The organism is Methanocorpusculum sp. GPch4 (assembly GCF_012062385.1).
GTDB lineage: Archaea > Halobacteriota > Methanomicrobia > Methanomicrobiales > Methanocorpusculaceae > Methanocorpusculum > Methanocorpusculum parvum.
Genome location: NZ_SIJA01000067.1, coordinates 1 through 96,945 on the forward strand (window position 1 = coordinate 1; position 96,945 = coordinate 96,945).

The following is a 96,945-nucleotide window of genomic DNA, read 5'->3' on the forward strand; positions in this document are numbered from 1 at the left end:
AAGCAGGACGTTAACGCGAGCCTTGAACATAAGATATTTCCACCGCGGGACGCTCCGCGCCGAAGTCGCGTCCCCGCACCCCTTAATCAGAAAAAAGGAAAGAGATGTGGGGGAGCATATTTGCCAACTGTCAAATTCAGGTCAAAAACAAAAAAAAAGAAGCTGAAAAAATTAGAATTTTGGTTTTGTTTCCACTGCTTTTGCGAGCAGATGGATAGCCGCCTCAAGATCTTTTAAGTCGATGACCTCGACCGGGGAGTGGATATAGCGTGCCGGAACCGACATCGGAACGCTCGGGATCCCGCCGCGTTCAAAGTTGATAGCGGATGCATCTGTGTTGCCGCCGTCTCCAACCTCGATCTGACAGGGGATGTTATATTTCTTTCCGGTCTTGACAAGCCAGTCGACGATCCGGGGATCAGCGAGATGACCCCGGCCGCTCGCCGACGCCATACCAATGACAGGTCCCTTGCCCATATAGACGGGGGCCTTGCGCCGCTCGACACCCGGCGAGTCTCCCGGAATCGTCACATCCGTGGCGATGGCAACGTCAGGATCGAGAGTGTAGGAACTCGTCTTCGCTCCCTTCAGCCCGACCTCCTCCTGCACAGTGAACACTGCATAGACGGTGTTTGCGGTCTTCATCTCCTTCAAAGCGCCGATCAGCATCGCACACCCGGCGCGATTGTCCATCGCCTTTCCCGTGACCGTGGTCCCGGCAAGTTTTACATACTCACGGTCCATCGTGACCGAAGTTCCGACCGTAATGCCGAGAGCCTCGACCTCATCGGGCGATCTAGCGCCGACATCGATGAACAGATCGGCCATATCGATCGGCTTCTTCTTATCCTCCTCGGTCATCACATGCGGCGGTTTATTGCCGAGAACGCCGTAGATTGGTCCCTTCTCTCCGTGGAGAATGACCCTTTGTCCGACCATCACCGGATTATACCATCCGCCGACCGCGACAAATCTGATGAACCCGTGATCGTCCACGAACTGGACCATCAGACCGATCTCATCCATATGGGCGGCGAGCATGATCTTAAAGTCGCCGCCTTTTTTCACCGCGATCAGATTGCCCATCTTATCTGTTTTGATCTCATCCACATAATCTGCGATCTCGGCACGGATGATCTTTGCAATCTCCGATTCCCGGCTGGAAATGCCGTGTGCGTTCGAGAGTTTTTCAAGTAATGTATTGATTTCGGTAAGTTCCATTTATTTCACGACCGTTCGTATTCTGTCAAGAGCGATTCTTATATTTTCCTGGGACGTTGCATAGCTCATACGTGCGTATCCGACACCTTTCGAGCCGAATGCAGCTCCCGGCGTGATGATCACGCCCGCCGCCACGATCTTCATGACCGTGTCGGGTTCAAGTTTCGGGAACGCGTAGAATGCTCCTTCCGGCATATCCACGGAGATCCCCATCTCCCGAAGTCCGCCGATAAGGAGATTCCTGCGTGCTTCATATTCCTTCTTCATTACACCTATCGAGGACTGATCCCCGGTGTATGCCTCGAGCGCCGCATACTGGGCGATCGAGGTTGGGCAGGCAAGCGAGTACTGCTGGATCTTGACCGCCTGATCGATGATCTCCCGTGAAGCTGCCATAAATCCGATACGCCAGCCGGTCATCGCATAGGTCTTGCTTGCTGCGTTGATCGTGACAACGTTGTCGCCGAACGTTCCTGCACTGACAAACTCCGTGTCTCCGTAACAGAACTTCTCGTACACTTCGTCCGACAGGACAGTGACCCCGTAATCAGCCGCAGACTCGACAACCGCTTTTATCGTCTCTTTCGTCTCGACCGCGCCGGTGGGATTTGCCGGGCTGTTTAAGACCATGACTTTGGTATTTTTGTCGGAGAAGTGCTCTTTCAGCGCCTCGACATCCAGATGGAGATCGGGTTTCAGGGCGACCGGATCGGGAATTCCCCCCGCGAGCGTCGCAAGCGAACCGTAGGATACAAAACCCGGGTTATTGAACACGACCTTCTGTCCGTTCTCGACGAGTGAGAAGATGGCTGCGTGCAGTGCGCCCGAGCCGCCTGCGGTGATAAGGATATCAGCAGCTTCGTAAGAGAGCCCGTTTTCCGATTTGAGTTTTCTCGCTACTGCGGCGCGGAGCTCATCGATGCCTGCATTGTTTGTGTATCCGGTTTTTCCCTCTGCGATCGCTTTGACCGCGGCATTTTTGATGTTCTCCGGCGTGTCGAAATCCGGCTGGCCGAGACCCATATTGATGGATCCGGGAGCCGCCGACTCGAACATCTTTCTGATACCTGAGATATCGATGGCTTTTACGCGTGATGCAAACTCTGTCATACTACTCGATATTGGTGTGCCGGCGTTTCAGATCGGCTTCTTCGATCTTTTTCATATCCATCAAGGTCGAGATGACGGCGTCCCCGAACATCAGCGAAGAGGTCTCGAAGATGGTTCCAAGCGGGGCAAAGGACCGGTGCTCGCCAAGCATCTGACGGATCTCATACTCATGGGCATCGCAGGTGACCGGATCACGCTGGGTCTCTATCTCAATGACATAGTCTGCGATATGGCCGATACGCGACTGCGGATTGGATGAGATCAAAGCGACCTTCGCGCCAAGACCTTTTGCGGTCTCTGCGATATCCCCGATGGTTTTTGTGTTTCCCGATCCGGAAAAGGCAACGATCAGATCATCTTCACCGATCGCCGGGGTGATGGTCTCGCCAACGACATAGGCGGTGAATCCTGTGTGCATCAGACGCATCGCAAAGGATTTGGCAACCAGTCCGGATCTTCCTGCTCCCATCACATAGATACGCTCTGCAGTAAGGACCGCATCGAGAAATGCATCCACCTGATCTGAAGAGATCTTCTGAGCGATGGCATCGATGCGTGATGCCATGAGACTCATCATGTTTTGAACGGATACTCCATACTTCATTGTTGAATAGCTATTGGCTGTGAAGATACATGAGCGTGTTGGAATTGGAAAGTATATCCTGCGGCGCTCTGCAGAATAAAAAAAGAAGGGATGTCTTACCAGATGTCGTAATGGACGTGGCCTTCTGGGTCCATCCTTTCAGGATGAGACTCGGGCGGCATTCCTCTGCCGATCGAAAGGATCGCGACAGGCCGGATATGCGGGGGCAGATCCAGGGCTCCTTTGACCTCCTCTTCGTCGAATGCGCCGATCCAGCAGGTGTGCAGGCGAAGAGCATGGGCTGCAAGCATCATGTAGGTGGCGGCGATCGTGGCATCCTGGACGGCGAAGAGGATGCCTCTGTCAGCATACCTTGACATCGATCTGATGTAATTTGCGCAGACGACAAGAGCCGATCCTGCGTCCGGGATCTGATGCTGGTTTCCGGCAGCGTCTCCGAGAAGTTCGAGCTGGCCGGCGTCCGTGACGATGACGAGGTCCCATGCCTCCAGATTTCCGGCAGACGGAGCGGATGATGCGGCCTGGAGAAGATAGTCCTTCTCTTCTTCGGTGAGACAGTCGGTTTCGTACTCGCGGACCGAGTAGCGGGCCGCAAGAAAATTCTGGAATTCAGATAAGTCCATGTTCGTTCAAAACCGCATATGCGCCGGCGGCAACGGTTGTTATCGGGGTCATTGCCTCGCCTGCTTTGTCGGACGCAAGACCGAACTGGTTCGATTCGGCAAGGCCGATGACCGCGAGCAAAACGGCAGCCGCCTGATTGAACTCTTCCGCTCCGGTCATTTTTGCCGCGGCTTCGCAGTCGCTTGCGAGAACATCGGTCAACGCGATCAGAATGGTTTTTGCGCCGGCTTTCTCCTCTTTTTTCAGCGAGGGGATCGTTACGAACTGGTGGGCGATCATCATGATGTCGAGTTTGAGCCGCTCGGCGAGATGATATCGCAGAAGTGCATCTTTTGGCGTAAGGGTCATGATGTATTTGTTTTCCGTGAGGGAATAAATAGCATCTGATTGTGTACGCCGATGATTCGGACCGAATGAAATACTCCATCCGGAAATATCGGAAAAATGCGGTTCAGGTAGTGTTTTTCTGCCAAAGTCCGGTGATCCGTTCCGGGTGCGAGTAGACAGTGAATCTGGGCGGCCGGGTGAAGCAGATGAGCGTGATCCCGGATCTTTCGGCAAGAGCCGCTCCGGCGATCGTCGCCGCTGCCCGCGATATGATAATCGGTATGCCGGCATTTGCCGCTTTGGCGACCATCCCCTGCGGCATCCTGCCGGTACATCCGAGAATGCATTCACAAGGCGGCAGCTGATGTATCGTCATATAGCCGATGACTTTGTCGACCGCGTTGTGTCTGCCGATGTCGTTAGCATAGAAGATCACTTTTCCCTGATAATATAAGACTGCACAGTGCAGAGCTCCGGTCTTGTCCCACTGCTCGGTGTTGATAGTTTTGCGAACGGCAAATATCTCCTCAGGCGTTATCAGGACGCCGCCCTTTACGTTACTTTCGGACTCGCGGGGACAAAAGCCGCCCGCCGACTCCATTTTTCCGCATACCTGGGCGGTCTCTTCCGCCTCGACAAAGATATCCCTCCCTCTGACCTCAATCGAGCGGATCGTTTTGGTGATCCCTGCCGCGATAAAAAATCCTGCGCCAAGTTCTGCGAGGAACTCGGGCGTTGCCGTGTTGTCCAGATATTTTTCGCCGTTCAGATACAGGGTCACCATATCCTCGGAGACGACCTGATCGACGGATCGTGTTATCGTGCCGTTATCATACTGCCAGCCGGAAAGCAGGATCCCGTCTTCGCTTTTTGCCGCGGGTTCCGGTTCATCTGCTGGAAATCCGCGGATGCGTTTTGGATGCGAGTAGACGGTGAACCGGTTTTGCCGGGTGAAGCCGATGAGGGTCACACCCTCCTCTTTTGCGAGCATCGCTCCGGGATACGTCACCGCGGTCCTTCCGACGATCACGGGGATCCCGGCATTCACCGCCTTCATGACCATGCCTTTCGGCTGTCTGCCCGTACATCCAAGAACACACTCTCCAGGGGGTATTCCCTGCAGAGTCATGAACCCGATGAGTTTGTCAACAGCATTGTGCCGTCCGATATCGCTTGCAACGGCGATGATTTTGTGATCATGCCATAATGCGGCGCAGTGGAGACCCCCGGTCTGTCTCCAGACATCCACGTCCATAGCCCCCCGAACGGAGAATATCTCCGCTGGAGCGAGGAGCAGATCCGAATCGACGTGACCTTTTTTTTCCGCAGGAGCAAACCCTTCCCGCGGCCCGGTGCCGGGAAACACTTCCGCTTCCACAAACACGTCTCTGTTGGTGACCTGTACTGAGATGATCTTTTTTGCGATCCCGGCTGCGATGAAAAATCCTGCGCCGAATTCTCTAAGCATATCGCGGCTTGTGACAATGTGTAAAAACTCGCGGCCGTTGAGATGCAGGACGACCTCTTCTTCCAGCGCTACCGTGTCACTGATCTTCGTGATGTTTCCGTCGTTCCAGAGAACTGCGGGCAGCTTTCCGGTCATACTGATCTCCTTATCCGATGTCTCTTTCTGGGTCATATCTGTTCCTTCATTCTAGTAGTATGGGTTATCCGCAGACCTGACAGGTTTTGCTTCGCTTTACGGAAAATATATCCATTTTATTTATTTCACCGTCCCACACTAGTAACTTTCCTGCTAATGTCTCACCCGTGTTGGTGAGATATTTGATCGTTTCCTGCGCCTCTATTGACCCTATAATGCCTGCTGTAGTTCCAAGGACTGGTGTTTTTTTGGTAGTAACTGCGGATGGGAAAATACAACTGAGACATGGAGTTTTCCCGGGAATTATTAAAGTGGCCTGCCCGCACAAACCGGCTACTGCTGCATGAACGAGAGGTATTTCAAGTTCACGGCTCACTACATTCAGAACATATCTCCCCGTAAAATTATCTAGAGCATCGACGATAATGTCTGCGTTGCCTATCATACATTTTGCTGAGAATTCATCTATGAACTCATTGAACGCTGTTACTTTGACATCTGGGTTCAGTGCAAGGATCGTTTTCCTTGCAGACTCGGCTTTTGATGTGCCAATCCTCTCATCTGTGTGCAGGATCTGGCGATTCATATTGGTAATTTCAATTGTGTCCGAATCAGCTATCCGCAAATTACCGATTCCTGCTGCTGACAGATAGAATCCCACTGGTGAACCAAGTCCCCCTGTTCCCGCGAGGAATACGGTTGATTCATGAAGCATATCCTGTCCTTTCTCTCCTATGATGGGAATCTGGCGAAAATATCGGTCATTCATACTATTCGGTCTTCTATTTGAAGAGCCAAGTACCTGAATTGAACAGGTGTAGAGCTGCTCTGCAGGCAGCCGCGTAACCACTCCGCCAACTTGGCTAATATATACACACTGCGAAGTTCACAGTGTGAATACATAGTTATACTTCATTTATATATATTAGTTTCGTTAATGTGTGTGATATCTTTTAGAACGATGAATGGTTACATCAACCTCCTGTTTCTTTGAGGCGGCAATACAGTCTGGAAAAAAAGATTAGGGGGTATGTGAAATTCTTATCTGACCATCTCACCGTGGAGCGTGAGGTCCAGACCAATATACTCCTCATCCTCGGAGACCCGCAGGCCGACCGTTTTGTCCACGACCCAGGCAAGGAGATAGGTCATACCGAATGCAAACACCGCGGTAATGCATGCATCCAGGATCTGGATCCCAAACAGATAGGCGTTCCCCTCAATAAGACCGGATGCCCCGCCGACCGCCGCCGTCGCAAAGATACCGCAGGCGATGGTCCCCCAGAATCCGCCGACACCATGGATAGACCAGGCATCCAGACTCTCGTCGAATCCCTTCTTCACACGCCAGATAAGCGCATAGTAACAAAGGATCCCAGCGACCGTTCCGATTAAAAGCGCGGCCCACATATTCACAAATCCTGCCGCAGGCGTGATCGCGCCAAGACCGGCGATCGTTCCCGAGATAAATCCGAGCGAACTGGGTTTCCCGTGCCGCCAGTTTGCGATCATCCATGAGATCGTCCCCGCAGCCGCGGAGATCAGCGTTACCATGATCGCGTGGATCGCGAGGTCACTTGCCGCAAGGGCGCTGCCTCCGTTGAACCCCATCCAGCCGAACAGAAGCACGCCGCCTGCAAAGAACGTAAGAGGAATGTTCTGGGGGTTCAAGTTGTACGAACCGAACCCTGATCTTTTTCCGATGTAGATCGCGAGAGCGAGTGCGCTGAATCCTGCGCTGATATGCACGACCGTCCCTCCGGCGAAATCGAGAGCGCCGAGCTGCTGGAGCCAGCCGCCTCCCCACAGCCAGTGGGCGATCGGATCATACACCAGAGTCGTCCAGAGCACCCCGAACAGCGAAGATCTCCGCTGGAGCGAGGAGCAGATCCGAATCGACATGACCTTTTTTTTCCGCAGGAGCAAACCCTTCACGCGGCCCGGTTCCGGGAAAAACTTCGGCTTCCACAAACACGTCTCTATCGGTGACCTCGACCGAGATGATCTTTTTTGCGATCCCGGCTGCGATGAAAAATCCTGCGCCGAATTCTCTAAGCATATCGCGGCTTGTGACAATGTGTAAATACTCGCGGTCGTTGAGATGCAGGACGATCTCCTCTTCCCGCGCTGCCGTGTCGCTGATCTTTGTGATGTTTCCGTCGTTCCAGAGAACTGCGGGCAGCTTTCCGGTCAGGCCGGCGGGATCGTATTCTTTTTCTTCCGGGTTCATGGTGGTTCCTGAGAAGTATGTTTCTCCCTTTTTCAGGGCTGGGTATCCAGTTGTTTGGTGTGAGAGCTAATAGGATTTACGCGCTGGAGATATCCTCTTTTCTGGATTTTGATGTGAGGTAAAGGTGATTTGCCTGTCTGGAAATTCTGTAATGTCAAATATTATATAAAAAAAGAGTGTGGTCAGAGTGCATTGACCAGGGATTTTCTGGTGATGAACCCGATGACCTTTTCGCCTTCAGCGACCGGAATGGTGCTGATATTTTTGGCAAGCATCATATCCACTACTTTGGAGACAGGTGTATTTATCTGCGTAGTAACGAGGGGTGTTGACATGATGTCGCCTGCCGTTACGTTTCGGAGAGCGTTGTCGAAGTGTTTGTCGATCTCGCTTTTCAGTTTTACGAGAACTTTGGCAATATCCGTCTCAGTGACGATGCCGACGGACTTGTTTCCGTCCATCACAATAAACCGGGTCGCGCCGTTGTTTGCCATTCTGCGGTGAAGCTGGACGAGGCGGTCGTCCGGCGTGATACGCGGCGCGATCTCTGTCAATGTATCAAGCGGACCTTCGGGTATCATGTGTCTTAACAGATCGCCTTTGGTGACCTGGCCGATAAGCCGGTGTTCTTCATCCCAAACAATGACGATCTTGTATCTTTGGAGAAGCGGGACGAGCAGTTCGGCGTCCTGATCCTGATAAACCGAGGTGAAGTCCTCTTTCGTAACGCTTGCAACACGAATCTGGGATGCCGGGATATTGCCGGTCTTTTTACTTCCCATCTTTTCTGCGATGGTCCGGCGGGAGGCTGTCCCCACGACAACACGGTCGTTTGTTACAACGATCGGATCAATTCCTTCGCCAAGCATCTTTGAAAGGGCTTCCGGGATCAGTGCAGATTTTGCAATCGAAACGGGCTTGGACATTACGTCTTTTACGGTTAGTTTCTGGTTCATGTTTGCTTCCTCCTCTTTGAAGAGTGTATTCAATCGCGTGGCAGAAAACATCATCTCTCTCCGCAGTCATCCGCCTGCAGAGGATGTTTTCGGGTATCCACCAGATGAATCATCTGCATCTGTTTTCAGACGTCATCCGGTGAAATGGTTTACATCGTTCCAGTCAGCGCTTTTACCAGGTCGAATTCGGTCACAATCCCGCTGAGCCGTCCTCCGTCCATAACGGGGAATGCTCCGATCCCGCGGTTCAGCATCTCTTTTGCTACTGCGTTGATCGGCATGTCGGTCGAGACCGTTCTGATGTCGGCTGCAGTCATGATATCGCGGACGGGGAGGCTGAGGACCTCATCAACTGTCCCTGTCTGCATCTCGGAAAAGACCCTGCCTTTTCCAAGATAGCCCATAATGTCCGTCGCTGTGATCATACCGAGCAGTATCCCGTCTTTAACCACGGGAAGACGCCGGTATCCGTCGTCAACGATCTGTTTTGTAACATGACTGAGAGGCAGATCGGGTGCAACCTTCTTTGGGCATGCGGTCATGATCTCGTCGACCACCAGATCCGATTCTTTCCCGGCAAGCATCCGCATCAGATCGTATTCGGTGACGATCCCTGCGAGTGTTGTGTCGGGGTTGAGAATGGGAAAACCGCCGTGTCCTGTTTCCAGAAGGATGGAGGCTGCTTCTTTGATGGTCGTTGCCGGTGAAAAACCGGTCACACTTTCGGTGGCGATCTCCCGCAGGCTTTCATTCAAGGCGGCCAGAAGATTTCCTTTATGCTTGTTTGCAATAAGGTTGTATCTGCTGCCTCCTCCCATCATGTCGATAACATCAGTGATCGTTACAATCCCAATCAGTTTCTTGGTTCCGGGATCGGTGATCGGCAGGCGACGAAAGTTGTGCCGGCTCATCATCTGGATCCCCTCGATTATCCTCATGGTGGGAGGTACCGAGATGACATTCAGACTTGCGATATCAAGAACGCTGTTCTTTTTTGTTTTGGATTGTTTTGCTGGTGATGTCATGTTTTTACCAACGCTAAGGTGGTATAATGAGTTAATGCTCTGTCATGACTTAATAGGCTTATGATACGAGTATCTTTTTTCCATCGCAGGAAAAATTCGTGAACGGAATGCAGATATTTGTCCATTCCTGATAAATATTTTTCGGAACATCCATTCACAGTAAAGATCTATGAAGGCATTGCAAGGTATAAGGGAGACGGGTCCGGATCCGGCCGTAATGTTCTGTCGATATTTCTCCGGGTCATAGCATGAGGTTTATATCTCAGTAAAGGGGAATATACTACATAATCCAATTTAGGTGTTTTAATGGTAGCATTTCCTCGTCTCAGAAGCTTTTTCGGAAAGCTGTTTGGCAAAAAACGTTCGCGGGTGGGTATCTACGGCCCCCCGAATGCGGGTAAAACCACACTTGCCAACCGTATAGTTCGCGATGTGACCGGTGAAGCTGTCGGTCCTGTCAGTGAGATCCCTCATGAGACCCGTCGTGCAAGAAGAAAGGAGGGCGTTGAGATCAATTCGGGAAGCAGCAAACTGCTCATCGATATCGTTGACACTCCCGGTGTCACAACGAAGATCGATTATCACGAGTTTCTGGAATATGGTATGGATCAGGACGAAGCCGTGGCCCGTGCCCGTGAAGCAACTGAAGGTGTTGCCGAAGCAATGCACTGGCTGCGTGAAGATATCGACGGCGTGATCTATGTCCTCGACAGTACCCAGGACCCGTTCATGCATGTGAACATCATGATGGTGGGTATCATCGAATCGCGGAAACTGCCGGTGATCATCGTTGCAAACAAGATCGATCTGCCGGACGCATCTCCGCAGCGGATCAAGAGCGCGTTCCCCCAGCACCCGGTGGTCCAGATCTCCGGTCTTGAGGGCAACAACATGGAAGAGCTTTACGCGAAGATCTCCGAGGTTTTCAGGTGAGGTAGATGATTCAGGGAGTTCAGATTGATATGCTGTCTGCAGAGCGTCTTTCCAAGATGACGTCGTATGAAAAGATACGGCTGATCCTGGATGATGTCCGTCAGGGCAGTGTCGTCGTCCTCGAGCAGGGTCTCACTCCGGAGGAGCAGGGGAAACTACTCGAGACGACCATGATGGAGATCACCCCAGGCGGCTTTTCCGGGATCGAGATCGAGACATATCCCTCGATGGGCGGTGACAAAGGATTCTTTACGAAGGTATTCGGAAAGAAGAGCAATGCTCCGCGTCTGATGGTCATCGGCCCGGTCGATCAGCTGAAAATGCTATCCCGGGAAAAAGACAGACTTATTGCATGGGCCTCGGCAGCACAGTAATCTATGCCGCATAAATGTACAAAATGTGGACGCGAGTTTCGTGACGGATCGGTCGAGATCCTTCGCGGATGTCCGAGTTGCGGCGGCAAAAAATTCCTCTACGTAAGTGACCGTGTAAAAAATGCGGATGTGTTGGAGGAGAAGTCTATTGAAAAGATCGCTGAGGAAACGAAGCAGGAAGTGCTCGAAGTAAAACACCAGGGTCCGGCCACCCGCCCGACTGATATTTTAGAGCGTGTCGAGAGTGTCAGGATCGTCAGCAAAGGGACGTATGAACTGAATCTCGAACGGCTGGCTGAATCTCAGGATATCATCATAGGCATGGGGGATGACGGCAAGTATATGCTGGATCTTCCTTCCATGTCAAAGAGAAAAGCCGATCCTAAAAAGAAATAGGATTCCATATATTTTTTCTCAGATCACTTGAACTGAATTTTTTTACGGCGCAAATCGTTGCCTCATTTTAGACACTGATGTGAAATAATCAGTCGAATTGTATAAAAAAATCTTAAAAAAACAAAGCGGGCCTAAAGGGATTTGAACCCCTGACCTACGGATTAAGAGTCCGTCGCTATTCCTGACTAAGCTATAGGCCCTTGTTCTTGTGTCGTTTGACCTAATTAGATACGTCATGGGAATATTTATAGATTTTCTTATGATATTTCTGCTGCAGTTCAATCTCCATATCCTTAATAACCAGCCGATACTAATAAGATACGTATGGTTGAGACTGATGGGACTCAGACCGTATCCCAGAAAAATAAAAATAAACAAATAAAATATCTCATTCTGGGATGCGGCAGCATTGGGTATAACGTACTTGAAGAACTCAGCGAGTCAAATGACAACATTCTGATCGTTGATTCTGATGAAAAACGCATCGATGATCTGCGGGACCGCAGGCATCAGGCAACCGTCGGCGACATCAGCGATCCGCTGATCCTTACGAAACTTCCTGAACCGGAAGTCGTATTTGTTCTTTCATCCGACAAGGATGCAAATCTGGCCGCAGTTCAGAACATCAGAAAGGCATATCCGAATGCAAATATCATCGCCCGCGCCGTTGACCTCTTTTCTACCGATCAGCTTGCCGACAACGGCGCCGATGTTGTTCTGTATCCGCAGAAGGTCGTGGCCAAGTCTGCCGTAAACCATATGGCAAATCTCATCGCATCGAGAAATGCCCAGAAACTTTACTCTCTTCTTTCTTCATGGTCCGGCACGCTTGGCATCATCACGCATAAAAATCCTGATCCGGACGCGATCTCCAGCGCTATGGCGCTGTCCGTGATCGCTCACGATGCCTCGAAAGGCAAACTTGCGACCCGGATCCTTTACGAGGGAAATATCGGCCATCAGGAAAATCGTGCGTTTGTCAACCTCCTTGAGATCAAAATGGAGCATCTCACCAAAGAGATCCTTGCTGAGTGTGACTACCTGGCGCTCGTGGACTGTGTTGCGCCTGGAATGAACAACGATCTGCCGGCAAACACCAAGATCAATATCATCGTGGATCACCACAGCGCTGAGGGTGTGGCAAGGGAGTATAAACCCGAATTCCTTGAATCGAGGCCCGATGCCGGAGCAACGGCATCCGTTCTCACGCAGTATCTCCAGGAGCTGTATCTCCCGATCGACACGAAAGTGGCGACCGCTCTTTTCTACGGGATCCGCGCAGACACCCACGAGTTCCAGCGAAATATCTCATCTCAGGATCTGTATAATGCGGCCTTCCTTCTTCCTCACGCAGACCGCGCTCTCCTAGAGATCATCATGGCCCCGTCGCTTTCTCAGGAGACGCTCGATGTTTTGGGCAATGCGATACAGAACCGCGAGGTAAAGCACGGGTATCTCTTCTCCAACGTCGGTTATGTCAGAAACAGGGATGCCATCCCGCAGGCTGCAGATATGCTCCTGACGCTCGAAGGGGTCACAACTTCCATGGTGTATGGTATCACCGATACCCACATCACCCTTTCTGCCAGAAACAAAGACATCCGTCTGCATGTCGGCGACGTGATGAAGGATGCTTTTGCCAGGATCCCTGGCGCTTCAGCCGGCGGGCATGCGACAATGGCGGCTCTTTCCATCCCGCTGAACGCGTTTTCCCTAGTCAAAGATAAAGAGGAGCTCCTTTCTATGGTCATCGACCCGATCCTTTCCAATTTCATGAAGATCGTTGGTATATCCGAGGCTGAGGGAGATGAAACCTGAAGACTGGGAACCCTGTTATCTTCGGATCCTTGCATACTTCGGCTTCTCCCGTGAGGATGATGAACGTTCGGCTGAGCTTCTTTCGGCACTTTTGCCAAGGAACGATATTGCACTTCTGAAGGATACGATTCGCGGGAAGGATTGTATCGTCTGCGGAAACGCTCCGTCGCTCCCTCTCGATCTGAAAACTGCGGATCTCACAGGAAAAGTTGTGATTGCGGCAGATGCAGCGGCCCGTGTACTTTTTCTTCGGGGCATCCGGCCGGAGATCATCCTCTCGGATATCGACGGGATGGATGATGATTTTTTGACCATGAACGATGCCGGCACCATTCTGGTTCTGCATGCGCACGGGGACAACATTCCGCTTGTTCAGTCCTGGGTCCCGAAGGTTCGCGGCCCGGTGGTCGGGACAACACAGAGCACGCCCCTTGCCAATGTCTATAACTTCGGCGGATTCTCCGACGGCGACCGGTGTGTGTTTGCGGCGCATGAGCTTGGAGCTGCGTCCGTTGAGCTTATCGGCTTTGATCTTGATGATGCCAATGTCGATCCGGTGAAACACGGAAAACTGATGATCGCCCGCAAACTTCTCAAACTGGCTGGTCATGATGTCTGATGCGGTGATCATAGACGGGTATGTGGATGAACCTGCATGCCTGGGCGTTCCCCCGTATATCTCTCCCTACATCAGGACAACTGCGGGTGTATTGAAGGAGCACGGCTACTCTGTCAGGTATGTGACAATCGACGAACTGCGCAAAGATCCTCTGTCTGTTCCAAAACTGCGGGAGGCATCCGTTGTCGTTATGATCGCAGGCGTCACGGTCCCCGGGAAGTATCTGTCCGGAACGCCGGCCACGCTTTCCGAACTCCAGCAGATCGGCTTCATGCTGCGCGGCCGGTCGGTCTCTCTTCTTGGCGGCCCGATTGGGTTTGGCTACTCGCCGCAGGGAGGGGCGCGGGCAGTAAAAGAGGCTGTTTCCGGATGGACGGCAATGCTGAAGGGGGAACCTTCTGCTGCTCTCGATGCATATCTCTCGGGCGGAGAGCCGGATGGTATCCTTTCGTATCCTGAGTATGACAGATGGGCAGTCCTCGGCGCTGATATCATTAGCCAGCATCCGTTTTTCCCCCATGTCATGTGCGAACTTGAGACAGCCAAGGGGTGTTTCCGGTGCATAACGGGCGGCTGTTCCTTTTGTACTGAACCGCTGTACGGGATGCCGCGTATGCGCGAGGCTGCCGGAGTATGGCGTGAAGTTTCTGCACTCGCACAGGCGGGAGCCCGGCATTTCCGGCTTGGCCGTCAGCCTGATCTGCTTGCATACGGGACGTCGGGCACCGAGTATCCGCGACCCGAGCCCGACAAACTTCGTGCGCTTTTTACCGGCATCCGCAAAGCTGCTCCTGATCTTTTGACGCTGCATATCGACAACATCAACCCCGGGACGATCGCACGCCACGAAGAGGCTTCCAGAGAAGCTCTTTTGGCGATCGTGGAGGGACATACCGAAGGGGACATCGCGGCATTCGGCGTTGAGTCGGCCGATCCTGTCGTGATCGAGGCAAACAATCTGAAAGGTTCGCCTGAAATGATTTTCCGCGCTGTCGAGATCGTCAATGAGGTGGGCGCCGTTCGAAGAAACGGAATCCCTGAACTTTTACCAGGTCTTAACTTTATCGGGGGACTTGCCGGCGAGACTGCGGAAACCTTTGCGCTGAACAAAGCATTTCTGGACAGGATCCTGGCATCAGGTCTGCTTGTCAGGAGAGTGAACATCCGCCAGCTCATGCCTTTTGAAGGGACCCGCGCTTATGAGAACAACTGTCTTGGCATGCATGACAAACTCTTCCATCAGTTCAAGGATGATGTCAGAAGCACGTTTGATACTATTATGCTCGAAAGGGTGTTTCCCCCAGGGACCGTCCTGTCCAATGTTCTTGTCGAAGTCACGGGTCCGGTTTCTTTCGGCCGTCAGATGGGGACGTATCCTATCCTTATCGGGATCCCGCAGCAGCTTTCCTGCGGAACTCTTCTGAATACTGCGGTCGTTTCCTATGGCGCACGCAGTCTAACTGCCCTGCCGGTCCCGATACAGATCAATACACTGCCTGCTTCAGCACTCAAATGGATCCCCGGCATCTCTAAGAAACTTGCGCAGAAAGTTGCTGCAGGCAGACCGTTTGCCGGTGTCAGCGATTTCAGATCGCTGGTTACGTCAGAAGAGATCGCGCCGTTTCTGCCGCTGATGGAATTTTAAAGATCTTTTTCCAGAATGAGCCTGGATATGTCAGGGTAGAAATAGTTCTCTTCTCTCTTTTTGATGGAAAATCCGTTTTTCAGATAGAAGGATACCGCAGCGCTGTTTGTATCTGCCACCGTGAGGTGGACTTTATTCACACCGTGTTTTCGCAGCTCGGAAAAAAGCCTGGTTGTGAGCCGGGTGCCTGCTTCTATTCTTCGAAAGTCGCTTTTGACGCCGATTCGAATGAGTTTGCCGACTTTTGGATCGTTAAAGTGGATCCCTCCGAGGATATAGCCGACGATCTCCTGCGTATCTGTTCTTTCTGCCACAAAAAACAGATCCGGGAACAGTTCTTCGATGTGGCGGAAGAGGATATGCCCCCCCATTCCCTCGAAAAGCACCGAGTCGAGACGGCAGAGGGCAGGATAATCTGCTGAAGTGTAGGGTCTGACCCGGAACGGTTCCATGATTTTGTAATGTTTGGCTTTCAGATGTGTTGAATTTATCTTTGTGAGCATGGTTTTGGGTGGATCTATGGGGATTCAGGGGGTCTGCACCCCGATGGACCTGGGAGGTGTTCATCGGGTGGCTTTTTCTGAAGATCCGGCAGTTCATGTCTTAAGGATCCGGCCGCAGATTTGGCTTTTCGCCGGAGAGACAGGCTCATACTTTCCGGAAAATAGGAAATTACTTATGTTCGAACGCAGATATCATTCAATACTATGAAGTGGCAGATATCAGAACTATTTGGGATGAGTGTTTATTCCGATAAAGCAGTGTTCCTTGGAAAGGTGGAGGATGTTGTACTGGATGTTACTAATAAAAAGATCAGCGGCCTCGCTCTTTCCAACGTGAATAAAGATGTAATCGACACGAAGAATTATCAGGGTGTCATCATCCCCTACAGAATTGTCAAAGAAGTTGGTGACATCATCATAGTCCGCCACATCCCGGGAGCTTTCAAGGTTGCCGGGGAGCCTTTATTTGGAGCGTAAGATATCCTGTATGAAAGATCGTGAGATTTTTGCCGGTCTTTCTACCACTGTCCCTTTTGTATTGCGGCTTGACGGCAGGTCGTTTCATCGCTTTTCCAAAGACCGGTACAAAAAACCCTACGATAAGGTCTTTTCCGATGCGATGGTCAAGACTGCTCGCGCCCTCATCACCGACAGCGGTCTCTCTCCATCGTTTGCCTACACGTTTTCCGATGAGATCAGTATCTATGTCCCGGCGCCGGTATTCGACTGTCGGGTGGAGAAGCTTGTCTCCGTCTCGGCATCGTTCGCTTCATCGGCGTTCACGCTGTACGCAGGGGCTGAGCAGCCTCTGGCATTCGACTCGCGGGTGATCCCGATGGAGGAAGGGCTGTTTCCAGATTATCTATCCTGGCGGCAGGCCGAGGCATGGCGAAATCATATGAACGGATATGCGCAGAAACTCCTTTTGGACGAGGGAGTTTCACCAACGAATGCGCAGAAACAACTGGACGGAATGAACGCCCCCGCTCTGCACGAGTTTGCTTTCTCCAGGGGCGTGAATCTTGCTCTGACACCTGCATGGGAGAGGCGCGGGATCTGCATCTATCGGGATACGGTGATGCGTGAAGGGTATAATCCGATCACTGATGAGCATGTTTCGGTCACGCGGATCGTGCCGGTCGTTGATGAAGAGGTGCCGCTTTTCAAAACACCGGAAGGGACGTCCTGGGTCCTTGAAAAGATCCGCTGATCCGATTCTCTTTTTTGTGATTTAACTATCCGTTTGGAGTCAGAGACGCAAACTAAAAAAAATCAAAGATAAAAACATAGCGAGGGATGGATTTGAACCATCGGTCTACGGGTTATGAGCCCGTCGGGATTTCCTGACTACCCCACCTCGCTTTACAAAAGCTTCACACATCATCTCTGTGTGCCTTAAAATATAGGTGGCTGCTGCTTAAATAGATTTGCAAATTATGTTTCCATATGATGATATGGATGCATCTCTTATCTACAAATACAGATGAAATGCTCACTTCTCTTCGATCTTTCTCACAGGCGCGCCAGTGCCGGTGACCCGGCTTATCCGCACTTTGGAATCAGTGTCTTCTCTGTACTTCGTGTATGAGCGTGTTTGCTGATCTCCACCCTACCCTCCAGGAGCTGCTTCTCTCCGGTCTTGAATGGGACGAGCTCCGGCCCGTTCAGACTGAGGCCTTTCTTTCAGTGGCCGGCGGGGCCGACACCCTCGTTCTTGCGCCGACTGCAGGAGGAAAGACCGAGTCTGCATTTTTTCCGGTTATCGATGCGATCTTAAAGCAGCCTTCGGAGAAACTGTCTGCGGTCTACATCTCTCCGTTAAAAGCCCTCATCAATGATCAGCTGGACCGGATACTTTTCATGTGCTCCCGGACCGGGCTCGATGCTTCGGTGCAACATGGTGACATTTTGGATCGGGACCGTTTTGATTTTACCGGGCCTGAGCATACCGACATCCTGCTGACCACCCCCGAGTCTCTTGAGGTCCTCATAAGCGACTCAAGGACCAGGGAAGCATTCAATGAGGTCAGATACATCATCATCGATGAGATCCATGCCTTCATGGAGTCTGACCGCGGTGTCCATCTTCTTTGTCTGATGGACCGTCTGGACATACTTGGGACACAACCGATCATACGGATCGGTCTTTCGGCCACCATCGGCAATCCCGAAACGCTTCTTTCCTGGTTCTCCGGACCCGGCAGGAAAAAACATCTCGTCTCGATCCCCTCCCCCTCCTCAAAAAAACAGTTCATGTTTGCGGTTGAGCAGGAGTTCTCCCGACAGGTGCATGCGATAGCAAAAGCAGTTTACGGAAAAAAAGCCCTGGTCTTTACCGAAAGCCGCAGCCTTGCCGAGCGGCTGGTCGTCCCCCTGCGCGAAGAACTGCCGCTGGTGTTTCTTCATCACTCCTCCGTGTCTCCGGAGGATCGTGAAGCGGCTGAACGGTCCTTTGACTCTGCCGGCGGGACCTGTGTGATTTGTACAAGCACGATGGAGCTTGGCGTTGATATAGGGGAACTCGATCTTGTCGTTCAGTATGGAGCGCCGCGTTCGGTCTCTTCGTTTCTGCAGAGGCTTGGCCGGACTGGCAGACGAGGGATGCCGGCCCGCATGCTTTGCATCGTTTCCAATACCTGTGACCTTCTGACTGCAGTATCTGTGATCGAGGCTGCGATGGATCATAAGGTCGAGCTGCTGACCCCTCCCTCATGTCCGTATCATGTTCTTATCCAGCAGCTGTTTCTTCTCTTAATGGGGAAAAATGGGATGAGTCTTCGAAGCATCATCAGTGCTTTATCCGCGCTGACTCCGTTTAAGGAGCTGTCTCCAAGTCATTACTCTTCTATCCTGGCGCATCTTACTGCACAAAAGTATCTTGTCCGCTCAGGTGATCTGTATCTTGCGGGATCTCGGGCGGAGCTGGAGCTTGGCCGATCCAACTGGATGACCCTCATCTCTGTCATCCGTGATTCTGGAGGGTATCTCGCGGTGCTTCCAGACGGCACGGTGATCGGCACGCTCGATCCGCGTTTTGTCGGCGGCGACCCGGGTAAGACCTTTTCTTTCACCGGAAAAACCTGGCGACTCCTTCACCGAGATGATGTACATAAACGCGCCCTTATCGAGCCGGCATCCGTCAGAGGTGAGGTGAAACGTCCGTTCTGGAGCGGAGGGGAGGGGGGGAGTTATGCAAGCGGTCTTGTGTGCCAGTCGGTTGCCGCAGTTCTCAGCCGCGGCGTTTCCCGGATCCCTCTTCCCCCGGCAGAGAAGGCGGTGATCGCCGATCTGATCTCTATACTGCCTGATGATTTTTCGCCCGGGAAGATCCACATCCGCGCAGAACCGGAATTGAACGGATATTCAGTCGTCGTATCCACATTTCTCGGCACGCGGGCAAATCAGGTGCTTGCGCATCTTCTGAAAAATCGGCTCGAAGGAAAACATGCCGTTCGTTATACGCAGTTTGCGATCCGGATCTTTGACTGGGAATCACCAAAAGCCGGAGAATATATTGCCGGCATCCTGGAGGAGCTTGGCCGTATGTCTGTTATTCCGATTGCAGAAGAACTCCCCCGTCTTCCGGAAACCGCCTGGAAGTTCGGCGAGCTGCTTCCCGAAGAGCTTCGACTGGAGATGGCGGCTTATGATTATTATGATATTCCTGCTCTGCTTGAAGCATTATCCAGTACTTTGGTCGTGCAAAGATCTGGTGAATGATCTTGATCAGGTTTTTCCCAACGCATGTGCTGCTTCCCGCATCTCTGCTGCCGCCCTCGCGTTTGCGATATTCCTGTAGCATTCATCGATCTCAAAACCGATGAACGGGATCCCCAGACGGATCGCCGCGACCGCAGTATTGCCTATCCCCATGAACGGATCCATCACCAGCCGGCAGTTTTCCAACCCGTGATCTTTGATGCACATCATGGGCAGCTGGATCGGAAATGTCGCCGGATGCGGCCTGCTTTCCCTGATGGTCTCATAGGGGATGAACCATGTGTTTCCTCTGTCCCTGATATCCCGCTTCTCTCCTCCCCAGCGGTTCACATTGCTTTTATCCTGATACGGAACGCCGTTTGCCAGCCGGTCGATTTCAACAGCGCCTTTTTTCGTGAAGTGAAAGATGAATTCATGACAATCGTTATGATAGCGTTTACTGTTTATCGGTTTGTAATGCCCGGCCGCTACCCCCTCTTCAGGGAGCGCGATGGATTTTATCCAGTGGATCATATTCTGGAGCACGAATCCCTGCTCTCTAAACGTCTGAGCCACGTCAATAGGTATCCATGGGTCCTTCAGGCTTCCGCCGACATTCAGATAGAAAGATCCCTGATCTGAGAGGACACGCAACGACTCCGCTGCAACCGTTCTCATCCACTTCAGATAGGTATTTCGCGGGATCGTATCATCATATGTCGTGTAAGCTTTCCCGATGTTGTACGGGGGCGAGGTGACAATCACATCAACACTCCCGGCCGGCAATCCGGCCATGCCGTCGACACAGTCTGTGTCGTAGATCATGTTGAGTTCAGCCATGTTTGACGATCGCGACTACGGTGATTTCATATGTCATAGTTTCCCCGGCAAGGGGATGATTTGCATCCACGATGATCTTTGTATCAGTGACATCAGCGACCGTGACTTTGCATAACCTGTCGAAGACTTCGACGGTGATGATATCTCCAGGTCTTGGTTCGTGGTCAAGCTGGAGTTTTTTTCGTTTTATCGGGATGACGAGGCGTTTGAGGTATTTGCCGTAGGCTTTTTCCGGAGGCAGCACGACTGTCGCCGTTTCGCCCTCATTTTTTCCAATCAATGCTTCTTCAAAGGCGGGGTTGATCTGTTTTTTTCCCAGTGTGAAGGTGACAGGTTCACCTGTACGGGTATCTTCGAATATCTCTCCGTCCGGACGTTTGCTGATAAAGTGGACCTGCAGCGTATCCCCGGATTCTGCGACAGACATACCTATCTGTATGGCTGAAGGAATACTTTAATGGTTCGCGTTCGCAACATACAGTATGGCCGCATCTTCGTTCTGCCCGGCAGCAATGCGGTAAAAAAAGGTTAAGTGGCTGAGATCAGGGGGATGACGAGTTTTTTATACACGCCGTCGCCGCTCTGATGCAGGATCCTGAACTCATAAGTCCCGGGTTTATCCACTTCAACGGTCCAGATGTAGTTTCTTCCGTTCTCATCAACGGTACTGTCATTTCCGACGATATTGATCCCTTCTGAATCAAGGGGTCTCCATGCAAGGCTATGCGGACTCGTGATGATGACAGTAAAGCTTTTTTCGCTGTTTTTTTGAATCGCGTATGAGTCCATTTCTACCTTCTTCTATTGGTTTACATCATTAAATGTATTATAATTGAAAATTCGGATCGAATATTTATATATTTTTTGGTTCAATTTCCAAAGAATATTTTGAAAAACCCGAAATACGTTCAGATTTAAACACGCCGGATACGTATCCGTTCCGCATCTCACATTAAGTAAAAGAGCTTGGATTTCAGATCAAAATAGAAAATAAAGAACGCCGAGGGGGAGATTTGAACTCCCGAGGTGTCGCCACCAGTGGCTTTCGAGGCCACCGCCCTTCCGGACTAGACTACCTCGGCAGGCATCTATACGATACGTTACTGTATGCGCGTAGTAAGCATACGTCTTTGTCTGTAAAAAATATATGGGATTGGTTGCCGGATCTACATCTGACCGGCGCCTTTGGAGATCATCATGTCATCGACGCGGATGAGGAGCATGGCGGTCTCCGAAGCGCTCTGGATCGCCTGGCGTTTGACTCTCTTTGGTTCAACAACGCCCTGCGCTTTCATATCAACAACGGTCCCGGTAAAGACATCGAGGCCTGCGTACTTCTGACCCATTGCATGGGCCTGACGGAGATCGATGACTTTGTCGACCGTATCGAACCCTGAGTTTTCGGCAAGGGTCTTTGGGATGATCTCGAATGCTTTTGCATATGCTTCGATAGCCAGCTGGACACGGCCGCCTTCGGTTGCTGCATACTCACGCAGTCTGAAGGACAGTTCAGTCTCGACCGACCCGCCACCAATAGTATAGGATCCGTCTTCGATGACATCCTGGACGACACGTTTTGCATCTTCGATCGCGCGTTCGAGTTCGTCGACAAGGTGCTGGGAGGATCCGCGGAGGAGAATGGTGACTGCCTTGGCGTTTTTGCATTCCGAGAGCTTGGTCATCTCCAGATCGTCGAGCATATCGAGTCTGCCTGCAGATCCGATCACTTCCGGTGCGAGGTCTTCGGGTTTGTTGATTACCTGTCCGCCGAGTGCTTTTGCCGCGTATTTCAGATCTTTTTCCGGAACGAATTCAAGGGCATAGATGCCGTTTTCGCCAAGGTAATACTGTACCGGGTCGGCGATGCCTTTCTGACAGAGGACGACGTTCACACCGTTCTCAACAAACTTTTCCGCCATTGCCTTCAGTGTTGCGCGCTCTGCTGTGGAGAATGCCGAAAGCTGTTCTGCGGACGTGATCTTGATCTTTGATTTGGTCTGGGTCTTGGTGATCTCAAGCGGACCTGCGATAAATGCTGCTTTGACGCCTTTGATCTTCTTGGGCATCAGTGAGTCGAGGCGGGTCTTGTCGATCAGAACACCTTTGATAAGCTCTGCACTCATCGTGTCGCTGCGTTTTGTTTTGACAAGGATGTCGTCTTCATTGACGAGCGTCTTTTTACCGGTGGTCTCTGCAACACCGGAAACTGCCTCAACGACCACATCACATGCATGATCCATGATGTTTTCGATGGATTTTCCGGTCATCGCTGTTTTGGCGATCTGTTTCAGCATGACTTTGTCTTTTGGCGTGACATCGATCGAAAGTTTTTCGAGGAGTTCAAGTGCCTTGAGCATACCAAGGTTGTATCCCTTTGCGATCACCGACGGGTGGACACCGCTGTCGATCAGATGTTCTGCCTGTTCCATAAACGAACCGACCAGAACCACGGCGGTCGTCGTTCCGTCACCGCACTCATCGTCCTGGGTCTCTGCGACCTCAACGACAAGTTTTGCGCCCGGGTGTTCGACATGGATCTGGTGCAGGATCGTTGCTCCGTCGTTGGTAATGACGATGTCGTCACTGCCCTGGGTGACCAGCATCTTGTCCATTCCGCGGGGACCAAGAGTTGTTCTCACTGTGTTGCCGAGGACCTTTGCTGCCATGATATTGGAGCGAAGTGCTTCCTGCCCTGGGACGCGCTCTACGTTATTACGTAAAATGACGACCTGCTGACCTGAGTTGTTTGCCATAATCTCTATTCTCCTGTACTAGTGTGTTAAAAAAGTGGATTGGACTTCTATATAAATATGATGTATTGGGTGCTGGCTGTTCAGTCGATACGTTTAATTGTAAAGAGCGAGTAGACCGGAACGCCCTCTATTTCCCTGACACCGCGCTTATCAAAGATGACACATATGCCGACCGGGGTGGATTTGTGACGGCGCAGGTAATTCACTATCTCAGTGAGAGTGTTGCCGGTGGTGATACAGTCATCCACGATCAGGCAGCGTTTCTGAGAGACTTTGCTGAAGTTTCCGGAGATCGATCCTATTTTACCTTCGGGGTTGTGTTTCGACGGGTGATAAATGGCAAGATTCAGTCCGTCCTCTGCGGCGATCATCGTTGCGAGGGGCACGCCTGATACGGATATCCCGATGACCGTGTCGATCCCCTCTTCCTCCTCATTCGCCGCTTCAAAGTTGGCCAGCATCATGGATGAGATGCCGCCAAGAAGTGTGGAGTTCGAGCTGACGGTCGTCCAGTCGATATGCACATCTTTTGGTGCTGCAATGCCGGCTTTTCCCTGCGTCAGAAGCCAGGTGACGGTATCGACCGAAAGACTGAGTTCATCAGCTATCTGGCCTGAGGAGTGACCTTCGGAATGAAGGTCCTTTGCTTTTGTCATGAGCTCTTCTAAGGAAGACATATGAAAAGTAATCGCTTTCCCCGCTATATATGCTTTTGTGATGCACTCATCCTGAAAAATGCGGTCAGCGGACCGGAAATATGGGAAACTTACAAAACGTGAGACATCAAACAGTTCACGCAGATATGTCGGCAAAATATGTGACCACTTCATTTCAGAAAAAAGTCACGCCGTATCTCACCACGTTCAACGATGCTGAAAAAAAGCAGTTCTACCTTGATGCAGATGAGGCTGTGAAAGAGCTTGTTTCCATGGGAAAAGATCCCAAACAGGTCCTCTGGGTCATGCAGAGTATAGGATTGTATTTGTATGGAAACGCCGGAAAGAACTTCTATGTCGATTACCAGAAGATCGTTCTCTCGGATACCTGCGTGCTCTGGTCGATGCAGCCTCCAGGGGGCGGGTGCATCCATCTCTTCCAGACTCCTGAAGGCAAACTGCTCATCGATGCAGGGTATGGAGTCAATTATGATGACTGGCTGAAAACGCTCGCAGATCTTGGTCTTGGTGATTTTTCTGATGTAAAATATGTCCTCTGCACCCACGGAGATGCTGATCATGTGGGCATGACCGGACATATGCCGGTCCCGCCGTTTGTTCACCCTACGACCAAAGAGATCCTTGAGAACGGCTCGCGCTCATTCGCCTCCACAAATGATCTCGTGCTGTTGGAACATGTCTATACGACGACGGTCAATACCTTCTCCCAGCTGGCATTTCCCAAAGAGTATATCCTCAGTAAAACCGACCCTCTGCGGATGAGGGGGATCTTTCCGGTCATTGATGAGATCAGGTTTGCCGGGCTCAGGTTCGAAGTATGGGAAAGTCTCGGCGGCCATCTCGCAGGTCAGCTCTTTTTTTATGAACCGGAAGTTGGTCTGCTCTTTACAAGCGATGCAGTGTTAAACCTCGCGACCCTCACGCCCTGGCGGCTTGTTTATGGTTCGATCCCTGATTATCTGATCACCACGGTCAATATCAACAGTGAGATCGGCAGATATGAACGGACGGAACTGATGAAACTTGCCGGGGAACTGGATGCTGAACTGAGGAAAAAAGGCCAACGTCTCAGGTTATGTTGCGGACACGGCGCGGTGTCGGTTCTTGATGAAGCCGGCCGTCTAAGTGTTTCTGATCCTGTGATCCATTATTCAAGGAGAAGACACACCGAACGACTTCACGACCTTTTCACGAAGGTCTCATGGCGGATAAAGCGGCGGTTCATCTGAGCCGTTTTTCTTTTTCTGTCCCTCTTTGGATAGGGGCCGACCCGCACACCGGACAGTCGGGCTGTCCAGGCGGGATCTCTGCGCCGCACCCTGAACAGATAAGTTTCCAGACCCGCTTTTTTGCTCTCCTCTGCATGATGGATCTGAAAGGGATCTTCAAATGCCTGCAGACGTTCTGGACCGCAAAGTCATCGGTGACGACCGTTCCTTCTAGTGTCAGGCCAAGAGCGATGACCGAGATGTCGGTGTCGGAAAGGACCCGTGCATCTCCGCTTTTGAGTGCCGCATTCGTTGCCGCAAACAGATGCTCCGCCTCCGGTTCAGTCACAACAAGGCCTTTTTCCGCCAGGATCTCGTAACGCATCTTTGATGCGAGATCCTTGAGCTCGCCAACCACCTCCGGTGTGGTGAAAAACTCTCCGTCAAGGTTGTAATCGCCAAAAAAATAGGATGAATCCAGAATATATTTCATTTTCGAACGGCTTCGGCGATGACCACGGATGCAGTGATCCTGCTGGAGGCACGCTCGATCGTGTCAGAGGATGCAATGTCTAAAAGACCTGCCTGCATGAGTTTGATGTATCCTCCCGAGGCAAAAACGCCGTGAACGCCGGCGGCTCGTACAGAAGCGGCTCCCTGCTCAAGCAGCATTCCGGCCGCCTTTGCCATTGATCCGCCGGTCGCGATGATGTCGTCGACGATGATACAGTCCCGCCCTTTCGCCTCGAGATGCTTTGGCGCCATCGTGACTTCCGATCCCGAGAGCCGCGTCTTATCCAGATGATCGCAGTCCCATTTTCCAATAGCCGCCACGCCTTTGGCAAACTCCCATGCCCCCTCATCCGGAGACAGGATCAGCGGATTTTCCAAGCTCATTGTATTGATGTATGCGCCGATCTCAGGAGCGATCGTCAGATTTTTTGCCGGACACCGGAAATGTTCCAGGATCGAGGTGTCGTGGATATTGATGGTAAAGATCCTGTCTGCCCCTGTAGAAAGGGCGCGTGCCATCGCCCGTGCCGATACAGGCTCGCCGTCATTGAACTTCTTATCCTGCCGTGCGTATCCCATATATGGCAGGACAAGAGTCGTCTCCTTTCCTTCACAGGCATCTAGCAGAAGAATGGCCTGGAGAGCTGACTCTGCATCGACCGTACTTGCAATGATGATCATCTGATCATCCTCATCCATTATGCGTATGGACTGTTCACCGTCCGGGAACTTCGTGTATTTTACTTCCGATAAAGGACACCCGAGTTTCTTGGCAGTGCGTGCCGCGAGAACCTGGCTTTTTTCGGTATAGACTACTTTCATGATAAGACTCTAACAACTATCTCTTACTGAAACTACTTAAAGCATAATCAAGTACAAATATTAGCATCTTTAATCGAGGTATGGAACACAAATATGGAACACGATGATAATCCCGGACAAAGACAAAATGAAACTGTTATGGGGACAGTTTCGGATGTAAATCCGGCGCAGGTCACGGCAGAGATCCCGGCGCGGGACACTCCTCCCGTGAAAGAGGCGTATGCCTCTGACGCATATGATGCCGAGCTTTTCGGGGGCGTTCGGTTTGACACGACGGCAGATCTCGTCATCCCCCCGTCGCTGATTGATCAGGTCATCGGTCAGGAACACGCGGTGGACGTCATCAGAAAAGCCGCCACCCAGCGCCGGCATGTCATGATGATCGGAAGCCCGGGTACCGGAAAGTCAATGCTTGCTAAGGCGATGTCTGAACTTCTCCCAAAAGAGGAGATGCAGGACATCATGACCTACCCGAATCCTGAGGATAACAACAACCCGATCATCCGTGTTGTTCCTGCGGGGAGGGGAAAAGAGATCGTTGCTGCACATAAAGAAGAGGCACGAAAACGCGCCTCCTCGAAAAACACCATGCTGCTTATTCTCATCATTGGTGTTCTGGGTATCGCCCTCATCTCAGGTCAGCTTCTGATGGGTATCGTCGCGGTGGCATTTATCTTTCTTGCATTCCGTTCGTTCATGCCCAAAGAAACTGCCATGGTCCCCAAACTCATCGTCTCCAACAAACCCGACTCAACAGCACCGTTCGTGGACGGCACCGGTTCCCACGCAGGAGCGTTGCTCGGTGATGTTCGTCACGACCCGTTCCAGTCGGGCGGCCTTGAAACTCCCGCACACGACCGTGTCGAAGCGGGCGCGATTCACAGAGCGCACAAAGGTGTTTTGTTCATCGATGAGATGAACACCCTTGAGCTTTCTTCGCAGCAGAGTCTTTTGACTGCTCTGCAGGAGGGCGAGTTCCCGATCACCGGCCAGTCAGAACGTTCTTCCGGCGCAATGGTCCGAACAGAGCCGGTCCCCTGCCGATTCCTGATGATCGCCGCAGGAAATCTCGATGCCGTCCAGCACATGCACCCGGCGCTTCGCAGCCGTATCCGCGGATACGGTTACGAGGTCTACATGAGTGAGACCATGAACGATACGCCTGAAAACAGGGCAAAACTCGTCAGGTTCGTTGCGCAGGAAGTTAAGAATGACGGAAAGATCCCGCACTACGATCCTTCTGCCGTATCCGAGATTTTGCGCGAGGCAAAGCGTCGGTCCGGCAGAAAAGGTCACCTGACGGTGAAGCTGAGAGATCTCGGCGGTCTTGTGCGTGTCGCCGGCGATCTCGCCATCCAGGGAGGCTCTCCCGTGACATCCATGCATCATGTGGTCTCGGCTAAACAGATCGCCAGATCCGTTGAGGATCAGATCTCTGATGAGTACATCCGCCGGACCCGGGATTATGATCTGACGATCGTTTCCGGCAGTCTTGTCGGCAGAGTCAACGGACTTGCTGTTGTCGGGAACGATGCAGGATCGGTTCTTCCAATCACGGCAGAAGTTACCCCATCACAGGGTGCCGGCATGGTGATCGCCACCGGCCTCCTGAAAGAGATCGCTCAGGAATCCATCAAAAACGTGAGCGCTCTGATCAAGAAGTTCTCCGGGACCGATATCCGCAAAGTGGATATCCATGTCCAGTTCATCGGAACCTACAATGGTGTTGAGGGAGACTCGGCATCCGTTACCGTCGCAACGGCCGTAATTAGTGCTCTTGAAGACATCCCTGTCCGTCAGGATGTGGCGATGACCGGTTCCCTCTCGGTTCGCGGAGATGTTCTGCCGATCGGCGGTGTCACCTACAAGATCGAGGCTGCCGCCAAGGCAGGTATCAGAACGATCATCATCCCTCAGTCGAACCTCGCCGATGTCCTCATCGAAGAGCGGTACACTGATATGGTCACCATCATCCCGGTGACCAGGATCGAAGAAGTCCTCAGATATGCCCTCGTTCCCGAGGACAAAGTGGCGTTTGAACAGAAACTTCTCCAGATCGGCAAGCATATGGACATTCCGAAAATGCCGATGCCTGCTGAAAAAGCCGAAGCATAAATCTGACCCTCCATCTCATTTTTTATTTTTGCAGAATCCTTTTGCACTGTCTGCATGCTTTTCAGGCTTTCAGAATGCGGAACCCGGCTGTTCGCGCTATCCTAAGATATATCTAGCCCCGCGTCGTATTTTATTTCGTTTACGTGATGCTATGACAAAATATCTGTTCAACGAAGGCATTGTATGGGAAGACCGCCGTAAGGGTTCGTATCTGCTTCCTTACATCATCCTCTTTATCCTCCTTGCAGTAATAGCGATCATGATCTGGCTCACTGCGCCGATCGCTGCGTTTATTTCGCTCCTGCCGCTCATCCTTCCAGCCTGGCTCATCTCTCCCGATCTTCTGACGCGGATCCTTGTCTCGGCTGTGTCCGGCGCGGTCGCGCTGATCATTCTCATCTCCGGTCTTGTGGATCTCAACCGCCCGCGTCTGTATCTCACACCGCGGAGACTCTGCCTGATGGCAGGCCTCGGCTCCTACAAAGAGGTGCGTTTTGACAAGATCGATGCGATCCAGGTAAAAAAACATACGATCATCATCTCTGCAGGCGGGACCAAAGTGATACGGTTTGGCCCGATCGCCGATCCGTATGCCACCAGAAATGCCATCGTCGGGCTCATCACATTTGAGATGAAACCCCCTGAAGACGAGACGATCGTTTTTGATAAGGCTGTCCCGATCCTCAAAGAAGATGATGATGTCTTTGACGCGGACGTTGTCAGCTCCTGATCCATTTTTTCTTTTTTCATCTATTGGTCCTCGAAAAAACAGAAGATATGTTATTCTTCAGGATCAAATACTATCCAGTACAACCATGGAAAAAATACGATATTATGACATCCGGTACGTCAGGGGGACCGTCACCTCCATCCAGACGGAGAACCGGGTGATCGAGAATGCCGGCACCTCCTTTTACGGCAAAGCTCTCTTTCGGGTCTTAGGTGAACACGGCTGGGGATACTACTGCGCCTCCTCCATCGACATGGATGATAAAAAAACAAAAGCTGCATGTCTCGAAAAAGCTGCAGCTTCATCGAGGCTTGCCGGTGTTCACGCGGAAATCGCCGACGTTCCTTTTGGAACCCCGCGCTCATGGTCCTGTTCTGCAAAAGAACAGGCGGAAACACCGCTTGAAGAAAAGGCGCGTGAGCTCCTCCTTCTCGAAAGTTCGGCAAATATCCCTGAGATATGCAGCACATCCGCACGTTACTCCGAGCAGTATCAGGATGTCATATTCGAGGATTCAAACGGCTATGAAGCAGCATCCTCGGTCTGCCGCACTCTGTTTACGGTTACCTCGGTTGCGAGCCGCGGAGCCGATATGCAGATGAACTATGAACAGGAGGCAGTTGTCGGCCCGCTGCCGCTTGCAAAGTATATTCCTTTCGGTGAAAAATGTGCAAAGCGCGCAGTTGAGCTTCTGGATGCCTCGGCCGTCGCCGGCGGACGTATGCCGGCAGTTCTCGATCCTGCGATCGGCGGCGTATTTGCTCACGAAGCGGTCGGTCATGCAAGCGAAGGGGATGCTGTCAGAGACGGTGTCTCAGTTCTTGCTGAAAAACTGGGTGAAAAAGTCGGGTCATCAGTTGTCACGATCATCGACGACCCGTCCATGCATGGATACGGCTACGAGCCGTTCGATGCGGAAGGTGTCGCCTGCGGCCCGACCGAGCTGATCAAAAACGGAGTTATGAACAAATATATGCATTCAAGAGAAACGCTGGCGGCCGTTGGCCTCGACACAGGAGATGCCGGCCATGCCAGAGCCGAACCCGGTATGCAGCCGCTGGTCCGCATGAGCAACACCTATATCCAGGAAGGCGACTCCTCGTATGATGAGATCGTCGCCGAGTGCAGAAAAGGTGTCCTCCTTATCGGATCCCGCGGCGGCCAGGTCGATCCGGGCCGCGGGGCCTTCCAGTTCAATGCAAAGTACGGATACCTGATCGAGAACGGCGAGACCGGAAAAATGATCCGTGACGTCTCCCTTTCAGGGGACATCCTTTCCGTCCTGCATAACATCGCGCTCTGCGGCAAAGAACGCAAAATGTCTTCAGGCATGTGCGGAAAAGGGCAGTCTGTCCCTGTCTCGGACGGAGCTCCTTATGTGTATCTGACCGATGCATTAGTTGGGGGCAGCGGCAATGTCTGAACCCGATATCGATAAGATCCTCTCGTACGGCGAGAAGTTAGCCGATGAGGCGGAGGTGTTTATGCTTGACTACACCGACATCTCCCTTGAACAGCGTGAGATGGCCGTGTCATCTGTATTTGAACATGCAGGCCGCTCCCTCTTTGTGCGGGTAGTTAAGGATAAGCATATCGGGATCTCGGGCACCTCGGACATCGCAAGATGGAAGGACTGCGTCGATGCGGCCGTCTCGTCCGCCGGACTTTCCGAGCAGGTTCCCGGTTGGACCGGTTTCCCCGAAAAAACCGCACTGCCGAAAGGAAGCGACCCGTTCGATCCGGCCGTCACCGTGAGCCCGGACCTTGCAGCCGAGTATCTTGATCGGATGAATGCCGGGGCGGCGATCCATCCCGAGGCGCGGATAGTCACCGGCGGAGTCTCCCTTTCGAACGGCAGCGCGACGATCGCCAACTCCGGCGGGGTGTATTACATGCGCAAAATGTCGGGCATCTCGCTTGGCATGGACGCGATCTGCGAAACCTCGACCGGGTATGAGTATGATTCAAGCCCGTTCCTCGACCGTATCAACCCCGAAAAGATCGGCGAGGATACTGCGTATTGGGCCAAATCCTCCAGAAACGGTGTCGACGTTGAGACGAAAAAATATGCCGTCGTCTTCTCGGAACATGTCGTGGATTCCCTTATTCTGGATCTGTTCACCGAGGCTGTGAACGGCAAAAACGTCCTTTCCAAAAAATCGGTGTTTGCCGGCAAACTCGGAGAAGAGGTGGTCCATCCTTCCGTCTCGATCAGTGACGTCCCTATGGATCCTGCGGGTTTTGCCTGGAAGAGATTCGACTCCGAGGGGACGGTGACGCATGATCTTTCCATCGTGCAAAACGGTGTGCTCTCTGCATTCCTGTATGATGTCAAGACCGCTTCCCAGGCGAATACCGCCTCGACCGGCCATGCCCACCGTGCCGGAAACGGAGCCACGTTCATCCACCCGCACTGTCTGAAAATCGACGCGCCGAAAGCTGATGTCATGGACAAGCCCTGTCTGTATGTCCGTGAAGTCATCGGAGCGCATACCGCGAACTCCCTCACCGGCGAGTTCTCCGTAGAAGTGGCAAATGCATTTTTTGCCGAGTCTGGAAGATTCACCCGCCCGGTCAAAAAAGCGATGATCTCAGGCAACATCTTTGACATCCTTCGAGGCGGTGTCAGCATCTCGGCGGAAACAAAGACCTTCGACGGGGCGATCGTTCCTAAAATGCGGATCGAAAATATGCAGGTCATCGGATAGATAGAGGATAATTATATCCCTATTCGTGCAGATAGTATCAATCATATACATGTCAGACGATCATTCAATGGTGCGTGTCCCCACGTACATCCCCTCGGTCGATAAAATACTTGGCGGCGGCGTCCCGATTGGCTCAACGATATTACTGCTCACAGAGCCCGGTGCAGGGGGACCCGAGTTCCTCTTCACCTCTCTGGTGAATTACTGCCGGGAGATCAAGGGTGATCTTCCGGCGACCAGCGGCGCCACAAGGCCTGATATGATCTACTATATTACGCCCAAGACTTCCCGGACGCAGTTCGTCGAAATGATGAAACAGCAGTTCAGTTTTTTGAACACCATCGATTTTGAAGGGGAGATCCTGGATAAATCCGTGATCCATATGGATGTGGGCGATGTCTATTTTGCCAGGACCATCGTTCCGCTTTCCTGGTATTCAACCAAAACGATTCCTGAACATCTCATGGATCTGCCGCCGTATGATGATTACGGCGGCCTTGCCTATCTGACAGGGATGGTCGAGACAACCAAGGAAAACAGTGTGGTGTTTGTTGACTCTCTCACTCCGTATCTGCCCTACTTCAACGATTATGAAAAGTGGCAGAATCTGGTTTTCCTGATGTACGGTCTCTCCCGTGCGGCAAAAAAGCGAAAGATCACCTTCGTGATCCTGCTTACCTCCGACATTCTTCCCGAGAGCCGGGAGATATCTCTTGGGAATGCCTTTGATGCGATCATTCATCTGGTTTGGCAGAAGAGCCGGGAGTCGATGTCAAGACAGCGGCAGATGTACATCGAAAAATTTATCAGTGTGCTACCTCTGCTTTCGTCGAGAGATATTGCCACCTACAATGTTTCCATATCGCCGGAAACCGGATTTGAGATATCCAACCTCAGGAGGGTGGCATAAGTATGGAGAATGATCCTCAGTCACGCGTCATGATCCCGTCCGGCATCCCAGGTCTGGATGAGATGATCGGCGGCGGCTTCATCAAGGACTCGGTTTTTGTTCTCATCGGCGAGACCGGTACCGGCAGAACGATGTTCTCTCTTCAGTTCCTGCATGAAGGACTCCTTCAAGGCGAAAAAGTGATGTACATCAGCCTGTTCAACCCGGTCGAACAGCTGACAGCCAGCTTCCTCTCGATTTACCCGGATATGAGCGACCGGATCAACAAGGACCTGTATATAATACAGTTGCCTCCGGAGATTTTTTTGACCTTCTCGTCCCGTCATGGAAACAATGTGGCTGTCATGATAAAGGAACTCGGTATAAGCCGTGTTGTGGTGAATCCGTTTTCTGTTCTGGAAGAGACCCTGGTCACCTCGACAGGATTTCGATCGACCGATCTGAATCTGGTGTATTTGTCGCTTCGTTCCACTGGAGCGACCACGATATTGCATGTTAACTCAGGCCAGACGAATGTCTTTTCGAGCAAGTATGGTTTTTCCGAGGTATTTGCCGACGGAGTCGCCTGCATGTTCCGGGAGTTTCCGGATAATGATCATATGCGCCCGTACCGTATGCCGTTTGTTCTTCTCAAATCCCGCGGCCGGATCACCAAAACCGCCAAACTGATCAAGTATGACGAGTCTGGTCTGTTTACTCTGCATTCTCCGGTAAAGTAACCGACTCTTTTTTTCACACCGTCAGCTAATGCTGGACATATATTATTAAATGAATAAAAATCAATCTAGTATCATCTATGCAGCAGGACGGAAGTGATCTGAGCAGTACAAACGGGAGCCGCCCGGTTCCCAGAAGTTCGCTTCCAAGAAAGAGAAGGAGCAGAAAAGAAGGCTTCTTTACGCCATCGGTACTTTTTCTCATGACCGCCGTCCTCCTGACGCTGGTCAGTCTTCTGCTGATAATGACCAGTGTCTCCGGCCTCTTTTCTGATGATTATCCGCCGCCGGGAGTTATGATCATCACCCCCTCTCCCACGGCGCCTGTTCCGACTTCCACGGTCAAACCCAGTATCCCCTGTGAATCCTGCGGCAAAGTATACGATGCATCCGATCCATTGCATAGCATCCAGCCGTTTTTCACCGAAACAGTGCTTGGAAATGCCACACTTCTCTACTCGAAAAATATAACATATCCGTACTACTCGGTTAACGGGCACACGACTCTTAAAGCAGTTAATATCTATCCGGTGACCGTTTTGGTCCTTGAGTACTTCGTTCCTGATGTCACGGTCAAAAAAGTACTTGTCGACAAACAGACTATCGAAAAAGGCATCCTCATCGACACGACCTACAAGACGGTTTATGTGACCTACCCGGATCCTGATGCAAGGTTTGAGATCAGGGTCTATGACGAATCAGGCAGCCTGGTGACTGCCCAGGGATTTGCCGGGCAGTATGATACCGGCATGAAGGACATCATCACCTTCTACCGTCAGGGAAATTACACGATCGAGATGACAGGCAAACGCATAGATTTTTCCGTTTCCATTATCGAAAAATAAGATTGTGTTCAGATAATGATACCGAAGAAGGAGAGAATTATCAAAAGGGCCGCTCCAAGGATCCCTCCGACCGCACATACGATGACCTGCGCCACAGATAGGTCGCCGATCGGGGCAAGATTCAGCCATGAAACGATAAAGAGAATTATCACTCCGCATACGGCGTTGATCAGGAGTTTGAGTCCGTTTCTCAGGAAGAAAAACAGTATCGCGCAGATCACGACCGCGATTATGATCATAATTACTGTTGCAAAAATATCCATATAAATAGATGCACCTGACCAGAATATAAAGGATTGGTTGAAATCTTTGGAAAGTTAACGACAGATATATTATCTATCCGGCATATGTATCCATATTCTTTGTGTGGTGTATTACTTTGAGATCTGCGTATATAATGCTGATTTTACTCCTTGCCGGTGCTTTCTGTATCGTTCCTGCCGGCGCTGATGTGTCGCTCGATATCCTTCAGCCGTCTGCACACGAGACCGTGTTTGCTGAGATGAGGGATTTTTATGTGTATGGAACGTTTGTCAACACCGGAGAGCCTGCTGACGTCAGGGTGCGGGTGTATGACTCTGCCGGCGGACTTATCCGCACACTGCAAAGCCATGTAGATTCTACCGGCGAGACCTCTGCCTCCTCTGTTGATATGAGTATGATCCCGGAAAAACAGCAGTGGGGCGGGATTCTGGCAGCGGAAGGGATCACCGAACCCTATGGGCATGCAAACGGTGCAAATAAGGTCCTTGTAAGTAAAAAATGGGGATATTATCTCGCCTATGTTCAGGGAGGCGTGACCAGTGCCGACTCAGGGATGTATTTCGACGCTGATGAAAACGGTGAGCTGACTCCTTATTCCAGAGATCTTACCGCAGGGGTATACAGGATCGTTGTGGATGTTTTGGATGCAGATGGAAACATGATCCGGTTTATTGACGGCGGCGGCAATCGGGTGGATTCCATCGAACGTACGGTTTCGTTTGGTCTCACCCATGCTTCTCTGGGGATGTTTCGCCCCGGGGAAAACCGGGATAATGTGGTCAGTTATGCACGGCAGAATGGTCTGCGTTCCTACATCGACTGGTTCCCTGGCTATTTCCAGATACCTGACGGTTCTGCCGGATACCAGATACCGGCACTTTGGCAGCCGAACAACGGCATCGAGGTCGTAAACCGCCTCGGCGGGACGATCCTTGATACACCGGTTTCTGCAGAAAACACGCTGATCATGTACAATATCGGCAGTTCGAGCACGACCCTGCAGGTGGAACTTGCTCAGATCCTTCTTGCCGGTCTGGAAGACAGTGACAAAACGACCTATACGTATTATGATACCGGCGAGATCTCCTACACATGGGTCGACAGGGCCACCGGAGAGGTGAAGACATGTTCCGGGGTGCTCACTAAATACCCGGATACTTCCGCGAATGATTTCCGGGTGATCTATACACGCGCAGACCGCTCATCTGAGCCTATTCCCGAAAACACCGTCTCGCTTCTGCCGAACCTGACGAAGACGATCGATGTGACGCCGTATGACGTTACGGTGAGCCGCGGCGAATATCTCGCATTGTACGGTCTGACACGTCCGATCCAAACGGATCTTTCGGATGCAGGGACCCCGTACAGATACACCGTTGACGATCAGATCATGCGGTTCATCTACACCGCAGGCGGTGTTGAGTATACGTTTGACGGCCTGTTGACCCGGGTGTTCGTAAATCCCGACGGGTCGCTCTATCCTGCGGCGCAGACGAACTATGAGTTCGGCCATGTGTTCACTGCAGAGCAAACGGCAGAGATGCCGGTCGGAACAACCGTCTATACCGTTCGCGGGTATGATGCCGCCGGCAGATATGTGGAAGATACCAATGCAAACATCACGATAACAGTACTGCCGGCAGCAGCTTTCCCGCAAGACACTGCTCTGCTGATCTCCATTCTTCTTGCAGTTCTTGCGACATCTGCCGTCATCGTTGTGATTCGAAAACTCTGATATTTTTTTGACGGCCTGAAAAAAGGTTATGCGAGATAAGGTTTTATCTCTGTCAGTATATGATCCAGCAGGCATTTTGCTTCAGCAGGATCCAGTGATTCGGTGAAGACTCTCACAAGCGGCTCGGTTCCCGACGGCCGGATAAGCGCCCATGCGCCGCCTTTGATGATCCTGATCCCGTCACGGTCATCGATAGGGCAGTCAGCAAAGCATGTCCTCATGTGAGCGACGATCTCTTTTGCCTGGGTGGTTTTTCGTTTCTCCTGATACATCGTGAATGCCGGGAGCTCTTCGATGAGTTTTGAAAGAGGCCGGGTCTTTCCTGCGACAAATCCGAGCATGGTCGCGGCGCTCATCCCGCCGTCTCTGCAGAACTGGTGCTTTGGATAAATGATCCCGCCATTCCCTTCGCCGCCGATGATCACCTTTTCACCCCGCGCAATCATCTCGCGCATGGTTCGCGCCACATAGATGCTGCCGACTACTGTGTATGTCGTCGTGCAGTTGTATGCTGCGCCGACCGCTTCCACGATACCGGATGTGCTGACCGGTGTTACGATCACGCTTCCTGGGTTCTTCTCGCAGAAGTAGGAGGCGAGCAGCGCAAATGTGATGTTTCCATCCATGAATGTGCCGTTTTCGTCCACGAAGATCGCACGATCGGCATCTCCGTCATGGGCGACGCCGAATGCCGCCCCGGTTGCACGGACCATGGCCGAGAGATTTGCGAGTCCTTCCGGACTTGGTTCCGGCAGTCTGCCGGGAAAGAGGCCGTTGAACTCGGCATTGATTGTGTGGACGCAGCATCCGAGTCTTCGCAGGATCTCAGGCGTGGTCGCTGCCGCAGGCCCGTTTCCCGGGTCTACTACAACAGTCACGCCTTTCCCGCAGTCTTTTGGGAACTGTGCAACGATTGCATCGACATATAGTTTACGCGCCTGCGGCTCTTCCGTGGATCCGCCAACTCTGTTCCACTGTGAAACGGCCGGGGTGTTTTGGATCATCAGTTCTTCGAGTTGGAGGGTCCGCTCGTCGCCCATCTCGGTCCCGTCAGCTTCGATGATCTTGATGCCGTTATACTCGGGGGGGTTGTGTGATGCGGTGATCATGACCCCGCCGTCGAGATCGTGGTGCAGAACAAGGTACTGCAGACCGGGTGTTGGAATGATATCGAAGTCGACGACGCTGCACCCGCATGCCATAAGTCCTGCACGGACCGCGGATGCAAGCGCGGGTCCTGAGGTCCTGGTGTCGCGGCCGATACCGATTTTTTTGCCTTCGCCAAGCATGGTCCCAAATGCTTCGGCGACCTTCAGGGCAAAAACCGGGGTCATATCGACGCCGGTCACGCCGCGAACACCGTTTGTGCCGAAATATTTCTTTTCACGTTTTTCAAGTGCCATATGTACAAACCGTCTATCTAAGAATATGGGCGGTCGCTGATAATAAGGATTGAGAAAAAATCTGATCGTTGTGAGGATCACTGTGTTTCATCTTCCTCATCCTCTTCCTCATCTCCTTCTTCCTCTTCGTTTTCAGCACCGTTTCGTCTGCTGTTGAGCATGACATTTGCGGATTCACCGAGTTTTCGCATGATCTCGCTGATCTTGTCTTCGATGTCGATCTCGTCGTCGATCTCTAATGAGGTCCCTTCGATTTCAAGCAGGAATCTGGCGACCTCGCTTGATTCAAAAAGTATGTCATCCAGTTCATCCAGCGTGAAAAATCCGCACATGGCTCCGTAGAAAAAGGTCGCCCCGGATTTTCTGACCTTGCGTTTGAATGCGGTTCGCGCCTGATTGACCGCCTGCGGGCTGTAGGGCTCTTCCATGAAGGGGCAGAGTTTTGGGAGGTTCTCGCCGATGAATGTCATCTCGGCGCCGTAGGGTGTTTTGAAGTCGGAACACAGGCGTGCGATCGCCCATTCACGTGCGGTTATATAGGTCCGTTTTCGTAAGAAGATGTTGACTTTTCTGTAGGTTGCCCCGTCGACTTTTTTGAATTTCTGATATTTGCTGATCTCTTCACTGCGGTCAGGTTCTTCAAAGAGGCCGTTTTGCATCGCGGCAGTGTCTTCTATAAGGGGTTCTTCTTTCTCCATCGCTGTAATCAGAATATAGGGGCGTTATGTGTATTTTAGGGTTTGCCGGCACAAAATAATGTCCCGGTTTACGTATAGCATCATATGGTTTATTACTGGGGTGTGCGAGGTATGTTCAAGTGGAAATACTGGGTTTGTGTGTGTTCGATCCGGGGTGGAAGCGGGCTCACGTGATTAAATGACTGCGTATGTCCTGTTAAAAAAAGCTGTGATTATTCCCCGTTTGCGAGCGGGAAGTAGCTGCGGTATGCGTTTCTGCGTTCATCGAGGTCGGTGTGGATGTATATCTCGGTCGTCTGGATAGAGTTGTGTCCGAGATTTTCCTGAACAACCCGCAGATTATGCGAGCGTTTGTAGAGTTCACTTGCATAACTGTGTCGGATCTTATGCGGCGTGATCCCTTTCGGCGCATAGAGGCTGAAGATGTGCTGTACCGTTCTGGGAGAAATACTGCGTCCGTTTCTCCCTTCGAAGACGGGGCCGGTCTTTTTTCCGTTCAGATGCTCCCGGATCTGACGCAGGGTGTCTGCATCGCAGAACACGATCCTGATCTTTCCTCCTTTTCCTCTGACGCGGATTGTCTCTTCCTCAAAATCTATATTTTCGGCGCAGATCCCGCAGATCTCGGAGATACGCATCCCTGTAGCATAGATAGTCCGAATGAGCAGAGCGTCCCGGGGATTTGTCAGTGAACTGATAAATACCATCACTTCCGGGTGTCGGAGGTATTTGAGTTCCCGATCCTTGAGCTTTGGCCGGTCTACTTTCGTCATCGGGTTTGATTCGGTAATGTCCTGACTGATAAGGTACTGGTAAAATGAACTGAGCGCCGAGTCGTACTGGCGGAGACTTGCCGGGCTGAGTTGCCGTTCGTTTCGGATCAGGGTTAAAAAATCCCCGATCTCGTATGAATTCGTTTCTATCTCCGCCCCCATGCTCATATCGTCCAGTTCTTTGCAGGATGCAGGCGGCACTCCTTCATTTTCCTTCAGATATGTCGCGTAACGTGCAAACAGCCTGAGTGTCCGGCCGTATGCCTGGATCGTATTCTCCGCATAGTTCTTTGTCTGAAGGCTGCTGAGATATCTCGGTATCCAGATGCTGAAAGTTCGTTTTGGGGGTGCCATGCTGGTATGTGTATCTCTTGGCTCTCTGTGCAGATAATGATTGCGCATAATACCTATTATGCGCAATAAATTGAGGTATTTTTGCTGGCGAAATTCGCCATTATGTGGGTTTGATTTTAAAATAAAGCCTAATTTGAGGTTTTTAAATTGTTGTGAAAAATATGTGCCGTCCACGAGCCATTCTGCGGTCCTTCTAGGCTCTTCTTCGTTCAGAAGAAAATAACGGGCTTTTGCCGGGTCGTGATCGTCTGGACGATCAATCATACTGCCGATGTTTCAAAAAGGCATTACAGCGAAGCTATGAAGGCGATATTTTTCTGCATCCTGAAAATTTTTTGGAGCCTGTCTTCTGCCCTCAGATTTTTTGTGTCTCCGTCTGCTGATTTGATTTTTCGGATCGGTATTTTTGGTGTCGTTCATCTGCCTGAGTAAGATCTCCGCATCCTGTATCTTCCTTGCGTTTTTTCTGATGTTTGGGTGCGGTGTTTGGGCTTTGGCACATATCTGTATCCATCCTGACGTTGCCGTCTTTATCAAAATATGTTTTGAAAAAAGCGGCAGCAAGGTGTTTGTATGGGTCTGATTCCTGAAGGAGTTGGTCAACCTCTTCCTGATGCGGCGTATAAATCACAAAAACCGTTGCAGAAACTTCTCTTTCAAAATAGGTGTGTCCTGGTATTTTCCACATCCCTGGTCGTTCTTTCCTGGGGGGTGTATAAATAAATTGATCTTCTGCTGCTATTTTGCAGTTATTTCGAACCTTCCCACATTTATTTTGCATCCACCTCATTTTCAATAAACCATATGATGCTATATTGCATGTGTCTGCTCATTCACCTGTTATCATCTGCGTTCCGTATATGAAAACCATTATAATATCTCCCGCTTCATCTAACGACGAACACCTATGGCCATTCTGAAAATCAGAGGCGGCGATCTCGATCTTGTCGAGTATGATTTCACCTCCTTTCATCCCGGTGAACATCTTTACAGAGAAATCCCTGTTGTACAACCCCCTGTCCCGCAAAAAGAATCATTCAAAGCCACAGTTCCGGCCCGCGTCCACCTGACCGTATTGGATATGAACCGTTTCTCTCCGGGAATGCCTGGCGGCGGCGGACTTGGATTTGCGCTGCAGCTCTACAGTAATGCGACGGTGTCCTGCACTCCTGAAAAAACGGTCATCGACTCGCCCCGTATATTATTGATCGAACATCTGGTTGCCGCATTCAAAGCGGTCACCGGATACACCGGAGGATTTCTGATCAGGACCGAGGATCACGGCAAAGAACATGTCGGGCTCGGTTCCACCTGTACGACTGCGACAGCAGTCATCTCTGCCATGAACGAAGCAGTCGGCCGCCCGCTCACGTATGACGGGATCCGCCGGCTCATCGGTCACAACTATGTTGAAGAGACCAATGAGCCGGGCATGATTGCATTCGGCTTCGAGACCGGCGTCGGTGCGGCAACCTCAATCTACGGCGGCATGAATATTCTCGGCGATCAGCTGACCCATGTATATCAGCACGCCTTCGCTGAAGACAAAAACGTCTTTATCATAACGCCCAACATCCACTCCGAAGATGACAACGCCGGTCTTGAGGAGTTCTCCCTTCTCATGAACCGTGCACGGACCCTTGACTACCGGGACCGTGAACTCAAAGCATACATGATCATGATGGACATGATCCCGGCCATCGAAAAAGGAGATTTAAAAAAGATGGGGGATATCATGTGGGAGATCGAGTTCCGCGGCTCGAAACGTGCCGAGGTCCAGCACCACACATTCATAATATATCAGCATATGAACGCTCTCAGGCAGGCGGGCCTTGAGTTCGTCGCCATGAGTTCGGTAGGTCCTTCTATCTGTGTGGTCACCGAAAAAACCGAATCGGAGATGCAGCTGATTCTGGATCCGCTCGGTCTGGAGATATCCGTTTCCACGAAGGCCGACAACATCGGGATCCGTCTCTCCCGACACTGAACATACGAAAAAACGCTCGGAAATATTATCACAGAGAAAAGTATTAACCCTCTTCTCTTCCAAGAATAGAATGTATGAATGTTAAACTTCTTGGAGGGGTGTTTGTCGTTCTTCTCGCCTGCGTGTGTGCCGCCGGGTGTGTCGGGACCCAACCGCCAGCAGAAACGGCTCCGGATGCCCTCGTCGGCACCTGGGTCGGCGTAGAAAACGGTCTGCTCGTTTCCTATGATATGACGCTCGTCTGCAATGCGGACGGGACCGCAAAACTGACCGGCAGCTTCAGCGGCGGCGGTATGAGCAAAAACCTGAATGCAAACCTGAAATGGGAGTATGTATCAGGCAACCAGTATGTTGGAAAGAGCGGGGACAACTCCCTTGCGATCTATCTGACCGGCGATACGCTCACTATCACGGTGAACCCGATGAAGATGGGCATTGCTGACTTCGATATCGATTACGATATCAACATGAAGCGTTCCACCGGCGCTGCACCAACAGCGACCCAGACGTCGGCAGCGACGCCTGTTCCAACCACTACATCGCCTGACGCAGTCGTCGGAAACTGGAAAGGTTCTGAAGACGGCGTGGTCTCCTATGATCTTACTATGGTCTACAAAGCTGACGGTACCGGAACGATCGCCGGAACGTTTGACGTGATGGGCCAGAAAAAGTCCTTTACGAAGGATGTAACCTGGGAGTATGTGAATGAAAACAAGTATCAGGCCAAGTACGGCTCTGAGGTCCTGCCTCTCCAGCTCGTGGGTGCGGATCTTGTGGTGACACTTGTCCCGTCCAAACTCGGTGTCGAGGGAATGGACAACCCGCTTTCGATACCGACAAAAAAAGTATAACCCCATCTTTTTTTTATTTTACCCAAACTCTTTTCGTCTCTGACTCAGAATAGAAAGTATCTATGGGTAAGGTTCTGACAATCATGTTATGTCTGCTCTGTGTTGCCGGCGGAGCAGCGGTTGGATTGAATTATGATCGTATCTCTCCGTATCTCCCGGCATTTCTGCAGGATATCGGCTCAGGTCCGGATGAGACCCCAATCCCTACCCCGACGGTAATGAAGACCCCCTCCCCTGCAAAAACCCCTACCCCGACTGTCACAAAGACTCCCACCCCTGCAAAAACTCCGACTCCAACGGTCACAAAGACTTCCACCCCTGCAAAAACTCCGACCCCGACTGTCACAAAGACTCCCACCCCTACAAAGACCCCGACCCCGACTGTCACAAAGACACCTACACCAACGCCAACACCGACCCCGCTGCCTGAGGGAACGAAAGAGATCGTCGGCACATGGATAGGCTCAAAGACGATCAACCTTTTCATCGTCAAAGCCTCCGCAGACTTCCGTGTCGTTTTCCGTGCAGACAACACCGCCCGGGTCACCGGAGTGCTGAATGCTCCGGGGTATGACAATGTCCCGTTCGACCGGGAGATCACCTGGTCGTATCTTGGCAGCGGCAGGTATCGGGGAGCCTACGGTTCCACCTCGATCATCTTCGTGGTCAAAGGTGATGTCATGACGATGACCGTCAATCCCTATAAGCTCGGGCTCACCGACAATAAGATCCTTGACATGGACATCGACGCAGAGCTGCGAAAAACAGCTTTCTGATCTACTCACCGATCTCCATGGGAACAAAGAAAATACCGGGGATCATCAACCCAAAAATAGTATAATCTGACTTTGACAGTTGCAAAAATAGTCTTCATTCAGACATCCCGTAAACGCAACAAAAGAGAAAACTAGTCCCCGTAAGCCGTCAATTTAATTTTGCAAAATGAAAACCAACAGACGCACAGAGACACTCAGTATTACGCCAACTCCCCACATATCTTTTCCGATTGGCCCTCTCCTCCTCAGCGAAAAAATGTTCACCTCCCTTGACCTCCCCTCCCTCTTTTCCCCGCTAAAAAAGAAAGGAATCGACATCTCTACCCTGATCAAATCCCTCACCGCCTACAAACTCAGCGACAACTTCAGCATCAAAAGAGCTCATTCCTGGCTCATGCAGCCGGAAACCAGAGAATACTATAATCTCCCTTCGTTCACGGGAAAAACGCTGTATCGTCTTCTGGAAACGCTCGGGCAAAACAGTGCATTCATCATCTCCGGACTCCAGGATAGAATATTTTCCCGCTGTCAGTTCGAGCACACCGACGTAAATCTCGACTGGACAAGCCTTGTTCTTCACGGGAGTGCCTCACCTTTGGGAAAATACGGCTACAGTCGTGATCACCGGCCGGATAAACAGCAGATAACTCTTGGGATCACGGAACTTGCTCACCCGATCAATGTACCGATCGGCGTAACGGTGAAAGCCGGAAATGTAAATGACGTCACCCATTTTCGGTCAACGTTTCTTCAATCCCAGAAAAAACTCACCGAAGGTTCCCTGATCATCTTCGATAAAGGAGCCGGATCAAAACAAAATCTGGAACTCATTGGAGCATGCAGGCATGACTATTTGACCGCAAAGAAACTGAACACCAGTGACGATAAGATCATCAAAACGTTTTGGCAGAGGGATCCGATCAAGATCAATCCGGAGGAGGCAGAACCAAACCACGGCATATACGGGATAAAGATCGTGAAACCCGGCAGTGTAACCTATTTCTATTTTTCAGAGGGGCTCAAGGCGCAGAATCTGGATGCTTTGTCACGGAAAGTTTACCGGCAGTTCATGGAAGCGGAGGTGATTCAGGAGTGTATTTCCCGAAACAAAAAACTGCCGAAGAAGATCGGGATCGCAAATCCGCTGGTGAAGATGACCTATTCGGTTCAGACAAAACTCGTAGAGATGTCGGAAGAGGCGGGGTGAGCCGCAAGGCCCGCCCTTAGCAGAGCAAACCGAAGGTTTGCTCAGCTAAGGGCGTCGACTTCGCCACCACCCCGCCTCCGCTAAGATCGCCGTCTGCGCCGTCAATCCGCCTCCGCTGAGGTCGTCCGCTTTCAGCGTCCAACCCGCTTCAGAAAAACATATCCAGCGTAGTTTTTCTGGATTTGGTCGGATCGAACTCGTCCCAATCCCAGCCGAGCGCATCGAAGATCCGGTTGAGTGGTGCCTGGATCGTTTTCTCGAGCATCGTTTCCCAGTCGATCTCGAATGCTCCTGCAGGGATCTGATCCGGGTACTCAAAGCAGAGCACATCTGTCTCCGGATATTTCTCAGGCATATTTGTCCGCTTGATGTACAGCCGCTTGGGCTTACTGCCGCGTTTGAAGTCTGTTCCAAGATACGTATTCGAGTAGATCGCTCCCCTTCCGTGTGAATCCAGGTGAGCATAATCGGCAAGAGACTTGTTTATCCCGCTTGGAATGCCTGCCTTTTCGAGCGGGCATCTTCCTTCACGGTAGAAGTTCAACACCTCCGGGAGATACTTTTTCACATCTTCCCTGCCGTCTCCTTTAAGGATCATCTCCAGAACACGCTCCTGTACTTCGCGGGTGATCTGCGCGGAATCCGATCTCTTCATCTCAAAGCCGGTGATATCGATCTTATCGACATCCTGCCCCTCTTTCCAGATGAGATGACCGGCATACCGCTTCTTTGCCCCGCCCTGGAAAAATCTCCGGTAGATCTTCTCGAACTTGATCGAGAAGAAGTTCATATCCGCGCCGAGCGTCTCCTCTGCAAACGACTGGTAGCTTGCGTTGAGTTCCTCCTCGATCTCGCGGGCGACCTTCATCGTCTCTTCGAGAGACATGGGAGGGATCTGGACAAAGCAGGAATCCGTATCTCCATAGATCACCTCATACCCGCGTTTGGTGATGACTGTTTTTGTATGCTGGATGATCGCACGGCCGACCGATGTCACGGCAGCCCCGATATCCCTGTCATACAGCCTGAACCGGGAAAAACCCGAGACCCCGTAGTACGTGTTCATGATGACCTTCAGCACATTCTGCTGCATATCATACAGAGTGTACTCGTCCGATCCGAACGGAAAACTGTTCCTGAGTTTTTTCCGCTCGTCACGTTCGGTCATCAGCTCGCTGATGATCGACCGGGTCAGTCCGTCCGGGGATCTTTTGAATCTGATCCCGTTTGGGGCATGGATCTCGCCTGTAGGAGATTTCGTCTCAGGAGAAGCGTTCAACGTCATCATCGCCATAGGATAGAGTGATTTTAGATCCAAAACAATGACGTTTTCTCTGACGCCTTTGCTAGGATCAAAGACGGTCGCTCCCTCAAACTCCTCGCCCGAGGCGTTTCCTTTGGACGGCAGGATGAATTTGCCGAACGCTTTTCTGAGAATATAGATGTCGATGACATTCGAAGAGTTCAGCGTTTTGTCCAGAGGACAGCCCACATATCTGGCAACTTCCTGATAGAACTCGATGATGTTGTTCTTTCTGTTGATCCCGACGCAGAGCTCCACATCCTTGAAGTTGTACTCCACCATCTTCAGGGGATCATTATCCCAGAGATCACCGAGAGTTCCGGTATACCGCACTTTGGTCTCGCCAAGTTCATCTTCGGCTACGGCGTCGAGACGATACGACTCCTTCTGACTTCCCTGCATCTTTTTGTAGGCTGCGAGAAGATCGAAGATGACACGACCCCTCATTGCATTTCGCTCGGTCATTCCGGGCATCCGGGCAAAAACCTCGGAACGGAAACCTAGGGTCTCGGCACGTTTGAGGATATACTCGGCGTCGAAGTCGATGAAGTTCCACCCGGAGAGGATGTCAGGATCCTTCTCCCGGATGTAGTCGATGAAGCCGGAAAACAGATCGCGTTCGGTGTCATAGGAAAAGATCGAGTGCGTGTTGGAAAAACATCCGCTTGGAAGCGCCGCCGCTTTATCATACGCTCCTTTGGTCTTTCCGTTCAGCACAAAGGTCGTATACCGGTCGTCGAACGAGTCATGACAGGTTATGCAGGTGACCGGGTCGCGTTCGGGTTCGGGAAATCCGTTTCTGTCATCACACTCGATATCGCACATGCAGACCCTTGGCCTGGAGATCACCGTTGCCGGTGAAAGTTCCGTGTATGAACACTCTTCAGACGGAGCACAGACGCCTCCGGTGAGGCCGGTGTCGATCAGAAACCTGGTGGCGAACGGGATGTCGGCTTCGAAATGGTGATAGTTTTCCCTGACGTTTCTGACATCGCCGGGTTTTTCCGTATAGATCCGGCGAAGAGGTTCACCTTTGATGGAGATGCCTTTGTCCTTTGTGACCTCGATCTTTTCCGCGCGTATCTTCTCGGCCTCACCTTCCCTGACCCAGAAGTAGGGGCGAAATCCGGTGACTTTCAGCTGATGGGGGGTCCCGTCCGCTTCCCGTCCGAATATGTGAACGACCGGGCCGCCGGGCGCATTTGAGTATTCGGCCTGATTGATGGCGATCTCCATCTATACTCTCCTGCAGAGTCCCTGGAGAAACGCCGCAGCTTCGAGAAGTTTTTCCAGTTCCCAGGGATCGAACTTCAGGCTTTCATCGATCTTTGCGCCGGAACGTGTTACGACGGCCGGAAGACCCAGTGCGCAGCCTTCTATCCCGTAAGCGCCGTCTGCCGGAAGAGAGCAGGTGATCCGCTCGCCTTTTTCGATTCGCTCCATCATCGAGACGATGTGGTATGCCGGACCAAAAACCGTTCCGGCTTTTCCTTTGATCACCGGCATCGAGGATCCGCGAAGTCCGGTCAGGATCTCCTCTCTTACGGAATCAGGGATGTCGATGTCGAGAGCGGAGAAGAGCGGGACCTGATGTTCACCGTGTTCGCCGAGGACCTGGCCTTCCGCTTCGATTCCGAGAGCTTTGAGCGCTACGGTAAACCGCCGGCTGTCAAGAAGGCCGCCGAAGCCGACGACCTGACTCTCGTCGAGGCAGCTTTGCTTGGCAAAGTACCAGGTAAAGACATCCATCGGGTTGGTTACGACGATGAGTTTGCCGGAGAATCCTTTCAGAAGTTCCGCCGACTCCTTTGCGATCGGGAGATTTTTATCAAAAAGATCGGCCCGGGTCCTGATTTTGGGCGAACGCGAGTATCCGGCAGAGAAGATACAGTAGTCGGCGTCTTTCAGGTCACGGGGGTTTGTTGATACGGGGATATCGATCCCGTGGGTTATATCGAGTTTCTGGGCATGCTGCAGGGGTTCGCTGATATCAAAAAGGACGAGTTCGTCGGCAAATTTTCTGAGGGCCGAAACATATGCGACCTCTCCGCCTATTCTGCCCACTCCAAGGCATGCAACTATGGTCATCTGCTGTAGTATTGGTTTTGGTTGGCTTTAATGATGGCGACACTGTCTGACCGGGCGGCAAATCCCGGCGGCGATCCCTTTTTTATCCAGGCATCGCCCAAAGGATCCGCCCGCGTTTTTTTGCACGATATATTTATTGCATCCCGCTTCCCACACTAGCTTATGGCTGAACGTATCGCTGCAGAGGTCCGGTTTTGTCCGGTTCAGGAGTCGGAACTTGGGCGGATCAACGAGTTATGCAATATTCCCGAGATAGCAGAGCATTTCGAATCAATCCCTCCGGTTTCGATGGAGGCGACGCTGGCTTTATGGTCGTACATCCAGTCAGGTCTCGTCTCGCTCTGGTGTATGCATTACAAGGACCGGATAATCGGCGGAGCAGGCTTTTATTCCCAGCCGCCCGGGACCCGGCTTTCGCATAGTGCCGTTTTTTTTCTGTACATAGAACCCGCGTACTGGGGTATGAGCATCGGGACAAAGGCGATGAAGTTTCTTGAAGATGAGGTCAGTAAACGCGGTTTTATCCGAATAGAGTGTATGGTCGCCGACACCAATCCGCGTGCCGTCTGTCTGTATGAACGGTTGGGATATGAACTGGAAGGAACCAAAAAAATGGCGTTTTACCTTGACGGAAAATATACCGATCTGAAGATCATGGGAAAGATCTTCTGGGACAATCTGGCGGAAGAAGGACTTCATCACCGATAAGCCGGTCTTTTTACCGGCCGCTTGTTTTATTATAATCTATTCCCTTTATCTATGTGATTCAGATGCGCAGCGATGATGTGAAATCAGGATACACCAGAGCACCCAACCGCTCTCTTATACGCTCACTTGGGATATCGGATAAAGAGATGGACAAACCCTTTGTCGGGATCGCCAACTCCTGGAACACGATCGTTCCGGGCCATACGCATCTTCGCATGGTCGCCGAACGCGTCCGAGAGGGAGTTGCGGCAGGAGGCGGCACGCCTTTTGAGTTCAACACGATAGGCATCTGCGACGGGATCGCGATGGGACATGAAGGCATGCGGTACTCGCTTGCCTCGCGGGAAAACATCGCGGACTCCGTTGAACTCATGATCCAGGCGCACCGGTTCGATGCTCTTGTCTGTATATGTACGTGTGACAAGATCGTTCCCGGCATGCTTATGGCGGCGGCAAGGTGCAATATTCCGGCAATCGTTATCACCGGCGGGAATATGCTTCCAGGCCATCACAAAGGCTGCGAACTTTCCCTCACGGATATTTTTGAAGGCGTCGGCAAGGTGGCTGCCCACAAGATGACCGAGGAGGAACTTCATGAGCTGGAAGCCGCGGCAATGCCAGGGTGCGGGAGCTGCCAGGGCCTTTATACGGCAAATACTATGGCCTGCATGACGGAAGCGATGGGAATGTCCCTTCCCGGCTGTGCCGCGATCCCCGCAGTGGATTCAGCAAAACTTCGGCTCGCCTATGAAAGCGGTTTCCGTGTCGTTGAACTGATCAAAGCTGACATCAAACCCCGTGATATCATCACGAAAGAGTCGCTGCAAAACGCCATCGCCGTAGATATGGCGCTTGGCGGTTCAACGAACACCGTTCTCCATCTGATGGCGATCGCCCAGGAAGCGGAGGTCCCGCTGACCCTTGACGATTTTACCAGGATGGGAGGGATCGTTCCGCACATCTGCTCGATGCAGCCGGGAGGTCCCCACTCGATGCAGACGTTATATCACTCGGGCGGCATCCCTGCGGTGTTCAAACAGATCCGCCGTCACCTTGAAGACTGTATGACGGTCTCGGGAAGATCGGTGTTTGCGATCGCCGACGGCGTGAAGTATGTGGATGAGAACGTTATCCACAGTCTTACGAACGCTGTCCACAAGGCCGGCGGGCTGAAGATCCTGAAAGGCTCGCTTGCGCCGAACGGATCGGTGATCAAATCGTCGGCAGTGATCGATGCGATGTGGAAGCATGAAGGACCGGCGCGGGTGTTCGACGGGGAGAATGAGGCGATGGATGCGATCCTCACCGGAAAGATCGTTGAGGGCGACGTGATCGTCATCCGGTATGAGGGGCCGAAAGGCGGACCCGGTATGCCGGAGATGCTTTCCCCGACCTCGGCGCTGATGGGTCTTGGCTATACCCATGTAGCTCTCGTAACAGACGGACGCTTTTCCGGCGGAACCCGCGGTCCGTGTATCGGTCATGTCGCTCCGGAAGCAAAGGCAGGCGGACCGATCGGTCTGGTCCGTGAAGGGGATATCATAAAGATTGATCTGTATGAGCAGACGCTGGATCTTCTGGTAGATGCGACGGAACTTGCAGAGAGAAGAAAAGCGTGGGTTCCAAAAGAGCGTCAGCTGAAAGGCGTTCTTGCACGCTATGCACGCTACGCCGGTCAGGCCGATAAAGGCGCCGTTTTGGAATAATCCTCTTTTTTTCGGGCATTCTGCGGAAGAATGACGCGGGTTTCCAAACGACCGCATGATGCCAAGTATTATCCCCTTCTTCTCATCAAACTGATTATGCAGACTCAGGTCCCTTTTGCCGAACTTGAAAACCGGATGCTCCGTTTTCATGCGCAGATGGACCGCAAGCATCCTGAATGGACATTTGCTGCGGTCTTCGGCAAGGTAAATCTCTATTACTTCACCGGCACGATGCAGGACGGCGCGCTTTTGATCTCACGGAATGAAGAGCCGGTTTTCTGGGTGAGAAACAGTTATTCGCGTGCTCTTGACGAGTCTCGATTCGCTGATATCCGTCCGATGGAAAGTTTCCGCGATGCGGCGGCCGCGTCACCCGTTACCGGCGAGACCCTCTATACTGAAACCGAGCTGATCTCGTATGCGCATCTGCAGAGGTTTCTGAAGTATTTCCCGTTCAGACACATCGCCTCAGCAGACAGAGAGTTCGCCGACGTCAGATCAGTCAAAAGTCCGTATGAACTGGCGCTGATGAAAAAATCCGGCGATATCCACCGTCACGTCCTGGAGGAACTTGCCCCGGGCATGTTGAAAGAGGGTATGAGCGAAGCTGAACTTGGCACCGCGCTGTATCAGGTCATGGTGCGTGAAGGTCATCAGGGGATCGTACGGTTTGGGATGTTTGATACGGAAGTCCGGATGGGTCACATCGGATTTGGCGAGAGTTCTCTGTATCCGTCATATTTCAACGGAGCGAGCGGAAACCGGGGTATCGGGCCGTATGCTCCGGTGCTTGGAAGCCCTGACCGGAAACTGGCGTCCGGCGATCTGGTGTATCTTGATGTGGGGTGCGGATATCACGGATATCTGACAGACAAAACGATGACGTACGTGTTTGGAAAACCGCTGCCGGAACCGGCGGCCGCTGCCCATTATCAGTGCGTTGAGATCCAGAATACGGTTTCTTCGATGCTGAAACCGGGTGCCGTCCCGTCAGAGATCTATCAGACGATACTGGATGATCTTGATGAGGAGTTCAAACAGAACTTTATGGGCTATAAAGACCGGCGGGTGAAATTCCTCGGTCACGGGATCGGGCTTTTGATCGACGAGATGCCGGTGATCGCAAAAGGGTTCGACGAGCCGCTTGTCGAGAACATGACGCTCGCTGTAGAACCGAAGGCCGGCATAACCGGCGTCGGGATGGTCGGCATCGAAAATACGTTCATAGTTACCCCGCGCGGCGGGGAGTGTATAACCGGCGGGAATACCGGACTCATCCCGGTGAACCGGCAGGACTGATCCTGTGACGGTCGGTATCCTCACACCCGTTTTTCAATATGATTTCACCTTTTTGCTCTGATCAAAGATTCTTTACCTCGGTCCGGCTATCCTATTTATTAAGTAGTCAGAACTCTCACTAATATACACACTATCATGGAACGTGACAACCAACCGATCAACCTGAAAGATGTCCTTGTCGAGATGAAGGACATCAGCGAACTTATGGTTGATCTGGCTTATTCCGCGGTGCTTTTCGAAAGCAACGCCATAGCTGATGAAGTCATAGAACTCGAAGAACGTATGAATGACCTTGTCTACCAGGCACGTATCACCAGTATGATGAGTGTACGGCGTATAGAAGAGACCGAACCGATGAGCGGCCTTCTTCAGCTTGCCGAAGCCTCTGAGAGGATATCCAACCATGCGGCTGATATCGCAAAAAATATCATGCGGCACGTCTCCTTTCCGGCAAACCTGCGCAGAGCTCTCCCCGAGGCGGAAGAAGCCACTCATCGGACCGTCGTTGCCGCCGGAAGCCCCCTTGACGGCGCACGTCTCGGCGACATCAAGCTCCAGTCAGTAACCGGGATCCGGATCATCATGATCCGGAGAATGCGTCAGAGATTCTACGATCCTGACAAACACACGGTCCTCCGCTCCGGCGACGTCCTAGTCGGACGAGGTCCTGAGTACGGATTTCCCGAACTCTGCGAACTGGCAGGTCAGCCGGTCCCCGGTGATGATGATCTGACTCCGTCTCCGATCAGCGATCTCGACCGTGCGGCCGCTCTCATGATCGAGATGAAAAACATCAGCGAACTCTCCGTCGGCCTTGCATACTCGGCTCTGCTCCATGAAAATCTGGATCTGGCAAATGAAGTCGTGGCGCTCGAAGAGGAGCTCGACGAGATGCGGCTTCGGCTCGATCTGTGGACCCTCGAAGCGGCCAAACGCACCGAGGATGTCGCAAGTCTGCGCGGAATGCTGTATATGTCTTCGTTTGCCGAGTCGATCTCGGACGCGGCAAGCTCGATTGCTGATGTCGTTCTTCGGGAGATCGAAGTGCCCGCGATCCTCAAACGGATCGTTCGGGAGTCTGATGAGATCATTGCGTGGGTCACGGTCCATGAAGGATCCACTCTTGACAAAAAATCCCTTGCTGAGTCTCATGTAGGTACCGTGACCGGAATGGTCATATTTGCCGTAAAACATGAAAACAGATGGATCTATCGTCCTGGGCGAAACGTCTGTCTGTATGCCGGCGACCTTCTGGTCGCCCGCGGCAGACGTGACGGTGAAGAAAAGCTCTATGGTCTCTGCGGTGCAGATACCGATGAAATAGAGGATTTTGAAGAGGAATAATACTAATGACAGATATCGTATACCGGCTTGGTCCGGGTTGTGAAGTCGATGACATCGTTGAAGGCAGCATGTACATCGGCAAAGTCCAGGGTTTTGCGACCTTTGGCACCTTCGTTCAGTTAAATGACAAAACCAAAGGTCTTCTCCATAAAAGCAATGTGCTGACCGATAAACAGGAACGCGATTCGATCATCGTTCTCGTCAATCAAGTCCGTCCCAACGGCAATATCGATCTCCGGGAGGTCATCCTTCAGGAAGGAAGCTATGAGACCCAGCTTGTCGCAAAAAAAGTCACGCTTACAAAACTCTCCGATCTCGCATCAAAAATCGGCAGAAACGTGACGATCGAAGCTGATGTCGTGCAGATCAAACAGACCTCGGGTCCGACCATCTTCACCATCTGTGATGACTCAGGCGTCGAGGATGCGGCGGCTTTCACCGAAGCAGGCGTCCGGTCCTATCCTGAAGTAAATCTCGGCGACATCGTCAGAGTATTCGGCGAAGCCACCCGCAGAAACAACCAGATGCAGATCGAGGTCTCCGGCATGCAGGTCCTCAAAGGCGAGGAAGCCGACAACGTCCGCGGCCGGATCAACCGTGCTCTTGAAGCCCGCGCCGAACCTCCGGAAGTCAGCCCGATGGTCAAAAGCGATGTCATCGAAGCTCTCTGGCCCGAGATGCGAAAACTTGCAAAGATCGTCCGCCGTGCCGTTCTCACTCAGCAGCCGATCATCATCCGTCACCACGCGGATGCCGACGGAATCTGTGCTGCTGTCTCTGTCGAAACAGCCGTGACCCAGTTCATCCGGGACAATGGCGGAGATCCGGATCAGGACAACTTCCTTCTGCGCCGCTCGCCCTCGAAGGCTCCCTTCTATGAGATAGAAGATGTGACCCGCGATCTGGACATGATGCTCAAAGACAATGTCCGGTTCGGTCAGAAACTTCCGCTCATCCTTCTCATGGACAACGGATCGACCGAAGAAGACATGCCGTCATACAAGATGACCGAGGTCTATGGTCTTGACGTCATCGTTGCCGACCACCACCATCCCGATGACACGATCGACAAGTATCTCCTTTGCCATGTCAATCCCTATCATGTCGGCGGCGACTTCGGCGTCACTGCAGGCATGCTTGGAACGGAAATTGCCCGGCTGATCAACCCCGCCGTCGAATCACGCATCATGCATTTCCCGGCAGTTGCCGGAGTTGCGGATCGGAGCGAGGCTCCCGAGCTCGACTCCTATCTTGCACTGATCGAAGGAAAATACACCCGCGCTGAATGCAAAGACATGGCCCTGTCCCTTGATTACGAGCAGTACTGGCTCAGATTCAATGACGGACGCGAGATCGTCAAAGACATCCTCAATATCAACAATGCTCCGGAACGCCATCTAAAGCTCGTGAACCTTCTCGTTACCGAGGCAAACCTCGCGATCGAAGATCAGATGAACACCATGATGCCTCACATCCATGATCAGAAACTCACTTCCGGTGCGAATCTGTTCCTTGCCGATGTGGAGATGTTTGCACACCGGTTCACTTTCCCGCCTCCGGGCAAATCCTCCGGCGAAGTTCACGATATCCTCTGCAAGAAGTATGTGAACGAACCCGTTGTCACTCTCGGCCTTGGTCCGGACTTTGCGGTCATCAGATCCCGTGGTGTTCGGATGAATATCCCGCAGATGGTCAGATCCATGCGGGATGAGATGCCCGGAGCAGGGATCTCCGGCGGCGGTCACCTGGTCGTCGGCAGCATCAAATTCGTTGAGGGTATGCGGACGCAGGTCATCGAAAAGATGGTCGAAAAAATCTCTCAATTTCCGGCAGCATCACTCTAAAACACCCGGATAACTTTTTTTGATCAGTTTCGATCATGCAGAGCCTTCATAACAATATCTTTATAATGTAAAAGATACAATACTTACGTGAGGTAAGTCAAAATGGCCGAACCTAAAACAATTCTTGAACGATACAACGAAACCCAGGCGAAGATCCTCGGATACCTGAAAGCAGGTGTATCCAAGGGCGGGAGATTTTTTAAAGCGAAGTATATCGCAAAAGATCTCGGTCTCTCTTCAAAGGAAGTTGGGACAAATCTCGCCATCCTCTCCGAAATCTGTGATGAGCTGGATATCAGCCGCTGGAGTTACTCCAACAGTACCACATGGATGGTAACAAACAGATCGATGTAAATAGAATATCTGATATCACCCCGATATTCCCTTTTTGTTTTCCCGGAGGAAAACAACAAACTTAATTACTGTTCCTTTCCTCTATGTTAGTATGGCTGTTAAAATTTTTGAGATAGTGGAAACCTTGGAATTTGTATCTGATATCGACGGGGAAAAGGACTGTCTTATGGCGCAGCAGGGTCCTCACTGGTTCAACATAGATGTCCCGAAAGGCTCCGGTCTCAAGGCCGGCGACAAAGTCCGTGTCATCGTCGAGAGGGCTGAATAGGCACAAGGATATGGAACGCAAACCTCTGCTGATCATTGCAGGCCTGGTCTGTCTGGCTGCCGTGATTGGTCTGATCATCTTGTTTACCGGGGGGACATCTCTGACTGCGGGGACGTCCGTCTACGAGGACGGCGTCTTAACGACCCCTGTCCATTATAATGGTGAACCAAAAGACGTCTGGTTCCTTTACAATATATTCCGTCAGGATACTCTTCTCTCCTCAACGCAGGTGTGTGAATCCGAATCTGTTCTTGGGACGCTGATACAGGGCGACTCTGTAACGGAACTGCAGATTGATCTTTCGCCAGGCGAGTACAAGGTTTTTATCTATGTTCTCGAACGTGATGAAGGAACGAAACGTATAACCGGCTTCATTCAGAATATTCAGATCAGATGATGCAGATCTTTGACAATGCCCTTCTTTTTGATCCTGCGGGTGCAGAGTGGCGGCCGGCAGCGTTTTCTGCTGAAGACGGTCTGGTGTGCGCTGTTGGCGCTCCGGGCTCTCTGACGGGACATCGGGTAACCGACCTTTGCGGCGCCCGGGTCGTTCCAGGCTTGATCGACGCCCATGTCCATATCGAAAGTTCCCTTCTCACGCCCCGCGAGTTCGGCCGGCTGTCCCTCAGAAACGGCGTGACCACAGTGATAGCCGACCCTCACGAGATCGCAAACGTCTCGGGTTGTGCCGGGATCGATTTCATGATCCGGGATGCGAAGAGTTCGCCGGCTGATATTTTTTTCATGATCCCTTCCTGCGTGCCGGCGACCCCGCTGGATAAAGGCGGCGCGGTCATCTCCGCAGAGGATGTCGCCTCCTACAAAAACACTCCTTCGGTCATCGGGCTGGGTGAGATGATGAATGTTCCGGGCGTGCTTTCCGGCGATCCCGAGGTCCTTGCAAAGCTGGCCGTCTTCGATCACATCGACGGCCATGCGCCGGGACTTTCCGGCGAAGCGCTCTGCAGCTATGTGGCCCGGCATATCAAAACGGATCATGAGTGTACTTCCGCTGATGAAGGCCGCGAAAAACTCTCTCTTGGGATGTATGTCCTTCTCCGGGAAGGCGATGCCGCAAAAAATATCGCCGCTTTGTCAGAGATCGTAAATGATATGACGGCGTCCCGTTGCTGTTTCTGCACAGACGACCGGCATACGGACTCTCTGGTCCGTGAAGGTTCGATCGATCATTGCATACGGGTCGCGATGAACTGCGGGATGAAACTTGAGCATGCTCTCCGTCTTGCGACGCTTTCCGCTGCCGATTGTTTCGGTCTGGCCGACCGCGGGATGATCGCCCCCGGAAGGGTCGCGGACTTCTGCATACTGGTGGATGGTCCCGAATTTGCGGTTTTGGAGGTGTATAAAAACGGCATGCCTGCTTCATCGATAGATATGCCGGGCAGCTCTCCGTCCTGCGCTTCGCCGCCATTTTCCTGCCGTGTTCCAAAAAAGGAGGAACTTGCTCTTCCTGCGGGAAAACTCCGGGTCATCGGCCTTGTTCAAGGTGAGATCATAACGGAGGTTCTCGACAGTGAGACGGCCGGAGATCTCTGTAAAGTCGTGAGTGTTGACCGGTACCGGTCCGAAGGGTCTGGTGTGGGTCTTGTATCAGGATTTAACTTTAAGAAAGGCGCGATCGCGGCATCGATCTCGCATGATGCCCATAACATCATCGCGGCAGGCGTCACGGATGAGGAGATCATTCTGGCGATCCGCGCTTTGACAGACGGCGGCGGAGGTATGGCAGTTGTCTGTGACGGAAAAACGAGCGTCCTTTCCCTCCCGTGCGGAGGGCTGATGACCCCGCTTGCGTATGAAGAGGTCGCACAACAGCTGGAAGAGCTTGCCGGCCGGCTGAAGATGACGGGCGCATCTCCGGCGGCGTTCATGAACCTGGCGTTTCTCTCCCTTACGGTGATCCCGCATCTCAGGATCACGCCCCGTGGTCTATTCGACGGAGATCTCTTTCAGGATGTGCCGATCCGGTTTTCGTAGGGGAAAAGACTATCTCGTTTTCGAGACATACGTATCACAATGAACCTCTCCCGGATCTTTTCCCTGATAATGATAGCAGCACTCCTGCTCCTCTTCATTCCAGGCCAGGCTTTAGCAAATTCCGGGGTGATCATCACGCTTCCTGAGGGGAATCAGACGGTCTCCGGCGATTCTTCGGTGCTGACTGAAGGATCCAACCGGTACGGATATCTGACCGTCCGCTCCATGGATATCGCTCTCTCGGGAACGGAAGCGGAGATCACCGTGCAGTATGAGGTCACCCCCTGGATCGCGTTTCTGGTCTTTCTTTTCGGCAAACAGGATCTGAAAAACCGTGTGCTCTCGGTTGTCGGATATCCTGAGCCGGGAAAAGACAGCCAAACGGCGGTCTACACCTATGTTGACAACAGTCGTGCGGTCATTGTTGTAAAAAATGCGGTGATCGATTATGAGGACGGATCTTACTGGTATCCGGCTCACACCTTTGGAACGGTGATCCCGAAACTGACGTTCATCATCGGTCCTGCCGAATCAAAGATCTACAGCAATATCAAGGTCATGCAGAAAGGTTTCGGGTATTTCCAGTAAGGGTCCCGGTATCTTTTTCAGTACTTAACTTTTTTATACACGGGTTTTCTTTTCTTTCCGTTCGTCTCTTCCTCCTCCAGTTTCAGTCTCATCTCTATCCATGCCCGGACTTGTTTCTGGACACGCGGTCTGAGATAGATGCCGAGAAATGCGACTGCAAGGCCTGCTATCGTGAGGAGCATCATTGCGATAATGCCGTCAGTGGTGGTGAACGGGAACGGTTCGACCGGAGAGATGGACAGGAAATAGATCACTGCACCGTAGGCTATCATACCGATCGCAACAAAAAAGAATGGCACGACAAATATCCGTGAGATCCCTGCCTGATAATTCTGGACGTAATCCGTGATCTTTCCGGCTGATGCCACCAGTCCGGCAACGATGACCCAGATGAGCGCTCCATACAGGAACGTCAGGCCGAGATAGAGGATGCCGACGTCTCCCGAGTTTGGATAATTGGCGATCACGCTCATCAGCCCTGAAATGATCCCGGCGATGACGAGAATGACTGCGACCAGATAGGCAATAAAGGAGAACTGTCCCTTTCTGAACGATTCGGTTACCGCGTGCCAGACGTAGACGAAGTACTGGTCGAAGTTGAAACCTTTGAACAGAAGATATAAGCCGATGATCCCTACTGCCACCAGAACTGCCGAAATCCCGGGTGCCAGCAAGGCGACCAGGGCATAGAGCAGAAGGACCAGGCCGACCGGCAGGAGCACACTTCTTGCGATCTTGGGGTCGTTCAGCAGCTTTTTGATGATATAATAGGTCCCTTCAATGTTTGGCAGCTGTTTGATGATCACGCGTACAACGCTTGCCACCTTCAGATGTGACTGGATGATCGGCAGAACGTATTCATCCTCCGCCCCGTCGGAGATGAGTATGCAGTCGGTGGATCCGGTGATCCCGATGACCTGTTCGAGCAGTTCGCCTATCCGCCTGTCGCCTTCGAGCATATTCATATGGTTGCCCCCTATTACGGCGACCTCTACGTCCTCGCCTTCTGCTTTCAGCTGGTCATAGGTTTTTATTGCCTGAAAAATGGCATTCGTATCGGAATCTTCCGGATCGGCGATGCCGAGCCGTGTGGCTGCATCGAGACATGCTTCCCTGCCGACCGCGGGGCTCTCGACACCGGCCTTGTATCCCACGTCGTCATCTCTGTCAATGCTCAGAATCAGCGTACGTGCCCTCATTGTTATACAGTTACCATTTATGGATTAAATATCTGTGGGAAAAAAGCGGGAAAAAATATGGGTTATATTTGGAAAACTTCAGATAAGCTTTGAGCGCTGAAGTTTTAATAAGTCCTCGGTCGTCAGCCTCTCGCCGCTCTTGAATGCGTTGAAGATGGTTTCTGCTTCCTTTCTTGCGGACTTGTTCTCTTTTACGCTCTTGACTTTCTTCTGCTTTGAGCGGATGCCTGTCAGGACCTTATCATAATCACGCAGCTGTTTCTGGCATTCAAGGAACTGTTTGTGCTCTGCATCTGCAGCTTCCTGTGCTTCAACGAACTGTTTGTGTTTTGCATCTGCACCTTCCCGTGATTTGTCGGCTTTTCTGTAGCACTCGACCATAAGGTCGTGGTGTTTCTGGGCGAGCTCGGCTTTTTCAGTAACTTCTGCATGGATAGCAGAGGCCTGTTTGCGGTACTCGCGTGCCTCGATTAAACGGGTGCGGACTTCTTTGTTCTGTTCGTGCTCGACTTCCTGGTCCTTGAGTTCGGCTCTGAGCTGTTTGATTTTGTCAACAAGCTCATTTTCCTTCTCTTTGGACATCTGTTCAGTCTGCTGTCTCTCTTCGAGCTGGTCGATCTGACGCTGGATGTCTTTTGCGGAGGGTTTCTTTTCGTGGCTCTGCGCCGCGGAACCGGTTCCCTGTTCGCCTCTGAGGGCATCGATCTCTTCAAAGAGAGTGTTTGCCTTGTCGTTTAACTCGTTCCTCTTCTCTTTCAGGGACTGAACGTCGTTATTGGACTGGTCACGGAGCTCTTTGTTTTTCTGTGCGTCCTCGACATACTGGCGGGTTGCGTTGTTCAACTCGTTTCTCTCGCGGGCAAACTGGCTTGCCTGGGAGTTCAACTCGTTCCGCTTTGCTTTGTGTTCTTCAGACTCTTCAAGGAGTAATTTTCTTTTATCGACAAGATCTTCGGTCAACGTTCTTACCTATCCTGAGCAGCCGTCCGCAGAGAGATGGATCCAAGGGTCGCCCGCGCTGGAGATAATACCAAAATGCATGAAAAATGACGCAAAAACAAGTGCAAAGTTTCAATGATAGTATTCAATCTCCTGTACCGGCGGCCGACTCGTTGGAATCTTCCGACTCCGCAGATATACGACTTTCCTATAATTAGTGGTGGTATGGGGAAATAAAGGTGTCGTATACTTCTTATGAAAAAACAGTCTTTTTTACCACAACCCCTGTATCATAGGGTTGGGGTGTTTTGGGCAGACGGTGCAGGTGTCTGCCGGAGTATATGCCCAAAAAGGATGGGCATACGCCAAGGCGACGACGTACCTTTCGGCGTTATGCTTCATCCTGGTGGGGTATAGTATTGCGGTGTGTGGAAGTATGGTGTTTTACATGATCCAGTCAAACGAGGAGCCGCTGCGTGCAGTGGCAGTGTTTTGCTGATGGGTCATGGGAGAGGCGGATGGACTGTGTGAGGATGGTGTCTGGGAGGAGTTGCCTGCCTGGAAGGTGGTGACCGAGTGGCCGCCTAAGATCTGCGGACACTGGATACCGGTCATGATGGCCATGACTGATACTTTTCCTTCGAAGTCTTTGCGGACCCGTGCTCCCCAGATGACATCTGCATGCGGGTCAAGTTCGTAGGTGAGCTGCTGGGCGATCTCTTCCGCATCGTGGAGGGTGAGATCGTTTCCGCCGGTGATGTGGATCAGACTGCCGGTTGCTCCGCGGAAGTCGATGTCGAGAAGCGGGTGGGCAAGACAGTCGCGAATGACGGACTCAGCCTTGTTCTGCTGTTTGGATTCGCCGACGAGCATAACGGCAAGTCCGCCCTTGCTCATGATCGCGCGGACATCTGCATAATCGATGTTGATCAGTGAGGGTTCGGTGATCGTTTCGGAGATGCCTTTGACTGTCTCGGCGATCAGCTGGTCCATGACAGAGAATGCCTGACCGAGCGGCAGATTCGGCACGAAGTTCTTGAGTCTGTTGTTGTCGAGAACGATGACCGAGTCGGCTGCCTGGCGCATTGCCTCGAGACCGTCTTCGGCTTTGAGCATTCTCGCCCGCTCTACCTGGAATGGGTAGCTGACCATTGCAATGACGATCGCGCCGTGTTCTTTGGCGATCTGCGCGACGACCGGCGCGGATCCGGTTCCGGTTCCTCCGCCCATGCCTGCGGTGACAAAGACGAGGTCTGCATCTTTTAAGATCTCTTCAAGGGTGGGGCGTGCCATCTCGGCGGCACGGCGGCCCACGTCCGGGAATCCGCCGGCTCCAAGGCCGCGGGTCAGGGATTTCCCGATCAGAACGCGCTTGTCTGCCTGGATCATGTCCAGGTGCTGTTTATCGGTGTTGATGGCGATGGTTTCGGAACCTGCGACCTTCATGTTGTGGAGTCTGTTGATCGTGTTGTTTCCTGCGCCGCCGCATCCTACAATAACGATCCTTGGCTGTCCGAGCATGTCATCGTCGTCAACGATGGATGTCTTCTGAATTCCTTTTTCGAGCTCTGAGTTCTTCAGCGCTTCATTGATAATACTCTGCATTTTTTGTAAACACCCCAATGATTTTACTGTTATAATCGTGCGTCAAATGTGACAATCTGGTCATTATCACGCACTATCCTGTCTCCCCGCTTGGAAAGATACTCTCTTACTGCATAACGGACTGCCTCTGAAATAGTGGGAAACTCGCCTGTCTGGACAAGTTTTTCAAGCAGTTCGACCTGCTGGGGGGGTAGGCGTATGGTGACTCTGTCCATTTTAACTCCAATCTGACTTTTGTCAGCCAATTGTCTGTCCTCTGTCTGACAAATGTTAGACATAGAGCTGACGTCCGATCTTGGACAAAATCTAATTGGATGTTTGATTATATAAATGTATCGTGTGGTATTTGTGTGTTAACACAAAATCAGTTTCTATCTGTGGTATATTTATGCCGCCGGAGACTAAGATTATACTACAAAATGCAGAAACATTTTCCTGAGAAAGCGGTCCATGGCGGGCGGATTATTGCTCTAAGGCAAAAATATGGTCCGGATCTTCTTGACGTGAGTGCAAGTATGAATCCATTTTTACCTCCTGTGCCCTGCGATTTCGGGGATGTTGATCTCTGCGTGTATCCTGATGATACATATAGTGCATTAAAGGATAAAATCGGACATGTTTTTTCCCGGCCAACCGATGAGATCTGTGTGGGGAACGGTTCTGCAGAACTGATCAGAGTCTACTGCAATGTTGTTCTCTCTCCAAACGACACGGTCAGGATCGATCCTCCGACATTTGGGGAGTATGGTCTTTCTGCGAAACTTGCCGGCGCCAATGTTGTTTCCGGCAGGGATGCGGATCTCCGGATCATCTGTAATCCGAACAATCCTACTGGAATTCTGCGATCACGCGATGAAATGCTCGCTCTTTTGGACGACTGTACGAAAAAGAATTCCCGGCTCTTTGTGGATGAAGCTTTTATGGAGCTCGCTGCACGCAATGAATCTATTTCTGATATCAGGTCAGATGATCTTTTTGTGATGCGTTCGATCACCAAATGCTTCTCGGTTCCCGGGATCAGGTTCGGGTTCGGTTTTGGTCCGGCCGATCTGATCGAAAAGATCGAGACGGTTCGGACCCCCTGGACGGTGAATGCCTTTGCGGAAGCCTTCACTATGCGGGCTCTTGATCACTATGACGATCTCGTTCTCTCTGCGGAAAAGATCTCTGCTGAACGTGAGTGGTACTTCGCCCGTCTCACCGAACTTGATCTCTCCTTCGAACCAAGTTCGGTGAACTATATATTAGTGCATCTTGGAAGAAATGCATCGGAGTTCACCGAGTCGATGCTTGAACACGGTGTTCTTGTCAGAGACTGCACGTCGTTTGGCCTCTTAGAATCGATCAGGATCTCGGTCGAGACGCGGGAGAAGAACCTCCGTGTCGTGGAGGCTCTGTCTGCATGCTTGCGCTGATCCTTGCCGGCGGTGAAGGTTCAAGACTCCGCCTCGGAGAAAAAGCTCTGGTCATGGTCCATGACCGGCCGATGATCTCCTGGGTGATTGAGGCATTCATTGACGCCGGGTGTGAACCGGTCGTTGTGACCTCCTATAAAACGCCCTTTACCCGGAACTGGTGTCGGGCGAACAATGTTCTGTTTATCGATACGCAGGGGATCGGATACGTCGAGGATCTCTGTGAAGCAGTCGAGATCTCCGGAGAAGACGGCCCGCTCTTCACCTCCGCGGCGGATATCCCCTGCCTCACGGCAGACATCATCGGGCAGGTTCTTGAGGCATATGATGCATCAGGCAAACCCGCCTGTTCAACCTGGGTCCCGATTGCTCTTTGTGAACGATACGGCATGCAGCCGAGATACCGCGAGATCATTAACGGAGTTCCGGCGACTCCGTGCGCAGTAAATATTTTCATGGGAAGTCTCGTTGCCGAGGTGCAGGACGAACTCTGTCTTTTGCTTAATGAACCGGGTCTCGCGTTCAATATCAACACGCGTGACGAGCTGGCGGTTTTAGAACGCGAATTTTGTTTTGTTCGACCCTGTTAGCGAACACCATTTTTCTGCAAACCCGAAAAGCCGTAAGTATAAACACTCCGTCCCGCCAATACTATCTACTCAACATGGCAGATGCAGATATTCGAAACGATATATATGTCCTGGCACTGGAAAACGCCGTCAAACATAAGACCGTTCCCCGTGCCGGCGCGATTCTTGGAAGCGTGATGGGTGTCCACCCCGAACTTCGAAGCAAGGCAAAAGAGATCAATGCTCTCATTCCGGAGGTCCTCGAAGAGGTCGCCTCCCTCTCAATAGAGGAACGCGAAGAGAAACTGATGTCTCTCAATCCCGGCGCAATAGAAAAGATGCATGAGAAGAAGGAGAGGAGCCATGAACTTCCCGAACTTCCGAACGCACAATCCGGGGTCGTCATGCGTTTTGCGCCCAATCCGTCCGGCCCTCTTCATCTGGGACACGCCCGCGCCTCGGTTCTAAACGACTACTACGTGAAAAAATACGGCGGGAAATTTTACTACCGCGTCGAAGATACCGATCCAAAACGCGTCGACCCGTCCGCATATGAGATGGTCTCAGAGGATCTTGCATGGCTTGGTATCGGCATCACCGATGTGATCTATCAGTCGGATCGTTTTGCTGTCTACTACGAGTATGCACGAAAACTCCTCCAGCTCGGCGGAGCATATATGTGTACCTGCGATAACAACGAGTTCCGCGAGAAAAAGCTCAAGAAGATCGCCTGTCCGTGCCGCGAGATCTCCGTCGAAGAGAATCTGAAGAGATTCGACGACATGCTTGCCGGAAAGTATGCCGAAGGCGAGATCACACTCCGGGTAAAGACCGATATCGCTCATCCGGATCCGGCGGTCCGCGATTTTGCCGCGATGCGTGTTTTAACGAGCACGCCCCACCCGAGAAAGCCGGAGATCTTTGTTTATCCTCTGATGAACTTCTCGGTGGCGGTCGATGATCATCTGCTTGGCATGACGCACGTTATCCGCGGGAAGGATCATATCGCCAACACCCGCCGTCAGGAGTATATCTACAACTACTTCGGCTGGAAGATGCCGTACTTCTATCATTACGGAAGAATGTCGATCGCCGGACTCGAATTGTCAACCTCCGGCATGCGCAAAGGGATCAACGAAGGTCTCTACACCGGATGGGACGATATCCATCTGGGAACGCTTCGCGCTCTTGCACGCCGCGGCATTCAGCCCGACGCAGTTCGCGCTGCCACGGTCGATATCGGTATGGGGGATACGGACATCTCGTTCTCCTGGGAGAATCTGTTTGCCCAGAACAAAGCGGTCATCGATGCCGGAGCGGATCGGTACTTCTTTGTTCCCGAGCCTGTTGAGGTGGAGATCACCGGCGCTCCCAAGACCGAGGCACATGCTCCGGTATATCCAAATCAGCCCGAGCGGGGAGAACGCGTTCTTCCGTTCACGGGCCGCGTTCTTCTGCCGAAGGGCGAGATGGAAAAAGGCGGGATGCTTCGGCTCAAGGATCTGTTCAATATCAATATCACTGGTCCGAATTCGGCAGAATATGCGGGTGATTCGCTTGCCGATGCACGTTCTTCTAAGGCTGCGATCGTTCAGTGGCTTCCGATCGAAATGGCTGCTCCCTGCTCGCTTCTTATGCCGGAAGGCATCTTCGAAGGGTTCTGCGAGCCGGCGGTTCGCGGGTATGCGGGCCGGATCGTTCAGTTCGAGCGGGTCGGCTTTTCCAAGATCGACGCAGTAAATGATGGAAAAGTGATCGCGTACTTCACTCACCGCTGATGTCGGCGTCCGAGGTTGCCGGACTTCTGTCCGCGGAGGAGGTCACGCTTTCGCATATCCGCCGTGCCGTTCATCATCTCCCGAAATCGTGCCGCGCTGTTCTTTACGACGAGGCACACCCCCTCCATCCTTCTGCGGTCGGCGAGTTTTTTGAAGCCCTCTCGTATGAACTTCTTTTGAGCGCATCGGAGAGTTCCCCCTCTGTTGTTTCGATTGCCGCGAAACTTGCCGATGCGGTTTTTATTCCGTATGATAAATACTCCCCCGACGGTTTGTGGTATTCGCGGGACGGCGGCATCCGGTTTAAGATGAAGGGCCGCGTCGCGGCGGAGATGGATCTTCTCATCAAAACCAGTGACGGTGTCCGTATCTTCGGGGAGGTGATCTCCGGTTCTGCGGGGACCAAAGGATTCCTGTCTGAGATCGCGGCGAAAAAAGCTCTTTTGTCCGAGATATACGGTGACCCGGTCGAGTTTCTGTTAGTTCTCCCCTACGAGCCTCACTCCGGTCTTCGGTGCGTGGGAGAGAACGATGCGTTCGCGGTCATCCCCGGTGGGGATACTCTTTACCGAAATGTGCCGAAGTCTGAGGTGATGATGCGAAAACTTTCCCCGACGAAGAGTACAAAACGGGTGGACGGCAGGGTCTGGTAATTTTTCGCGGATTTTACATAGGATTTACGGGGCTCTTTTCGAATCGGATCGACATGAACATTGCATACCGTCTGCGTAAAAAAAGAGATCAGCAGATATTTTCAGAATATGTATCATCCTGTCAACATCTGCTCAAATACCTGCTCCCTTATCTGACCATCTCGCCGTGGAGCGTGAGGTCCAGGCCGATATACTCCTCATCCTCAGAGACCCGCAGGCCGACCGTTTTGTCCACGATCCAGGCAAGGAAATAGGTCGCTCCAAACGCAAACGCCGCGGTAATGCATGCATCCAGGATCTGGATCCCGAACAGATAGGCGTTCCCCTCAATAAGACCGGACGCTCCGCCGACCGCCGCCGTCGCGAAGATACCGCAGGCGATCGTCCCCCAGAACCCGCCCACGCCATGGATCGACCAGGCGTCCAGACTCTCGTCGAATCCCTTCTTCACACGCCAGATAAGCGCGTAGTAACAAAGGATCCCGGCGACCGTTCCGATTAAAAGCGCGGCCCACATATTCACAAATCCTGCCGCCGGCGTGATCGCGCCAAGGCCGGCGATCGTTCCCGAGATAAAACCGAGCGAACTGGGTTTTCCATGCCGCCAGTTTGCGATCATCCAGGAGATCGTTCCGGCTGCCGCTGAAAGCAGTGTCACCATGATCGCATGGATCGCGAGATCGCTCGCTGCAAGAGCGCTGCCTCCGTTGAATCCCATCCAGCCGAAAAGCAGCACACCGCCGGCAAAAAACGTCAGCGGGATGTTCTGGGGATGTAAATTGTACGAACCGAACCCTGATCTTTTTCCGATATAGATCGCGAGAGCGAGCGCCCCGAACCCGGCGCTGATATGCACGACCGTTCCGCCGGCAAAATCGAGAGCGCCGAGCTGCTGGAGCCAGCCTCCTCCCCACAGCCAGTGGGCGATCGGATCATACACCAAAGTCGTCCAGAGCACGCCGAAAAGCAGAAACGCTCCAAACTTCACGCGTTCGGCAACCCCCGAGACGATGATCGCGAGTGTGAGCCCGGCAAACGTCATCTGGAACGCGGCAAACAACATGTCGGGGATCTGCAGGCCAAGCGTTGTTCCAAAATCCACGCCGGCAAATCCCAGATGTTCAAGACCGCCGATCACCAGCATATCCGTTCCAAACACCAGCGAATAGCCGATCAGGAACCACTGGATGATCACGATCATCAGTGATGAGAATACAAGCATCAGAACCGAAATAAAGTTCTTTTTGCGAACCATCCCGCCGTAGAAAAGACCCAGGGCGGGCGTCATTAAAAGTACAAGGGCAGTTGAAGCAAGTACCCAGGCAACAGATCCGGTGTCAATCATGTAGTGGCCTCCATCAGAGCCGGGACCTGCGTGTCTGTGATACAGGACAAACCCTCATGCGTCCCGGCTCACAGATATTTTACACCTGATGTATTGACCGTCTGAATATATAAATACTGACAATGTCTAGCATGTCACACGTTATCATGTATTTTTCAAGAGGATGAAAGCCGGGGATTTTGGCTGTAAAAATTCCGGGTCAGATATTTAAGATACGGTGACCTATTTGAAGTATGTCACGCCGGCCGTGTCAGCGGTGAGAAAAAAAAACATGGATCCGCCTGAATTCCCCTGGGCCCTGGATGCCGATGAACTGCAGAAAGCCTTTGCCGTCGATCTCGGAAAAGGACTCACCTCCGCTGAAGCGGAAAAACGCCTCAGGGAATCGGGAACAAATACTATAATCGAATACAACAGGATCTCATTTTTCCGGATACTCCTGTCTGAACTCAAAGAACCGCTCATCGTGATCACCCTCCTGATAGGCATCGTCTACAGCATATGGGGGCAGATCGGCGACACGATCACGATCCTCATCCTCATTTTGTTCGTTACAATAGTTGAGGTCTACACCGAATTCAAAGCCAGAAAAAGTATGGACGCCCTGAAAAAACTGGGAGCTCCGACGACCTGGGTCATCAGGGACGGAAAACCAGGTGAGATCTCCGCCTCCTCTGTCGTGCCCGGAGATATCCTGATCCTGAAAAGCGGCGTTCGGGTCAGCGCAGATATTCGGATCCTGACCGCCCGCGGTCTCGAGGTCGATGAATCACAGCTCACCGGCGAATCCATGGGTGTTGGAAAAAGCGCCGGTAAAATCCCCCGGACTGCGGGACTCAGCGACCGGACGAACATGATCCATATGGGCAGCGTGATCCTGAAAGGTAAAGGGACCGGTATCGCGGTGCAGACCGGGATGGATACCGAACTCGGGCGGATAGCCGGCCTGACCCAGGAGGCTCCCGATCCAAAGACCCCCATGCAGAGATCCACGCTTCACCTGACCAAAAATCTGATAGGGCTCGCGGTTATCTTCAGCATCGCGATCCCCATCCTCGGATTTTTCCGCGGTCTGTCCCTTCCGGATATGATCCTGACCGGCCTTTCCCTTGCTCTCGCCACGATCCCGGAAGAACTCCCCATCATCATGACGATGCTGCTTGGCTTTGGGGCGATCCAGCTCGCAGGAAAGCATGTCCTCATCCGCCGGACGAAGGCCGCCGAAACTCTGGGCAGCGTCACGGTGATCGCGACTGACAAGACCGGCACGCTGACGGAGAACAGGATGAGCATCGAGGCATGGACCGAGGCAAACGAAAAGCAGCTGTTCACCGTCGGCGTTCTTATGGCCGATGTCTCGCTTGACGAGGACGGAAACTTTCTCGGCGACCCGATGGACAAGGCAGTTGTGCAAAAAGCAGGTGAGCTCGGGAGCGAACGAAGCGTTCTGCTGCAGGATAACCGGCTTATCCATGACTCCGGATTCGATGAAGTCCGAAAAATATTTCTGATGAAGTATGCCTGCCGGGGAAAAGAACGCGATCTCATCAAAGGCGCTCCCGAAAGCGTGTTTGCCCTCTCCCGTCCCGATCCGGAAATGACCGCTCAGCTGAATGCATCTATCACCGCCGGATACCGGACGATCGCCGCCGGATGGAAAGAACCTTTGGAAGAGAAGTACACCCTCGCCGGTCTGATCAGTTTCGATGATCCGATCCGTGAAGCCGTAAAACCGGCGATCCGGGAGTTTTCCAATGCTGGGGTCCGGGTCATCATGATAACCGGCGACCATGCGGGAACCGCCGCCCGGGTCGCGGAGGATGCAGGCATATCCGGATGCGCTGTTCTTACCGGTGATGATATCCGCGATATCTCCGATGCCGCTCTCAAAGAAAAGGTGATGACCTGTAACGTGTTTGCCAGGATCACCCCGAAGAAAAACTCCGGATCGTTGCCGCCCTGCATGAAAACGGCCAGGTGGTCGCCGTAACGGGAGACGGGATCAATGACGCTCCGGCTCTCAAATCGGCCGATATCGGGATATCATTTGGGATCTCGGGAACGGATGTCGCGAAAGAAGCGTCCGACATGATCCTGACGAACGATGATTTCACCTCCCTTGTGGATGCGATCAAAGAAGGCAGGCGTCTGTATGAAAACATGTTCAAGTGCATCATGTACACGCTTGCAAGCAAGATCGGTCTGGTCTTTATGCTGCTGCTTCCGATCCTGCTGAACCTTCCGCTTCCGTTTGCTCCGATCCAGATCATCATCATGGAGCTATTTATGGATCTTTCCGCATCCACATCCTTTGTCGTGGAACCGGCCGAGTCTGATCTGCTGAAGCAGAAACCGCGTGACCCAAACGAGAAGTTCATGAACAAAAAGATGATCTCCGGGATCTTTACCGGCAGTGTCACGCTTACGGCGGTTGTTTTGTCCGTCTACTTCTTCAGCTGGGGGATGACCGGCGATCTGGCGGCAGCCCAGACCTATGCCTTTGCCGCATGGCTGCTTTCTCACATCTTTTTAGCGATGAATATGAGAACGAGCCGCATTCCGCTGATCCGTGTCGGCTACTTTTCCAGCAAAGCTATGAACATCTGGATGGTCGGCGTGGTGGTTTTCCTGGTCATCGCACTGAACGTTCCCTTCTTTATCGAGTACCTGAAGTTGTCTCCGGCAGGGATCCTGCCGATCATCGGGGTCGCTCTTCTCTCGTTTGCCGCGACCTACTGGATCGAGATCAGAAAAATACTGCGCTTAAAAAAAGTGAGCCGGGTTACGTGAGGTCCGGCCCGTTTGCATCCGTCACGATGTCGTGTCCTTTTTCATCGATGCAAAGGACGGAGAGGAGGCTCTTTGGATCTTGTGCATGCAGTTTTTCGAAGAGGAGATACAGGGTTTTCACGTCTTCGGAACCGAGCGGGAGATTCTTATCCTTATTTTTGGTTATCCGCTTGATCGCATCCGACTCCTCAGGGGACATCTTTTCGCTGTATGCCGCGGTGAACCGCTCTACTTTCTGACGCCAGGGTCCCTGCCGGGAGGTGTTGATGACCTTGCGAAAGTCGAGGTCTTTTTTTACGGGAGCTGCCGTCTGGGATTTTTGCGGAGCGGCGTTTGGGCGGGACGGAAGGAAGATCTTTTCATGGACCGTTTTCTGCATGACCGGTTCGGGCCGTTTTCCCGGTTCCTGCTGTTTACTTAGGATCCGAAATCCGTTTCCGTGTTTGGTGAGGGTCTCGTCGTCGATGACCCTGAGTTTCATATTTGAGAGATTCATCCCGATATCGGTTATTTTGAAGATGGTCGTGTCGTTGTGTTCGACCATGCCGGTTTTTATGAGATAAAACAGCGCGTCGTTCACTTTCGTGTCGAAGATCCCCTTTCCTCTGCCGCCGGTCTGCATGATCTGTTCCTCCAGTGTCAGGCTGAACACAGCGATGAGGCTGTCTTTGATCTCTTTTCGTTTGTGCGGGGCGCCGTCGGAGAGGAAGTTTAGGATCGGCGCATACATCAGGGAGTACTGTTTTGGAAGAGGCATGATTCGCACGGGGTAAAAGGGGCTGGAGGATATTTAAAATTTTCGCCGGACGGGCTGGGGAAATCTATTTAGCTTCATCTGCCGTTCACTCAGATATGACGACCGGGAACGCTGGTTTAAAAGTACAGGGCCGTGAAATCGCAGAAAACACTGCCCGTGCGATGTGGATGCGGGAATATATTCCCGAAGCGCTGCCGCCGGAAATCCTGCAGAGGATCGGTGGCCGGAAGAATTCCAGCTCAGCTTTCGGTGAACGCATGCGGATGAGACTTGCGGATCTTCTGGCCGCTCCTGAGAGTTTCACGCCGGATTATACAAAGCGCTATACCGAGCTTTCCAGATACGCCGGGGATCTGACGCCGCATCAGGCGTATGCGATGACCAATCTTTTCGGTCTTGACAGCGCCCGGGGGTATAAGGAGCTGCCGTCCGATAAAAAATTCAGCTTTCCCGATGATGACCGCCCGCAGTTTGAGTATCAGGTCGGCTGGCACTTTTTCGTCGGCAATGTCTTCGATACTCAGGGCAGGGAGTACGGGATCCAGCTGATGTTTTGGCGGTATGCTCTTCTTCCGCCGAAGATGGCAGAAGAGGCGGGACTGACTGATCTCGAGAATCAGATCGTTGAGGTCCATCTGGCGGTGAGTTCGGCGGGCAGGAGGCATTACCGTATCCGGCCGGTCATCGTCGCGGGAACGACGGGTCTCATCGATTTTTCGACCGAACCGTATCGGTATTCGGTTGGAAAACACTGTATTTCATCTCAGTCGAAGGATTCTCTCTTTCCGCTGAGGCTTCAGGCATGGGGGGTCGACAACCATGAGGAGGTGCCTGCCGAGATATCGATCGATATCACCGTTTCGCAGACCAAAGGCTATGTCCTCAACGGTGAAGAGGGCATGCTTCCAAGCTGCGGAGGGGTCGGGACGCTGTATTATTCGGTGCCGAATCTCCGGGTCGATACAGGTCTGAGCCGACTCTCGATCGAGGGAGAGGAGATCAGTCTGGCGGGCGGGAAGTTCTGGTATGATAATCAGTGGGGGACCGGTTTTATGCCGTCAGGCAGTCCGCGCAGCGAGGTCCTTCGTGCCGCGGGGATGCTTGAGGATAAGCCCGGGGTCGGCTGGGACTGGATGGAGGTGCAGTTCGATAACGACACCGAGCTGGCTCTTTCCTCGATCCATACAAAAGAGCAGAAGGAGTTCGTGATGCAGACAGGCCCTCTTCCTCCGGGGATAATGACGGCTCCTGCCGTCGGATCGTTTATTCAGCAAAACGGATCCTATTTCCCGATCAAAGCGATGATGAAGGTGACCGACTGGGTGCAGAGTTTTGTGACGGACGGTCCGTATCTGACGACCCGCGCCTGGTATCCGAACCGGGTGGAGATCACTGTGGAAACTGCGGAGGTCCCGGAGGGATGCAGACGGTTTGTGATGATCCCGATCGTTCTGACGGGTCAGCATGGATTTTTTGCGGCAGGGGCGGAGTATTCGGAAGGTGCGGTCAGGATCGAGTCACCCGACGGCAAACGGATCGGATCGGGCTTTTTGGAAAATGTCAGTTATGCGGATGCCTGCAGACAGAATTTGCGGCTTGCCGGGATCCCGGATACGCCGGAGAATGCGGAGCTCTTTGCAAAGCCGGCGATCCCCGGGGAGCTGAAGGCGGCCGCGGCTGCTTTTCTGATGAAGCCTGAGAATGCGGCGAAGCTTGCAGCGGAGCTCGCAAACTGCAGAGGGCTTTGAGGGGACTGCAAAAAGGGGAAAGGGGCGAAAGGTTTTTGGGCCGAGGGTCTGCCGTCCCCATCCCGATCTTTACATGCCGCATGGAAGCACCCTATCAAAATGTAAAAATATCCTGCCCTGCAAAACAAACTGATCATTCAAAAAACCCATAATACCAAGACACTCTCATTAAGAATGTATATTAGAGAGAATGTGAAATCATTATAGATACAAATATCCTGCCCGCGGCAGGAACCCAGATACTGCAGGAACATATGAAAAGTATAACCGGCTCGGCAAAATGCAGCACATACGACAGGGAAAAAGTACTTGAGGCTGTAGGAAAAGCAATAAAAGCCTCAGGCGGACTTCCCCGCGTCGACGGCAGAAAAGTCCTCTTGAAACCCAACCTCTTATCAGACGCCGGCATCGACCGCGCTATCACCACCCACCCGGAAGTCGTTTATGCTGTCGGGAAAATGATCATCGACGCCGGCGGTGTCCTGACCATAGCCGACAGTCCCGGCGCCGGGATCATCTACTCGCCCAGGGTCCTCAAAAGGGTCTACCACAAATGCGGGATAGAAAAAGTCGCGGAAGAGCTCGGCATCAAACTCTCCTACGACACCGGCTATCAGGAACGCTCCTGTCCTGCCGGAAACGTGATGAAACGGTTCACCGTCATCAACCAGGCATGCGACGCCGACGTCATCATCTCGGTCTGCAAATTAAAGACCCACATGTTCACCCACTTCTCCGGCGCCGTCAAAAACACCTTCGGCGTCGTCCCTGGTCTGGACAAACCCGTCTTCCACTCAAGATTCCCCGACGCTATCGACTTCTCCGAGATGCTTGTTGACTTGAACGAACTCATCGAACCCGACTTCGTCGTCATGGACGCGATCGTCGGGATGGAAGGAAACGGCCCGATGGGCGGCCAGCCGCGGGACGTCGGCTACATCCTTGCTTCGCATTCGGTCTACGGTCTGGACATCTCCGCCCAGACCCTCGTCAACATGCGGCCCGAATCCATCGGAACAACTATGGCCGCTCTTCGGCGCGGACTCGTCGAAGAGGTCGAGGTCGAAGGAGACGAGATCGTCCCGATCGAAGACTACGTCCACCCGTCCACCTATCACGGCAGACAACACGAATCCTGGCACAAAAAAACGATCTACCGCAAACTGCAAAGGGTCGGCAAGATCTATGAACCCTCTCCGGTCATCAACCTCAAAAAATGTCTGGGATGCGGGCAGTGTGCACGCATCTGCCCGGTCAAAGCCGTCGAGATAATCCAGGGAAAAGCCGTCTTCGACCTGACGAACTGTATCCGGTGTTACTGCTGCCATGAAATGTGCCAGTATCACGCCATCGAACTCAAACGCTCGATCAGCGGAAAAGTCATCCACAAAGTCATCCACTGACGACCCTTTTTTCGCCCGCAAAAAAGCCCTGATGCCGGAAACGGACGTACTCATCTTATTATTGTTCAGCCCCCAAATATATACTCGTGAAGTGGGCAATTTTAGGCGGCGGTCTGACCGGGGTCACACTCGCCCGCCTCCTCAAGGAAAAAGGACATGAAGTTACGGTCCTCGAAAAGGAACCAAAGATCGGCGGTCTGTGCCGATCCGAAGTGAGAAACGGATTCACCTTCGACTGCGGAGGATCGCATATCATCTTCTCGCGTGACACAGATGTTCTTTCGTTCATGCAGAATGTTCTGGCCGAAAACCGGGAATTTCGAAACAGAAACACCAAAATATTCTATAAAGGTCAGTATGTTAAATACCCGTTCGAAAACGGACTGTCAGCGCTTCCAAAGGAAGACCTGTTCTTCTGCATCAATGAATACGTCAAGAATCTGGTAGCGGTCGAAAAAGGCGAGGTCGCAGAGCCGACGAGCTTCAAGGACTGGATCTACTACACGTTCGGCAAAGGGATCGCCGAGTGTTATCTCGTTCCGTACAACGAGAAGATCTGGAACTATCCGACCGGCAAAATGTCGAAACACTGGATGGACGGACGTGTTCCCCGCCCGCCGGTAGAAGACATCATCAAATCGGCGATTGGGATCGAGACCGAAGGCTACACACACCAGGCGGTCTTTTCCTATCCGATCGATGGTGGTATCGAAGCACTTATCCACGCCATCGCCGAACCGGTAAAGGGTTCGATTCATACGAATTTTACCGTCACCTCGGTCGTGAACACAGGCGACGGATGGGCGGTCTCCAACGGAAAAGAGACGATTCCGGTCGACCGGGTCATCTCCACCCTGCCTCTCCAGACCCTTCTTCCGATGCTGGATGTTCCAGCCCCAATCAAAGAGGCATGTGACGCTCTTCGATACAACTCCATCGCCTGTATTTCAGTCGGATTCAAAGGGACCCTTCCGGACATCTCCTGGATGTATGTTCCGGAAGAAAAATGGGGCGCTTTCAACCGCCTCTCCTTCCCGTCCAACTTCTCGAGCAAAGTTGCCCCGGCAGGCTGCTCTGCGGTCCTCGCCGAGATCACCTACAATGAAGGCGACGACGTTTCGAAGATGAACGATGAGGAGATCATTATGCACACGGTCGACGGTCTCGTCAGAATGGGGATCATCCCCTCGAGCGATGACGTCGTCCATACGGCGGTCGACCACTTCAAGTTCGCGTACGTCGTCTACGATCTCGATTACCTGAAAAATATTAAAATCGTCAGAGAATATCTCGAAGGAACCCTCGGCATCGATCTCGTCGGCAGATTCTCCGAGTTCGAATACATCAATATGGACGGATGCATCCGAAGCGTCATGAATTTTGTGGAGAAAAAGGCATGAGAGTAAATATCCGGGTCGAGAATTATTCGGTATTCAAATACGTCGGCTGTGCGACGGTCGCGATGATGCTGTATGACGGTCTGCAGAAGACCCCGGGCGTCGAGATCGAGTTGAACAGCCGCGAGCATGACCACGACATAACCCACTGTCATACCCTCGGACCAGGCGCGGTCTGGTCGATGCTTCGGGCAAAACATGTCAAGGTGCTGACCGCCCACTCGACCCCGAGCCTGAACGCGAACAATCTCGCCGGCGCTTCGCTCATCAATAAGATCTACAAGCCGATGTACGGCAGATATGATCACATCATCACGATCACCGGCGACAATGAACGGGAGATCAAAGAGATGCTCCCCGATATGCCGACGACGAGGATCCCAAGCTGCGTAAATATGGAGAAGTTCCGCCCCGACGCAGAAAAACGCCGGATCTTTAGGGAAACCTACGGTTTTTCGGATGATGACAAGGTGATCCTGCAGGTCGCCCAGCAGACCCCGAGAAAAGGTATCTATGATTTCCTTGACCTCGCAGACGAACATCCGGAATACAAGTTCATGTGGGTCGGCGGATTCCCTTACGGTCCTATCTCGGACAACAGGAAAAAGGTCGAGGCGAGAAAAGCGAAAGCCGGCGACAACGTGATCTTCCCGGGATTCGTCCCGGACATCACCGGCGTATATGCCGGAGCCGACGTATTTCTGTTCCCGTCATACGGGGACCTGATGTCGATTTCGATCATGGAGGCGCTTTCGAGCGGCCTTCCGGTCATATCGCGTGATCTTTCCGAATACCGGGAACTTTTCCCGGGGATCGCCGGATTCTTTACCAAAAACGAGGAGATCGCCCCTCTGCTTGCAGACGAGGCGATGCTCAGAAACGCCGCATCCCATGCACGGGCATCGGTCGAGCCGTATGATATTTATAAAGTAGCACAGATGCATGCCGATCTGTATGCGGAGTTATTAGCATGATTTCAGTCGTAGTTCCATCATTCAATGAAGAGGAAGGCATCGAACCCTTCCTGAAAAGTCTCTGTGACCAGACGCTTCCCAGAGATCAGTACGAGATCATCGTCGTCGACGGGAACTCCAAGGACAAGACCCGGGAGATCGCGGAAAAATATGCGGACAAAGTGTTCATCCAGACGAGCAAAAAGGTCGGCGGGGCCAGAAACGACGGCGTTCTCGCAAGCAAATATGATTTGATCGTGACGACCGATGCAGACTGTTTCCTGCCGAGACCCTGGCTCGAGACGATCGTAAAGGACTTCGAGAAGTATCCGGATGCATCGGTCATCTACGGCCCGATCTATCCGCTGGAGCCGGGATTCAAGCACAAATTCGAGGTGTTCCTGTACAATATCGTGGTCAGGATCGGCGGAAGAACGGGAATTTTCTACGCGACGCTTGGCGCGAACACGGCGTTTCGGAAAAACCTCTTCATCGAGGCAGGGATGTATAAGGTCTGCGATGCCGGAGACGACTGGGAACTCCCCAAACGCATGAAAAACTACGGACGGGTCGTCCTCGATATGAAGATGATCATCGGCTTTTCGATGCGGCGCTACATCAACTTCGGTCTGTTCCGCTCGGCGTTCCAGTGGTTCTACGTGGTCGCAAAAGGCGGATTCTCGGACAAACACCAGTACATGGGCAAGGAATATACGAAAAAATAATGGTCACGCTGTATCTCCCTGACGGTCAAATCCTGACGACCCGTGCCGGAACGCTTGAGGAGATCCTTCTCCGCCTGGATATGAATCCATACGAGATCCTCGTCACAAGAGAAGGCGAGCTTTTGCTTGCCGATGATCCCGTGGATGAGGACGATGTCCTGCGGGCGACCTCGATCGTGCACGGGGGATAAATGCCGGCAGGGTGCGATCACTGCGAAAAAAAGGCGGTATACGTCGATCCGGTCACGAAGCAGAGGTTCTGCGGTGAACATTTTTCCGCATGGTTCGAAGCGGGCGTTTCGGCCGCGATCGAAAAATACCATATGATCGAGCCCGGGGACCGGATCGCTGTGGGTCTTTCCGGCGGGAAGGACTCGACGGTCCTTCTGACAGTCCTTGCAAAGCTGGATCTGGATGCCGAACTTATCCCGATCACGGTGGATGAAGGGATCGGCGGCTACCGGGATGATACGATCCTCGCGGCGACCCGGATCTGCGATAAGCTCGGCCTCGCCGACAAACTGGTCTCTTTTACGGATATCTGCGGGAAGACGCTGGACGAACTGCTGGCAAACGATCCCCGGCAGGCGTGTTCGGTCTGCGGGACTTTGCGGCGGCGGGCCCTGAATCAGGCGGCCCGCGAGGTCGGGGCAACCAAGATCGCGACGGGGCACTGTCTGGACGACGAGGCACAGTCGGTTCTGATGAATTATCTGCGGGGCGATCTGACAAGAGTGACGGGGTCGTTTCAGACGAACGCGGATACGCTGTTTCTGCCGAGGATAAAACCGCTCTGCCGCTCGACCGAGCGTGAAACGGTCGCCTACGGGCTCGTAAATCATCTGCTCACCGATCTGCCTGAGTGCCCGTACACGAAGTATGCTCTGCGGGCGGGAGTCCGCAAGGGACTGGGGAAGCTGGAATACAAAAATCCCGGGACGATGATGAATATCGTGACCGGCCAGGAGAAGCTTCTCGCTAAGCTTGGACCACGGGGTGGCGAGATCACGAAGATGGGCCGCTGCGAGATCTGCGGGGAGCCGACGAGTCACCGGCTGTGTGCGGCGTGTGCTCTGCTCGAGCGGCGAGCGTGAATCAGACCGCCTCTTTTTGGCGGCTCTCCCTCTTCAGAATTTTTTATCATAGGTTTTGTGCTGCTGCCAGCCGGGATTCATCGTGCGGCGGCCGGGAGCATACTCCCATGAATATTTTATTGCGCCGCTGACGAACTTTTTTGCCTCACAGACAGCCTCCCTGACCGGAAAACCAAGAGCGATGTGGGCGGCGATCGCCGAAGCGTAGCAGCAGCCCGATCCGTGGACATCCGTGAACGGCGCGACCTCGCCTTCGACCATCATCATCCCGTTTTTGTCGGCAAAGACGTCGGTCCCAAGCCTGAAATGTGCGTGCCCGCCTTTGATAACGGCAGCCTGTGCTCCCTGATCGATGAACCAGTATGCCGCCTCCTCCATCGACTCGGCGTCCGCGATCGTGATCCCGGACAAAGCCGCAGCTTCAGGCAGATTCGGCGTTATGACCGTCGTCCGCGGGAGAAGTTCGGCAGCGAGCCGCTCCTGACCGTCCTCATCGAGAAGCCGGTACTCTTTTGTTGCGAGAAGCACCGGGTCGACGACGATGTTTCGGCCATCGGGAATGCTCTCAGCGACGATTTTCACCGTCTCCGCATTTTTCAGCATGCCTGTTTTGTAGCAGCCGATCGGGAAGTCCTCTTCGAGCGCGCCGATCTGTTTTCTGATGAACTCCGCGGGGATGCTTGCCGTATCGAGAACGTGCGTGGCGTTCTGTGCGGTCAGGGCCGCGATCACCGTCATCCCCCATACCCCGCAGGCGGCCATGGTTTTCAGGTCGACCTGGATGCCTGCCCCGGCGGACGGGTCGGATCCTGCGATAGTTGCCGCGAAGGCTTTGGTGTTTTCCAGGGAACTCATATCAGATATAGTGGAACGCACGCTTTGAAAATACTTCTTCGAAGGTTTAACCTCATGTCTTTATAGTCTGTCCCTTCACATCTATCTTGTATGGACGTGGAAGGCTTCGTTCGGCGAAGCATGCTGAAGGATATTTCTGAAGATGAAATCGAAAAACTGCTTCAGGAACGCATTCTGGATATAAAGGATATCGATGACGGGTTTGCACGGGACTTCGCGAGGGCCGTCATCGAAGAAGTGAAGGTGACGAGCGGGCTGAAGGGCGATCTGTTCGAGTATGAACATGCCGGCGTTTCGATGGGCGAGTTCGGTGTGGGGTCCCGCGGTTCGGGGGATTTCTATGCGCACAGGAAGATCGCTCATGTGATCGGGCAGACCTCGGCACAGGTCGGTGTCGATCAGATGGATGACGGCGGGGTCGTCGAGGCGAACGGTCAGTATATCATTACAACAGTGGACGGGATGCACTCGCGTCTGTCGGATTTCCCGTTCCTTGCGGGATTCCATGCGACCCGGGCGACGCTTCGCGATGTGTATGTGATGGGCGCCCGACCCGTAGGTCTGATCTCGGATGTGCATATCGCAGACGACGGTGACGTGGCGAAACTGTTCGACTACACGGCAGGGATCACGACGGTCTCGGACGCTTTGGGCGTGCCGCTCGTTGCCGGCTCGACGCTCCGAATCGGCGGGGACATGGTTCTCGGCGACCGGATGACGGGCTGCGTGGGCGTGGTCGGTGTGGCAAATCACGTGACGGCCCGCAGATCCTCGGTCCCGGGGGATGTTCTCTTGATGACGAGAGGAGCAGGCGGCGGGACGATCGCGACGGCCGCTCTGTATTCGGGGAATGCTGACGTGGTGGAGGAGACGATCAATCTGCATTTCCTGAAAGCCTGCGCTGCCCTGATCGAGTCGGAGGTGTTCCCGCATATCCACGCGATGACGGATATCACGAACGGCGGCCTTCGGGGCGATGTGTTCGAGATCGCGGAAACGGCGAAAGCGACGGTGGTTGTCGAAGATGCGCCGCTTCGGGGTCTTATCGCGCCGAAGGTGCTTGCTCTGCTGGATAAGCTCGGGATCGATTATCTGGGCGTGAGTCTGGATGCGCTTCTCGTGATCGCGCCGCCTGAGTATGCGGACGAGATCATCCGGGTCGTTGGAACGGCGGGCGTAAAGATGGAGCGGATCGGATTCGTGCGTGAGGGTCCGGGTGTTTCCCGTCTGATCAAGGACGGCGTGGAAGGAGAGTTCCTGCCAAAGTTCCGTGAGGCTCCCTATACGCCGGTCAAAAAGGTCGTGGACCGGCCGGGCAGGGACTTTGACGAGATGAAGAAGGGGATCGACCGGGCGGCGGACGCGGCACGGGCGAAGAAGGAACGGGTTCTGAAGAGATTGGTTTGAGCAATCTTCCTCTCTCTTTTGTGGAAAAGAGGGACAGCCGATATTTTTTTTGAATTTGTGAGCGGTCCGCTGTGGGGAGATCTTCATCCCTCCACCTGATTTTTTGCATCGCCTAACCCCCTCCTCACTTAACGAGAACACTGTTTTTAAAAAAAGCCCGGGCGGTGAAGAGGTTGGTGAGGCTGGATTTGCCGGTGATTTCAACATTCTTCGGGTTATTTTGAGTTATCCGTTCTGTCTTATTGCTGTAATAATTCCGGGGACGTCATCAATCATCAATCATCCGTCATACTTCATACTTCATACTTCATATATGATTTCGGGAAGAGGAAGACCTGGAGATTTTTTTCCTTTTGTTTTTCGACACCTTGAAATAACTATATATACTTTTAGAAAGAAAGAAATAACACAAGAGTATATCGGCAGCAAATCTCTCCAAGGAGAGTGCGGCTCGATTTTTTCCAGGCAGTTCTTTTTTCGGGAATCATGAGTGAAGTATGATTGATGAAGTATGATTGATGAAGTATGATTGATGAAGTATGATTGATGAAGTATGAGTTCATCCTCTGGAAGTCCGGTCAGCTCAATACGTTGAATAGTCCAAAGGTCTTAGAGAGTCATGTCTGTTCTTATCAATCCTTCTAACGCGGGTTTTTTCTGCAAAAAACAGACGAAGCGCTAGTCCCCTGTGGAATCACCCCGATCTCCGGGATGGATAAAGCATCGGGAAAAATCACCGACCTCCATCTCAGGACATAGCTATTTGATGATTGAGAATGAATGATTCAGAAAGGAAGCATTGCCGCCTCCTCTCAAATAAAAAAGGGAAAAAATGGACAACTGGAAAGCGCTGCTCAAAGCTGATCCCTCGGACTGGCTGCTGGAAAAAGAAAACCCTTCAGTACGGTATTTTGCGTTAAAGCAGATACTTGACCGGCCCGAAGATGACCCCGCCGTCCTGGAGGCAAAAAATCAGATCATGGAATACGGCATCGTGCCTGAGATCCTTCAAAAACAGCAGGACCCTGCCTGCCTCCAAACCTATCACCGGTTTTACACCTACAAATACAAAGGGCTCGTCTGGTCGCTGATCATCCTCGCAGAGCTGGGCGCCGCCCCGGTGCCGCAGATCAGGGAGCAGTGCGAATATCTCCTGACACATTCACAGGAAATACAGGACGGCGGTTTTTCGCAGAACACCGCAGTAAAAACCGGAGGCGGAAGAATACATGAAGTTATCCCCTGTCTGACGGGAAATATGGTGTGGGCCCTCATACAGTTAGGATATCTCGATGATCCAAGACTGCAGAAAGGGATCGGCTGGCTCACCCGATACATGCGTTTCAACGACGGAGAAGAAGACGATCCGCAGGTCCCGCCGTATGACCGCCTGGAAATGTGCTGGGGCAGGCATACCTGCCATATGGGCGTCGTTAAAGCGCTCAAAGCGTTAAGCGCCATACCGGAGGAAAAGAGAACGCCGGCGGTGCAAGATACGATTCACAAGGCCGCAGAGTTCATGCTCACCCACCATATCTACAAACGCAGCCATGATCTTAACCGGACGGCAAAACCCGGCTGGCTCAGATTCGGTTTTCCTCTGATGTATCAGACCGATGTGCTTGAAATACTCGATATTTTGAGCGGACTTGGTGTTCGGGACGCCCGCATGGACGATGCTTTGGAGCTCGTTGTTTCCAGGCAGGATGATACGGGCAGATGGAGGGTCGGGAATACGTATGCCAGTGACAGACTTCTCGTACCATTCGGACAAAAGGGTGACCAAAGCAAATGGCTTACACTGAGAGCGATGAGGATACTAAAGCGGCTGGCGGATTGAGAGCACACTCTATTTTCCCCTCACTCACTCTTCCGGCTCGACCCTTTTGATATTCTGAAGAATACTCTGCGCCACAAACACCGAGACATTGTTCACAAGACCAAGACAAATCTTCTGGCCCTGATGTTCGAGGATCGCGATCGTTCCCTGACGATCGTAATAAAACTGCGCAAGTACAGGCACCCTCTGCTTATTGGAAGAAAGCGGCATCTCCATCGTCGTCATAGGGATCCCGCGTTTGATCATATAACATTTGATTGGAGAGAACTTTGCCATACTCTTATCTTTCACGACAACATACACCGGGATCCGCTTTGCAGCTTCTTTGATATCATCGGCATATCTTTCCAGGATCCGCGCATCAAAACAGAGGATAAGGACTTCCTTGCAGGAGCGTTTCAGTTCCACCCTGATCTGCGTATCTATCGCAAGATCGGTCTGGAATTCATGCACGCCGACTATTTTCGATCCCAGAGGGTAGCAGACATCCTGAAGTTCGGTGAGACAGCCGGTCATGCGTTCCAGATTTGCCAGCGTATCCTTCACCAGACGCAGCGAGACCTTTTCCACCGGTTCGGCAGTGTAATAGACCGGCTTCTCCCACGAACGGGTAATGAAGCCTTTCTCCTCAAGAAGCGCGAGAACATCATACACCCTCCCGCGGGGAACCCCGCTGAACTGATGGATCTCGAACGCAGTAAGAATGCCCCGGCTGAAGATGGTCACGTAGATTTTTGCTTCATACTCCCGCATCCCGCAGGCGATCAACTGCTGCTGGATCGAAAGAAGAGGGTCTTCAGACATCCCCGCATCCTTCGTAACTGCATATCTCTTGCATACTACCTCATAAACACATTGTTTCAAGATAAAGTTTCTGAATCCGCTTCCGGGCCAGTGGTCAGAAATAGACAAACACCAACGTTTCAGCCTTCTGTTCGGCATTCCAGGCACAATTCCGCTGCAAAAATCCGGGAGGGATCCTGTGCAGAAAACCGCTGCATGTTCCGGTTTTCGAGTGGCATTTTCTTTATTATTCCCAAGCGGCAAGTATCAGCTTGATAAAAATGTCAAACTATTGTGATTTAACAGGAAAAGTGGCGGTCGTTTCAGGAGCATCCAGCGGTCTTGGCGCCGACGCGGCCAAAGCGTATGCACAAGCAGGAGCAAAAGTCGCCATGCTTGCACGCAGAACGGACAAACTCGCAGCCGTCGCAAAAGAGATCGCCGAGAAGGGCGGAGAGGTGTTCACGTATCCGTGCGATGTAACCAACGAACAAAGTGTGAAAGAGGCGGTTGACGCGATCGTCAAACAGTACGGAACGATCCACATCCTCCTCAACAACGCCGGCATCGCCCAGCGTGGAACGGTGGAGACCCTCACCGTAGAAGAGTGGGACCGTTCGATGGATACGAACGTCAAAGGCATCTATCTCATGAGCAAGTATGTCGTTCCGCACATGAAGGCCCAGAACTACGGAAAGATCGTCAACACGGCATCGATCAATGCAGTGATCGGCGATAAGGGAGATATGTTCGTCCGCCACGTCTACAACACGTCGAAGGCGGCCGTCCTCGGTCTGACCATGGGTATGGCAACGTCGTACGGTCAGAACAATATCACGGTCAATGCGGTCGGCCCGGGTCTGTTCGAATCGGAGATGACGGAAGGCACGTTATTTAAATCAAACGAGTTCCTGACCCAGTACAGCAGGATGTGCCCCTTGTGCCGCCCGGCAAAACGCGGGGAACTGAACGGGACGATCCTCTACTTCTCATGCGATATGTCGAGCTACGTGACCGGCCAGTTCGTGGTGGTCGCCGGCGGAACTGAACTGGTATAAATCCAAAAAATATTTTTTCCTATTTTTAACGCAGTCAGGGGTGATGGGTCTCATGATACAGCGCTGAAACAGCGTTCAGCGTTTTGAATCCCTTATCCGTGATCACGTAATCCCCACGCTCATGACGCTGAAGGATCATCCCTGAGTCGGTGAGTTTTTTGATATGAAACAGCAGATTGCCGCCGCGTAATCCGGTCATGCTCGAAAGATCGGAAAAGGTTCGGGTCTGTGCCGCAAGCGATTTCAAAATCTGGAAACGCAGGACGTTTGCTACCGGCTCTAGGAGTTCTCTGACCGCCGTTTCTTCCGGGATATCGGTAATGATGTCGTCAGTGCTGCTGTTTTCTGCATAAATGCCGAGAGACTGCATTAAATCGATCTGCTTTTCAAAAAGCCGGTAAACCTGCGAAAAACAGGTGTCGCATCGGTCGAACGGGCCCGCGGCCTGCATGTTTTTCAGCTGATCCCGATAGGATTGGATGATCTCTTCGGACACCTGACCGTCTTTGATATGCTTAGATGTGTTCTGCAGAAAATCCAGAAACACCCCGTAACATTTGTCCCGCATCCCGCAGTCGGTAACCATATTCGCCGAAAGTTCTGATTTTGCCGTTTCCACCTGATCGTTCGCGAAGAGCCCGGCATAATTCTGTTTGAGATCCGTAAGAGCGGTTTGCACATGCTGCTGATTTGCATGCTCGATAAAGCGCTTTAAATCCATACGCAGACCGGTGACCTCCTTTTTCAGTTCACGGATCTCCGTCAGTGATGAACTCAGTGTTGTTCCCATGATCCTTCTTTTCCCGTTACATGTATTGAAAATGCACAATCATTAACCCGCAGGGTCATAATTCTATATCAGTGTGCCTAGTATATTTTAATGACGCTCTTGTATATAAATATAACATCCCCATAGGTATGTGGTGAAACAAGATGCCAACATGGAGTTATACAGGTAAAGACGTATCACAGACAAAGGCGGAAGAGTCCCTCAAATCGATCAAGGGAGCATGCTTCGGGTGCGAGACCCACAGCGCCGACTGCCCGATCGCAAAGGCAGCAGGAGAGGTCGCCGGCATGCCCGGACTTGTCCCCCTCACCGTAAAAGAGCAGATCCATGCCCAGATCAGCGGGGCACTCGCGGGAGCATCGTTCCCGATCGACACACCCGCCGCTCTCATCGCCGCGTTTCCAAACGGCGCAGACACGACCTGTCAGGTCGGCGATCTGAAGATGACCGCAGGCGAAGCCGGCACCCTTCTCACGGCAGCGGATTTCCCGTTCAAGAGCGCGAAATCGGTAGCCGATGTTATCGTCGAGCGGGCCGGACTTTAAGTGCGGAAATTCTTCGAAAGGATCCCGGCAGGGTGCGAAACCCGAACATTTTTTTCTTTTTTCTCAGGTCATTCGATACGGTGATCCAAATAGGATCTCAGAAAGAATTCGCGAGCCTCATGCTTTGTAGAATTACTTTCCATTATGCAATTCCGTTTCTGATTTCGGCGCACACGCAAAGACATGCGGTCCATGCCGCAGAATACGCCGTGAAGGCGGTTTTTCCGGAGCAGAGGGAAGAGGAACGCGCCTGGCAGTATCGTCATCTGCTTTCACTCACCCGGCAGCCTGACACCGCCGGCGGAGATCCCGACCCCGACATTGCTTAACAGAGAGACCCCGGCAATTCAGAAAATTCTGATTTTTCAGAAACATATAAATTATCAGAATGCCTACGTCGTGAGTGAAGAGTTCTCTATGACCCAAAAAAATACCGAAGATCCATCATCACAAAAAAATGATTCAGACTGCGGGTGCGGCGGTGAAACGGGCTGCCGGATCGAAGCAGTACTCAGCGTGGATGAACGCGGGCAGATGGTCCTGCCAAAAGACGTGCGGGAAAAAGCCGGCATCCGGACAGGAGACAAACTCGCACTCATCAGCTGGGAGAAAAACGGCAGCATCTGCTGTCTTGCTCTGATGAAAGCTGACAATTTGAGCTGCATGGTAAAGGATATTCTCGGCCCGCTCCTAAACGAACAGGACCGGTCGTGAGGGACCAATTCATGAAAATAACCGAAACGTCCGGCTCCTGCTGCTCCTGCTCATCGACGTCCGGAGGAAAGACCTGCGGATGCGCTGAAAACAGCTCCCGGCCCCCGGTGATCAAAACGACCACGGGCATCATCACCTTTTCTGATAGATTCGACCATCTCCTTGCCCGGCTGGGCTGGCGCCGGTCAGAGCACCGTGTCGAACCCGGCCTGTATCGGCTCGGAGATCCGGATGCAGACTCACCGGTTTTTGCATCGGCAAACTATTCTCTCAGTTTTGATGCCCTCCGCTCCCCGCTTGCAGGGATCGATGCATGGATCCTTGTTCTGGACACGAAGGGGATCAATGTCTGGTGCGCCGCCGGGAAGGGAACGTTTGGAACGGATGAACTCGTCCACCGGATAGAATCCTCAGATCTTGCTGGAATCGTCTCGCACAGGACAATCATCGTACCCCAGCTTGGAGCACCGGGGGTCTCCTGGGTGGACGTTGCGGCGAGGACGAAGTTCACTGTCGAATACGGCCCGGTCCGGGCAGACGATCTGCCGGAGTATCTGAAAACGCACACGGCGACACCTGCCATGCGGCGTGTCGAATTTTCTTTGCTGGACCGGCTCGTCTTAACGCCTGTCGAGTTCATGCACGCGGCGCTTCCTACTCTTGCAGCTACCGCGGCACTTTGGTTTCTTGCCGGACCCGTCGCATCGCTTGCCGCAATATCCGCAGTCCTTGCAGGCACCGTGCTTTTTCCTCTGCTTCTGCCCGTTCTCCCGACACGGGACTTTTCGACCAAAGGGATGATCCTTGGCATGATCGTATCACTTCCCTTCGCGTATGTTTTTGGCACAGATCCGAACCTTCCGGTATGGGTCGGCGTCCTTTCAGCCGCTGCGGCCTTCCTTCTCATCACGCCGGTTATCTCGTATCTTGCCCTGAACTTCACCGGCTGCACACCGTTTACCTCACGAACAGGGGTCAAGAAGGAGATCTTTTCGTATGTCAAGGTCATGGCGGGAATGGCGGCGCTCGGCGTGATAAGCGGTATTATCCTTGGCGTATCCAGGATGCTTGGAGTGATCTGATGTTTGATTCCTACACCGAAACGAGCCTTTCCTTTGATCCGGCACTTTGTATAAACTGCAGACGCTGCACGCAGGTCTGTCCCCATGCAGTTTTTACTGCAGGTCAGACCCGTGTGATCCTCGACCGGCCTTCTGCCTGCATGGAATGCGGAGCCTGCGCTCTCAACTGTCCGGTCCAGGCAATCACCGTTCAAAGCGGGGTTGGATGTGCGTGGGGGATGATCGGCGCCGCACTCCGGGGAAAGGACATGGACACCGAATCCTGCTGCGGCGAGGGAAGTTCCTGCTGCGGAAGTTCCGCACCGAAACAAAAAGCCCTGATCTGTGACTGCGGAAAGAAGGAGCGGTAAACGCGATTTGGGGGTACCCTCACCCGCACCTTTTGAAAATTATTATATGCAAATATGTGAATATAATAATATATGTCATCAATGTGTCTTTACGAAGCACAAGACCCGGACACGACCGATCCCGAGTACATCCGGATCACTGAGATCATCGACCGGCTCAAACCCAAAGGCATTCTGATAGAGCGGGCAACATGCGATGCCAACCCAAACATCGTCCGTCTTATGTCACGGCACGGCGAGAAAATCCTTCCGGCGGTCGTTGTCAATGACTTTGTCATGATCACCGGCAGGTATCCGACCGATGAAGAGATCAAACAGATCCTGCATGTCTCCGACCACCTCATCGAACGAAAAACCCACTGCTGCTCCTGCTGCATTCCCGGATATGAATGCGATGAGTGATCCGGAAACGATCTTCAAAGCATGCGGCGATGCGACCAGACTGCGGATCCTTGCACTCCTGCAGGGTAATGAATTATGCGTCTGCGAGATCGAAGCGGCGCTCTCCCTCTCCCAGCCGAACGCTTCGCGCAGCCTCGCGATCCTGAAAAACGCCGGCGTCATCCAGAGCAGAAAACAGGCACAATGGGCATACTACAAAATCAGCGATGAATTTTTCGCCCAGTATCCCGCGTTGTGCACTGCCCTGGAAAAGATCTGCGCCGAACTGCCGATGACAAAAACCGACAAAGACACCTTGAAAAGACTTAGAGAAACACGACCCTGTGAAAAGATGTGAGTATCATGACCGAAGAAAAAAAGACCTCGATATTTGGAAAGCTGAAAAAAGCCATCACCGCAGAAAACTGCTCGTGCTGCTGCAATGTGAAAATCGTGCCGGAAAAATCCTGCTGCGATGATGAAGCCGGATCGAAAGATCAATGCGGAGAAAACTGCTGTTGTTCCGGAAAATCTGAATGAATTTTGCAGAAACGCTCCTCGCGGCCGGTCAGTATTTCCTGATCATAGCTCTGGAACTTACGGCGCTTTTCATCGTCGTCTGTCTGATCGTCGGGGCACTCAACGTCTATGTCCCTAAAGAGAAGATGCAGAAAGTCCTCGGGCATTCCGGATCGGTCAGGGGAAGCGTGATCGGCGCCGCGTTTGGAGCGATCACCCCGTTCTGCTCCTGCTCGACGATCCCGGTAACGCTCGGATTTCTGAAATCCGGCGTGGCCTTTTCGAGCGCCATGTCTTTTTTGTTCGCGTCCCCTCTTTTGAACCCGGTGATAATCGCGATGATGCTCGTCATCTTCGGCCCGCAGATCACCGTTGTATATGCCGTTCTCATGTTCACGGCGGCCGTCCTCATCGGTCTCACTCTTGAGCGGCTTGGGTTCAAAAAATACGTTAAACCTGTCGCCGTCGAAGGAATGACCGAAGAGACCGGCACAAAAATGCAGAGGATCGTACGGTTTGCCTGGACGACGTTCCGGCAGATGATCCCCTACCTCCTGCTCGGTGCGGCGATCGGCGCATTCATCTACGGATTTCTGCCGGCCGACTGGATCCTGGCCGTTGCAGGCCCGCAGAATCTGTTCGCGATCCCCATCGCCGCGATCATCGGGATCCCGCTCTATATCAGAGCGGAGACGATCCTCCCGATCAGCGCCGCTCTCTTGAGTAAAGGAATGGGGGTGGGGACCGTGGCCGCTCTTCTGATCGGCGGGGCAGGCATGAGTATCCCCGAGATCACGATGCTTTCCGCGATATTCAAAAAACAGTTCGTTCTGGTGTTTGTCGCAACGATATTTATTGCGGCTGTGGTGACCGGATTAGTCGTGCAGGTGATCGTATGAAACGGATCGCCTTTCTCTGCATCAAAAACTCCTGCAGATCACAGATCGCTGAAGCGCTCTGCCGGCATCTCGGCGGCGACAGGTTCACCTGTTATTCTGCCGGGAGCGAGCCGGGCGACAAAGTTGATTCGACCGCCGTCCGCCTCATGCAGGAGATCTACGGTATCGATCTCTCGACAAATCGGCCGAAAAAGTTCTCCGACCTTCCAAAGATCGACATCATCGTCACGATGGGCTGCGGGATCGCCTGCCCCGTCGTTCCCGGAACACAGCGGATCGAATGGCACATCGACGACCCGGTCGGAAAAGGCGAGGAGGCGTATCGCCTCGCGATCGCCGAGATCGAAGCGAACATACAATCATTGAAAGGGTGATGCTATGACAAAAAACACAACCGCAGGCCTTGGGATCTTTGCTAAATATCTTACCCTCTGGGTAATCATCTGCATGATCGCCGGCGTTCTGATCGGCAGGTTCGTGCCGTTCGTTCCGGAATTCCTGGGCACGTTCGAGTATGCAAACGTTTCCATCCCGATCGCGATACTCATCTGGGTCATGATCTACCCGATGATGCTGAAGGTGGATTTCAAGAGCGTGAAATACGTCGGAAAAAATCCCAAAGGGCTCGTCCTTACCTGGGTCGTGAACTGGCTGATCAAACCGTTCACGATGTTTGCGATCGCGGCCTTCTTCTTCTATATCGTGTTCAGCGCCCTCATTCCTCCTGAACTCGCCCGGGATTATCTTATCGGCGCCGTGCTTTTAGGCGCAGCTCCGTGTACGGCGATGGTTTTTGTATGGAGCCATCTGACGAAAGGAAACGCCGCCTATACGGTCGTCCAGGTCGCGACCAATGATCTGATCATTCTTGTCGCATTTGTCCCGATCGTCGCATTCCTGCTCGGGATCAGCGGGATCAGCATCCCGTGGGTCACACTGTTTCTTTCGGTGGTTCTATTTGTGGTGATCCCTCTCCTGTGCGGAGTGATCACCCGGATGTATCTCATCAGGAAAAAAGGAGAGGAGTATTTTACCAAAACGTTCCTCCCGAAGTTCGACAACATCACCATCGCCGGGCTGCTGCTTACCCTCGTGATCATCTTCTCGTATCAGGGAACCGTTATTACGGAAAATCCACTGCATATTCTTCTGATCGCCGTACCGCTGATCATCCAGACGATCCTGATCTTCTGTATCGCATACGGCGCGGGATGGTTCCTGAATCTCCCTCACAGTATTGCAGCCCCGGCAGGTATGATCGGCGCTTCGAACTTCTTCGAATTAGCCGTCGCCGTTTCGATAGCGTTGTACGGAACGAACAGTCCGGTCGCTCTCGCGACGATCGTCGGGGTGCTCGTCGAAGTGCCGGTGATGCTCATGCTTGTTAAGTTTGCGAACGCGACGAAGGACAGGTTCTTGAATCGGGAGCTGGATCAGTGCTGATCATAACCCTATGTCAGAGTGCTGGTCAGGAGAACACAACCGCCCCTCTTTTTTTCTTTCCGCCGCTTCCCGGACGATCCAAACCAAAACCTATTACCCTCCTTAAATCAATAACAGTTAACTACCCATGGCTCCGTCAAAAACTCTGATCGCCGCATCCCTTCTCCTTGCATGGATGGGGACCGTTGCTTCGATCATGATACTTGCTCGGACCATCAATATCGAGATCTTTTTTGTACTCTGGCTGATCGGCTTTCTGATCATCACCGAGTTCTTCGTCGTCACCACCCTCCGGCCGAAAAGCGCCCGCTGGCAGCGCCTTATCGGCATTGCAGGCGTCGGCATCTTTGCCTTCATCATCATCATAAAAATCGTGGAGATTATCGCAAAATGAAGGCAAACCCCGCCGCCGCCGCAGCACTCCTCGCCGTTATTGCGGCCGTCATGCTGATCACGCTCGTTGCGGGCGGGGGAACGCTTCTCTACGCTGCCGAGGGACATACCAACACCTCCAGCCACGCTGACCCCTCCACGATCGCCGTCATGACGACCGAAGAGGCCGAGACCATTCTTCCTCTCATGGGAGATATCATCGGCCTTTCCTATGATGCGGTCTATCAGCTCTATCTCAATGATCCCGAGTATGCTGCCCGGTATCTCGCCGCATATGAAAATACGGTCAGCCGGCTTGGGACCAATCTGGGAAAGATCAAACTCACCCAGACCGACATCAATCAGTACAGAAAAGAATCGGCTGATCTTGGAACATCCATCAGGATCATCCAGGGGGATGTGGTGCGTCTTGCAGAGATCGATCACCTCAGACGTCAGTATGCATCCGATGGAAATACTGCGGCCCTCTATGAGCTTGCAGCAGAATCCAAACTCATTTACGGCGAACTTGCCCTGACCGCAGAAAACTACGCAGGATCTGCAGAGATCATGCAGCAGATCTCGGCCGCCTACGGGCTCGATCCGGCCAAACTCCAGTCTTCGGTCCCGCTCCTAAGCCAGGTCATAATTGCCGCCACTTCGGGAAAACTCACCGTCACGACAGATGCACAAGGAAATATCGTCATTATCGACACCTCCGGGACCACGACAGACACCTCCGGATCCATCACCATCTCGGTCGATCCTTCGATCGCACGCTACGGAGATACCCTCACGATCTCGGGCATCGCACGGGGAACCCAGGGGAGCCTTGACATCTACTGGGACACCACCCTCTGGGGAACAGCATCGGTCGACAGTGCCGGATACTACACGAAAAAACTGAAGATCGGCAGGATAGCCGAAGGCATCCACGCGGTCACCGCTCAGTCGGGCGGCATCACCTCCAAACCGGTCTATATCACGATCCTCTCACAGCCCTCGGTCGTTGCTATCCTCAAAGATCAGCAGGAAAACGGCGAACTCCACCGAAAACTCACGCTTTACGGCTCGCTCTTGACTGAAGACGACCTCCCGATCGTCGGAGCTCCCGTAACCGTCTACTCTGAAGATCATATCCTCATCGGGACAGGCATCACCAATGCAAACGGGATCTGGAATGTCTCGGCTGAGCTCATCGACGGAGGCTACGCGTTCTACGCAATATTTGACGACGTCTCCTTCCCTCTCGAGGAAAGCATGAGTGAACTCTATCCGGTCACGATACTTGATCCGACCATATATTATATCATACTTATCGCCGCCTGCGGCGTTCTTCTCGTTTTGGGGATTCGTTTCGTCGTAAAACGGAGACCAAAATACGCCTCCGGAAAAGCTCCGCCGCTGACCCTCGAACCAGCGCCTAAATCTTCCGGGCCGTTGAAAAAGATCCGTGACGCCGTCACTAAAAAAGAGGATCCTGATGCGGATCCCCTTCGCCGCCTCTACAGGAAGACCTCGGTCTTCCTTGCAGGAAAATCAGGGATAGCAAACGTTGCCGTTCTGACACCGCGGGAGTTATTGGCCGCGCTTTCCGCACCAAACGAGAACATCAAAGAGTTTATATCAACGTATGAGTATCTCCATTATGCGAACGTTTCGGCAGGTCACGACCAGATAAAACATCTGGAGCGTCTTTCTAAACAGATCATTGAGGGCTATACATGACACATGCTCAACATAAGTTTCTGACCACGAAACGATCCGGCATACCCGGGATCGTTCAAAGATCGGCAGTTCTTCTGCTGATCCTCACGCTTTTCTTAGCCGGCGGTTTCTCCGGCTCTGCCGCAGCCGAAGAGACAGACCCTGTCCAGACGACTGGCCCCTCAGCGGAACTTTCTGCTCTCGCCGCCGCATTGAACAGCACCGCCGCTTCTCTGAAAACCGGGGATCCACACGCCGCTGCCGCTGAGATCAGCCTGATCTCGGCGGATATCGACTCCGTCCGCACCGTTTTGGCCGGAACTCCGCTCGCTTCTTCCGAGGTCCAGGACCTTATCCGGCTCAAAAACAGTCTCGATACCTCTGCAGCCGATCTTCTTATCGGGGGTGCGGATACTTCAGCGGCGGTTTCTGCTCTGACGCAGGCAGAGACCGATGTTTTGGGCATCAGAAATACCCTGATCTCTACCTATACATGGGCCGGCAAAAATCCGGATGAATTCGAGTATGATCTCCCGCTTCTGGAAACATCTCTCCTTCGTCTTGCAGCCGTCTCCCAATCACTTGAGAACACGGCGGCCTCCCTTTCCGCAGGTTCACCGGACATCTCAGCCGCCGGCGGGCAGCTTTCGCAGCATATCGATGATCTTTCGCTCATAAGGGACCGGCTTGCCGCTGATTTGGCGCCCGCCGCTCTCACCGATGAACTGAACCTGACCGTCTCCAGTCTTAGGACCGCCGCCGATTCCCTGCAGAACGGCGGTGATCCGCTGACGGCTGCGGATATGCTCGGCAGTGCGGCCGAAGTGCTCGTCCGGCTCTCGGCGGATGCTGCACTCCTCCCGACAACGGCACCGACAGAAACTCCAGCAGAAACCCCAGCAGAAACTCCTGCGGAGACCCCGGTGCAGACCGTCACCATGCCTCAGACGACGCTGACAGCCGCACCGACACAGACGAACCTTGCAGAAACGCCCACCCCTGAGGTGATCATCCCGGACGAAACAGAAGATGACGGCGCAGGATTTATCGTTCCGATCATCATCATCATCAGTGTTTTCGCTGTCGGTCTCGTTGCAGTTGCCTTCTTCATCCGCTCGAAAAAACGAAACGGCAAAAAATCTCCGGCAAATCAGGAGACGGCAGTGCCAAAGACGCCTGCTCCCAAGCCTAAAGAAGAGCAGTTTGTGCCCGTAGCTTCGTTCAGTGAAAAATCCGACGCTCCCAAAGCAGAAAAACAGCCGGCAGAGCCGGAACAGACGCAGACGCGTGTCCAGGCTTCTGAAACGGTCAGCCTGGATCCAAATGCAGGGGCCGCAGAGCAGTTCAGAATTGTGGCTGCCGCGATTGCCAAAAACCGCGGCCTCCTTGGTTCAAGCGAAGCCCTCTCACCCAGAGAGCTTATTGATCCGGATAATCCGAGCGAGCTGATCAAAAAGTATGTCGCCCTCTACGAAAAGGTCCGCTACTCTCCCGGTTCCACACCTGAAGACATCGCCAGCCTCGCTGAACTTGCAGCCAAGATCCTTAAAGAGAACACATGAACAAACGCGTCGCTGCAGCCCTGATCCTGATACTCCTTGCCGGACTGATCCTGGCCGGTCAGCTTGCCACGACAAGCGATGAATACAGCCGGTACAACATCAACTGGAACGGGACCTCGGACTTCTTCGGCCTTGCAGCGGACAAACCATCAGTTTTCAGCTACGACGATCTGCCTGCCGGCAGCGGGAGCACCCTGCTTATCATCGCGCCGGGCACTGAATTCGGCGGGCTTTCCCGGTATCTTTACGAGGGAAACACCGTCATCATCGCCGACCAGAGTGGAAATGCCAACATTTTTCTTGAACAGATCGGCAGCTCCATCCGGGTCCATGATCAGCCGGTCAGATCAACCAGCATGGAGTACAAAGACATGGGCATTTTCCGTGGCACGGTAGAGGGCGATCTTTTTGGATCCAATGTCACCACCCTCACCTTCAACTACCCGGGGTATGTCACCGGCGGCGAGACCGTCGCCGCAACTTCCCATCTCTCCTGGGTCGACGCCAACAAAAACAACATCCCCGACGCCTCTGAACCACTGAAAGTTTATTCTCTTATCGCATCAGAAACTATTAGTACTGGTCGTGTCATCGTCATTGCTGATCCATCGGTCTTTATCAACAGTATGCTTGTCCGTACCCACACCGAAAATATCCAGTTCATCAATGCTCTCCTCGAAGAGGAGCTCATAATCGATCAGACCAACTCGGCATCGACATCAGGCGGGGGCCTCTGCCCTCTTCTTGGGGCGATGCACAGATATCCTGCCCTTGGGACCATCCTCATAACCATTCTTTTCATTCTAACAGCCGTTATCGGCATCCGGAGATTCCGCTTATGACAGAACAGCAAAACATTGATACCATACGCACCTTCCACGACGATCTCAAAAAACGACTGCATCAGTGCATCATCGGGTATGACGACCTGATGGATCTTCTGACCATTGCATTACTCAGTGACGGCGCTCTTCTTATGGAAGGGCTCCCCGGGACTGCAAAGACCACACTGTGCAAATTCTTTGCGCAAAACATCGGCGGACACTTCGGCCGCCTGCAGGGTGCGGTCGACATTCTCCCAATGGACGTCATCGGTGTCCAGAAGTATCAGCAGGATACGAACAAATTCTTCTTCTCAAAAGGTCCGATCTTTTCAAACCTCTTCCTCGTTGATGAGATCAACCGGATGACGCCCAAAGCACAGGGCGCTCTCCTCGAAGCGCTCGCCGAGCGTCAGGTCACGATCGACAACGAAACCATCTGCCTCCCCGCGCCGTTCATCGTCATCGCGACCCAGAACCCGTATGAGATGGAAGGAACGTTCAACCTTATCGAGTCGCAAAAAGACCGGTTCACGCTCAGTTACCGGACCAAGCATCTGGATGTCGCGGAAGAGGTCTCTGTTCTGAAGAAAGGGATGGCAGGATCCCTCACTCCCGGGATCCTCGATTCCAAAGACAAGCTTGTCAAAGATCCTTCTGAGATCCTCGCCATGCAGGCGATAGTCAGATCCGTCTATGCAAGCGACGACATCCTTACCTACATCGGCGATCTCGTCGAAGCCACCAGAAATCATCCCGATATAAAACTCGGCATCAGCACGCGGGGGTCCCTTGCTCTGCTGCGCAGCGCCATGGCCAATGCTGCAATCCAGGGACGCGAGTATGTCATCCCTGACGATGTCAAATATCTCGTGCCGTTTGCATTCGCTCACCGTATCATCATGAAACGCGAATCGGCCCTGAGCAAAATTACTGTGGATTCAGTCATTGATGATATCCTTCAAACCGTGCCGGTGAAATGATCCATGCGTCCAACACTGCTGACCGGACTCCTTCTGCTTTTCAGCCTGCTCTCTTTCATGTATGCATGGATGATGAACTCAGCAGAGGCGGCGGCGGCGGGCCTTGGACTTTTGGTGTTTGTTTCGCTTTCCGCCGGCATCTTTCAGACAAACCTGCGCAGTCTTGCCATCTCGCTGACCGTTGTCCGTGAAGCCGACAGGACCGTTGTGGATCAGAACGGGCTCATCAGCATCACATCCGCGATCACTGCCGTGACCGGCCGCCTGACCGCCTCGTTCGATGACGTTCTGCCGCCGGGAGCGCTCCTTGTCTCAGGCTCGCCGGCATTCACCGCCGGCCGGGCATCCTACAGGTTCAGACTCCCGGTGATCGGCTCCTCCTATTTTCAGGG

The 96,945-nt window shown here is 52.6% G+C and carries 99 protein-coding genes, 3 tRNA genes and 1 pseudogene; 65 read left to right on the plus strand and 38 right to left on the minus strand.

Annotated features, from left to right (window positions below):
* Positions 1-171: 171 nt before the first annotated feature.
* From EYA77_RS05280 to EYA77_RS05330, 11 genes and pseudogenes are all read right to left on the minus strand, one after another.
* Positions 172-1,221, minus strand: coding sequence for a M42 family metallopeptidase (locus EYA77_RS05280; RefSeq protein ID WP_167816108.1), 1,050 nt, complete (start codon positions 1,219-1,221; stop codon positions 172-174).
* On the minus strand, positions 1,222-2,331 hold the full coding sequence (locus tag EYA77_RS05285; RefSeq protein WP_167816109.1) for a pyridoxal phosphate-dependent aminotransferase: 1,110 nt from the start codon (positions 2,329-2,331) through the stop codon (positions 1,222-1,224). It abuts the gene before it with no gap.
* A 1-nt stretch (position 2,332) separates the two neighbouring features.
* On the minus strand, positions 2,333-2,935 hold the full coding sequence (gene hxlB, locus EYA77_RS05290; RefSeq protein WP_042697087.1) for a 6-phospho-3-hexuloisomerase: 603 nt from the start codon (positions 2,933-2,935) through the stop codon (positions 2,333-2,335).
* A gap of 95 nt (positions 2,936-3,030) precedes the next feature.
* Positions 3,031-3,558 (minus strand): nitroreductase family protein, encoded by a 528-nt coding sequence (locus tag EYA77_RS05295; protein ID WP_167816110.1) that lies wholly within the window; start codon positions 3,556-3,558, stop codon positions 3,031-3,033.
* Positions 3,545-3,907 carry a hypothetical protein gene (locus EYA77_RS05300; RefSeq protein ID WP_042697093.1) on the minus strand — a complete coding sequence of 121 codons (363 nt, stop codon included), beginning with the start codon at positions 3,905-3,907 and terminating at the stop codon, positions 3,545-3,547. The genes EYA77_RS05295 and EYA77_RS05300 overlap by 14 nt, the downstream gene beginning before the upstream one ends.
* Before the next feature lie 103 nt (positions 3,908-4,010).
* Positions 4,011-5,525 (minus strand): formate dehydrogenase accessory sulfurtransferase FdhD, encoded by a 1,515-nt coding sequence (gene fdhD, locus EYA77_RS05305; RefSeq protein WP_167816111.1) that lies wholly within the window; start codon positions 5,523-5,525, stop codon positions 4,011-4,013.
* 28 nt (positions 5,526-5,553) lie between these two features.
* Positions 5,554-6,258, minus strand: a complete 705-nt coding sequence (locus EYA77_RS05310) for a HesA/MoeB/ThiF family protein (RefSeq protein WP_167816112.1) — start codon at positions 6,256-6,258, stop codon at positions 5,554-5,556.
* A 272-nt stretch (positions 6,259-6,530) separates the two neighbouring features.
* A pseudogene (locus EYA77_RS05315) lies at positions 6,531-7,349 on the minus strand (ammonium transporter); the annotation flags it as partial.
* Entirely contained in the window at positions 7,315-7,719 is a 405-nt protein-coding gene (locus EYA77_RS05320) for a hypothetical protein (RefSeq protein ID WP_167816113.1), read from the minus strand. The gene EYA77_RS05320 and the pseudogene EYA77_RS05315, both read right to left, overlap by 35 nt.
* Positions 7,720-7,901: 182 nt before the next feature.
* On the minus strand, positions 7,902-8,675 hold the full coding sequence (locus EYA77_RS05325; protein WP_042697650.1) for an HPP family protein: 774 nt from the start codon (positions 8,673-8,675) through the stop codon (positions 7,902-7,904).
* A gap of 149 nt (positions 8,676-8,824) precedes the next feature.
* Positions 8,825-9,700 carry a CBS domain-containing protein gene (locus EYA77_RS05330; protein ID WP_052319907.1) on the minus strand — a complete coding sequence of 292 codons (876 nt, stop codon included), beginning with the start codon at positions 9,698-9,700 and terminating at the stop codon, positions 8,825-8,827.
* Between the two features lie 306 nt (positions 9,701-10,006).
* Here EYA77_RS05330 and EYA77_RS05335 point away from each other — a divergent pair, with 306 nt between their 5' ends.
* The 3 genes from EYA77_RS05335 to EYA77_RS05345 are packed head-to-tail and all read left to right on the plus strand — an operon-like array spanning position 10,007 to position 11,403.
* Positions 10,007-10,633 carry an Era-like GTP-binding protein gene (locus EYA77_RS05335; RefSeq protein ID WP_042697096.1) on the plus strand — a complete coding sequence of 209 codons (627 nt, stop codon included), beginning with the start codon at positions 10,007-10,009 and terminating at the stop codon, positions 10,631-10,633.
* Between the two features lie 5 nt (positions 10,634-10,638).
* The gene (locus EYA77_RS05340) at positions 10,639-11,007 is read left to right on the plus strand and encodes a DUF2073 domain-containing protein (protein WP_042697098.1); all 369 of its coding nucleotides are present in this window, start codon (positions 10,639-10,641) and stop codon (positions 11,005-11,007) included.
* 3 nt (positions 11,008-11,010) lie between these two features.
* Positions 11,011-11,403: a Zn-ribbon domain-containing protein gene (locus EYA77_RS05345; RefSeq protein WP_042697101.1), complete on the plus strand. Its 393-nt coding sequence runs from the start codon at positions 11,011-11,013 to the stop codon at positions 11,401-11,403.
* A 126-nt stretch (positions 11,404-11,529) separates the two neighbouring features.
* On the opposite strand, the gene EYA77_RS05350 is transcribed toward EYA77_RS05345, so the two are convergent.
* Positions 11,530-11,603: transfer RNA gene (locus EYA77_RS05350), tRNA-Lys, on the minus strand.
* A gap of 124 nt (positions 11,604-11,727) precedes the next feature.
* On the opposite strand from EYA77_RS05350, the gene EYA77_RS05355 reads away from it, so the two are divergent.
* The 3 genes from EYA77_RS05355 to EYA77_RS05365 are packed head-to-tail and all read left to right on the plus strand — an operon-like array spanning position 11,728 to position 15,485.
* Positions 11,728-13,221, plus strand: coding sequence for a DHH family phosphoesterase (locus EYA77_RS05355; RefSeq protein ID WP_167816114.1), 1,494 nt, complete (start codon positions 11,728-11,730; stop codon positions 13,219-13,221).
* Positions 13,211-13,840, plus strand: coding sequence for a 6-hydroxymethylpterin diphosphokinase MptE-like protein (locus EYA77_RS05360; protein ID WP_042697108.1), 630 nt, complete (start codon positions 13,211-13,213; stop codon positions 13,838-13,840). Before EYA77_RS05355 ends, EYA77_RS05360 begins: the two co-directional genes overlap by 11 nt.
* A complete protein-coding gene (locus EYA77_RS05365) occupies positions 13,830-15,485 on the plus strand; it encodes a radical SAM protein (protein ID WP_167816115.1) in 1,656 nt (551 codons plus the stop codon). The genes EYA77_RS05360 and EYA77_RS05365 overlap by 11 nt, the downstream gene beginning before the upstream one ends.
* On the opposite strand, the gene EYA77_RS05370 is transcribed toward EYA77_RS05365, so the two are convergent.
* Positions 15,482-15,988, minus strand: a complete 507-nt coding sequence (locus tag EYA77_RS05370) for an N-acetyltransferase (RefSeq protein ID WP_042697113.1) — start codon at positions 15,986-15,988, stop codon at positions 15,482-15,484. The two genes, EYA77_RS05365 and EYA77_RS05370, sit on opposite strands and share 4 nt — an antisense overlap.
* Positions 15,989-16,192: 204 nt before the next feature.
* On the opposite strand from EYA77_RS05370, the gene EYA77_RS05375 reads away from it, so the two are divergent.
* Both EYA77_RS05375 and EYA77_RS05380 read left to right on the plus strand, forming a co-directional pair.
* Entirely contained in the window at positions 16,193-16,465 is a 273-nt protein-coding gene (locus EYA77_RS05375; RefSeq protein WP_042697121.1) for a PRC-barrel domain-containing protein, read from the plus strand.
* 10 nt (positions 16,466-16,475) lie between these two features.
* Positions 16,476-17,198: a tRNA(His) guanylyltransferase Thg1 family protein gene (locus EYA77_RS05380; protein ID WP_095641921.1), complete on the plus strand. Its 723-nt coding sequence runs from the start codon at positions 16,476-16,478 to the stop codon at positions 17,196-17,198.
* Between the two features lie 77 nt (positions 17,199-17,275).
* Here the strand turns inward: EYA77_RS05380 and EYA77_RS05385 are convergent.
* Positions 17,276-17,350, minus strand: a tRNA-Met gene (locus tag EYA77_RS05385).
* A gap of 222 nt (positions 17,351-17,572) precedes the next feature.
* Between EYA77_RS05385 and EYA77_RS05390 the strand changes: the two genes are divergently transcribed.
* The gene (locus EYA77_RS05390) at positions 17,573-19,708 is read left to right on the plus strand and encodes a DEAD/DEAH box helicase (protein WP_167816116.1); all 2,136 of its coding nucleotides are present in this window, start codon (positions 17,573-17,575) and stop codon (positions 19,706-19,708) included.
* Positions 19,709-19,714: 6 nt separating this feature from the next.
* Here EYA77_RS05390 and EYA77_RS05395 read toward each other — a convergent pair whose 3' ends face one another.
* From EYA77_RS05395 to EYA77_RS05420, 6 genes are all read right to left on the minus strand, one after another.
* Positions 19,715-20,527, minus strand: a complete 813-nt coding sequence (locus tag EYA77_RS05395; RefSeq protein WP_167816117.1) for a site-specific DNA-methyltransferase — start codon at positions 20,525-20,527, stop codon at positions 19,715-19,717.
* Positions 20,520-20,954 (minus strand): peptidylprolyl isomerase, encoded by a 435-nt coding sequence (locus EYA77_RS05400; RefSeq protein ID WP_167816118.1) that lies wholly within the window; start codon positions 20,952-20,954, stop codon positions 20,520-20,522. Before EYA77_RS05400 ends, EYA77_RS05395 begins: the two co-directional genes overlap by 8 nt.
* A 101-nt stretch (positions 20,955-21,055) precedes the next feature.
* On the minus strand, positions 21,056-21,316 hold the full coding sequence (locus EYA77_RS05405; RefSeq protein ID WP_042697142.1) for a hypothetical protein: 261 nt from the start codon (positions 21,314-21,316) through the stop codon (positions 21,056-21,058).
* A gap of 209 nt (positions 21,317-21,525) precedes the next feature.
* A tRNA-Ser gene (locus EYA77_RS05410) sits at positions 21,526-21,609 on the minus strand.
* 84 nt (positions 21,610-21,693) lie between these two features.
* Positions 21,694-23,280 carry a thermosome subunit alpha gene (gene thsA / locus EYA77_RS05415; protein WP_167816119.1) on the minus strand — a complete coding sequence of 529 codons (1,587 nt, stop codon included), beginning with the start codon at positions 23,278-23,280 and terminating at the stop codon, positions 21,694-21,696.
* A gap of 80 nt (positions 23,281-23,360) precedes the next feature.
* Entirely contained in the window at positions 23,361-23,957 is a 597-nt protein-coding gene (locus EYA77_RS05420) for an orotate phosphoribosyltransferase-like protein (protein WP_042697149.1), read from the minus strand.
* A gap of 125 nt (positions 23,958-24,082) precedes the next feature.
* Between EYA77_RS05420 and EYA77_RS05425 the strand changes: the two genes are divergently transcribed.
* Positions 24,083-25,186: an MBL fold metallo-hydrolase gene (locus tag EYA77_RS05425; RefSeq protein WP_167816120.1), complete on the plus strand. Its 1,104-nt coding sequence runs from the start codon at positions 24,083-24,085 to the stop codon at positions 25,184-25,186.
* On the opposite strand, the gene EYA77_RS05430 is transcribed toward EYA77_RS05425, so the two are convergent.
* Together EYA77_RS05430 and EYA77_RS05435 are read right to left on the minus strand one after the other, a co-directional pair.
* Positions 25,179-25,658, minus strand: a complete 480-nt coding sequence (locus EYA77_RS05430; RefSeq protein ID WP_095641913.1) for an NOB1 family endonuclease — start codon at positions 25,656-25,658, stop codon at positions 25,179-25,181. The two genes, EYA77_RS05425 and EYA77_RS05430, sit on opposite strands and share 8 nt — an antisense overlap.
* Entirely contained in the window at positions 25,655-26,500 is an 846-nt protein-coding gene (locus EYA77_RS05435; RefSeq protein ID WP_167816121.1) for a ribose-phosphate diphosphokinase, read from the minus strand. Before EYA77_RS05435 ends, EYA77_RS05430 begins: the two co-directional genes overlap by 4 nt.
* Before the next feature lie 138 nt (positions 26,501-26,638).
* Here EYA77_RS05435 and lonB point away from each other — a divergent pair, with 138 nt between their 5' ends.
* From lonB to EYA77_RS05470, 7 genes are all read left to right on the plus strand, one after another.
* Positions 26,639-28,615: an ATP-dependent protease LonB gene (gene lonB, locus EYA77_RS05440; RefSeq protein ID WP_245241197.1), complete on the plus strand. Its 1,977-nt coding sequence runs from the start codon at positions 26,639-26,641 to the stop codon at positions 28,613-28,615.
* Positions 28,616-28,766: 151 nt separating this feature from the next.
* On the plus strand, positions 28,767-29,345 hold the full coding sequence (locus EYA77_RS05445) for a hypothetical protein (protein ID WP_042697160.1): 579 nt from the start codon (positions 28,767-28,769) through the stop codon (positions 29,343-29,345).
* Between the two features lie 85 nt (positions 29,346-29,430).
* Positions 29,431-30,768, plus strand: coding sequence for a TldD/PmbA family protein (locus tag EYA77_RS05450; RefSeq protein WP_095641911.1), 1,338 nt, complete (start codon positions 29,431-29,433; stop codon positions 30,766-30,768).
* Positions 30,761-32,053 (plus strand): TldD/PmbA family protein, encoded by a 1,293-nt coding sequence (locus tag EYA77_RS05455; protein ID WP_167816122.1) that lies wholly within the window; start codon positions 30,761-30,763, stop codon positions 32,051-32,053. The genes EYA77_RS05450 and EYA77_RS05455 overlap by 8 nt, the downstream gene beginning before the upstream one ends.
* A gap of 49 nt (positions 32,054-32,102) precedes the next feature.
* The gene (locus tag EYA77_RS05460; protein WP_143744990.1) at positions 32,103-32,963 is read left to right on the plus strand and encodes a hypothetical protein; all 861 of its coding nucleotides are present in this window, start codon (positions 32,103-32,105) and stop codon (positions 32,961-32,963) included.
* A gap of 2 nt (positions 32,964-32,965) precedes the next feature.
* Entirely contained in the window at positions 32,966-33,682 is a 717-nt protein-coding gene (locus tag EYA77_RS05465) for a KaiC domain-containing protein (RefSeq protein ID WP_095641909.1), read from the plus strand.
* A gap of 77 nt (positions 33,683-33,759) precedes the next feature.
* Positions 33,760-34,524: a hypothetical protein gene (locus tag EYA77_RS05470; protein WP_167816123.1), complete on the plus strand. Its 765-nt coding sequence runs from the start codon at positions 33,760-33,762 to the stop codon at positions 34,522-34,524.
* Between the two features lie 8 nt (positions 34,525-34,532).
* On the opposite strand, the gene EYA77_RS05475 is transcribed toward EYA77_RS05470, so the two are convergent.
* Positions 34,533-34,787 (minus strand): hypothetical protein, encoded by a 255-nt coding sequence (locus EYA77_RS05475; protein ID WP_143744989.1) that lies wholly within the window; start codon positions 34,785-34,787, stop codon positions 34,533-34,535.
* Positions 34,788-34,921: 134 nt separating this feature from the next.
* On the opposite strand from EYA77_RS05475, the gene EYA77_RS05480 reads away from it, so the two are divergent.
* Positions 34,922-36,523, plus strand: coding sequence for a hypothetical protein (locus tag EYA77_RS05480; protein ID WP_167816124.1), 1,602 nt, complete (start codon positions 34,922-34,924; stop codon positions 36,521-36,523).
* A 26-nt stretch (positions 36,524-36,549) separates the two neighbouring features.
* On the opposite strand, the gene glmM is transcribed toward EYA77_RS05480, so the two are convergent.
* The 4 genes from glmM to EYA77_RS05500 form a co-directional block, all read right to left on the minus strand.
* Complete coding sequence (glmM, locus tag EYA77_RS05485) at positions 36,550-37,926, minus strand: phosphoglucosamine mutase (protein WP_095641905.1); 1,377 nt, start codon at positions 37,924-37,926, stop codon at positions 36,550-36,552.
* A 77-nt stretch (positions 37,927-38,003) separates the two neighbouring features.
* Positions 38,004-38,624 (minus strand): DUF5806 family protein, encoded by a 621-nt coding sequence (locus EYA77_RS05490; protein WP_081406619.1) that lies wholly within the window; start codon positions 38,622-38,624, stop codon positions 38,004-38,006.
* 212 nt (positions 38,625-38,836) lie between these two features.
* Positions 38,837-39,751: a site-specific tyrosine recombinase/integron integrase gene (xerA, locus tag EYA77_RS05495; RefSeq protein ID WP_042697673.1), complete on the minus strand. Its 915-nt coding sequence runs from the start codon at positions 39,749-39,751 to the stop codon at positions 38,837-38,839.
* 355 nt (positions 39,752-40,106) lie between these two features.
* Entirely contained in the window at positions 40,107-40,541 is a 435-nt protein-coding gene (locus EYA77_RS05500) for a hypothetical protein (protein WP_167816125.1), read from the minus strand.
* A gap of 117 nt (positions 40,542-40,658) precedes the next feature.
* Here EYA77_RS05500 and EYA77_RS05505 point away from each other — a divergent pair, with 117 nt between their 5' ends.
* The 4 genes from EYA77_RS05505 to EYA77_RS05520 all read left to right on the plus strand — a co-directional run bounded on the left by EYA77_RS05505 (position 40,659) and on the right by EYA77_RS05520 (position 44,572).
* The gene (locus EYA77_RS05505) at positions 40,659-41,738 is read left to right on the plus strand and encodes a GHMP kinase (protein WP_167816126.1); all 1,080 of its coding nucleotides are present in this window, start codon (positions 40,659-40,661) and stop codon (positions 41,736-41,738) included.
* Positions 41,739-41,812: 74 nt separating this feature from the next.
* Positions 41,813-42,589: a hypothetical protein gene (locus EYA77_RS05510; RefSeq protein WP_042697191.1), complete on the plus strand. Its 777-nt coding sequence runs from the start codon at positions 41,813-41,815 to the stop codon at positions 42,587-42,589.
* Positions 42,590-42,651: 62 nt separating this feature from the next.
* Entirely contained in the window at positions 42,652-43,365 is a 714-nt protein-coding gene (locus EYA77_RS09825; RefSeq protein WP_042697194.1) for a hypothetical protein, read from the plus strand.
* Positions 43,366-43,621: 256 nt separating this feature from the next.
* On the plus strand, positions 43,622-44,572 hold the full coding sequence (locus tag EYA77_RS05520; protein ID WP_167816127.1) for a transposase: 951 nt from the start codon (positions 43,622-43,624) through the stop codon (positions 44,570-44,572).
* A 148-nt stretch (positions 44,573-44,720) separates the two neighbouring features.
* Here the strand turns inward: EYA77_RS05520 and EYA77_RS05525 are convergent, their stop codons facing one another.
* Positions 44,721-47,111: a DNA-directed DNA polymerase gene (locus EYA77_RS05525; protein WP_167816128.1), complete on the minus strand. Its 2,391-nt coding sequence runs from the start codon at positions 47,109-47,111 to the stop codon at positions 44,721-44,723.
* Entirely contained in the window at positions 47,112-47,963 is an 852-nt protein-coding gene (locus EYA77_RS05530) for a malate dehydrogenase (protein WP_167816129.1), read from the minus strand.
* A gap of 162 nt (positions 47,964-48,125) precedes the next feature.
* Here EYA77_RS05530 and EYA77_RS05535 point away from each other — a divergent pair, with 162 nt between their 5' ends.
* From EYA77_RS05535 to EYA77_RS05580, 10 genes are all read left to right on the plus strand, one after another.
* Complete coding sequence (locus tag EYA77_RS05535; protein ID WP_095641877.1) at positions 48,126-48,671, plus strand: GNAT family N-acetyltransferase; 546 nt, start codon at positions 48,126-48,128, stop codon at positions 48,669-48,671.
* Between the two features lie 62 nt (positions 48,672-48,733).
* Positions 48,734-50,377: a dihydroxy-acid dehydratase gene (ilvD, locus tag EYA77_RS05540; RefSeq protein ID WP_095641876.1), complete on the plus strand. Its 1,644-nt coding sequence runs from the start codon at positions 48,734-48,736 to the stop codon at positions 50,375-50,377.
* Positions 50,378-50,473: 96 nt separating this feature from the next.
* Positions 50,474-51,676 carry a Xaa-Pro peptidase family protein gene (locus EYA77_RS05545; protein ID WP_042697682.1) on the plus strand — a complete coding sequence of 401 codons (1,203 nt, stop codon included), beginning with the start codon at positions 50,474-50,476 and terminating at the stop codon, positions 51,674-51,676.
* Positions 51,677-51,811: 135 nt separating this feature from the next.
* Complete coding sequence (locus EYA77_RS05550) at positions 51,812-53,020, plus strand: potassium channel family protein (protein WP_042697209.1); 1,209 nt, start codon at positions 51,812-51,814, stop codon at positions 53,018-53,020.
* A 5-nt stretch (positions 53,021-53,025) separates the two neighbouring features.
* Entirely contained in the window at positions 53,026-54,864 is a 1,839-nt protein-coding gene (locus tag EYA77_RS05555; RefSeq protein WP_167816130.1) for a DHH family phosphoesterase, read from the plus strand.
* A gap of 102 nt (positions 54,865-54,966) precedes the next feature.
* The gene (locus tag EYA77_RS05560; RefSeq protein ID WP_042697216.1) at positions 54,967-55,218 is read left to right on the plus strand and encodes a hypothetical protein; all 252 of its coding nucleotides are present in this window, start codon (positions 54,967-54,969) and stop codon (positions 55,216-55,218) included.
* Between the two features lie 124 nt (positions 55,219-55,342).
* Entirely contained in the window at positions 55,343-55,486 is a 144-nt protein-coding gene (locus EYA77_RS05565; protein ID WP_180738257.1) for a hypothetical protein, read from the plus strand.
* Between the two features lie 10 nt (positions 55,487-55,496).
* On the plus strand, positions 55,497-55,883 hold the full coding sequence (locus tag EYA77_RS05570; RefSeq protein WP_042697219.1) for a hypothetical protein: 387 nt from the start codon (positions 55,497-55,499) through the stop codon (positions 55,881-55,883).
* Positions 55,880-57,484, plus strand: a complete 1,605-nt coding sequence (gene ade, locus EYA77_RS05575; protein WP_167816132.1) for an adenine deaminase — start codon at positions 55,880-55,882, stop codon at positions 57,482-57,484. The genes EYA77_RS05570 and ade overlap by 4 nt, the downstream gene beginning before the upstream one ends.
* 39 nt (positions 57,485-57,523) lie before the next feature.
* A complete protein-coding gene (locus EYA77_RS05580) occupies positions 57,524-58,072 on the plus strand; it encodes a hypothetical protein (protein WP_052319918.1) in 549 nt (182 codons plus the stop codon).
* Positions 58,073-58,089: 17 nt separating this feature from the next.
* On the opposite strand, the gene EYA77_RS05585 is transcribed toward EYA77_RS05580, so the two are convergent.
* From EYA77_RS05585 to EYA77_RS05600, 4 genes are all read right to left on the minus strand, one after another.
* Positions 58,090-59,271, minus strand: coding sequence for a DUF373 family protein (locus EYA77_RS05585; RefSeq protein ID WP_167816133.1), 1,182 nt, complete (start codon positions 59,269-59,271; stop codon positions 58,090-58,092).
* 78 nt (positions 59,272-59,349) lie between these two features.
* Positions 59,350-60,231, minus strand: a complete 882-nt coding sequence (locus EYA77_RS05590; protein WP_042697230.1) for a coiled-coil protein — start codon at positions 60,229-60,231, stop codon at positions 59,350-59,352.
* Between the two features lie 423 nt (positions 60,232-60,654).
* Positions 60,655-61,815, minus strand: coding sequence for a cell division protein FtsZ (ftsZ, locus tag EYA77_RS05595; RefSeq protein ID WP_042697233.1), 1,161 nt, complete (start codon positions 61,813-61,815; stop codon positions 60,655-60,657).
* A gap of 29 nt (positions 61,816-61,844) precedes the next feature.
* A complete protein-coding gene (locus tag EYA77_RS05600) occupies positions 61,845-62,093 on the minus strand; it encodes a type II toxin-antitoxin system ParD family antitoxin (RefSeq protein WP_306463690.1) in 249 nt (82 codons plus the stop codon).
* Positions 62,094-62,330: 237 nt separating this feature from the next.
* Here EYA77_RS05600 and EYA77_RS05605 point away from each other — a divergent pair, with 237 nt between their 5' ends.
* From EYA77_RS05605 to EYA77_RS05620, 4 genes are all read left to right on the plus strand, one after another.
* Positions 62,331-63,230, plus strand: coding sequence for a histidinol-phosphate transaminase (locus EYA77_RS05605; protein WP_245241199.1), 900 nt, complete (start codon positions 62,331-62,333; stop codon positions 63,228-63,230).
* Positions 63,218-63,820, plus strand: a complete 603-nt coding sequence (locus EYA77_RS05610; RefSeq protein ID WP_167816135.1) for an NTP transferase domain-containing protein — start codon at positions 63,218-63,220, stop codon at positions 63,818-63,820. Before EYA77_RS05605 ends, EYA77_RS05610 begins: the two co-directional genes overlap by 13 nt.
* Positions 63,821-63,894: 74 nt before the next feature.
* A complete protein-coding gene (locus EYA77_RS05615) occupies positions 63,895-65,577 on the plus strand; it encodes a glutamate--tRNA ligase (protein WP_167816136.1) in 1,683 nt (560 codons plus the stop codon).
* Positions 65,577-66,230 carry a hypothetical protein gene (locus EYA77_RS05620; protein WP_167816137.1) on the plus strand — a complete coding sequence of 218 codons (654 nt, stop codon included), beginning with the start codon at positions 65,577-65,579 and terminating at the stop codon, positions 66,228-66,230. The genes EYA77_RS05615 and EYA77_RS05620 overlap by 1 nt, the downstream gene beginning before the upstream one ends.
* Before the next feature lie 148 nt (positions 66,231-66,378).
* Here EYA77_RS05620 and EYA77_RS05625 read toward each other — a convergent pair whose 3' ends face one another.
* Positions 66,379-67,575 (minus strand): ammonium transporter, encoded by a 1,197-nt coding sequence (locus EYA77_RS05625; RefSeq protein WP_042697251.1) that lies wholly within the window; start codon positions 67,573-67,575, stop codon positions 66,379-66,381.
* A gap of 271 nt (positions 67,576-67,846) precedes the next feature.
* Here EYA77_RS05625 and EYA77_RS05630 point away from each other — a divergent pair, with 271 nt between their 5' ends.
* Entirely contained in the window at positions 67,847-69,565 is a 1,719-nt protein-coding gene (locus tag EYA77_RS05630; protein WP_167816138.1) for an HAD-IC family P-type ATPase, read from the plus strand.
* Positions 69,553-70,365: an HAD-IC family P-type ATPase gene (locus EYA77_RS05635; protein WP_167816139.1), complete on the plus strand. Its 813-nt coding sequence runs from the start codon at positions 69,553-69,555 to the stop codon at positions 70,363-70,365. Before EYA77_RS05630 ends, EYA77_RS05635 begins: the two co-directional genes overlap by 13 nt.
* Here EYA77_RS05635 and EYA77_RS05640 read toward each other — a convergent pair.
* Positions 70,358-71,122, minus strand: coding sequence for a winged helix-turn-helix domain-containing protein (locus tag EYA77_RS05640; RefSeq protein ID WP_167816140.1), 765 nt, complete (start codon positions 71,120-71,122; stop codon positions 70,358-70,360). The genes EYA77_RS05635 and EYA77_RS05640 overlap by 8 nt on opposite strands.
* A gap of 95 nt (positions 71,123-71,217) precedes the next feature.
* On the opposite strand from EYA77_RS05640, the gene EYA77_RS05645 reads away from it, so the two are divergent.
* The 7 genes from EYA77_RS05645 (at position 71,218) to EYA77_RS05675 (ending at position 78,442) form a co-directional block, all read left to right on the plus strand.
* Positions 71,218-72,870, plus strand: a complete 1,653-nt coding sequence (locus EYA77_RS05645; RefSeq protein ID WP_167816141.1) for a lipocalin-like domain-containing protein — start codon at positions 71,218-71,220, stop codon at positions 72,868-72,870.
* A 254-nt stretch (positions 72,871-73,124) separates the two neighbouring features.
* Positions 73,125-74,273 carry a DUF362 domain-containing protein gene (locus EYA77_RS05650; protein ID WP_042697260.1) on the plus strand — a complete coding sequence of 383 codons (1,149 nt, stop codon included), beginning with the start codon at positions 73,125-73,127 and terminating at the stop codon, positions 74,271-74,273.
* A gap of 86 nt (positions 74,274-74,359) precedes the next feature.
* The gene (locus EYA77_RS05655) at positions 74,360-75,673 is read left to right on the plus strand and encodes an NAD(P)/FAD-dependent oxidoreductase (protein WP_167816142.1); all 1,314 of its coding nucleotides are present in this window, start codon (positions 74,360-74,362) and stop codon (positions 75,671-75,673) included.
* Positions 75,670-76,644, plus strand: coding sequence for a glycosyltransferase family 4 protein (locus EYA77_RS05660; protein ID WP_167816143.1), 975 nt, complete (start codon positions 75,670-75,672; stop codon positions 76,642-76,644). Before EYA77_RS05655 ends, EYA77_RS05660 begins: the two co-directional genes overlap by 4 nt.
* Positions 76,641-77,348, plus strand: a complete 708-nt coding sequence (locus EYA77_RS05665; RefSeq protein ID WP_042697266.1) for a glycosyltransferase family 2 protein — start codon at positions 76,641-76,643, stop codon at positions 77,346-77,348. Before EYA77_RS05660 ends, EYA77_RS05665 begins: the two co-directional genes overlap by 4 nt.
* Positions 77,348-77,539: a MoaD/ThiS family protein gene (locus EYA77_RS05670; RefSeq protein WP_167816144.1), complete on the plus strand. Its 192-nt coding sequence runs from the start codon at positions 77,348-77,350 to the stop codon at positions 77,537-77,539. Before EYA77_RS05665 ends, EYA77_RS05670 begins: the two co-directional genes overlap by 1 nt.
* Positions 77,540-78,442 (plus strand): TIGR00269 family protein, encoded by a 903-nt coding sequence (locus tag EYA77_RS05675; protein ID WP_167816145.1) that lies wholly within the window; start codon positions 77,540-77,542, stop codon positions 78,440-78,442. It abuts the gene before it with no gap.
* Positions 78,443-78,475: 33 nt separating this feature from the next.
* On the opposite strand, the gene thiD is transcribed toward EYA77_RS05675, so the two are convergent.
* Positions 78,476-79,297: a bifunctional hydroxymethylpyrimidine kinase/phosphomethylpyrimidine kinase gene (thiD, locus tag EYA77_RS05680; RefSeq protein ID WP_167816146.1), complete on the minus strand. Its 822-nt coding sequence runs from the start codon at positions 79,295-79,297 to the stop codon at positions 78,476-78,478.
* Positions 79,298-79,387: 90 nt separating this feature from the next.
* Between thiD and EYA77_RS05685 the strand changes: the two genes are divergently transcribed.
* Together EYA77_RS05685 and EYA77_RS05690 are read left to right on the plus strand one after the other, a co-directional pair.
* Positions 79,388-80,704, plus strand: coding sequence for an AIR synthase-related protein (locus tag EYA77_RS05685; protein ID WP_167816147.1), 1,317 nt, complete (start codon positions 79,388-79,390; stop codon positions 80,702-80,704).
* A gap of 832 nt (positions 80,705-81,536) precedes the next feature.
* Positions 81,537-82,544 carry a nitrogen fixation protein NifH gene (locus EYA77_RS05690; RefSeq protein WP_167816148.1) on the plus strand — a complete coding sequence of 336 codons (1,008 nt, stop codon included), beginning with the start codon at positions 81,537-81,539 and terminating at the stop codon, positions 82,542-82,544.
* Positions 82,545-82,568: 24 nt separating this feature from the next.
* Here EYA77_RS05690 and EYA77_RS05695 read toward each other — a convergent pair whose 3' ends face one another.
* A complete protein-coding gene (locus EYA77_RS05695) occupies positions 82,569-83,348 on the minus strand; it encodes a TrmB family transcriptional regulator (protein ID WP_167816149.1) in 780 nt (259 codons plus the stop codon).
* 260 nt (positions 83,349-83,608) lie between these two features.
* On the opposite strand from EYA77_RS05695, the gene EYA77_RS05700 reads away from it, so the two are divergent.
* Entirely contained in the window at positions 83,609-84,385 is a 777-nt protein-coding gene (locus EYA77_RS05700) for an SDR family NAD(P)-dependent oxidoreductase (protein ID WP_167816150.1), read from the plus strand.
* 34 nt (positions 84,386-84,419) lie between these two features.
* On the opposite strand, the gene EYA77_RS05705 is transcribed toward EYA77_RS05700, so the two are convergent.
* Positions 84,420-85,175 (minus strand): winged helix-turn-helix domain-containing protein, encoded by a 756-nt coding sequence (locus EYA77_RS05705; RefSeq protein ID WP_167816151.1) that lies wholly within the window; start codon positions 85,173-85,175, stop codon positions 84,420-84,422.
* Between the two features lie 143 nt (positions 85,176-85,318).
* Between EYA77_RS05705 and EYA77_RS09900 the strand changes: the two genes are divergently transcribed.
* From EYA77_RS09900 to EYA77_RS05790, 17 genes are all read left to right on the plus strand, one after another.
* Complete coding sequence (locus EYA77_RS09900) at positions 85,319-85,720, plus strand: MTH865 family protein (protein ID WP_245241201.1); 402 nt, start codon at positions 85,319-85,321, stop codon at positions 85,718-85,720.
* A gap of 119 nt (positions 85,721-85,839) precedes the next feature.
* A complete protein-coding gene (locus tag EYA77_RS05715) occupies positions 85,840-86,049 on the plus strand; it encodes a putative immunity protein (RefSeq protein ID WP_167816152.1) in 210 nt (69 codons plus the stop codon).
* Between the two features lie 88 nt (positions 86,050-86,137).
* Entirely contained in the window at positions 86,138-86,434 is a 297-nt protein-coding gene (gene hgcC / locus EYA77_RS05720) for an HgcAB-associated protein HgcC (RefSeq protein WP_095642325.1), read from the plus strand.
* 11 nt (positions 86,435-86,445) lie between these two features.
* A complete protein-coding gene (gene hgcA / locus EYA77_RS05725; protein WP_167816153.1) occupies positions 86,446-87,516 on the plus strand; it encodes a mercury methylation corrinoid protein HgcA in 1,071 nt (356 codons plus the stop codon).
* Positions 87,516-87,866: a mercury methylation ferredoxin HgcB gene (gene hgcB, locus EYA77_RS05730; protein ID WP_167816154.1), complete on the plus strand. Its 351-nt coding sequence runs from the start codon at positions 87,516-87,518 to the stop codon at positions 87,864-87,866. The genes hgcA and hgcB overlap by 1 nt, the downstream gene beginning before the upstream one ends.
* Positions 87,867-87,938: 72 nt before the next feature.
* Positions 87,939-88,268, plus strand: coding sequence for an arsenic metallochaperone ArsD family protein (locus tag EYA77_RS05735; protein ID WP_095642318.1), 330 nt, complete (start codon positions 87,939-87,941; stop codon positions 88,266-88,268).
* The gene (locus EYA77_RS05740) at positions 88,261-88,605 is read left to right on the plus strand and encodes a metalloregulator ArsR/SmtB family transcription factor (RefSeq protein ID WP_167816155.1); all 345 of its coding nucleotides are present in this window, start codon (positions 88,261-88,263) and stop codon (positions 88,603-88,605) included. Before EYA77_RS05735 ends, EYA77_RS05740 begins: the two co-directional genes overlap by 8 nt.
* 5 nt (positions 88,606-88,610) lie before the next feature.
* Positions 88,611-88,787, plus strand: coding sequence for a hypothetical protein (locus tag EYA77_RS05745; protein ID WP_155897834.1), 177 nt, complete (start codon positions 88,611-88,613; stop codon positions 88,785-88,787).
* Positions 88,784-89,665, plus strand: coding sequence for a permease (locus EYA77_RS05750; RefSeq protein ID WP_167816156.1), 882 nt, complete (start codon positions 88,784-88,786; stop codon positions 89,663-89,665). Before EYA77_RS05745 ends, EYA77_RS05750 begins: the two co-directional genes overlap by 4 nt.
* Positions 89,662-90,039: a low molecular weight phosphatase family protein gene (locus EYA77_RS05755; protein ID WP_167816157.1), complete on the plus strand. Its 378-nt coding sequence runs from the start codon at positions 89,662-89,664 to the stop codon at positions 90,037-90,039. Before EYA77_RS05750 ends, EYA77_RS05755 begins: the two co-directional genes overlap by 4 nt.
* A 4-nt stretch (positions 90,040-90,043) precedes the next feature.
* Positions 90,044-91,108, plus strand: a complete 1,065-nt coding sequence (gene arsB / locus EYA77_RS05760) for an ACR3 family arsenite efflux transporter (protein WP_167816158.1) — start codon at positions 90,044-90,046, stop codon at positions 91,106-91,108.
* A 127-nt stretch (positions 91,109-91,235) separates the two neighbouring features.
* Positions 91,236-91,502 carry a hypothetical protein gene (locus EYA77_RS05765; RefSeq protein WP_042697321.1) on the plus strand — a complete coding sequence of 89 codons (267 nt, stop codon included), beginning with the start codon at positions 91,236-91,238 and terminating at the stop codon, positions 91,500-91,502.
* Positions 91,499-93,208, plus strand: a complete 1,710-nt coding sequence (locus EYA77_RS05770) for a hypothetical protein (RefSeq protein ID WP_167816159.1) — start codon at positions 91,499-91,501, stop codon at positions 93,206-93,208. Before EYA77_RS05765 ends, EYA77_RS05770 begins: the two co-directional genes overlap by 4 nt.
* Positions 93,205-94,749, plus strand: coding sequence for a hypothetical protein (locus tag EYA77_RS05775; protein WP_167816160.1), 1,545 nt, complete (start codon positions 93,205-93,207; stop codon positions 94,747-94,749). The genes EYA77_RS05770 and EYA77_RS05775 overlap by 4 nt, the downstream gene beginning before the upstream one ends.
* Positions 94,746-95,591: a DUF4350 domain-containing protein gene (locus EYA77_RS05780; RefSeq protein WP_042697330.1), complete on the plus strand. Its 846-nt coding sequence runs from the start codon at positions 94,746-94,748 to the stop codon at positions 95,589-95,591. The genes EYA77_RS05775 and EYA77_RS05780 overlap by 4 nt, the downstream gene beginning before the upstream one ends.
* The gene (locus EYA77_RS05785; protein ID WP_167816161.1) at positions 95,588-96,553 is read left to right on the plus strand and encodes a MoxR family ATPase; all 966 of its coding nucleotides are present in this window, start codon (positions 95,588-95,590) and stop codon (positions 96,551-96,553) included. The genes EYA77_RS05780 and EYA77_RS05785 overlap by 4 nt, the downstream gene beginning before the upstream one ends.
* 3 nt (positions 96,554-96,556) lie before the next feature.
* Positions 96,557-96,945, plus strand: a 389-nt coding sequence (locus EYA77_RS05790) for a hypothetical protein (RefSeq protein ID WP_167816162.1), incomplete at its 3' end; no start/stop codon positions are given.

Coding starts and splice junctions, on each gene's coding strand:
- EYA77_RS05475 (WP_143744989.1), bottom strand. CDS start 34,787: ATGGATATTTTTGCAACAGTAATTATGATCATAATCGCGGTCGTGATC.
- EYA77_RS05525 (WP_167816128.1), bottom strand. CDS start 47,111: ATGGAGATCGCCATCAATCAGGCCGAATACTCAAATGCGCCCGGCGGC.
- EYA77_RS05685 (WP_167816147.1), top strand. CDS start 79,388: ATGGACGTGGAAGGCTTCGTTCGGCGAAGCATGCTGAAGGATATTTCT.
- EYA77_RS05660 (WP_167816143.1), top strand. CDS start 75,670: ATGAGAGTAAATATCCGGGTCGAGAATTATTCGGTATTCAAATACGTC.
- EYA77_RS05460 (WP_143744990.1), top strand. CDS start 32,103: ATGTCAGACGATCATTCAATGGTGCGTGTCCCCACGTACATCCCCTCG.
- EYA77_RS05580 (WP_052319918.1), top strand. CDS start 57,524: ATGAACCTCTCCCGGATCTTTTCCCTGATAATGATAGCAGCACTCCTG.
- EYA77_RS05395 (WP_167816117.1), bottom strand. CDS start 20,527: ATGGCTGAACTCAACATGATCTACGACACAGACTGTGTCGACGGCATG.
- EYA77_RS05555 (WP_167816130.1), top strand. CDS start 53,026: ATGACAGATATCGTATACCGGCTTGGTCCGGGTTGTGAAGTCGATGAC.
- EYA77_RS05280 (WP_167816108.1), bottom strand. CDS start 1,221: ATGGAACTTACCGAAATCAATACATTACTTGAAAAACTCTCGAACGCA.
- EYA77_RS05785 (WP_167816161.1), top strand. CDS start 95,588: ATGACAGAACAGCAAAACATTGATACCATACGCACCTTCCACGACGAT.
- hxlB (WP_042697087.1), bottom strand. CDS start 2,935: ATGAAGTATGGAGTATCCGTTCAAAACATGATGAGTCTCATGGCATCA.
- ilvD (WP_095641876.1), top strand. CDS start 48,734: ATGCGCAGCGATGATGTGAAATCAGGATACACCAGAGCACCCAACCGC.
- EYA77_RS05585 (WP_167816133.1), bottom strand. CDS start 59,271: ATGAGGGCACGTACGCTGATTCTGAGCATTGACAGAGATGACGACGTG.
- arsB (WP_167816158.1), top strand. CDS start 90,044: ATGACAAAAAACACAACCGCAGGCCTTGGGATCTTTGCTAAATATCTT.
- EYA77_RS05625 (WP_042697251.1), bottom strand. CDS start 67,575: ATGATTGACACCGGATCTGTTGCCTGGGTACTTGCTTCAACTGCCCTT.
- EYA77_RS05775 (WP_167816160.1), top strand. CDS start 93,205: ATGACACATGCTCAACATAAGTTTCTGACCACGAAACGATCCGGCATA.
- EYA77_RS05390 (WP_167816116.1), top strand. CDS start 17,573: ATGAGCGTGTTTGCTGATCTCCACCCTACCCTCCAGGAGCTGCTTCTC.
- EYA77_RS05490 (WP_081406619.1), bottom strand. CDS start 38,624: ATGGAGAAAGAAGAACCCCTTATAGAAGACACTGCCGCGATGCAAAAC.
- EYA77_RS05340 (WP_042697098.1), top strand. CDS start 10,639: ATGATTCAGGGAGTTCAGATTGATATGCTGTCTGCAGAGCGTCTTTCC.
- EYA77_RS05610 (WP_167816135.1), top strand. CDS start 63,218: ATGCTTGCGCTGATCCTTGCCGGCGGTGAAGGTTCAAGACTCCGCCTC.
- EYA77_RS05425 (WP_167816120.1), top strand. CDS start 24,083: ATGTCGGCAAAATATGTGACCACTTCATTTCAGAAAAAAGTCACGCCG.
- EYA77_RS05695 (WP_167816149.1), bottom strand. CDS start 83,348: ATGTCTGAAGACCCTCTTCTTTCGATCCAGCAGCAGTTGATCGCCTGC.
- EYA77_RS05295 (WP_167816110.1), bottom strand. CDS start 3,558: ATGGACTTATCTGAATTCCAGAATTTTCTTGCGGCCCGCTACTCGGTC.
- EYA77_RS05480 (WP_167816124.1), top strand. CDS start 34,922: ATGCTGATTTTACTCCTTGCCGGTGCTTTCTGTATCGTTCCTGCCGGC.
- EYA77_RS05325 (WP_042697650.1), bottom strand. CDS start 8,675: ATGAACCAGAAACTAACCGTAAAAGACGTAATGTCCAAGCCCGTTTCG.
- EYA77_RS05435 (WP_167816121.1), bottom strand. CDS start 26,500: ATGAAAGTAGTCTATACCGAAAAAAGCCAGGTTCTCGCGGCACGCACT.
- EYA77_RS05765 (WP_042697321.1), top strand. CDS start 91,236: ATGGCTCCGTCAAAAACTCTGATCGCCGCATCCCTTCTCCTTGCATGG.
- thiD (WP_167816146.1), bottom strand. CDS start 79,297: ATGAGTTCCCTGGAAAACACCAAAGCCTTCGCGGCAACTATCGCAGGA.
- EYA77_RS05550 (WP_042697209.1), top strand. CDS start 51,812: ATGGAACGTGACAACCAACCGATCAACCTGAAAGATGTCCTTGTCGAG.
- fdhD (WP_167816111.1), bottom strand. CDS start 5,525: ATGACCCAGAAAGAGACATCGGATAAGGAGATCAGTATGACCGGAAAG.
- EYA77_RS05530 (WP_167816129.1), bottom strand. CDS start 47,963: ATGACCATAGTTGCATGCCTTGGAGTGGGCAGAATAGGCGGAGAGGTC.
- EYA77_RS05360 (WP_042697108.1), top strand. CDS start 13,211: ATGAAACCTGAAGACTGGGAACCCTGTTATCTTCGGATCCTTGCATAC.
- EYA77_RS05665 (WP_042697266.1), top strand. CDS start 76,641: ATGATTTCAGTCGTAGTTCCATCATTCAATGAAGAGGAAGGCATCGAA.
- EYA77_RS05335 (WP_042697096.1), top strand. CDS start 10,007: ATGGTAGCATTTCCTCGTCTCAGAAGCTTTTTCGGAAAGCTGTTTGGC.
- EYA77_RS05745 (WP_155897834.1), top strand. CDS start 88,611: ATGACCGAAGAAAAAAAGACCTCGATATTTGGAAAGCTGAAAAAAGCC.
- EYA77_RS05450 (WP_095641911.1), top strand. CDS start 29,431: ATGGAAAAAATACGATATTATGACATCCGGTACGTCAGGGGGACCGTC.
- EYA77_RS05370 (WP_042697113.1), bottom strand. CDS start 15,988: ATGCTCACAAAGATAAATTCAACACATCTGAAAGCCAAACATTACAAA.
- lonB (WP_245241197.1), top strand. CDS start 26,639: ATGGGGACAGTTTCGGATGTAAATCCGGCGCAGGTCACGGCAGAGATC.
- EYA77_RS05740 (WP_167816155.1), top strand. CDS start 88,261: ATGAGTGATCCGGAAACGATCTTCAAAGCATGCGGCGATGCGACCAGA.
- EYA77_RS05600 (WP_306463690.1), bottom strand. CDS start 62,093: ATGTCTAACATTTGTCAGACAGAGGACAGACAATTGGCTGACAAAAGT.
- EYA77_RS05545 (WP_042697682.1), top strand. CDS start 50,474: ATGCAGACTCAGGTCCCTTTTGCCGAACTTGAAAACCGGATGCTCCGT.
- EYA77_RS05380 (WP_095641921.1), top strand. CDS start 16,476: ATGAAAGATCGTGAGATTTTTGCCGGTCTTTCTACCACTGTCCCTTTT.
- EYA77_RS05780 (WP_042697330.1), top strand. CDS start 94,746: ATGAACAAACGCGTCGCTGCAGCCCTGATCCTGATACTCCTTGCCGGA.
- EYA77_RS05455 (WP_167816122.1), top strand. CDS start 30,761: ATGTCTGAACCCGATATCGATAAGATCCTCTCGTACGGCGAGAAGTTA.
- hgcC (WP_095642325.1), top strand. CDS start 86,138: ATGACCCAAAAAAATACCGAAGATCCATCATCACAAAAAAATGATTCA.
- EYA77_RS05570 (WP_042697219.1), top strand. CDS start 55,497: ATGGAACGCAAACCTCTGCTGATCATTGCAGGCCTGGTCTGTCTGGCT.
- EYA77_RS05320 (WP_167816113.1), bottom strand. CDS start 7,719: ATGAACCCGGAAGAAAAAGAATACGATCCCGCCGGCCTGACCGGAAAG.
- EYA77_RS05470 (WP_167816123.1), top strand. CDS start 33,760: ATGCAGCAGGACGGAAGTGATCTGAGCAGTACAAACGGGAGCCGCCCG.
- EYA77_RS05355 (WP_167816114.1), top strand. CDS start 11,728: ATGGTTGAGACTGATGGGACTCAGACCGTATCCCAGAAAAATAAAAAT.
- EYA77_RS05715 (WP_167816152.1), top strand. CDS start 85,840: ATGCTTTGTAGAATTACTTTCCATTATGCAATTCCGTTTCTGATTTCG.
- EYA77_RS05770 (WP_167816159.1), top strand. CDS start 91,499: ATGAAGGCAAACCCCGCCGCCGCCGCAGCACTCCTCGCCGTTATTGCG.
- EYA77_RS09825 (WP_042697194.1), top strand. CDS start 42,652: ATGGGTAAGGTTCTGACAATCATGTTATGTCTGCTCTGTGTTGCCGGC.
- EYA77_RS05750 (WP_167816156.1), top strand. CDS start 88,784: ATGAATTTTGCAGAAACGCTCCTCGCGGCCGGTCAGTATTTCCTGATC.
- ade (WP_167816132.1), top strand. CDS start 55,880: ATGATGCAGATCTTTGACAATGCCCTTCTTTTTGATCCTGCGGGTGCA.
- EYA77_RS05670 (WP_167816144.1), top strand. CDS start 77,348: ATGGTCACGCTGTATCTCCCTGACGGTCAAATCCTGACGACCCGTGCC.
- EYA77_RS05535 (WP_095641877.1), top strand. CDS start 48,126: ATGGCTGAACGTATCGCTGCAGAGGTCCGGTTTTGTCCGGTTCAGGAG.
- EYA77_RS05405 (WP_042697142.1), bottom strand. CDS start 21,316: ATGGACTCATACGCGATTCAAAAAAACAGCGAAAAAAGCTTTACTGTC.
- EYA77_RS05430 (WP_095641913.1), bottom strand. CDS start 25,658: ATGAAATATATTCTGGATTCATCCTATTTTTTTGGCGATTACAACCTT.
- glmM (WP_095641905.1), bottom strand. CDS start 37,926: ATGGCACTTGAAAAACGTGAAAAGAAATATTTCGGCACAAACGGTGTT.
- EYA77_RS05620 (WP_167816137.1), top strand. CDS start 65,577: ATGTCGGCGTCCGAGGTTGCCGGACTTCTGTCCGCGGAGGAGGTCACG.
- EYA77_RS09900 (WP_245241201.1), top strand. CDS start 85,319: ATGCCAACATGGAGTTATACAGGTAAAGACGTATCACAGACAAAGGCG.
- EYA77_RS05445 (WP_042697160.1), top strand. CDS start 28,767: ATGACAAAATATCTGTTCAACGAAGGCATTGTATGGGAAGACCGCCGT.
- EYA77_RS05735 (WP_095642318.1), top strand. CDS start 87,939: ATGTCATCAATGTGTCTTTACGAAGCACAAGACCCGGACACGACCGAT.
- EYA77_RS05645 (WP_167816141.1), top strand. CDS start 71,218: ATGACGACCGGGAACGCTGGTTTAAAAGTACAGGGCCGTGAAATCGCA.
- EYA77_RS05310 (WP_167816112.1), bottom strand. CDS start 6,258: ATGAATGACCGATATTTTCGCCAGATTCCCATCATAGGAGAGAAAGGA.
- EYA77_RS05330 (WP_052319907.1), bottom strand. CDS start 9,700: ATGACATCACCAGCAAAACAATCCAAAACAAAAAAGAACAGCGTTCTT.
- ftsZ (WP_042697233.1), bottom strand. CDS start 61,815: ATGCAGAGTATTATCAATGAAGCGCTGAAGAACTCAGAGCTCGAAAAA.
- EYA77_RS05605 (WP_245241199.1), top strand. CDS start 62,331: ATGAATCCATTTTTACCTCCTGTGCCCTGCGATTTCGGGGATGTTGAT.
- EYA77_RS05520 (WP_167816127.1), top strand. CDS start 43,622: ATGTTCACCTCCCTTGACCTCCCCTCCCTCTTTTCCCCGCTAAAAAAG.
- EYA77_RS05420 (WP_042697149.1), bottom strand. CDS start 23,957: ATGTCTTCCTTAGAAGAGCTCATGACAAAAGCAAAGGACCTTCATTCC.
- EYA77_RS05300 (WP_042697093.1), bottom strand. CDS start 3,907: ATGACCCTTACGCCAAAAGATGCACTTCTGCGATATCATCTCGCCGAG.
- EYA77_RS05375 (WP_042697121.1), top strand. CDS start 16,193: ATGAAGTGGCAGATATCAGAACTATTTGGGATGAGTGTTTATTCCGAT.
- EYA77_RS05675 (WP_167816145.1), top strand. CDS start 77,540: ATGCCGGCAGGGTGCGATCACTGCGAAAAAAAGGCGGTATACGTCGAT.
- EYA77_RS05650 (WP_042697260.1), top strand. CDS start 73,125: ATGAAAAGTATAACCGGCTCGGCAAAATGCAGCACATACGACAGGGAA.
- EYA77_RS05510 (WP_042697191.1), top strand. CDS start 41,813: ATGAATGTTAAACTTCTTGGAGGGGTGTTTGTCGTTCTTCTCGCCTGC.
- EYA77_RS05700 (WP_167816150.1), top strand. CDS start 83,609: ATGTCAAACTATTGTGATTTAACAGGAAAAGTGGCGGTCGTTTCAGGA.
- EYA77_RS05365 (WP_167816115.1), top strand. CDS start 13,830: ATGATGTCTGATGCGGTGATCATAGACGGGTATGTGGATGAACCTGCA.
- EYA77_RS05630 (WP_167816138.1), top strand. CDS start 67,847: ATGGATCCGCCTGAATTCCCCTGGGCCCTGGATGCCGATGAACTGCAG.
- EYA77_RS05560 (WP_042697216.1), top strand. CDS start 54,967: ATGGCCGAACCTAAAACAATTCTTGAACGATACAACGAAACCCAGGCG.
- EYA77_RS05755 (WP_167816157.1), top strand. CDS start 89,662: ATGAAACGGATCGCCTTTCTCTGCATCAAAAACTCCTGCAGATCACAG.
- EYA77_RS05505 (WP_167816126.1), top strand. CDS start 40,659: ATGGCCATTCTGAAAATCAGAGGCGGCGATCTCGATCTTGTCGAGTAT.
- xerA (WP_042697673.1), bottom strand. CDS start 39,751: ATGGCACCCCCAAAACGAACTTTCAGCATCTGGATACCGAGATATCTC.
- EYA77_RS05690 (WP_167816148.1), top strand. CDS start 81,537: ATGGACAACTGGAAAGCGCTGCTCAAAGCTGATCCCTCGGACTGGCTG.
- EYA77_RS05615 (WP_167816136.1), top strand. CDS start 63,895: ATGGCAGATGCAGATATTCGAAACGATATATATGTCCTGGCACTGGAA.
- EYA77_RS05500 (WP_167816125.1), bottom strand. CDS start 40,541: ATGAGGTGGATGCAAAATAAATGTGGGAAGGTTCGAAATAACTGCAAA.
- EYA77_RS05345 (WP_042697101.1), top strand. CDS start 11,011: ATGCCGCATAAATGTACAAAATGTGGACGCGAGTTTCGTGACGGATCG.
- EYA77_RS05285 (WP_167816109.1), bottom strand. CDS start 2,331: ATGACAGAGTTTGCATCACGCGTAAAAGCCATCGATATCTCAGGTATC.
- EYA77_RS05465 (WP_095641909.1), top strand. CDS start 32,966: ATGGAGAATGATCCTCAGTCACGCGTCATGATCCCGTCCGGCATCCCA.
- thsA (WP_167816119.1), bottom strand. CDS start 23,280: ATGGCAAACAACTCAGGTCAGCAGGTCGTCATTTTACGTAATAACGTA.
- EYA77_RS05640 (WP_167816140.1), bottom strand. CDS start 71,122: ATGCCTCTTCCAAAACAGTACTCCCTGATGTATGCGCCGATCCTAAAC.
- hgcB (WP_167816154.1), top strand. CDS start 87,516: ATGTTTGATTCCTACACCGAAACGAGCCTTTCCTTTGATCCGGCACTT.
- EYA77_RS05705 (WP_167816151.1), bottom strand. CDS start 85,175: ATGGGAACAACACTGAGTTCATCACTGACGGAGATCCGTGAACTGAAA.
- EYA77_RS05400 (WP_167816118.1), bottom strand. CDS start 20,954: ATGTCTGTCGCAGAATCCGGGGATACGCTGCAGGTCCACTTTATCAGC.
- hgcA (WP_167816153.1), top strand. CDS start 86,446: ATGAAAATAACCGAAACGTCCGGCTCCTGCTGCTCCTGCTCATCGACG.